This is a genomic window from Brevibacterium senegalense (genome assembly GCF_000285835.1).
Classification (GTDB): domain Bacteria; phylum Actinomycetota; class Actinomycetes; order Actinomycetales; family Brevibacteriaceae; genus Brevibacterium; species Brevibacterium senegalense.
In genome coordinates this window covers 1-115,343 of sequence record NZ_HE978606.1, presented here as the reverse complement: position 1 = coordinate 115,343, position 115,343 = coordinate 1, and the positions used below count along the sequence as shown (strand labels likewise).

Here is a 115,343-nt window from a genome sequence, read left to right as displayed (position 1 = left end):
ATGAGGCGACCGCCCCACTCCTCACCTGCGAAGGCGCGCAGGCGATCGGGAGTCGCGCGCGTGGGACGGCCCAGCGAGTTCCCGTCCAAATAGGCGGTCACGTCGCCCATCGGTGCGAAGGCTTCCCGCAGAGAACCCAACGGGTCCGCGGCATCAAGCGCGCGAGCGCGCTCCAGGAGATCAGCGACGCCGCGGTCCGCCACAGCCGCTCCCCCGTGCACGGGGGAATCAGTCCGAACCGCCGCAGCGGCTCCTCCGCGCTCGGGGGAATCAGTCCGAACCGCCGCAGTCCCTGTCGTCTCGCCAGTTCCTCTCGACTCCGCCGTTCCTGTCGCTTCGTCAGGACCAGCTATCGTATCGGGCCCTACCGACCTCGCATTCGCTACCGTCCTGCCAGGTCGCGCCGGCTCCGCGACCTCAGTCGTCGCGTCGCTGTCCCATCCCATCGTGCCCACGGTGCCACGCTAATGCACGACCGCCTGCTGCACGCTCGCCCACTGCCCGGTCCCGCCGCCTGTCGCACGGGATTCCCCGTCGAAAGCACTGGGCTGTGTCCGTCCGGAGTGCTTCACTGGACGTATCGTCGGCAACCGTCGGCGGACCTCATGAACGGAGCACACCATGCCCGCTGCACTCCACCCCTACCTCCGGTTCCCCGGCAACGCCCGCGAGGCGTTCGAGTTCTACGGCGCGGCGTTGGGCGTTCAGCCGCAGTTCGCGACGTTCGGCGATTTCGGCGCCGTCCCCGCGGACCACCCCGCCGCAGCGGCGATCATGCACGGATCGCTGGAGGTCACCGACCTCATCCGCCTCTACGTCTCGGACGACATCGAGGGCATGTCCCCCACACCGCTGGCGGTGGGGAACAACGTCACGCTCGCGATCATGGGCGACGACGAAGCAGTCATCCGCGGTGCGTTCGAGAGACTCTCGGACGGCGGCGACGTTCAGATCCCGCTGGGTCCCCAGCCGTGGGGTGACACCTATGGCGCCTTCACGGACAAGTTCGGGATCAACTGGCAGATGAACATCTCCGCCGCGTCCTGACGGAGTCCCGTCAGCTCCCCACGGGAGGGCCCGCACAGCACCCAGCTCCCCGCATCCTGCACCCGACACCCCGCGGCGGTAGAACCCGCAGCCTCAGCCCGCAGCGGCAGGGATTCCCACCCCCCGCAGCTGCTCCAGGGTCCGTGTGGTGAACAGCCAGTCGCGGACCTCGGGGGTGGGGGCGATCGCGTCGCGCTCGCGCACATCGTCCGCACCCACGTGGTAGTAGCGGTACCCGAACGGGCGCAGCAGCTCCTCGAGCCTCGAACCGTCCGCGTCGGGGAGCACCTCGCAGAGCATGTCGGGACGATGCTCCGCCAGGAACGACTGACCGTGTGCGAACACGTCGGCTTCGCCGCCCTCCACGTCGATCTTCATGACGACGGGGCCCGTCACCTCGTCCGTGAACGTGTCGAGTGCCAGGAAGCCCACATCCTCCCCGTCGTCGAACTCCATGTCGGACGACAGGAACGACGGCAGTGCTGAACCGCTGTCCACGGACGGCATCCGCGCCGTCATCGTCGGGTCACCCACGCCGGCCTGGTGGACGGCGGTGCGACCCGCGAAGCCGTTGCGCACCAGGTTCGCGCGCAGCATCCGGACGACGGGCGGCACCATGTCGAAGGCGTGCGCCTCCAGCTCATCGTGCGTCGCCAGAGTCGCGAGAGTGAAGATCCCGGTGTAGGCGCCCACATCCAGGAATGTGCGCGCGTCCGCGCACAGCTTCACCACCAGATCGATCGCGAACGCGTCCGCCGGGTCCGGACGCTGGCCCTCACCCCAGTAGAGCTCTTTCGCCACCTCGCAGCGATCCGGCCGCAGCATGAGGAACTCACCGTCCGCCACGGTCGCCCTCACCTCGAGGAGCTCGCGCGGCGCAGGGAGTCTGCCCACGCTCACATTCGGCAACCGCGGCGCAACGACCCGCATGAGCGGATGGACGAGCGGATGGCTCAGCGTCGTCTTCACGTGCCGCTTGGCACCGAACCAGCTCTGCCGACGGGCTCTCTTCAGCTGCGCCGACCGATCGCGAACGGGGTCTCCGGTGTCTGCGGATTCGCTGCCTGCCGTGCTGCTCATCATCGAATGCTTTCGTCGGATGCCCGGTATGCCTCCAACCTACGTCGGATCACACTCCCAGCGCCTCCCAGGTCCGCAACGTGAACCTCCGACGAGGATCGCCACACCTCCACCCGACGTCCACGAAACCCGCCGTGGTGGATCCCGCATGCGCTGCATGCAGCTCCGAACCACGGTCTCAGCCGGACCCGCCGCGGCGACTCCCCGCATGCGCTGCATGCTGGCGATCCGTCCTCGCACCCTGCACGACGACGGACCTCTGCGACACGACGCAACGACGGGTCACTGCTCCTGAGTTGTCGCCCATTCTGCGACACGACGAGCGCTCTCCTCCTCCGAGAAGTCCTCCACCCGCGTCATGATCGTCCAGCGCACGCCGAACGGGTCACGGATGCTCGCGAACCGATCACCGGAGACGAAGTCGGCCAGCGGCTCGCGGATCGTCGCCCCGGCGGCCTCGGCGGCGGCCACGACCTCGTCGGCGTCGCTGACGTAGAGGCCCATCGAGTAGCAGTCGTCGTCTCCTTCCGGCGGAGCGACGAGGTGGAAGTCCGGCATGGGCTCGCCCAGCTGGAGCAGGCCGCGACCCAGGTCCAGGACCGCGTGGACGACGACGCCGCCCATCTCCGTCACATCGACGATGCGGGCGCCGAACACGTCCCGGTAGAAGGTCACCGCCTCCCCCGCATTCGGGACGGCGAGGAACGGGGTCAGGCTGGTCGCGCCCTTCGGGGTGCCGTTGTCGGTGTAGGTGCCGTGTGCTGCGCTGCGTGGTGTGTCCATGTCCTCGAGACTACGGAGGCCCGCGCACTGCGGACTTGTAGATTCGCGCCAGACCGTGGATTACGCTCCGGAATGTGGACGGACCGCCCCAGCAGAGCAGCGACGGGGTCCTGTACCCGGCACGGCTGCCGACCTTCCACCGGATCTCGGTGACGGGTGGCTTCACCGCGTTCGTCCGCTGGTTCTGGTTCGCGCGGTGGGACGTCGCGCCGGGCCGCACATCGCGGCAGCATCTCATCGGCTACCCGACCAGCAACCTGGTCGTCTCCGACGACCGCACCGAGTTCTCCGGACCAGCGACCCGAGCGTCGCACCGCGATCTCACCGGTACGGGGTGGGCGGTGGGCGCACTGCTGCAGCCGGCCTCGATCCCCACCGTCCTCCGCCACGTGATGGCAGGCCGCTCCGGCAATCCGCAGGACACTGCCGCCGCGTCACAGGTCGGCGCCACCGGAACGTTGGAAGAGACGACCCCCACCGACGCGCAGGACGTCACTCCCCGCATCGCCGCGCTGCGGGACACCGTGCTGCTGGTCGCCCTCCCCGACCTCGAGGCCGCGGTCCATGCCGCGATGGCGTCACCGCGACCTCCCGCAGACACCTGCGCCGAGGCCGCCCGCGCCTTCACCGCATGGCTCACCGCCCTGCTGGGCGAGCCGACAGAGGAGGGGCTCCTGGCCAACCGGATGGTCGACGCCGCCGAGACCCAGCGCCACCTCGACTCCGTCACGGACCTCGCCGCCCACCTGCATGTCTCGCAACGGACACTGCAACGACTCACCGCGACGCACGTGGGTCTGTCGCCCGGGATGCTGATCCGCAGGCGGCGTCTGCACGACGGCGCTCGGCGCCTGCGCGAGGAGCCCGGACTCACCCTCACGGATCTCGCGCACGAGCTGGGGTATTCCGATCACGCGCACCTGACCCACGATTGGCGCACCGTCCTGGGCATCACGCCCACCGGCTACCGTCGCAGCGCGCAGTCCACAGACACCACCGACCCCGCCCGTTAAGGTGTGCGCTGTGTCCTCCACTCCTGCCGCACGCCCGTTGACCGCCCCGTCCACCACGTCGCTGGACCGGGCGTTCTCGCTCATCACCACCACTCGGGACTTCCCGTCGCCCGGGATCCTCTTCCGCGACGTGACCCCTCTGCTGACCGACCCCGATGCGTACGCGAGTGCGCTCGCCGCCGCCGCGCTCCCGTTCTGCGACAGCGCCGGCCTGCCTCAGTTCGACCTGGTCGCAGGCATCGAGGCGCGCGGGTTCATCGTGTCGGCCGGCATCGCAGCCCTCACGGGCACCGGCACCCTCCCCATCCGGAAGGCGGGGAAGCTGCCGACTCCGCAGGTGCACGTCACCTACGGACTGGAGTACGCGGAGGCCGCGATCGAGGCCTCTGGCGACCTCACCGGCCGCCGGGTGCTCCTCGTCGACGACGTGCTGGCGACCGGGGGAACCCTCGAGGCCGCGCACTCGGTGGTCGAACAGCTGGGCGGGACGGTCATCGGATCGTCCGTGCTCCTCGAGCTCACAGAACTGGCAGGACGGGACCGCGTCCCGTCCTGCCATTCCGTCTTCTCTCTCTGACTGACTCTCTGGCTTTCACAGACTGACCGACTCTCCGCGTCAGGGGTGGACGAGTCCGGAGAATGCGCGGCGTTCAGCCCGCAGGCGCTCGGCCTCGACCTGACGGTCGACCTGATGCTGGCGGATCGCGCGGGCACGAGCCTCGACCTGACGCGCGTAGGCGGTGTCAGCCCGCGGCGCGTCTGAGGAACGAGCCGCTGCGGTCGCCTCCGACGGTGAGGCCGTCGTGGAGTGCACCGTCGTGGACTGTGCGGTGGAATGCTCCGTCTTCGACAGTTCGGCGGAGTGAGCCGTCGTCGGCGGTTCTATCGAGTGCGCCGCAGTGGACGGTTCCACGGTGTGCCCCTCCGCTGCCGGGGGCGCTGCCGCGCGCTCCAGCATCGAGGCTGACCTGTCGGCGTCGCGCGATCGCGCAACTGCAGAGCCGCGCGCCCAGCGGACCAGCGTGAGACCCAGCACCAGGGCGATGCGACGGGGCAGGGGATAGGGACGGGAATACGGCATGAGTGATCCTCACGGTTCACGCCAGGGCACGACGACGTGCCCTGACAGTCACAACAGGAAAGTGATTCGAGCACGCGAAATGAGAGCTCGATGAATGGTCACGGATGCAATTCGGGCAACACGCACAAATGCACGGCGGTCATATTCTTCTCAACCGCAGAAAGCGTTTCTCGCATGCATTTCAATCCCGTATGCATTTCGGACGGGTGCAGCCGCCGGCTTCCGAAGCAGGGGTCCCCGTCAGACTCAGCGCGTCAGAGCGCTCGCATCAGAGAGAACGGGTCAGAGCCAGCGCGTCAGAATCCGAAGGCGACGCCGGATCGCAGTGACCTCGAGCGAGGAGCCCGGGGACCCGTGTCCACGGCCCCGGCGACCCTGAGCAGACAAGGTCTCAGCAGGCGCATTCTCAGCGAGCGCAGCCTCAGCGGAGAAGGCTTCAGCCAGCGAACGGGCCACGGCGTCGGCGCGGACTGCCGAGGAGCACCCCGACCGCAGTCGAGCCTCGAGACTTCGAGCCCTGAGCCGCACCCGCGCGCGCTGCGCCGGCATGGGCCACGCACGCACCTCCGAGGGAGAGCGCACCTTCGACTGCGACGGCAGTCATCGTCGTCGTATCGATCATCATGTCGCCCTCCTCCCGGTCAGGTCAGCCCGTCTCCGCTTCGCGCGGATCGGACTGGAATCATGTGTCGTGATCCAGTGAGAATCACCACCACAAAAACTACACGTCATGACACGGGGGCACAAGGGATTCAGGGAATGAATCCGAGAAATTCTCGCGACCATTCTTCTCGGCCGGATTCAGGCAACCGACCATCGTCACCCCGCATTCTTGAGAGTGGGGACCACGAGCACCGGCGACACGCTGCGATTCAGCACCGCCTGACTCACCGATCCCAGGAGCAGCCCCGCGAAGCCCCCGTGTCCCCGCGTCCCCAGCGCCACGAGCGACGCGGTCCGACTGGCCTCCGACAGCACTCCCGCAGGCGAGCCGTCGAAGAACTGCCAGTGCACGCTCAAATCCGGATGCGCCGCGCGCACCCGCTGGGCCACCTGCGCCAGATGATCCGTGTACCGCTTCCGCACCGAGGGGATCTGGGCGTTGTACTCGACCGGGTTCGGATACCAGGCATCCGCGTTGAGCGGCGCCGCGGCGACGAGCGTGAGCGGTCGGCCGAACAGTTCCGCGATCTGCGCCGCGACCTCCACGATCCGCTCCGCGTCGTCCGTCAGGTCGACTCCCACGACGACCTCCTGACGGAAGTTCATCGTCTCGTCGACGTTCCGGAATCCGGGTCCGCGCGGCTTGGGCGGGGTGGACTCGGTCAGCAGCTGGGTGGGCTCGACCTCGGCGTCGTCGCCACCCGGCTGCTCCTGCGGGGGAGCGAACAGTTTCGTGGGGTCCGGCGTCTCCCACTTCTCCGGGATGATGAGCGTCGGACAGTGGGAGTGCGCGGCGAGCGCAGCCGACACGCTGCCCAGGAAGCGACCGGCGAACCGGTTCCGTCCTCGCTTCCCCACGACCACCAGTCCCGCCTCCGCGGTCTCGCGCACCAGGGCGTCGGCAGCGTGTTCAGCGACCGCGGCGGTCGAGACATCGACCCCTTCAGACTCCGCCGCCTCCGCCAGTGCGTCCAGCGGGACGCGGGCGTGCTCCTCCAGCACCTCCTCGTAGTTCTGGGCGACGACGGGGCCGCTCTCGTACCCCAGGGACGGGACGATGTACCCGCCCACCAGGCGCATGCTCCACCCGCGCCTCTTCGCCACGGCCAGCGCGATGTCGAACGCGCGTGCGCAGTTCTCCGACCCGTCGACACCCACCAGCACCTGATCTCTGACTGTGGTTCCCGTTGTGTCTTCCATGTCCGGATTTTACTCCTCGAACCTGCGAGATTCGAGGGTTATGGCGCGGGTGCAGCGCCCTGGGGGCGGGTGCTGCAGACCGACGACCTGCCCCAGCAGGAGGCGAAGGGCTCCCACCGGGCCTGCTGACGCCCGGGGTGATCGGAGGGCCCCACGAGCAGCCGACCTCAGCGGGAAGCGACGGACTCCCGGAAGGCCGCGACGGCCTCGGCGTCGGTGGTCGCGGCTTCGGCGGCCAGCAGAGCGTCGACGGTCGCGACGAAGGCGGCGACCTCCTCTGCGGTCCGGTCCGGCGACCAGCCCAGGACGGGCGCCACCAGCCCAGCCACGATCGGGGCCGCGGCGATCCCTCGGTCCGGCGTCTCGAACTCCAGGCGCAGGCGGCGGTGGAGGATGTCCTCGAGGTGGAGGGCGCCTTCGGCACGGGCGGCGTAGACGGCCTCGGCGGCGATGCAGTGGGGTGCGCCGTCCAGCGGGGCGGCGAGCGCGGGGGCCGCCTCGATGAGGGTGAGCAGATCCGCGAACCGGCCGCCGTAGCGGCCCAGCAGCCGGTCGAGGCGGGCCTCGTCCCAGCCGTGGCCGCGCAGGGTGCGGTTGGCCAGCAGCAGGGAGCGGCGGGCGGCGGTGAGCTGGGCACCGTCGGCACCCAGCAGCGGCAGGTCCTCCGTCCGCGAGCGTGACTTGGGGAACCGCCCGCGCACCGCGAAGTCGACCGCGTCCGCCGCCATGACGCGGTAGGTCGTGAGCTTGCCGCCGGCGATCGCGCTGAGGCCGGGAGCCAGTTCCATGACAGCGTGCTCGCGGGACACCCGCGTGCTGTCGTCCGCACCGTCGACGGGCTGGAGCAGCGGCCGCAGCCCGGCGAACGCGCCCACCACGTCGCTCCGGGTGAGGGTGGTCTCGAGGACCTCGTTCGCCTGGTCGAGGACCCGACCGATGTCCGAGGAGGTCACGAGCGGTGAGTCCACGTCCTCCGTCCACGGCGTGTCCGTCGTCCCGATGAGCCACAGGTCGCCCCACGGGATGATGAAGAGCACGGACGCCTCCGTCCGCGTGATGACCCCGACACCCGCCGGCGCATCGATCCGGTCCCGCGGCACCGTCACGTGGATGCCCTTCGAGGCGAGCACGTCGAGGCCGGAAGGGGTGCCGGCCGCTTCCTGCTGCCGCCCGGTCCACACCCCGGTCGCCAGGATCGTCGCGCGTGCGTGGATCGCGAACGACTCACCGGTCTCCTCATCGCGCACCCGCACGCCGGTGATGCGGGGGTCGCCGAGGGCGGGCTGGTCGCCGGGGGTGCCGGGGCCGGGCTGGTCCGCACCATCCGTGTGGCCGGGCTGGTCCCGGTGGTCCCGGTGGTCTGCGTGGCCCGGCTCGTCCGCACCGTCCCGCAAGTAGTCCGTGACCCGCACCCGGGACACCGCCGAGGCCCCCAGGCCCACCGCTGACCGCACCAGTGTGAGGACCAGCCGGGCGTCGTCCACCTGCGCGTCGAAGTACTCGATCCCGCCGTGGGGTGCGTGGAGGCCCGGGAAGCGCTCCTTCACCTCCCCGGGCCCCAGGTGACGGTGGACGGGCACCGCCCGTCGCTGCCCCACCCGCGCGGACATGACGTCGTAGAGCGTGACCCCCGATCCCACGTACGCGCGATCCGCCAGCGGACTGGAGAAGGGCAGCACGAACGACACCGGGTGCACGAGGTGCGGTGCCAGGCGGGTGAGGAGGAGGTCGCGTTCGCGCAGGGCCTCGGCGACGAGGGGGAAGTCGAGCATCTCGAGGTACCGCAGTCCGCCGTGCACCAGCTTCGAGGATCGGGACGAGGTGCCCTGCGCCCAGTCGCCCGCCTCGATCAGGCCGGTGCTGAGACCGCGAGCGGCTGCGTCCAGCGCGATGCCCGCGCCCGTCACTCCACCACCCACGACGAGGACGTCCAGCGGCGTCGCCGCCGAAGAGCGCGCGAGCACTCTGAGCGTCGCGGATCGAGTGGTCGGATTCAGCGGGGCAGGGCGCACGGTGGACCTCGAATCGTCGCGGAGGAATGGTCCCCAGCCTAACGGGGAGAACGGACGCGGACCGGGACGAGGAGCACAGGGCCGGGGCCCGTGGAGTGGACCGGGGCGGGTCTCCGGAACACAGACCCCGGACCGTCAGGCGACCATGAACGAGCATGTTCCCTGCGCTGCTCAGCGACGACACGACACGCCAGTGAAACCACGCGGAAACCGGACAGACGCACCACCGGGCCGTACTGTGAGCATGCCGTCGCAGTCCGGGCCACGCCCGGTGGCACACGCAGCCGGCCGCGCGGCACCACGACCACCTGCACGACGCACCGGGAGGCACCCGATGACCCACCCTCCGCATCACGGCACTCCCGGTGATCCCCCCGCACCCGACACGTCCACGGGCGCCTCCGCCCCCAGGGACTCCGTCGCCCCCGACACCTCCAGGAGCACATTCGTCCCCCGGGACTCCCTCGCACCCGTCGCCCCCGCATCCCCCGAGGTGCACCTCGCTCAGCAGTCCCACCCCACGGAGGTCGACCTCGCGGGTACGCCGGGCACGGGCCACCCCGTCACGGACTACGACGTCCTCGACGACCCGGAGCCCCGCGTCGAACGGCCCGGCCTCGACGGCCGCACCGTCGATCGGTCCGGCCGGCTGCCTGCGGCCTCGTGGAAGTTCGTCCTCCGCACCGCGTTCGCGGGGTTCTTCCGCGATCAGTGCATCGATCTGGCGGCCGGCCTGTCGTTCCGCATGCTGCTGTCGCTGGCACCGGCCCTCGTCTCCCTCGTGTCGATCCTCAGCCTCGCGGGGCAGAGCGGGACGATCGTCAACGACGTCATGGACGAACTGGAGCGCATCGTTCCGTCCCAGACCTGGTCGACCATCCGGCCGCTCCTCGACTCTGTCCTCGACACCCCGTCGCCCGGGCTGGGCCTGTTCGTGGGTCTCGCAGTCGCCCTGTGGTCCTCGTCCGGCTACGTGAAGTCGTTCGGTCGCGCGATGAACCGGGTCGTGGGCGTCGAGGAGGGCCGCGGTCCCGTCGTCTTCAACCTCGTCATGTACGTGCTGACCCTGGGGATGCTGATCCTGGGCGCCCTCGCGCTGCTGGTGTTCGTGCTGTCCGGCCCGCTGGCCTCGGCGATCGGCGGGGTGCTGGGGATGAGTGATGTGACCCTGGCCGTCTGGAACGTGGCCCGCTGGTTCCTGCTGGCCGGGATCGTCGTCCTCTGCGTGGCGGTCCTCTACCACGCGACGCCCAACCTCAAGCAGCCCCGCTTCCGCTGGCTCAGCATCGGCGCGCTCATCGCGATCGTCGTCTCGATCCTCGCGACGTTCGGCTTCACCTTCTACGTCTCGCAGTTCGGCGCCTACAACGCGACGTACGGTGCACTCACCGGCGTCATCATCTTCCTCGTCTGGGTGTTCATCGTGAACGGCATCCTGCTCTTCGGCGCCGAGCTCGACTGCGAGATCGAGCGCGCCCGCGAGCTCCGCGCCGGCCTCCCCGCCGAGGTCGCCCTCCAGCTCCCCGTCCGCTCCACCAAGCGCACGCAGAGGCAGGCCCGCCAGGCGGAGGAGGAGATCCGCCGCGCCGTCAACCTCCGGGCCACCGCCGGCACCAGCCAGAAGGACCCGGGCGACGCCGCGCGGAAGGACGAGCAGAGGAGCACGGGCACCCAGCCCCAGCACTGAGGACCATCCCCCGCGCTGAACGCCCGCCTCACTCCCCCAGGTGCACCGCCACGTTGTCGAGGAGTCGGGGCTCACCCACACGGGCCGCGACGAGGAGGCGCCCCTCCTGCCCGGGCTGGGCCTCGCCCAAGTCCGGGCCGGTGACGACCAGGTAGTCGGCGGTGATGCCGCGCGACTGCAGGACGCGGGCAGCGGCGGCGACCACGGCCTCGGCGCCGGCGGAGCCCGCCTCCGCACCCGCGTGCAGGGCCTCGGAGATGCCGGCGGCCAGCGACCGCTCGTCCTCCGTGAGATAGGCGTTGCGGGAGCTCATCGCCAGGCCGTCCGTCTCGCGGACCGTGGGCCCGCCCAGGACCTCGACGCCCAGGCACAGCTCCTGGGCCATGAGGCGGATGAGGGTGAGCTGCTGGTAGTCCTTCTCCCCGAAGATCGCGATGTCCGGCTTCACCAGGCCGAACAGCTTCGCGACGACCGTGAGCACACCCTGGAACATCGTGGGGCGCATCTCGCCCTCGAGGATCCGGCCCAGCGGGCCCGGGTCGACCCGCACGGTCCCGTCCAGTCCGGCCGGGTACATGACGTCGACGGTGGGGGCGAAGACCACGTCCACCCCGACCTCGGCGCAGAGGGCGACGTCCCGCTCGAAGGTGCGGGGGTAGGTGTCGAAGTCCTCGCCGGGCGCGAACTGGGTGGGGTTGACGAAGATCGAGGTCACGACGGTGTCCGCCAGCGGGCGCACGTGCCGCATGAGCGACAGGTGCCCGTCGTGCAGCGCCCCCATCGTGGGGACGAGCGCGACGGTGCCGGTGGTCGCCGCGCGCAGCTCCTCGCGGGTCCGGACGATGAGGGGTCGCGTCACCGGCGCGGTCACCTCACTCACCGCGCGTGGGGACCACGAGCACCGGCGCGACCGTGCGGCTCAGCACCGACTGGCTCACCGAGCCCAGCAGCAGTCCGCTGAACCCACCGTGCCCGCGGGTGCCCAGGACGACGAGGGCGGCGGTGCGGGAGGCCTCGGACAGCACGCCGGCCGCGGATCCGTCGAACAGCCTCCACGCCACGTCCAGTTCCGGATGCGCCTCCCGCACCGTGTCGACGGCCCACTCGAGGTGCTCCTGCCGGTAGTCGTGCAGGGACTGCATCTCGATCGCGCCCTGACCCGGATTGGGGAAGCGGGTGCCCACCGTGACGGGGTTCGCGGCGACGAGCGTGAGCGCGCGCCCGGTCAGACGGGCGATGTCCGCGGCATACGCGATGACCGGGCCCGCCGAGTCTCCCAGGTCCACCGCCGCGACCACGTCGCCGTCGAAGTTGAGGGCCTCGGGCACGTTGGAGTAGCTGCGGCGCGCGTCTGCGGCAGCGGGGGCAGGTGCGCTGCTGGCAGGTGCGTTGGCGGCTGACGTGCTGGTGGCTGACGTGCCCACGCCGGGGTTGGCGCTGGCGACCGGCTGGTCGCCGGTTGCACCGTCGGTCCCCTGGCCGTTCGCCGCACCGTTCGCACCCACCCCGCCCGAGGCCGACACCAGTCGCGCCGTCTCCGTCGCCGCCGCCTCGCCGCCGGGCAGGTCCTGGCGGGGCGCGAAGAGGGTCTCCGTCCCGTCCTCGTCCCAGCGGGCGGGGATCACGAGCGTGGGGCAGTGGGAGTGGGCGGCCAGCGCGTTCGACACGCTGCCCAGGAAGCGGCCGGCGAAGCGGTTGCGGCCCCGCTTGCCCACCACGGCCAGGCGGGCGTGGGCAGATTCGCGGATGAGGACCTCGGCGGCGTGTCCCTCGATGACGTCTGAGCTCACGGACACGCCGGCACCGTCCGCCTTCGCGATGAGGTCGTCCAGCGTCTGCTGCGCGTCGTCCCGCATCGCGGTGCGGAAGATGTCCTGGGCGCGGTCGCCGGCCTCGGCGTCGCGGATGGGGACTTCGAAGGCGGCCACCAGCCGCAGTCCGCAGCCATGGCGCTGCGCGAGGGACAGTGCGATGTCGAAGGCCCGCGCGCAGTGCTCCGATTCGTCGACGCCCACCAGGATGGGCGCCTGCTGATCGTCCTGGTGAGACTCCTGCTGCGCTGCCGCGTCACGTGTCGTATCGGTCATGGCCCCACGGTACCGGGGAGACCTGGATCACTGTGAGGAGTGGACAAAGTGCGGACAGCGGGATCTTGGCGGGCGCCGGAGGCGGGGCTTGGTTCGAGCATCCGTCTCAACCTCCGCCTGAACCTCCGCCATCGATTCTCGCGAAGTACAGGAGTGCTTTGTCGTACAACGCGAGAGAAGTGCCTGGAAGATGTGGGCAGTCGGGACCGCGAAACTTCTCTCGCGAAATGCGGGAAAGCTTTCCCGCAGAACGCGAGAGAAGGGCCAAGTAGGTGCAGGGAGTGGGTAGCAGCGCCGGCTCCGCTCACGCACCCCGCCCCAGCCCCCGCGCTCCCTTGAAATTGACGCCGGATTCACATATATCTGGCTGTGGCCTGGATCACCCGCCAGACACCCCGACGCTCGACGAGGAGCCTCACCGATGACGGACACCGCAGCAAGCACCCGCGACGACTCGGGCAAGCCCCGTCACGACATGAGTGATGTCCACCCCGCCCCGCCGCACTCCCCGCTCACGCAGTCCTGGGAGCAGGCCGCGGACGAGCTCGCCGCCCGCCGCACCCTCTGGCCCGCCGAGGTCCCCCACGAACCCGCCGCCCTCGCCGCCGGCCCCGGCATCGCGGAGACCCTGCGCCACTGGGCCGCCACCCGGCCGGACGCCATCGCGGTCTCCTACTACGGCTGGGAGGCGAGCTGGTCAGAGATGGAGCGCCGGGCCTCGGCGACGGCCGGCTGGCTGGCGGCCCGCGGGGTGCGGACCGGCGACCGCGTGGGCGTCTACCTGGGCAACTGCCCGCAGTTCGTCGACGCGTTCCTGGCCATCGCGTGGCTGGGCGCCGTCTACGTGCCGATCAACCCGATGTACCGGGCGGAGGAGCTGCGGCACCAGCTGGCGGACTCCGGCGCGGTGCACCTCATCGCCCAGACCGGCCTGCGCGACATCGTCGACGCCGCCCTCCCCCAGCTCGATACCAGCGTGCAGGTCACCTGGACGGACCCCGCCGCTGTCTTCCTGGAGCCGGGCGCGCCCGCCCCCACCAGTGGCCTGCCGATGCCGGTTCCCACCGCCGCCGAGGCCGGGGACTGGTCCGCGGTCCTCGCCACCGGCCCAGCCCCCGCCGTCCCGGTCGACCCCGACCGACTGGCCGCACTCAACTACACCGGCGGCACGACGGGCCGGCCCAAGGGGTGCGAGCACACGATCGGGCACATGGCCTACACCGCAGCCTCCGCGCTGGCCGGGATGGGGACCGCGGCGGTCGAGGACGACGCCGCACCGGATGTCTCCCTGGGCTTCCTGCCCATGTTCTGGATCGCGGGGCAGAACCTGTGCCTGCTGCTGCCGCTCTACTCCGGCGGCGAGGTCGCGATCCTGAACCGCTGGCACCCGCGCGTCGCCCTCGAGACGATCGCGCAGCGCCGCGTCACCCGCCTCGTGGCGCCGGCGGACGGGTACGTCGAGCTCCTGGACCTCATCGAGTCCGGCGAGGTGCCGGATCCGGACCTCTCGTCGCTCGCGCAGTGCCAGGCCGTCTCCTTCGTCCGGAAGCTCGACACGCAGCTGCGGCAGCAGTGGCACGAGCTCACGGGCGTGACGCTGCGGGAGTCGTCGTTCGGGATGACGGAGACCCACACCTCCGACACGTTCACGCTGGGCCTGCAGGAGAATGACCGCGACCTGGCCGCCGAGCCCGTCTACTGCGGCTTCCCCGTCCCCGGCACCCGGATCGTCATCGTCGACGTCGACCTGAACCCGGTGCCGGTGGGTCAGGAGGGCGAGATCCTCGTCCAGTCGCCGTCGGTCATGACCGGGTACTGGCAGAACGAGCGCGCGACGGCGGAGTCACTCATCGACGGGTGGCTGCGGACGGGCGACACGGGTCGCTTCGACGAGGTCGGCGCGCTCACGTACCTGGCCAGGACCAAGGAGATGATCAAGGTCAACGGCATGAGCGTCTTCCCGTCCGACGTCGAAGCGCTGCTGCGCGCCCACCCGGACGTGGGCACTGTGGCCGTCGCACCCCGCGAAGACGCGGCGAAGGGCCAGGTACCGGTCGCCTTCATCATCCCCTCCCCCGGCAGCACTCCGGACACGGACGCGCTCACCGCATGGGCGAAGGAGAACATGGCCGTCTTCAAGGTCCCCGAGTTCGTCTTCGTCGACGCCATGCCCATGACGGCGACCGGCAAGATCCGCAAGACGGAACTCATCGCTCAGCACCTCACGCCCACCTCTCTCCCAGGAGCCTGATCACCCCGATGGACACCGCCCCGCGCACCCTCCTCATCGCCAATCGCGGCGAGATCGCCGTGCGGATCATCCGCACCGCCCAAGCGCGAGGGCTCACCGCCGTCGCCGTCCGCTCCACCGACGAGGAGGCCCTGGGCGCGGCCGCCGGCCTGCACGTGCAGCTGGCTGACGAGGTCGTCACCCTGCCCGGCCGCGGGGCCGCCGCCTACCTGGACGCCGAGGCCGTCGTCGCCGCTGCTCGTGAGGCCGGCGCTCAGCTCGTGCACCCGGGCTACGGCTTCCTCGCCGAATCCGCCCGGCTGGCGCAGCTGACCGCCGAGGCCGGACTCACCTGGGTGGGCCCCTCCCCCGCCGCTCTGGAACTGTTCGGGGACAAGCGCGCCACGCGGCAGCGGGCCGTCGAGCTGGGCATCCCCGTCCCCGCTGCGACCGGGCTGCTGGAGGGGGACGAGGGGAAGGCCCTGGCCGCAGTGAGTCGACTGCTGTCCGAGCACTCCGCCGGCATCGCGATCAAGGCCGTCGCCGGGGGCGGCGGGCGCGGGATCCGGCTGGTGACGGACCCGTCTGAGCTGGAGCGCGCGCTCACCACGTGCGCCGCCGAGGCCCGGGCCGGGTTCGGCGATGACCGCATCGTCGCCGAGGCCCTCATCACCGGCGCCCGCCACATCGAGGTCCAGGTCCTGGGCACGGCTGACTGTGTCGTCGTGCTGGGCGATCGCGACTGCTCGATCCAGCGCAGACGGCAGAAGCTCGTCGAGATCGCACCCGCGCCGCACCTGAGCGATGATCTGCGCGCCCGCCTCCACGCGGATGCGCAGCGGCTGTGCGCGTCGGCTGGCTATGCGTCGCTCGCGACGGTCGAGTTCCTGGTGACCGGCGAGGACCACGTCCTCCTCGAGGTGAACCCCCGCATCCAGGTCGAGCACACGGTGACCGAGCAGGTGACGGGCCTCGACCTCGTCGACTGCCAGCTCGACGTGGCGCTGGGTGAGGCAGGTGAGTCAGGCGAAGCGGCCGCCCTGGGACACCCGGACGCATCAGAAGGACTGACAGCACCGGAGGCCGAGGGGCCGTCGGCGACCGCTGGCGCATCGGATGTCGCGGCCGCACTGGGCGCGACCGTCGCGCCTCGGGGCTTCGCGGTGCAGCTGCGTGTCGCGGCGGAGACGATCGGCGAGCAGGGCGACCCATCGCCCAGTGTGGGAACCGCGACCGCGGTGCGCTGGCCCACAGGTCCGGGGGTCCGCGTGGATACGTGGGTCGAGGCCGGCAGCCGGGTGACGGGCTCATTCGACTCGCTCCTGGGGAAGATCATCGTGCAGGGCCCCACGCTCGCGGCCGCGCTGCGTGCCGGCGACCGAGCCCTGCGCGAGACCTCGATCAGCGGCCTCGACACGACGGTGGGCCTACTGCGGGCGATCGGCGAGGTCCTGAACCCCGGCGAGGAGACGACGACGTCCTTCGACGAGCAGGTGCAGGAGATCGTCGGGCGAGCGCGGGAGATCGACGCCGAGGATCGCGCAGCGCGCGAGGAAGCGGGAGCCGGCGCAGCGGCAGGTGCCGGTGCAGCGGCAGGTGCCGGTGCAGCGGCCGGCGCTGCGGCCTCGGCGGAGCCCGACCTGGCCCCGGGCGAGGAGCTGCTGCGGGCGCCGCTGACGGGCACGGTCATCGGGCTGGGTGAGGATCCGCGCGAGTACGTGCTGCTCGAGGCGATGAAGATGCACCATCCGGTGCCGGGGCCGGCGGCCGGCCGCGTCCGGCACCTCGTGGCCGTGGGCGATTCCGTCCCCGCCGGGACGCCGCTGGCCGTCCTGTCCTCGGTGACGGGCGACGCGGATGCGGAGACGGACGCGCACGAGCCGCACCCCGGCGTCGCGGAGGTCCAGGAGCGGCACGCAGCCGTCCTCGACGACGCGCGCAAGGACCAGCTGGAGTCAATCCGGGCGCGCGGGCGGCGGACGGCGCGTGAGAACCTCGCGGACCTCGTGGATCCCGGCAGCTTCGTGGAGTACGGACCGCTCATCATCGCCGCGCAGACGCAGCGGCGCAGTGTGGAGGAGCTGATCCGGCGGACCTCGGGCGATGGGCTGCTGGGCGGGACCGCGACCGTCGAGGGGCGCGAGGTCGTCGTCATGAGCTACGACTACTCGGTGCTGGCGGGCACGCAGGGCTCGCGCAACCACAAGAAGACGGACCGGCTCATCCAGTTGGCGGAGCGTCGCGGCGCGCCCCTCGTCCTCTTCGCGGAGGGCGGCGGCGGGCGGCCGGGCGACACGGACCGGGCGCCGTCGATCGGGCTGGGCGTGGAGACGTTCGCGTCGCTGGCGCGGCTGCGGGGGCGGGTGCCGCTCATCTCCGTCGTGTCGGGGCGGACGTTCGCGGGCAACGCGGCGCTGGCTGGGGTGTGCGACCTCATCATCGCGACCCCCGAGGTCAACCTGGGGATGGGCGGGCCCGCGATGATCGAGGGCGGCGGGCTGGGTCGGCATCGACCCGAGGACATCGGCCCCGCGCACGTCCACCTGGCCAACGGGAACATCGACATCCTCGCCGCCGACGAGGCGGACGCGGTCGCGCACGTGAAAGAGGCACTGTCCGCGCTGGTGGGGACGGTGCGCGGGGAGGTGGGTGCGGCCTCGGCGGAGGCGGTCGACGCTTCCCTCGCCGAGGCCGCACGCACCGCCGTGCCCGCGGAGCGGCTGCGCGCCTTCTCGATGCGGACGGCGATCGAGGCCGTCGTGGACCCTGGCACCTTCACGGAGGTGCGGGCCGGATTCGGGGCGGGCGCGATCACGGGGTTCGGCCGGCTCGACGGGCGGGCGTTCGCGCTCATCGGGAACGACAACCACCATCTGGGCGGGGCGATCGACGTCGATGCGGCGCGGACGATGACCCAGCACCTGCGGCTGGCGCAGGACCACGGGGTCCCGGTCGTGTCCTTCGTCGACACGCCGGGCTTCATCGTGGGGCCGGAGGCGGAGCTGGAACCGGGCGTGCGCGCGTTCGGAGATCTGTTCGTGGCGGGCGCGGCGCTCACGGTGCCGTTCGGCGCAGTCGTCATCCGCAAGGGATACGGCTTGGGCGCGATGGCGATGATGGCCGGCAGCGCGGAGGCGCCGCAGTTCACGGTCGCGTGGCCCAGCGGCGAGCTGGGACCGATGGGGCTCGAGGGCGCCGTACGACTGGGGTACGCGAAGGAGCTCGCAGCGATCGAGGACGAGGCGGAGCGTACAGCGGAGGAGGCCCGGCTGGTCGACGAGCTGTACGCGCAGGGGCGGGCGATGAACGCCGCGATGCTCTTCGAGATCGACGACGTCATCGACCCGGCGCTGACTCGGGAGTGGATCCGGACGCTGCTGTGAGGTGAGGGACTGGGCTGGCAGGCGCGGCTGGGCAGGCGAGCCTGTGCGCCCGCCGATGACGGCCTCGGCGGACTTCTCCGGTACAGTAGGACTCTGGTGAACCCGGCGACGGGTTCCCTGCGTCGTTCGGACGCCTCGCATTCGAGCCGCACGCACTGCCCCAGCGGGCCCCGCCTCCACAGGCGCACGGGCTGACCGCGAGCACTGCCGGCTCCCGTTTCCGAAGCACCTCCCCAGCGGCGAACGAGCCCACCATCCGGTGAGGCCCGCCCCTGCCACGCACAGCCTGCGCGCATCCGTGATGCGACGCCGTGCCTCGGCACTTCGAAAGGTCACCCCATCAACGCTTCGCAGTCCTCCTCCGCCCCGACCACGTTCGCGCAGCTGGGCGTTCCCGCCCCGATCGCGCGCGTCCTCGCGGCGGACGGCAAGGTCGATGCCTTCCCCATCCAGCAGGACACCCTGCCCGACACGCTGGGCGGCCGCGACGTCCTGGGCCGCGGCAAGACCGGGTCCGGCAAGACGCTCGCGTTCTCCATCCCCATGGTCGCCCGCCTGGGTGCCACCCGCGACGCCGCGAACCTGCCCAAGCGCCCGCGCGGCCTCATCCTGGCGCCCACGCGTGAGCTCGCGACGCAGATCGACGCGGTCATCAGCCCGCTGGCCCAGGCGTACGGCCTGCGCACCACCACGATCTTCGGCGGTGTGAGCCAGAACCGGCAGATCAACGCTCTGGGGCGCGGCGTCGACATCGTCGTCGCCTGCCCCGGCCGCCTCGAGGACCTGCTCCAGCAGCGGGCGCTCACCCTCGACGCGGTCGAGATCGCGATCCTCGACGAGGCCGACCACATGGCGGATCTGGGCTTCCTGCCCGGCGTCACCCGCATCCTGTCGAAGACGCCCGAGGACGGGCAGCGCCTCTTCTTCTCCGCGACCCTGGACAATGGGGTCGACAAGCTGGTGCGCCGCTTCCTCCACAACGAGGTCATGCACTCGGTCGATGCGCCCGAGTCGCACGTCAGCCAGATGACCCACCACGTCTTCGAGGTCTCGAACGACGACAAGAAGGAGCTCGTCCGGGTGCTGGCCTCCGGCACGGGACGCCGCATCCTCTTCACACGCACGAAGCACCAGTCGAAGCGGTTCGCGAAGCAGCTGACGGCCCAGGGCATCCCCGCCGTCGACCTGCACGGCAACCTGTCCCAGCCGCAGCGCGACCGGAACCTCGCGGCGTTCGGCGAAGGCCGCGTCCGCGTGCTCGTCGCGACTGATGTCGCGGCGCGCGGCGTGCACGTCGATGACGTCGAGCTGGTCGTCCATGTCGATCCGCCGGCCGAGCACAAGGCCTACCTGCACCGCTCCGGCCGCACCGCGCGCGCCGGCAGCGCGGGCGACGTCGTCACGATCATGCTGCCGGAGCAGCGCAAGGACACCCAGGTCCTGCTGCGCAAGGCGAAGGTGAAGGTCACGCCCGTCACCGTCACCCCGGACTCCGCCGAGGTCACCCGCCTCGTGGGCGAGGTCGCTCCCCACGTCGAGCCCGCGCCGCCGGCACAGCCGCAGCAGCAGGGTGGCCGTGGACAGGGTGGCCGTGGACAGGGTGGTCGTGGTGGCCAGAGCGGTAGCGGCGGCCAGGGTGGACGCGGCCGAGGCCGTGGTCGCGGTGGTCAGGGTCAGGGCGCCGGGCAGGAGTCCCGCGCCGGCCAGAGTTCGCGCTCCGATCAGGGCGGACAGTCCCGCGGACAGGGCGGTCGTGGCCAGGGCCAGGGCAACCAGTCGGGCCGCGGTCAGGGCGGCCCGGGTGGACGCGGCAGCCGCGGACGTCGCGGTGGCCAGCGCTCCGCACAGGCCGGCGCGCGCACCCGCTGAGGGTCGCACCTCTGAGGCTCTCGCCCGTCAAGGTCCGCTCCTCTGAGGTCCGCTCCTCCGAGGCTTGCCCTCTGAACTTCTGAATGCAGAAGACCCGCATCCCGTAAAGGGTGCGGGTCTTCGTGCGTCCTCAGCCGGACCGGGTGACCACGGCCGATTCGCCGTCGGCCCTCTCGGCGTCAGCTCTGTCGACGTCAGCACTTCAGCGCCTCCACGGCCCCCGGTTGTCGGGCGACCGATGAGGTCCTGCGGGTCCGTGCTGAAATCGCGGCGTGCCGCACCGTTGACCCGGGCGTCTCCCGCCGCACCGAAGAGGTGTCCGGCGGCCTTCGCGGCCTCGATGATGTTCGTGTGCTGCGCCAGTCGCTGGCCCACCTCGCTGCCGGACACGAGGACCAGGCGGTCCACGCGGCGGCCGCACCCGCCTGATCTCCTCGGCGCACCACGCCATCCCTATACTCGGAATCGACCGGTGCACCCCACGGAAGAGTCAACCGTCACATGACAGGTTTCAACAACGAGCCCCCGCCGCTCACGAACACAGACATCGCGATCCTCAGCACCCTGGGGCTCCAGAAGAAGCTCGATTCGGGCCAGGAGCTCTCGCCCGACGATCTCCAGCTGGTGCCGCGACATATGCTCCGGCCCATCCGACCCCTCATCGATCCGCAGTCCGAGCGAATGGTGGCGTCCGGCCCATGCCGGCTCGTCATCTGGGATTCACCCGGCGACGGGTCGCACAATGCCGCGGGAGCACCGCTGCTCTTCACCGGCACCGCGAATTCCATGGGTATCGCCTACGGCGTGGGCGCCGCCGCGGGCACGGTCGCCATGAACGTCATGGGCGCGCGCAGGGCGAAGCAGGATGCAGTGCAGCGGTGGATGGACTACATCCCCCACGGCGCCGCCACCGTGAGCACCCACGGCTTCTACGTCGAATCGCAGGAGCACGGACTGCTGCACTGGCAGTGGGAACTGTTCAGCACCACCGAATGGATCGAGCCCTCGACTGTCGAGCTGACCCTCCAGACGGACGAGGGGTCCGTCCGGTGCCGGTTCCTGTCCGACTGGGCAGAGCTCGTTTTTGTCTCCTGGGTCCAGGTGTGCCACCCGCAGCATCCGGGGAAGTACACGTGGTTCCACCAGGACTGGATCGAGCGGGTCCGGAACATCACCGGCATCGATCCGTTCACCGAGCAGCCAGTCGACGAGCTGGGCGGCTGACGGCCGGGACGCACCACAGGACGCCCGCTGGGCACGACGCACCCGCGCCACAGGGTCAGGGAACCACCGACAGGTCGTCTCCGTGCAGGACGGCGTGGGAGTCACCCTCGAAGCTGACCTGCACCCGATTCGTGCCGGCGCTCTCCGGCGAGTACCACTCGTCACCGGACACGATGCCCACCCACACGCCCGTAACCAGGGGCAGCACCAGCATGGCAGCGACGACGAGACCGGCCCGACGACTCAGGGCGGGCTGGCCACCGGCGCCGAGGCTGGACCCAGTCGATGCTCCCGCCCCGGCTGCACGTCCTCGTCCGGCGGCCCCGCCTTGTCCGGCCAGTGTTCCCCGCCCGGCCGCGCTCCCCTCAGGTCCCCCGACGGGAACCGGGATGGAGCCTCGCGGCAGGTCGGAGATGAGTCCCTCCAGGTCCCGCAGCGTCGTCGCCTCCTGCAGGAGCTGCAGGCGCACCTCGAAGTCGTCGTCCGTCAGCCGCCCCTGCGCGTATCCCTCGGAGAGGACGTCACGGTAGGCGTCGCGCTGGGCGAACGACGGACGTTCGGAGAGCCGAGGGATCGACATGCCACCATTCTGTCCTATGGCGCGGGGCCTCGGGAGCCGCGTCTCGGCGGGGTTCACCAGTGGTCGGACCGCCGGCCACGGCGCCGCGGGCACTCACCTCATCGCGGCCTCGGGAACAGCTCGCCCCCGAGCTCACCCCACTCGGTGGCTCGCACCCTGGTGACCGTCCGCCAACCAGGGGCCCTGACCGGTGATCTGCTCGCGGATCGTGCGGCCGGGTTGCGGCTCCGCGAGGACCCCGCGCCGGCGCAGCTCCGGCGTGACGTACTGGCCGAACCGCTCCAGATCCGCCGGGCGCACCGCGGCAGAGATGTTGAAGCCGTCGATGTCCGCCTCCTCCATCCAGCGCTCCAGCTCGTCCGCCACGGTCGCGGGCGACCCGACGATGACCGGGCCGCGACCGCCGATCGCCACGAACTCCGCGAGATCCCGCACCGTCCACTTCTTCCCGTCGGACAGAGTCGTGAACGACGCGAGCGCCGAGTGATTCGCCTCCGTCTGCACGTGCTCGATCGTGTCCTCCGGGTCCGCTCCGGCGAGGTCGACGCCCGTCCAGCCGCCGAAGAGGGCGAGCGCGGACTCCGTATCGACGTACGGCGTGTACGACTCGAGTCGCGCCTGCGCCTCCTCGTCCGTGTCCGCCACGACGATCGTCGCGAGCGTGAAGATCTTCACCTCGTCACGGCTGCGCCCGCGCTCCTCGAGGCCGTCGCGAATCCCGTCGACCCACCGGCGGATGAGGCCTGTCGAGCCGCCGGAGAGGAAGATCGCCTCCGCGTGATCGAGCGCGAACTCCTGCCCCCGCTTCGAGGAGCCCGCCTGGAAGAGCAGCGGTGTGCGCTGCGGGCCCGGTGAGGCGAGCGCCTGCCCGGGCACGGAGAACCAGGTCCCCTCGTGTCCGATGTCGTGGACCTTCGCGGGGTCGACGAACACGTTCGCCTCCGCGTCCGCGCGCACGGCATCCGGCTCGAACGACCCCTCGAACAGCTTGTACATGACCTCCAGGTACTCGTCCGCCCGGTCGTACCGCTCGTCGTGCGGGATCTGCCCCGCCATGCCCATGTTCTGCGCCGCGGAGTCCTGGTAGCTCGTCACGATGTTCCACGCGACGCGCCCGTCCGTGAAGTGGTCGAGCGTGCTGAACGTGCGGGCCAGCAGATACGGCTGCTCGTACGTGACGGACGCCGTGATGCCGAAGCCCAGGGTCTGCGTCACCGCCGCCATCGCCGGCACCGCGACGAGCGGATCCAGCAGCGGCACCTGCACCCCACCCCGGTTCGCCGCCGCCCCAGACCCGCCGTAGACGTCGTACACGCCCGGGATGTCCGCCAGGAACAGGGCAGAGAACCCGGCCTCCTCCAGCGTGCGGGAGAGCTCCGTCCAGTAGCTCAGGCTCGTGTACTCGTGCACCCGCGACTCCGGGTGCCGCCACAGGCCGGGCGACTGGTGGACGGGGACCATCATGTCGAACGCGCTCAGCTGGATCGGCTTCTTGGGCGGGGGTGTCATGTGGAGCGGGCCTCCTTCAGGGGCGGGTGGGGTGGGCGGCGTGCCGGTGGGCACCGGCCGCTGCGGTGGCCGGAACAGAGTCCGTGCCCGAGGCCGTGGTCACCGGGGCACTCCGGTGACCACGGCCTCGGCGGTCTGGCCGGCCTCGGCGGTGTCTGTGGCCGTGGCCCGAGCCCGGGCCTCGGCACGAGCCGGGTCGTGGGCGGCGACGGCCGCGATCCCGGAGATCACGCAGAGCAGTGTGAGGTAGCCGCAGATGAGCCACGGGGTCTGGCCGCCGGCGGCGAAGAGGAGAGCGGCGACCATCGGCATGATGCCGCCGCCAATCACGGTGCCCAGCTGGTAGCCCATGTTGACGCCGGAGTAGCGGACCTCGATGGGGAACTGCTCGGCGAACCAGGCGGCCTGCGGGCCGTAGACCGCGTCGTGGGCCAGGTTCATGCCCAGCACGACGACGATCGGCAGGAGGATGAGCGGGCCCGCGTCCAGGAACGCGAAGAACAGCCAGCCGAACACGGCGATGCCGGCGATCCCGAACAGGGTGACGGTCCGGCGGCCCAGCCGGTCGGACACCGCACCCCACAGCGGGCCGGTCACGAGCCCCACGGCCGAGGCGATCATGACCGCCGTGACCCCCGAGGTCGAGTCGCCCCGCTGATCCGCGAGGTACGTGAGCATGTAGACGGTGATGAGGTAGTAGACGCTGTTCTGGGCCAGGCGCAGCCCCACGGTCACGAGCAGGACGCGGGGGTGGCGGGTGACGACCTGCCACAGCGGCTGGTCGGGGACGTTGCCGGATTCCTTGTGCTCGACGAACTCCGGTGCATCCGTCACGCCCAGGCGGATCCACAGGCCGAACGCGATGAGGAGGGCGGACGCCAGGAACGGGATCCGCCACCCGAACTGCTGGAACTGCTCGTCCGTCAGCACCGCCTGGACCGTGAAGAACGCGCTGGTCGCCAGCAGCATGCCAGCGGCGGACCCGATCTGCGTGAACGAGCCGAACAGCCCGCGGCGGCCCACGGGGGCGTGCTCGACGGAGAGGAGGGCGGAGCCGCCCCACTCGGCGCCCGCGGACAGGCCCTGGAAGATGCGCAGCACGACGAGTCCCGCGGCCGCCCACCAGCCGATCGCCTCGAAGGTAGGCATGAGGCCGATGAGCGTCGAGGCGATCCCCATCGTCAGCAGCGAGGCGACGAGCAGCGCCTTTCGGCCCACGCGGTCACCCAGGTGACCTGCGATGATGCCGCCCAGCGGGCGTGCGAAGAAGCCCACGGCCAGAGTCGCGAACGATGCTAGCAGGCTGCCCAGCTCGCTCTCCAGCGGGAAGAACTGGACGTTGAAGATCAGCGCCGCGGCCGTGCCGTAGAGGTAGAAGTCGTACCACTCGATCGTCGTGCCCACGAACGCGGACGCGAGGATCCGCTCCTTGCCCTTGACCGGGTTGCGGGAGGCTGTGCTCACGACTCCGCTCCCGAGGCCGTGGTCGCCTTCGTCGCCGGTGCGTCGCCGATCGCGTTGAGTCCCTGCGGGAGGGTTCCGTTGATCCACCAGTCGCCGATCGCGCGAGCGCGGAAGGCGATCGGGTTGTGGGTCGCGACCGTCTGCGCGTTCCGCCAGTGGCGGTCGAGAGCCTTCGAGGTCGAGGTCGCGGACGCGCCCACCGTGAGGAAGAGGTCCTGGGCGGCACCCAGGGCCAGCTCGGGGACGGTGATCTGCGCGTGCTCGACGGCGATCTCCTCGTAGTGAACGGCCTCGGGAACGGGGACCGAGTGATCGTGGCCGTCCGCACCGGCGGCGATGGCGGCATTGATCCCGTCGTCCAGGACGCGGGCCGTGTGGAGGACCGTCGCCTCCGCTGAGTAGGCCTTCGCGGCGATGCGGCCGGTCGCCTCCTGGATGAGCGGGTCCTCGCGGAACGGCATGCCCAGCCCGGTGTTGAAGGTGCGGGCGCGGCCCGCGATCGTGGCGGCGGCATCACGGCGGGCGGCGCGGGCGATGCCGGCCAGCACAGCCAGGAGGACGAGCTGGAAGAAGGCGGCCTCGTGGATGGCTTCGACGGTGCCGACGACGCGGTCGAAGACGGCGTCCTCGTCGACCGCGACGTCCTCGAACGTCGTCGTGCCGGTGCCGGTGAGCTTCTGCCCGAAGCCGTCCCAGTCGTCGTCGACGCGCACGCCGGGGGCGTCGGTGCGAACGGCGACGAAGCCGCGCCCGTCCTGCCCGGCGATCGCGACGGACACGCGGGTCCAGTCGCTGAAGATGGTGGCGGTCGAGTAGAACTTCTGGCCGTTCAGCCGCCAGCCCGCCTCGGTCCGCGTAAGGACAGTGTTGAGGGTGCCCAGGCGGTTGCCGCCCTTCTCCGTCGACGCGTTGCCCACAGTCTGGCCCGCGAGGACGCGGGGGTACCAGGCATTCTGGATGTGGGGCGGCTGGAAGCGCAGCGCCTCGACGAAGCCGGCGTGGGAGCGGTAGAGGTGGGCGATGTTGGAGTCGGCCTCCGCGAGGTCGACGAGGAGGCGGATGAAGGTCTCGATCGAGGCGCCCGGGCCGCCGTGCTCAGCGGGGACGCGCAGGGTGCCGAAGCCGGCCGAATCGAGTGCGCGGACCTCGTCGAACGGCAGGTCGCGGTGGAGCTCGCGGGCCAGCGAGCCTGCGGCGATGCGGTCGAGGTGGGGCTGGAAGTGCGCGCGCAGCGAGGCGTAGTCGGCGGGCAGTGCGGGCGGCGTGGTTGCCGGGACCCGTCGGGCGGTCCCGGGGGCGGGGGACCCGGGGGCAGTGGTTTCCGTGGCCCTCGCGAATTCTGTGGTGGTCGACATCCGTACTGCGCCTCCTGGACTGGCGCGGCTGTGAGCTGCGCCTCGGGTGAACCGTCGACAGCCGAACGTATCCAGGTGGTGTGTCACGTGACGTCATCCGTGTCACAGAACGACGCGTGGCGTCACAGTCTGACGCGCGAATCTGCGCAGTGGGGGTGGACGTGGGAGGTCGCCCTGACAGACGAGGCCGTCGCTGCGGTGCGCGACCGAGGCGCGCGATCACAGCACAACAACCGCGGTCCCCGCGACGGCACGGTGACACCGTACGGGCGCGGGGGCCGCGTCACAGAGGAGGTCCGCCTCAGGCGGCCAGCGCCTCTGCGGCCGGGGTCGCCGGGCGGCCGATCAGGTCCTCGAGGTCTGTGCTGGCGGTCTCGAGCGCGCCGCCGGCGATCGCGACGTCCCAGCCCGCAAGCATCTGTGCGATCTCGGTGGGCAGGCCCGCGCCCTCGAGCGTCTGCTGGTACTCCTCGACGGACTGGTCGACGTAGGAGACCTCGGCGCCGACGACCGTGCCTATCGCCTGGGCCAGCTCCGGGTAGGTGATCGACGGCTGTCCGCCCAGCTCGTAGGTCTTCCCCGCGTGGCCGTCCGTCGTCACGACGACGGCAGCGGCCTCGGCGTAGTCGCGGCGAGCGGCGCCGGCGACCCGACCCTCACCGGCCGCGCCGAACAGGTGACCGGTCGCGCGAGCCGCATCCAGGTTCGAGGCGTAGTTCTCCCAGTACCAGCCGTTGCGCAGCAGGACGTGGTCGATTCCACTCGAGGCGAGCAGTGCCTCGGTGTCACGGTGCTCGGGGGCCAGGCTGAGCTCCGAGGTCTCCGCGTTCAGCAGGCTCGTGTAGGCGATGAACCCGACACCCGCCGCCTTCGCGGCATCGAGGATGCTCGTGTGCTGCGCGAGGCGTCGGCCCACCTCGCTGCCGGAGACCAGGACGAGCCTGTCGACGCCCCGCAGTGCGGAGGTGAGAGCGGCCGTGTCCTCGTAGGCGGCCTCGGCGACGGTGATCCCGCGCTCGGCCAGGTCCGCGGCCTTCGAGGCCGTGCGGACGATCGCGACGATGTCGCCCGCCGCGACGTCGCGGGCGAGGAGGGAGTCGATGATGTGGCGGCCCAGGTGACCGGCGGCGCCGGTGACTGCGATGCGCATGGTGCGTCCTCTCGTCTGTCGGCGACCCCGTGGCCGCCGTGCTGTGTTGACAGTCAAACACTTCTTTTTCGTTAGTGCAAAGTGTTGGTAAGTGCTTACGATCACGGTACAGTGGTGGGGACGAATGAGGCGGCGATGAGAGCGGAGGACGGCGCTGTGCGTGCGGACGAGGCGATCGGCTCCCCTGGAGGGTTCGGCACGGGCGGATCACCCGCGGACGACCTCGCAGCGGATGCGTTCTCCAGCCGCTGCGCCTCGCGTCCCGCTCTGCAGCACCTGACGGGTAAGTGGGGTGCGCTCACGATGGTCGCGCTGCGGCAGGCGCAGGAGCCCCGGCGTTTCGGCGAGATCCGACGGCGGATCGACGGGATCAGCGACCGCATGCTCTCGCAGACGCTGGGGCAGCTGGAGCGCGACGGCATGGTCGAACGGACCGTGCGCAGCTCGATCCCCCCACACGTCGACTACGCGCTCACCCCACTGGGCCGGCGCATCGCGGAGCCCCTGGAGGCGCTCATCGCGGCGGTCGAGGACGCACTGCCGGCGGTGCTCGACGCGCAGGACGCATACGACCGCTCGAACGGCGAGTGAGCGTGGACGGCGAGTGAGCGTGGATGTCACCAGAGGGTTCCTACACTGACGGAGACGGCGCCCGCACCGCGGCACCGTCATCCGCCACCGGCAGAGGAGCCTGCATGACCGCCGCACCGATCACCGATCCCGCCGCCCTCATCTCGTTCGACTCGCTCCTGACCGAGGAGGAGAAGGCCACCCGCGACCGGATTCGCGCCTTCGTCGACGACCGGCTGCGGCCCCACATCGCGCAGTGGTACGAGGAGGCGCACTTCCCCGTCGAGCTCGTCCCCGAGTTCGCACAGCAGGGCCTGCTGGGCATGCATCTGACCGGGTACGGGTGCGCGGGCCGCTCCGCCGTCGAGTACGGACTCGCCGCCACGGAGCTCGAGGCCTGCGACAGCGGACTGCGCACCTTCGTGTCCGTCCAGGGGTCGCTCGCGATGTCCGCGATCCACAAGCACGGGTCGGAGGAGCAGAAGCAGGAGTGGCTGCCCCGCATGAGCACGGGCGAGGCGATCGGCTGCTTCGGCCTCACGGAGCCCGACTCCGGGTCCGACCCGGGATCGATGACCACGTTCGCCCGCCGCGATGGGGACGACTGGGTCCTCACGGGCCGGAAGCGGTGGATCGGGCTGGCGAGCATCGCCGCGATCTCCGTCGTCTGGGCGCAGACCGATGACGGCGTCCGCGGTTTCCTGGTCCCCACGGACACCCCCGGGTTCTCCGCGACCCCCATCGAGCCCAAGCTGTCCATGCGCGCCTCGATCCAGTGCGACATCGAGATGACGGACGTCCGCCTGCCCGCCGATGCGGTGCTCCCCGGCGCCCAGGGACTGTCCGGGCCGTTCTCGTGTCTGAACGAGGCCCGCTACGGCATCGCGTGGGGTGCGATGGGTGCGGCACGCGACTCTTTCGAGGCGGCGCTGGCCTACACGCGGACCCGCACCCAGTTCGGTCGTCCGCTCGCCGCGTTCCAGCTCACGCAGCGCAAGCTCGTCGACATGGCGCTCGAGATCGACAAGGGCCTCCTGCTGGCACTCCAGCTGGGGCGACTCAAGGACGCGGGGGCGCTGCAGCACCACCAGATCTCCGTCGGGAAGCTCAACAACTGCCGGGAGGCGATCGCGATCGCCCGCGAGGCGCGCACACTGCTGGGCGGCAACGGCATCACACTCGACCACTCGCCGCTGCGGCACGCGACCAACCTCGAGTCGGTCCGCACGTACGAGGGCACGGACGAGGTCCACACCCTCATCCTGGGCCAGCAGCTGACGGGAGAGGCGGCGTTCGCCTGAGCCTGTGGTCCCGCCGCACGTGCACGACGAGCAGCACCGCGACGAGGACGCACAGGACGCACATGACCGAGGCGGCCAGGACGATCCCCGCCCGCATCCCGTACGCGGTCGCGAGTGCGCCAGTCCCCAGTGCCGCGACCGCCTGGAGGGCGTAGGCGACGAGGTAGAGCGTCGAGAGGATCGCACCGCTGCGATCCGGTGGCACGACGGCGCCCAGCAGGCCCAGACCACCCGCGAACCCGAACGCGTACGCCGCACCGCCCACGACGCTGAAGACGAGGAAGAGGCTCACGGTGCCCGCCTCCGCGACTCCCGCCATGAGTCCCATGCTCGCGACCGTCAGTGCCGTGCCGATCCCGATCGACACGGTCGCGGGCACGCCGGCGATCAGCACGCCGGTCAGGCCGATCACCGCGGTCGAGGAGCCCAGCAGGAGGCCGACGACAAGAGTGCTGTCCGTGATCGCGAAGGCACTGATCATCTGCGCGCCCATCGCGAGGAAGATCGCGCCCGCGCAGTAGGCCAGCGACAGCGACATTGTCGCGAGCCAGAAGACGAGGGCCAATCCCTGCGGCAGCTCGGGCCGCTGGGGACGCCAGCGCGGACCGCTCGCCGGCCGGTCGTCCGGCGTCGAGGCGAGCAGGACGGCCACCGCCAGCGCGAGGACGACGAGGACGACGAATCCCCAGACCGTGGGCAGCGGGAGGTACTCCGCGACGACACCGCTGATGACGAGCGCCGCGGTCAGTCCCGTTGCGGTCGAGACCGTCGCCGTGGAGCTCGCGAAGAGCGGCGTCCGCGTCCCCCGGTTGTCGAGGAGCGCGGCGGTCCCCGCACCCATGCCGAGGCCGGTGCCGGCCCCCTGCAGAACGCGCCCCGCGAAGAGGGCGGAGACGTGCGGAGCCGTGGCGAAGAGGACGCCGGAGGCCGCGATGAGGAGGACGGCGGCGATGAGGACGATCCTGCGGCCGAAGCGGTCGGAGAGTCCGCCGAAGAGCGGCAGAACGACGATGAGGGTCAGCTGGTACGTCGCGAACACGGCCGTGACGAGGAAGGGGGTGAGGTCCCACCGCTGGGCGTAGTGCGGGTAGAGCGCACTGGGGGCCCCGCTGGACCAGAGTGCGAGCCCCAGGACGCAGGCCGCGGCCCAGAAGGTCCGGCGGGACCCGACGGGGCGAGGGGCATGCATGACCCCATTGTGGCCCACTTCACACGGACGATTGATCAGCGCGGCATGTCGACGAAGCGGGAGCGGGCACCCTGGAAGGCGACGGGGATGTCGCCCGTGGGGCCGTTCCTGTGCTTCGCGACGATGATGTCCGCCTCGCCCGCGCGCGGGTGCTCCTTGTCGTACATGTCTTCGCGGTGGATCAGCAGCACCATGTCCGCGTCCTGCTCGATCGAGCCGGACTCACGCAGGTCGGAGATCATGGGTCGCTTGTCCGTGCGCTGCTCCGACGAGCGGTTCAGCTGCGACAGCGCGATGACCGGCACCTGCAGCTCCTTCGCCAGCAGCTTGAGCGACCGGGAGAACTCCGAGACCTCCTGCTGCCGCGACTCCACGCGCTTGCCGGACGACATGAGCTGCAGGTAGTCGATGACGACCATCTGCAGGTTGTGCTGCTGCTTGAGCCGACGGCACTTCGCGCGGATCTCCGGCAGCGCCATGTTGGGCGAATCGTCCAGGAAGAGCGGCGCCTCGTGAATGCGACCCATCGTCGTCGCGACGGTCGTCCAGTCCGAGTTGTCCATCTCGCCGCGACGCAGGTTCTGCAGCGGGATGGCCGTCTCCGCGCTCAGCAGGCGCAGACCCAGCTCGTCCGCGGACATCTCGAGGGAGAAGAACACGGTGGCGCGCGCATTGTGGATCGCCGCCGAACGCACGAAGTCCAGAGCCAGCGTCGACTTGCCCACACCGGGACGGGCGGCGATGACGATCATCTGGCCCTCGTGCAGGCCGTTCGTCAGCTGGTCGAACTCCTCGAAACCGGTGGGGACGCCCGCCGGTCCGTCGACGTTGTCGCTCAGTTTCTCGATGTTGTCGACGACGCGGTCGATGACGACGCCCAGCGCCTGGTAGTCCTCCGTCGTGCGGCGCTCCGTGACCTGGTAGATCTCCGCCTGCGCGCTGTTGACCAGCTCCTCCGCGTCGCCCTCCGCGTCGAAGCCCATCTGGACGATGCGGGTGCCCGCCTCCACCAGCTTCCGCAGCAGGGCCGTCTCGCCCACGATCCGCGCGTAGTAGCCCGCGTTCGCCGCGGTGGGCACGGAGGCGATGAGCGTGTGGAGGTACGCGGCACCGCCGATGCGCGCGAGGTCGCCTGACTTCATGAGGGATGCGGCGACCGTGACCGCGTCCGCGGGCTCGCCCTTCGCGTAGAGGTCGAGGATCGCGCTGTGGATCGTCTCGTGCGCCGGCTTGTAGAAGTCCTCTGGGCGCAGCACCTCGATGACGTCCGCGATCGCGTCCTTCGACAGCAGCATGCCGCCCAGCACGCTCTGCTCCGCCTCGACGTCCTGCGGAGGCGTCCGCAGTCCCGCGTCGGACCTCTGCCACTCACCCGATTCGCTCACGCGCACCTCTCACTCGCCACTCGCCCCGTACTGTGGGCGGCCCCCAGGTTATCGTGCGCCGCGCGACTCCGGAGACCCGACGGAGGCACCTCGCTCACCACGTCATGGCGAAGATGCAGAAGGGATGACCGGCACGGTCCGCGTACACGCAGATCGGCTCGACCGGATGGTCGGATTCGTCACGGATGAGCGTCGCACCCAGCGCGAGCGCCCGTTCACGGGATTCCCGCAGCTGCGCGACGGTCTCGACCGTGAAGTCGAGGTGCAGCTGCTGCGGCACCTCCGGGTCCGGCCACGTGGACCGCGGCACCTGGTCCGCGTGCTGGAAGGCCAGCATCTGGCCCCGCGGATGCCGACCGTCGAGGGGACTGCGAATGATCCGCCACTCGTCCGCCTCCTCGTCGTCCGGACCGTTGCCCGGCGCGTACTCCCATCCCAGCAGTTGCCGGTAGAACTCCGCCAGCCCGTGCACGTCCTGCGTGTCGAGCACCGTCGATCGCAGGCGGGGGAAGGCAGGGGATCCCGCATCAGTCGGCCGACTGCCGGTGAGGGTGTCACTGTTCAGGGAGTCATCCTCGTCTCTCATGCGCACCAGTATGGGGGCAGGCACGGACACGGAACCCCGGCCTCGGCTCGCCTCGTGCTGCGCCCCACTGCCCCCCCACAGGCCGGTGAGTCGACCGCGGAACCCGGCCACGGCCTCGGGAACGGGGTTCTCACCCGCCCCCGAGGCCGTGGTCACCCCGGTCTCTCACTCCCAGACCGCGGTGGCCGGGTCGATGCCGTGGGCGCGCGCGTTCGCGTCGATGATCGCGGTGAGCCAGGCGGCCAGGCCCTCGGCGCGCTCGTCGTAGTGGGCCGTGAACCGCGGGTCCTGCACGTACATGCGGGAGATGCACACCTGCTTCTGCACGGTGATGTCGAACCACTGGCCGATCGAGGCGCGGTGTCGCTCGGCGAGCGCGTTCGCCTCCTCCGACCCCGGCTGGACACCGGCCGTCATCGCGGCGGCGAGATCCGCCTCCAGACGGTCGTTCTCCTCCTTCACCCGCTTCCAGTCGTCGACGCCCATGCGCGCCTTGATCTTCTCCGACTGCGCCCACTCCGGGGTGTCGCCCCAGTTCTCCTGGGCCTCGTCCTGCCAGGCGGGATCCCAGCCGTCGCCCAGGATCTCCGCCTGCTGCTGCGCCGTCAGCTTCTGCTCGCTCATATGAGCCTCCTTCATCCGATCGACTGCGGCGATCATCCGCCGCAGGCGGTCGAGGCGTTCGGAGAGCATGGCACGCTGCCGGTCCAGCTGCGCGACGACGTCCGTGTCCGGATCGTCCAGCACCGCGCGGACCTCCGCCAGCGACAGTCCCAGCTCCCGGTGCAGGAGCACCTGCTGGATCCGCTCGATGTCCGCCGCCTGGTAGACGCGATAGTCCGACCACGTCCGCTCCGACGGACTCACCAGTCCGATCTCGTCCCAGTGATGCAGGGTGCGCACGCTCACGCCCACGAGCTCCGCGGTGCGCCCGACGGTCAGCCCGTCGTCCGCGCCGTCCACGGCACTCGCTGTCGCTGCGTCCATGACTCCATTCTCGACCACGGACACAACAGTGGGGCCTCACGCGACGTGAGGGTCAAGCCGTCAGCCCTCGCCGTCCCCCACCGTGAGGACGAGCTTGCCGGTGGTCCGGTTCGTCTCCCCGGCCTCGTGGGCGCGGGCGGCCTGGGCCAGCGGGAACGTATCCGCGATGACGGCCCGCAGCGTGCCCTCCTCGACGAGCTCGGCAATCGCCTGCATGCCGGCCTGGTCCGCCTCGACGAGCATGCTGACGGCGCGCACGCCCAGCTCCTCCGCCTTCTCGTCGCGGCCCTCGACGGGGATCGGAACAGTCGAGACGAGGACACCGCCGGGCACCAGGGTGTCGAGCGAGCGCAGCTGTGTGTCCCCGCCGATCGTGTCGAGGACGACGTCGATGTCCGCAGCCTCCTGGGCGAAGTCGACGGTGCGGTAGTCGATGGTCTCGTCCGCGCCCAGCTCGCGCAGGAGGTCGTGCTTGGGCTCGCTCGCGGTGCCGATCACGTGAGCGCCCAACGCCTTCGCGATCTGGATCGCCAGGTGACCCACCCCGCCGGCCGCACCGTGGATGAGCACGCGGTCCCCGGCAGAGACGTCCGCGATGTCGACGAGGCACTGCCACGCGGTGAGTGCGGCCAGGGGGATCGCCCCGCCCTGGATGTGGTCGATCGACTCCGGCTTCGCGACGAACGCGCGTGCGGGACCCGTCACGAACTCCGCGTGCGAGCCTGCGCCGTACGGGTAGGGCAGCATGCCGAACACCTCGTCGCCGGGGGCGTGCAGGGTGACGCCCAGTCCCACCGCCTCGACGACGCCGGACACGTCCCAGCCCAGCGTGTAGGGCGGATCGCCCAGGAACCGGCGGCCGCTGCGGTGCTTCCAGTCCGTCGGGTTCACACCTGCCGCGTGCACGCGGACCAGGATCTCGCTGATGCCGGGCACCGGGCGCGGCACCTCGACGGCGTGGAGGACCTCGGGCCCGCCGTGCTCCTCCTGCCGCATCGCCGTCATCATCGGCTCGTCGGTCTGCTGCGTCGACTCGCTCATATGTGCTCCCTTCCGGTGGCGCACCGGACCGCTCCGGCGCTGACGGGACATCTCCGCCTGGTTGGAGGATACCGACTGCAGGCTACTCGGCAGTGCAGTCCGTCACCCGCACGGAGAGACGGCAGAGGCCGCCACCCGCACGGGTGACGGCCTCCGGGCCGGGACAGCGGCACTTCCCCAGTCAGGCGACTCCCACGTCAGCCGAAGGCCGCGAGGATCCCCGGCACGGACAGGACCGCGACGTAGTAGCCCATGAAGAGCACGCCCGCGTGGACCTTGACGAGACGGATGAGCATGCCACCCACCAGGCCCACGGCCGTGACGACCATGAGGCCCATGAGGCCGCCCTCCCAGAGGCTCACGACCACGACGAGGCCCACGAACGCGGCGATGATCGCCTCGTGGCTCACCTTCGTGACGACGAACTTCGCGGCCACGTGCGCGTACCGCATGGCGAACGGGTACGCGATCGCAACGGCGCAGACCGCACCCAGCAGCGCGAAGATGAAGAAGTCGAACGTCGTGAGGTGGGTCGAGATGTTGTTGATCGTCCCGCCGTCCGGGTTCGTCTCGAACACCGGGGGCGCGTTGAACAGCGGTGCCGCGGGTCCGGCCGCGACCGGGCTGAGCGGCAGGCCGAACGCGATGAGCGGGATGAGCGTCTCTGCGATGTACGTCGACTCCGTCGTGCCGTTCTTCGCGGTGATGACGCTGGTGAGCCGCTGGTAGCCCTGCTTGATGCGAGCTCCCACGATCTCACCCATGAGCACCGTGACGGCGACGGGCGAGAACACGAACGTGGCGCTCGAGACGACGGACGTCGCGGCGGTCGCCGTCACCTGACGACGGTCCAGCACCTTGAACGGGTTGGGGAACGTGCGGCCGGCCTTCTCGCCCTCCGTGCGCGAGGGGCGGACATCCGGGGCCAGGTACACGTGGGAGGGCTGCGACCGGCGCATCTCCTTCCGATTCTGCGGCACGAGGACCATGAAGAGGGCCACGATCATGGGGCCGATCGCGATGCCCAGGAAGTAGCTGATCGACAGCGACACCTCGAAGCTGCCGGTCCACGCCTGCAGGCCCAGGATGACCGCGACGAACGGGACCAGCGCGATGACGCCCGCCCACTTCGCCGCTGACGAGTACGCGATGCCCGCCGCCGCCACGAGGAAGATCCACGGCGCGAACGAGGTGATGAGGTCACCGAACGGGGACAGGATCCACGCGAACAGCACCGCCGCCGGGATCGCGATGAACGCGGAGATGACGGCACCGGAGATCGCCTTGCGCAGCGCCAGGTGCGGCAGACCCAGCGCGCGCATCTTCGCGGCGTCCTCGAGGATGGGCACCGCCAGCGTGTCGCCGGGTATGCCCAGCAGCATCGTGGGCACCGCGTGGGTCATGTGCTTCGAGATCGCCGCGGCCATGAAGAAGGTGAAGACGCCGGCCGGCGGCACCCCGATGAGGATGACGACCAGCGTGAGGGGTGCGATCGTCGCGGTCTCGTCCGTTCCGGACACGACGCCGATGAGCGTGAAGACGATCGCGCCGATGACACCCATGAGGACCGCGATCGGCAGGTCCTGGAGCAGCAGTTCCATCAGGCGTCCCCTCCGTCCCGGCGTGACTCCGCGCGCGCGGCGACTCGGGCCTCGGCCTCGCGGAACGCCTCGGTGAGGCCGGCGGCCTCGAGCTCGGCGCGGGACAGGTCGGTCGCGTCCTCGAGGACTCCCAGGCCGCGCGTGTCCTCGCCCAGCTCGTCGATCGCCGCGGCAAGGGCACCGGAATCCTCCGCGTCCTCGCTGATGATGCGGGCGGGCGAGCTGACCCGCGCCGTGATGACACCGGCGGCCAGGCATCCCAGGATGCCGGTGATGAGGCTCCACACGTCGACCAGCTGCTCCTCGACGCCCAGCGCCGTCACGACCGCGCGGCCGCCGTACAGGCCCACGATCCCGCAGACGATGCCCACGAGGACGCCGATGAGGAGCTTGTTGCCCCTCACGGTGTCGCCCCACACGTGCAGGAACTCCCCCTGCTGCTCGGCGGCCGGTGCCGCGTCGCCTGCTGGTCCGCGCGTCATCGCGTCCCCTCTCAGCTCGGGCGCGCCCTGCCCCAGCTGGAGGCAGGGCGCGCGGGATCCCCGCGAGGGGACCCGGTCAGAATCAGTTCCCGGCGGCCTGCCGGGTGAGTGCGCGCTTCACCGACGACGCGGACGTGCGGCCCAGTGCCTCGTCCACCGCGTCCGAGGCCCCCATGAGCTCCGTGAGATCGATGCCGGTCTCGTAGCCCATGCCGTGGAGCATCCACAGTAGGTCCTCGGTCGCCAGGTTGCCGGTCGCGCCGGGGGCGAAGGGACAGCGCCCCAGCCCGCTGGCGGACGCGTCGAACTCGCGCACACCCGCATCCAGGCTCGTGCGGACGTTGGCGAGTGCCTGCCCGTACGTGTCGTGGAAGTGCATGGCGATCCTATCCGCACGGATGCCCGCGCGGGCCAGATCCGCGAGCACGGCCTCGACCTGCCCCGCGTGCGCCACACCGATCGTGTCGGAGATGACCACCTGCGAGCAGCCGGCCTCCAGCAGCTTCAGTGAGGCCTCGACGACGACTCCGCGGTCCACGGGACCCTCCCACGGGTCCCCGAAGCACATGGAGAGGTAGCCGCGCACGCCCGCGGAAGCGGCCACGGCCTCGGCGGCGGTGTCCGCAGCCAGGTCGAGGGTGCCGGTGAGGGTCGTGCCCATGTTGGCCTGCGCGAACGACTCGGTGACGGAGGCGAAGACGCCGATGTCGCGGACCCCGGCCGCCAGCGCGCGGTCGAGGCCGCGCCGGTTGGGGACGAGGCTCAGCAGGCGCAGGCCGTCGCGGGCGGGGAAGGACCCGGCCACGGCCTCGGCGTCTGCCATCTGCGGCACCCGGGCGGGGTGGACGAAGGACGCGACCTCCAGCGAGGTGACGCCCGCGGCCAGGAGTGCGGCGGCGAAGTCGATCTTGAGGTCCGCGGCCAGCGGGGTGGGCTCGGCCTGGAGGCCGTCGCGGGGACCCACTTCGTGGACGGAGACGCGGCGGTCGAACTCCCCCCGGTCACCCGTGGCGGCGGGGAGGCCGACGCCGAGGCCGCGGTCACCCCGTGTGCCCGGGTCCAGCGGACCAGTGAGGACGCAGCGGTCGCCGCTCGTCGTGTTCTCAGCCGTCGTGTCGTCGGCCATCGGTCAGGCCCTCTCGGAGCGGAGGATCGCGAGCGCTTCCTCGGCGGCGTCGCTGCGGACGGTGCCCTGGGCGACCATCCGGGCGGCGACCTCGGTGACCTCGTCGCCCTGGGCGCCGGCGGCGACGGCGACGGTGCGGGCGTGCAGGGTCATGTGGCCGCGCTGGATGCCCTCCGTGGCGAGCGCGCGGACCGCGGCGGCGTTCTGGGCCAGCCCCACGGCGGTGATGACGCGGGCCAGGCGGTCCGCGGACTCCGCGCCGATGATCTTGACGTTCGCCTGCGCGACCGGGTTCGAGCGGGTCGCCCCGCCCACCAGGCCCACCGGCATGGGCACCTCGAGGGTGACCTCCAGGTCGCCGTCCGCGTTCTTCTCGAAGTGGCTGAGCGAGGTGTAGCGGCCGGTCGTCGAGGCGTACGCGTGGCAGCCGGACTCCACCGCGCGGGTGTCGTTGCCGGTGGCGAGGACGACGGCGCTGATGCCGTTCATGATGCCCTTGTTGTGGGTGGCGGCGCGGTACGGATCGGCCTCTGCGAAGGCGGCGGCCTCGAGCATGCGGTCGACGACCTCGGGCCCGCCCAGGGCGTCCGCGGGGAAGACCGCGCGGGCGCGGACCAGGCGGCGGTCGGCCAGGTTCGTGAGGATGCGGAGGCGGGCGGTGCCGCCGGCGATCTCCGCGATGAGGTCGCTGGTGCGCTCCGCCATCGAGTTGACGGCGTTCGCGCCCATCGCGTCGCGCACGTCGACGACCAGGTGGACGACGACGTGGACGCCCGCGGCCGTGTCGACGAGGCGGGGTTCGATGTCGAGGCAGCCGCCGCCCAGCTTCACGAGGATGGGGTCGACCTCGTTCGCCGCGGCGATGAGCTCGTCGCGGCGCTCGAGGATGCGGGACTTCGCGGCCTGCGGGTCCGCGACGTCGACGACCTGGATCTGCGCCTGCATGACGGGACCGGTCGAGGAGGTGTGGAAACCGCCGGCGCCGTGCGCCCAGCGCGCCGCGTTGCTGGCGGCGGCGACGACGGACGGCTCCTCCGTCGCCATGGGGACGAGGACGCCCTCGCCGTCGACGATGACGTTGGTCGCGAGCCCCACGGGCACGCCCATCACGCCGATGACGTTCTCGATGAGGACGTCGGCGGCGTCGACGGAGAGTCCGTCCGCGGGGTCGAGCGCGGTCAGGTCCGCAGCGTCGAGACCCGTCCGCTCGACGAGTCCCTCCCGTCGCTGCGCGGGGGTCAGATCCTTGGTTCCGGACCAGCGTGACTGGGTCACAGTGCACCTCATTCGATGAGTCGTGGAACTTCCTCGTTCGCAGGAGGGATGCGGTGAGCCGTGGTGTGTCGCGGCCGTCCCCGTCGCCGCGGCGCTGGGGGCGGAGCGGCGCACGGGCCGCACGTCCTGCAGGTGCAGTCAGACTAGGCGCTTCCTGTGGCGGAGGCCATGTGTGCATGCCACAGGGTCGGTCGGCTTTCGTGTGGGTGAGGAACAGACGGTCGTCTTCGGAGTCAGTCAGGAGCGCGTTCTGCCCATTGAGATCGGGATCCGGCGGTTGAGTGTCGGGATTTCACCACCTGATAGGCACGTGGATCCCGATCTCAATCGCGGGAGCCCGATCTCAGTCGTCCAGGTGAAGCGCATCCCGTCGCGCTCCGCCCGTGCCTCGTAGCCGCGGCGCCCTGCACCCAGCGTCCGGAGAGTGACACAGTTCACGGCACGGCTGTCCGGATTGCCTACGGTGGTGGGGTTCATCGGACTCGGCAGGAGGACCAGCATGACCGAGCAGACCGCGCCCTACGGATCGGGTGCCGCGCCCGCCGGGGCGACTGCAGCGCCGCGCCGGCGCGTGCGCATCCCTCACCTGCAGGCGATGAAGGACCGCGGCGAGACCTGGGCGATGCTCACCAGCTACGACATGTACACCGCGCAGATCTTCGACGCGGCGGGCATCCCCGTGCTCCTCGTGGGCGACTCCGCGGCGAACAACGTGTACGGCCATGCGACGTCGCTGCCCGTCACGGTCGACGAGCTCCTCCCGCTGGTGCGTGCGGTGAGCGGATCCGTCTCCAGCTCCCTCGTCCTCGCGGACCTGCCCTTCGGCTCCTACCAGGAGTCGCCAGAGCAGGCGTTCCGCACGGCCGCCCGCTTCATGAAGGAGGCGGGCGCTCACGCGGTCAAGCTGGAGGGAGGCCTCGAGATGGTGCCGCAGGTCGAGAAGCTCACCCGCAATGGGATCCCGGTCATGGCGCACATCGGCTTCACCCCGCAGTCCGAGCACCAGCTGGGCGGCTACCGCGTGCAGGGCCGCGGCGAGGCCGCCGACGACCTCGTCGAGCAGGCCACCGCCCTCGAGGCCGCCGGCGCCTTCGGCATCGTCCTCGAGATGGTCCCCGCCGAGGCTGCCCACCGGATCACCGAAGCCGTCACCATCCCGACCGTAGGGATCGGTGCGGGCCCGCACTGCGACGCGCAGGTGCTCGTGTGGCAGGACATGATGGGGCTGCGCACCGGCAGGATGCCGCGGTTCGTCAAGCAGTACGCGGACCTCGCGACCACCATGACCGAGGCCGCGCAGGCCTTCGCGGCGGACGTCGCCAGCGGCTCGTTCCCCGCCGACGAGCACTCGTTCTGATGCGGGCGCGACCACAGGTGCGAGGTCACCGGTCGACGGCCACGGACTCACCCGCGCCACTGCAGTCCCACTCACCCTCAGTGACCTTCACTCACCGTCAATCACGATGAGTGAGGGCAAGTGACGATGAGTGAGGAGTGAGTGAGAGCAACTGATGATGAGTATGGGCGAGTGACCGCACTCACTACGAGGACTGGCGCAGACGGTGGTCCAGGCTCACGAGGCGCACCGCTGCCTCCGTGAGGAAAGCACGATCCGGACTGCGCCAGGCCGGGCCCAGCAGTCCGTCGACCCGCCGCAGCCGCTGAGTGATCGTGTTGACGTGGAACCGCGTCGCCTCCGCCGTGGCTCGCAGGTTCCGACCCTGCCGGAAGTACTCCTCGAGCACCGGCAGATCCTCCGAGTCGAGCAGCGGGCCCAGCACGGACTCGACGAATGCGTCCAGTGCCCCGCGGTCCGGTCCGAAGAGGAGGGCGTACGGCTGGAGCTCCGCCGCCTCGATGACGGTCCCCGACCACGCGAGCGCCTCGACGAGCGCCAGCAGGTCCACGACCCCTCGATGCTCCCGTCTCAGCTCCGTCAGCACAGCCTCATCCGACCGGGCTTCTGACGAATCCGACCCGACGGCCGCATGGATCGCGGTGAGATGGGGGACCTCGGCGGTCCGACGGTCCAGGAGCGCACGGATATCGGGGAACGTCTGCGCGTCCGTCAGCACCGTCAGCTCACCGGCGTGGAGGCCGAACACGAGGCCCGGCAGGCCTGCACCCGCCGCCGCGCGGTCGGTCAGCGTCGCCGCGGTCCTGCGGAGGTCGGGGGCCGGACCGCGCACCACGACGAGGCGGGCGAGGTCCGTCAGCGGCAGCCCGGCGGCCGCCAGATCGTTCGCCGTCGCGGCGGTCGAACTCCCCGTCCCACTCAGCAGTGCGGACAGCAGCCGGTCGCGGTGCCGATCCTCGCGCAGTCTGCTCGCGGACCCCAGCAGATGCGCGAACGCGCAGACCTGCGCGCCCCGCACGACCGTCTCCGGACTGAGAAGCGGAGAGCCCAGCGGTGGGCGCAGCACGTGCAGCCGCAGGATCCCGGCGGTGCCGGTCTCGACGACCACGACCGCCTCCGTGTCCGGCGAGTCGGGTGTGGAGATGAAGCGCGCGCCCGGGGGATTACTCACGGGAGACACGTCCGCCGGTCGGGCGTCACCGGAGGACGCGATCACCCCACCCGCTTCGTCGACGAGCACCAGCTGCCGCGCGACCGCCTGGCCCAGTGCCGCGATGACGCGGTGGACGTCCTCGCCGGACAGCACGGCGTCGAAGAGCTCGTCGACGACGTCGAGCACCCTGCGCTGATCGCGGAAGTACTGCTCCCACGCGGAGGCTCGGGCGTCCGCCTCGTCTCCGCTGCGCTCGAGGTCCCCGAACCGCAGGGACCGCAGCATCGCGATCGCGGCGTGGTCGGCCAGCGCGGACAGGACCGCGACCTCGTCCGGGGTGTACTCGTGCTGGGATCGGGTCCCCACGAACAGGACGCCCAGCACCGTCGAGTTGGCGACGAGCGGCACCCCCAGCAGCGAGACGACGCCCTCCTCGCCGACCGCGGCGTCCATGTCCTCTGACCGGGCGAGCCCGGGCTCGGCGAAGTAGTCCAGCACTGCCTGGGGCCTGCGGGTCTGCGCGATCCGGGAGGCGACCCCGATCCCGGTGGGCACGGGCAGCGCGGCGAACGCCTCGGTCACGACACCGTGGGTCGCGCGCACCCGCAAGGTCGCTGTGTCCGGGTCGTACTCGGAGAGATAGGCGAGGTCCGCCACCACCAGTCCGTGCGCGGCCCGCACCAGGTGGTCGAGGGTCTCGTCGACCCGCGTCGCGTTCGCCAGGCGCCGCGCACTCTGGGAGACCGCGGCGAGTTCGAGACTGCGTCGTCGCAGGCCGGACACCTCGTCCCGTGCGCGGCTGAGGCTCGCCGCGAGCGGTCCCGCGGCCTCCGGAGGGAGCCCCAGGCCGGCGGCCAGATCCGCGAGCTCGGCGGCTCCGGGGCCCTCCGGCCGGACGACGGCGGCGACGAGCTCCTCGGCGGCTGCGGCGGCCTCGGCCGCAAGGTCGTCGACCGGGTCCGGCTGGGTGGTGGGTGTTGGATCGGCCGCCGCGACGGCCTCGGCGGGGGTGGTGTCCTCCACCGGTCAGCCTCCCGGCAGGACCAGCGTGAGCGCGTGGATCGCGAGTCCCACCAGGGCGCCGATGACGGTGCCGTTGATGCGGATGTACTGGAGGTCCTTGCCCACGTACAGCTCGATCCGGTCGGACGCCTCCTCCGCGTCCCACTGGGCGATCGTGTCGGAGATGACGGAGGCGATCTCCGGGCCGAACGACTCGACGAGGTCACCGGCGACGGTGGCGATCCGCTCGTCCATGTCCTGCGCGAAGGTGCGGTCGGTGCGCATCCGGGTCGCGGCCTCGGTCAGCAGGGCCCGCACGCGGGCGTGGACGGGTCCGTCGTCCTCGAGGACCGCGGCCCGCAGCAGGCGCTTGAGCGACGACCAGATCTCCAGGACGGCATCGACGACGCCGTCCTCCTGGAGGAGGCCGTCCAGCACCTGCTCCGCGCGGGCGGACAGTGCGGTGCTCCCGCGCAGATCCGTCGAGAGCTCGACGAGCCACGCGTCGAGCGCCTGCCGGGCCCGGTGGAACCGGTCGTCCCGCACGTCCGCCGTCCATTCGAGGACCTCGCGGCGCAGGCGGTTCGCGACGACGTCGTTGACGAAACGGGGCGCCCAGTCCGGCGACTTCTGCTGCACGATGTCGTCGATGACCTGCGGGTTCTGCGAGAGCCACGCGTGCGCCTCGCCCACGACCAGGTCGACGAGGTGGTGGTGGGCGCCCTCGTCGACGATCTCCCGGATGAGCATCCCCAGCGCCCGCGACTTCCGGGTCGAGACGAGCTTGGGGACCAGGACGTTGCGGGTGAGGTCCGCGATCGCGGTGTCGTCCACCCGGGCCAGGACGTACTCGAGGCCCTGGCCGGCGCGCTTCACCACGATGTCCTGGTTGCGCGGTTCGATGAGCCAGTCGCCGGCCCGCCGGGTCAGTTCCGCGCTGCGGATCTTCGCGGACACGGTCGAAGACTGCAGGAAGTTGACCGCGACGAAGTGCGACAGGCTGGTGCCCAGCGTGTCCTTCTTCCGCGGGATGATCGCGGTGTGCGGGATGGGCAGTCCCAGCGGGTGGCGGAACAGCGCCGTGACGGCGAACCAGTCCGCGATCGCGCCGATCATCGCGGCCTCGGACGCGCGGGCGACGAAGCCCCACACCCCCGTCATGTCCGTGAGGAGGTGGACGAGGAGGAAGACGACCGCGGCGAGCGCCAGTAGCGAGGTGGCGAGGACCCGCATGCGCCGCAGCGCATCCGCGCGCGCCCGGTCCTCCGCCTCACTGCCGGCGCGGGCGAGCGCGGGCCGTTCGTCGCGCGCCGCACGATGCTCCTGCGGACCGGCGGCTGATGGTTCGATGCTCACAGGACCACGGTACCGCCGGTCGCGGGCGGTACGACGGGCAGTGCGGGCATGCTGAATGCGATGCTGGCTGCAGCGGACAGTGAAGGAGAAGCACGTGACACAGACCCCCGAAGCAGCATTCCTCACGGCATTCCACGAGGTCGCGACGATCGGCGCCACGGACGCGGGCGGGGTCGAGCGGCAGGCGGCGACCCCCGAGGACCGGCAGACCCGCGACTGGTTCGTCCGGTTCGCGCACGACCGGGGGTGGACCACCGGGGTGGACGGGATCGGGAACCTGTTCGCCCGGGTGCCCCTGGCCTCGGCGGAGGGGGGCGAGCAGGCGCGCGTCATCATGGCCGGCTCGCACCTGGACTCGCAGCCCAAGGGCGGCCGCTTCGACGGCGCCTACGGCGTCCTCGCTGCCCTCCACGCGGCGGAGCAGGTCGAGCGGAAGGTGCGCGACGGCGAGCTGACCGCCGCCCACGATCTGGTCGTCGTCAACTGGTTCAACGAGGAGGGCGGCCGCTTCGCGCCGTCCATCATGGGCAGCTCCGTCTACGCGGGGCTCATGGACCGCGAGGCGATGCTGGAGGTCACGGACCTGCAGGGGGTCAGCGTCCGCGAGGCGCTCACCTCGATCGAGTACCTGGGCTCCGACGACGACCCGGGCGTGCCGCCCGTCGACTCCGTGGCCGGGTACGCGGAGATCCACATCGAGCAGGGTCGGATCCTCGAGCGCGAGGGCCTGCCGCTGGGTGCGGTCGACTCGTCCTGGTACACGCAGAAGCTCGACATCGAGGTCCTGGGCGAGCAGTCGCACACGGGTGCGACCGCGATGGGCGACCGGCACGACGCGCTCGTGGGCGCCGCGCACGTCATCCTGCTCTTCCAGGAGGTCTGCGAGCGGTTCCCGGCGGAGGCCCTCGTGTCCTCCGTGGGTCAGGTGACGGTCGAGCCCAACTCGCCCATCGTCGTGAACTCCCGCGTGCACCTCGTGGGCGATCTGCGGGCCAACGACCCGCAGATCGTCAAGGACGCCCGGGACTGGATGATCGAGCAGTTCGCGGCGGTCGAGGAGAAGACGGCCCTGCGCGTCGTCGCGAAGGACTTCGACATCCGCCCCAACCGCTACTACCCGATCGAGGGCGTCGAGCTGCAGGAGAAGGTCGCCGCGGATCAGGGGAAGGGCATCCGGCGCATGCAGACGATGGCCGGCCACGACTCCGTCGCGATGAACACCGTGACCCCGTCGGTCATGATGTTCATCCCGTCCCAGGACGGGGTGTCCCACTGCGAGCGGGAGTTCACGTCCGACGAGGACATGGTGACGGGCCTCGACGCGCTTGTGGGCGTCCTCGAACGGATGGTCGAGGGTGCGCTGGACGGCGTCAGCTACCCGGGGAGCCCACCTGCGGAGATATCCTGATCCTCATGTCACAGACTCCTGATCGCACCGGCGGGCCGCAGCAGCCCGCACCGCCCGCCGCTCCCGTCGACCAGGACTTCTCGTTCGAAGCCGTGCCGCTGAACCAGCGGCGCGGCTTCTGGCGGGTGGGCTTCGTCATGCTGGGGTTCACCTTCTTCTCCGCCTCTATGAGCGTGGGCGCCAACCTGGGCAACGGGGTGGACCTCACCGGCTTCATCTGGGCGGCGACGATCGGCGGGATCATCCTGGGCGCCTACACCGGCGCCCTGGGCTACATCGGCGCGAAGACCGGCGAGGGGCTGGACCTCCTGGCGCAGCGCGCGTTCGGCACCCGCGGCTCCTACCTGCCGTCGGCCCTCATCGCCTTCACCCAGATGGGCTGGTTCGGCGTGGGCGTCGCGATGTTCGCCCGGCCCACGGGCGATCTGCTGGGGGTGGGTCCATGGCCCATCGTCCTCGTCGCCGGCGGTCTCATGACGGCCTCGGCGTACTACGGAATCCAGGCGATCGAGATCGTGAGCTTCATGTCCGTCCCGCTCATCGCGGTCCTGGGCACGTACTCGATGGTGACGGCGACCCGCGACGGCGGCGGCCTCGAGGCGATCTTCAGCCAGTCGACCGGGATGACGCTCACCGTCGCGATCGGCCTGGTCGTCGGCTCGTTCGTGTCCGGCGGCACTGCGACCCCCAACTTCACGCGCTTCGCGAAGACACCCGTCGTCGCCGTCATCACGACGGTCGTCGCCTTCTTCCTGGGCAACACGCTCATGTTCAGCTTCGGCGCCGTGGGCGGGGCCTTCAGCGGTCAGGACGACATCTTCTACGTCATGATCGCCCAGGGGCTCATGATCCCCGCGCTCATCGTCCTGGGTGCCAACATCTGGACGACGAACAACAATGCGCTCTACACGACCGGGCTGGGCCTGGCGAACATCACGAAGATCCGCAAGCGGCCCCTCGTGCTGGCCTCCGGCGTCCTGGGGACGCTCACGGCGCTGTGGCTCTACGACAACTTCATCGGCTGGCTCAGCTTCCTCAACGTCGCGCTGCCGCCCATCGGCGCGATCCTCGTCATCGACTACGTGTGGCGCCGCGCGGCCTACCGGCGGCCCACGGATCCGCACCGCACCGTCGTGTGGGGCTCGGTCGTGGGCGTCGTCGCAGGCGGCCTGTCCGGCGCGCTCGTCGACTGGGGGATCGCCTCGATCAATGCGATGGTGGTGGCCGTGGTCTGCTACACGGTCGGCGCGCTGATCAGGCGCGGTCGCGAGCGCACCCGCGCCTGATCCGCCGGTCGCCCGCCCGCGCCCGACCCCCCGCCCATGAGTGCCTGAAGGAGGCCAGAGGTGCTGTTCACCAACCTGCGCATCGAGGATGCGGAGACCCCCTGCGACATCCGCGTCGAGGACGGGGTGTTCACCGCGATCGAGGAGACCCTCACGCCCCGGGAGGGTGAGGAGGTCGTCGACTGGGAGGGCCGGCTGGCGCTGCCGCCCATCATCGAGTCGCACGTCCACCTGGACTCCGCGCTCACCGCGGGCGATCCCCGCTGGAACGAGTCCGGCACCCTCTTCGAAGGCATCGAGGTGTGGAGCGAGCGCAAGCGCACCCTCACCGTCGAGGACGTGAAGGAGCGGGTCCACCGGGCGGTGCGCCAGCAGGCGCGCTTCGGCATCCAGTACGTCCGCACCCACGTCGACGTGACCGACCCGGATCTCACCGCGCTCACCGCGATGCTGGAGTTGCGCGAGGAGCTGAAGGACGCCATCACCCTGCAGATCGTCGCGTTCCCCCAGGAGGGCATCCAGTCGTTCCCGGACGGCGAGGCGCTCATGCGACGGGCTGCGGGGATGGGCGTCGACGTCATCGGCGCGATCCCCCACTTCGAGTTCACGCGCGAGTACTCCGTCGACTCGCTCAACTTCGCGTGCGCGCTGGCCCAGGAGTTCGACCTGCTGGTCGACGTCCACTGCGACGAGATCGACGACGAGGCCTCCCGCGGGCTGGAGACCCTCGCGACCCGCGCCCTGGAGATGGGGCTGCGCGACCGCGTCACCGCCAGCCACACGACGGCCACCCACTCGTACAACAACGCCTACTTCACGAAGCTCCTGCGACTGCTCACGATGAGCGGGATCAACTTCGTGTCCAACCCGCTCGTCAACACGCACCTGCAGGGCAGGGCTGACACGTTCCCCAAGCGGCGCGGCGTCACGCGGGTCGAGGAGCTGACCGCAGCCGGCATCAATGTGAGCTTCGGGCAGGACGACATCGTCGACCCGTGGAACCCGCTGGGCACCGGCAACCTGCGCGACGTCGTCTTCAACGGCCTGCACGTCACGCAGATGATGGGCAAGGAGCAGATCGACCGCAGCTACCGGTTCATCACCCACAACGCGGCCCGCACCCTGCACCTGGACCCGGAGTCCTACGGGTTCGGGGTGGGCAGGCCCGCCCGCTTCATCGTGCTCGATGCGCCCACGTGGTACGAGGCGCTCAGCTTCAACGCGCCGGTGCTGGCCTCCTATCGCGACGGTCGGCAGCTGGTGCGCACGCAGCCCTCGACCCCGGAGATCCTCTTCTGAGGGGTGGTCCTGTCTGCGAAGACGCGAAAGACCGAGGCCCTGGGAACCGTGCGGTTCCCAGGGCCTCGGTCTACTGCGGGGTGCGCACCCCGGCAGGGCCTGCGATCAGGCCTTGCCGACGACCTCGAACTTGGCGTTCGCGGTGATCTCGTCGTGCACGCGCACGGTCGCGGTGTGGAGACCAGCGGTCTTCACGTGACCGGGCAGTGCGACCTGACGGCGGTCGAACTCGCCGCCCACGGCCGTGGCCAGCGCCTCGGCGACGAGCGCCGGGGTGACGGCGCCGAAGAGGCGTCCGCCCTTGCCGGCCTTCATCTCGATGCGCGCGGTCGTCGACTCGAGCTTGCCCTTGAGGGCGAGGGCCTCGTCGCGGTCCGCGATCTGGCGGCTCTGGCGAGCCTTGCGCAGCGCGTCGATCTGCTTCTGCGCGCCCGGGGTCCACGGGGTGGCCCAGCCGCGGGGGATGAGCAGGTTGCGAGCGTAGCCCGCCTTCACCTCGACGACGTCACCGGCTGCGCCCAGACGGTCGACTTCCTGATTGAGGATGAGCTTCCTGGTTGCCATTCTTCTCTCCTCCTATCAGCGAGTGGTGGCGGTGTACGGGAGGAGCGCCATCTCACGGGCGTTCTTAACGGCCTTCGCGATGATGCGCTGCTCCTGCACGGAGACACCGGTGACGCGACGGGCGCGGATCTTGCCGCGGTCCGAGATGAACTTGCGCAGCGTCGCGGTGTCCTTGTAGGTGATGGTGGCGGCTTCGCCGCGCTTGAGCGGGTTCGCCTTCTTCTTGATGGGCTTCCGGGGATCCGGCTTCGCCATGATGTGCTCCTTGGTGAGTGTGAGAGGTGTCGATCAGAACGGCGGCTCGTCGTTGGCCGGGCTGCCCCAGCCGCCACCGCCCTGCGGGTTCGACGACGCCCACGGGTCCTCCTGCGCAGGACGTCCGCCCTGCTGCGGGTTGGCCCCCCACTGACCGCCCTGCTGGCCGCCGCCCTGCTGGGGTGCCCGGCCTCCGCCGTAGCCTCCCTGCTGGCCGCCGCCCTGGGCGCCTCCACCGAATCCCCCGCCGGACTGCTGGCCGCCGAAGTTTCCTCCGCCGCCGTAGCCTCCGCCGCTGCGCTCGTTCTTCGTGACGGACGCGGACGCGTAGCGCAGGCTGGGGCCGACCTCGTCGACGTCCAGCTCGAACACGGTCCGACGCTCGCCCTCCTTCGTGTCGAAGGTGCGGGAGCGCAGACGGCCCTGCGCGATGACGCGGGTGCCGCGGGACAGGGTCTCCGCGACGTTCTCCGCCATCTCGCGCCAGGCGCTGCACCGCAGGAAGAGGGTCTCCTGGTCCTTCCAATCGTTGGTCTGACGATCGAAGGTCCGCGGCGTCGAGGCCACGGTGAAGTTCGCGACGGCGGCGCCGTTCGCGGTGAACCTCAGCTCCGGGTCGGCAGTGATGTTGCCGACGACGGTGATGACTGTCTCGCCTGCCATGGTGACTCCTCTGCTGCGCAGTGCGTGGGTGCGACTCGAGTGGATGGGGGCGCTGGATCCGGTCGGATCAGCGCCGTGGGGTCAGATCGCGGGTGCGATCACGCGGCGTCGGGACGGAGGATCTTCGTACGCAGGACGGACTCGTTGAGTCCCAGCTGGCGGTCGAGTTCCTTGACGGTCGCCGGGGCTGCGCTCAGGTCGATGACCACGTAGAAGCCTTCAGACTTCTTGTTGATCTCGTAGGCGAACCGACGACGGCCCCACACATCCACGTTGTCGATGGTTCCGCCGTCTGCCGGCACAACCTTGAGAAGCTTCTCGACAGTGGTGCTCACGGAGCGCTCGTCCATCTCTGGATCGAGGATGAGCATGAGCTCGTACTTACGCATGTGTCACCCACCTCCTCTGGTCTTCGCGGCCACGGTCCATCCGTGGCAGGAGGGTACTTGCGTTGTGCTGTCCGTTGGTTCTGCGCACAGGGGCGCACCGGACAGCCTTGCAAGTGTAGCGCATCGACTCCACACCCGTCGCCCGCACGGGCGACCCGGACCGCTGCCGCTGGCCCGTGGCAGACTGGGCGCATGGACGCCGCCGACGCACACCCGCAGCCGCAGCGCACGGAGTTCGATCCCGCACAGCTGGGTGACCGCGAGACGACCCTGCTCGTGAAGTCGATCCTCATCCCGCGTCCCATCGCGTGGGTGGGCACGGTCGACGGGGCGGGTGTCACGAACCTCGCGCCGCACTCCTTCTTCACCATGGCCTCGGAGGACCCGCCGATCGTCCTGTTCTCCTCCACGACGCGGAAGGACACCGTCGCGAACGTCGAGGAGACCGGCGAGTTCACGATCTCGCTCGTCTCGCGCCCCCTCTTCGAGGCCGCGAACCAGACGTCCGCGCCCTATCCGCGCGAGGTCAGCGAGTTCGAACGGGCCGGTCTGGCGGAGGAGGACTCCGCACTCGTGACCGCACCGCGGGCCGCCGCCTCACCCGCCGTCCTCGAGTGCACGCTCGAGAACGTCATCCCGGTGGGGACCAGCTACCTGGTCCTGGGACGGGTCGTGCGGGTCGCGGTCGACACGGACACGCTGTCGACGGAGCGGGGCCGCACCCTGCCGCTGGCGGACCGGCTGGATCCACTGGCGCGCCTGGGGAGGAACGAATGGTCCGCTCTGGGCGAGATCCTCACGATCACGCGCCCAGGGACCGCCTGATCCTCTCCGCCCGCGTCCGGCCGGACCGCAGCAGGTCGTCGACCGCGAACGCGATGATGAGGGCCACGGCGAGGAAGCGCAGCAGGACGATGAGGCCCATCCACAGGTCGGAGAGGCCGATCGAGGAGTCGAGCGCCGCCACGTCCGACAGCGGCACAGCGATCGCGAAGGCGAGCTCCGCGACGAACCAGAATCCCAGGACGGGAAGGCGGCGGACCGCCAGCGCGGCGAAGGGGAGCAGCCACAGCGACATCGTCGTCGACGAGCCCGGTGCCAGGAGGACGGAGGCGCCCAGCATCGCGGTGAGCGCCAGCACCATCTGACGCAGGTGGGCGATCCGGTCGCCGCGCTCCAGGCCGCGCAGGTGCTCCAGACGATCCCGCGCCGGCTGGGAGGTGTCTGTGTCCGCGGGGGTCACCGCGGCCTCGGCGGCGGCCGGGGCGGAGATCATCGTCGAGGCGGCGAGTGCCGCCAGCGCGACGACGGCCATCGTCCACACGACCAGCAGGCCGGTGGCGAGTGTGCTCTCCTGTGCCCAGTTCTGCGCCAGCAGGACGGAGGCGATCGAGCCGCGGTCCACCGCGCCGCCCATCCACACGGTCAGGCGGGAGGTGAGGCGGCCGTCCGCCAGGACCAGCAGGCCGACGGTGATCGCCGTGCCCGCGACGACGAGGATGAGGTGGCCGCGATCGCGGGCGGCCGTCACGAGCACGCCCACGAGGACGACGGCGCCCAGCGGGGAGGCGAAGACGGAGGCGGCCAGGAGCGCACCCACCGCCAGCAGGGATCCGGTGGACCGGCCGCCGGCCAGCAGCACGCACGCCCACACAGCCAGCGCGACGCCCACGGCGTCCAGCGACTGGCCCATGCTGAAGACGATGACGGGCGAGACGAACGCGGCGGCAGTCCACGAGAAGCTCACGGTGCGGGAGGTGGAGCTGCCGCCGAAGTCCAGGGCGCGGGCCAGAGCGATGACGCCCGCGCCCAGAGCCGCGAGTGCGAGGGTGTTGACGACGAGGAGGAGGCCCATGGCCTCGGCGGTCGAGGCGCCCACCATCGTCATGACGACGACGAACCAGTACGTGAGCGGGGCGAAGCCGGACAGGCCGGTCGTGATGCGGCCGGCGGAGTCGGGCAGGTACTCGCCCGTCATCGCGAGCGCGACCGGCGACTGGCACATGCGGAAGCCCGCGCGCGGCAGCTCGTAGCCGCCGCTCAGGCACGGCGCCTGGACCAGCAGACCGATGAGGACGGAGACCCCCAGCAGACCCATGAGCACCCAGCCGGTCGTGAACGCAGCACGGCGATCGGGGCGGGCGAACCGCTCGCCGGTCCCGCCCAGCAGGGGCGCGGCCAGCTGCGCGGGAGTCACGCGTGAGGGGCCCGAGGAGCCCTGACCCGTGCTGGTGTGTCCCGTGCTCGTCTCCATGGGGACCAGCCTAAGCGACGGGCGGACTCAGTTCGTCCGACCGGGATCCGGCTCCCGCGGCTGCTCGGGCTGTTCCGGCTGTTCCGGCTGCTCGGGCTGCTCCGGCTCCTCGGGATTCGGCGGATCCGCCTCCGGCAACTCGTCAGGATTGATTCCGCCGTCGCCGGAATCCTCGTCGTCGCCCTCGTCCTCCTCGGGCGGTGCCTCTTCCTCAGGCTCCTCTTCCTCGCGGGGCTCCTCCTCGTCGCTGCCGGAATCATCTCCGCCACCGCCGCCGTCGTCCGGAGCCGGCGGCGCGGGAGCCTGGGGCGGTGCCGGGGCGGGTGCCTGGTTGGGCACGCCGGAGTCATTGTCCGGCTTCTCCACCTGTGGCAGCTCGCCGCGCTCGGGGAACTCCTCGACGGGCAGGTCCATCGCCTCGAGGGCCCCGCTCATGTAGTCGGTCCACACCATGGTGGGGTACGAACCGCCGGTGATCTCGGCTCGACCGCCGTACGGGCCGATCTCGATCGGGTTGCCCGCCTCGTCCTCGCGGAAGATCGACACCGCGGTCGACAGGTTGGGGGTGTAGCCAGCGAACCATGCGGAGTACGCGTTCTGCGACGTACCCGTCTTGCCGGCCGCCGGGCGGCCCAGGTTCATCGCGTACGAGCCGGAGCCGCCGGTCACGACGTTGCTGAGCGCATACGACGTCTCCGCCGCGACCGCCTGGTCGAACGCCTCGTTACCCTCCTCGTCCTCCTCGTGGAGGACCTTGTCGTCCGGGTCCGTGACGGATTTCACGAAGTGCGTGTCGTGGTGCTGACCCTCCGCCGCGAACGTGGAGAACGCTCCGGCCATCTGCGTGACCGTGGGGCTCGCGGTGCCCAGCACGTTCGCCGCGTTCTCCTCGAGTCCCACGGTGTCGTCCGGCAGGCCGGCGCGACGCGCGACGTCCGCCGTCTTGTCCGGGCCCACCTCGATGTTCAGCTGCGCATAGGCCGTGTTGATCGAGGACTGGGTGGCCCGCAGCAGGCTCACAGAGCCGTACGTCGATCCGCCGTAGTTGCGGACGGTCCACGGGGTGCCGTCGTAGTTGAAGGTCGTTCCGCTGGTGCCGGAGAAGTAATCAGTGAGCCGGTAGCCGTTCTCCAGGCCCGCCACGAGCGTGAAGACCTTGAACGTCGAACCGGCCTGCGCGGTGTCCTGGGTCGCCGTGTTCTGCGCGCGCTCCAGGTAGTCCTCACCGCCGTAGATCGCGACGACACCGCCCGTGGCCGGATCCACGGACGACAGGCCCACGTGCATGCCGTCCGACAGCTCGGGCAGCGCCTCGACCGTCTCGACCGCGGACTCCATCGCGCCCTCGTCGAACGTCGACACGATGTCGTAGCCGCCGCGATTGATCTGATCCTCCGTGAAGCCCACGGACTTGAGCTCCTGCAGGACGGTGGACAGCAGGTAGCCGTTCTGACCCGCGTACTGGTTGTCCTCCGGCTTCTTGTGCACCTCCGGCATCTCCGTCGAGGCGACCTCGTCCTCCGTGATGTAGCCCAGCTTCTCCATGCTCCTGAGCACGTAGCGGAAGCGGTCCTCGTACTCCTCCGGGTCCTCCGCCGGATCCGCCGCGCCGGGCCGCTGGATCATCGCGGCCAGGAGGGCGCTCTCCGCCACGTCCAGCTCACTGGCCGGCTTGTCGAAGTAGTTGTTCGCCGCGACCTCGATGCCGTAGCTCTGGCGCCCCAGGAAGATCGTGTTGAGATAGTTCGCCAGGATCTCGTCCTTCGACAGCTCCTGGTCGATCTTGAGCGCGATGAACATCTCCCTGACCTTGCGGTCCAGGGAGCGCTCGTTCGTGAGGTAGAAGTTCTTCACGTACTGCTGCGTGATCGTCGATCCGCCGCCGGCGTAGTCGTCCGTGACGACACCCCACACGGCGCGGCTGATCCCCTTGAAGGAGATGCCGCGGTTCTCGTAGAAGGACTGGTCCTCCGCGGCGATGGCGGCCTGCTGCATCGGCTCCGAGATCTCGTCGATCGCCACGTTCGTGCGGTCCTCCGCGGAGAACGACCCGATCTCCGTCTCACCATCGCGGTAGTAGACGGTGGAGGTCTGCCCGGACGCCTCGACGTTGGGCTCGGGGATGTCCGTGACCGCGTATCCGATGCCGAACGCACCCAGGCCCAGCGCGACGAACAGCAGCACCGCGACCGCCCAGTGGCGGAACGCGGGGACGAACCGACGCCAACCGGTCCTGCCGGGACGCGGGTAGCCGATCCAGCGCGACAGTCGCGCGCCCGCACCGGCGGCGGCGCCCTTCGCGGCAGCGCCCTTCCCGGCAGCGGACTTCGCGCCCGCGCCGCGGTGGCGGCTCGCCGCACCGGCATGCCTGGGTGAGTTGGATGGGGTCACGGAGTCCTCCGCAGTCGGTGGATGGAACCATCCGCTGCGCGCACAGCGGCGCACACCTGAGGGACTCCCAGGCAACTGCACGCATGCTCAGTCAGCGGACAACCCGTCGATTCAAGCATGCATTCATGGTAAGCACCTGAGCGTCCGCCGCGCCGGAACCGTCAACCCTTGAGCGACGGGAAGTCCGTGTCCGCCCACTCCAGGACCGTCGCGCCACCTGCGGTGTCGCCGTCATCCGACTCCGAGGTCGCAGTCCCGGTCCCGCCCGAGCCCACCACGGACTCGGTCGAGGGGATGCCCCCGGCCTCGCCGTGCAGGTCCCGCTCGCGGGCCCGCAGTTCGACGCGGCGGATCTTGCCGGAGATCGTCTTGGGCAGCTCCGCGAACTCGATGCGGCGGATCCGCTTGTAAGGCGCCAGATTCTCACGGCAGAACCGCAGGATGTCCTCCGCCGTCGCCGCGTCCGGCGCGAAGCCGGTGCGCAGCACGACGTACGCCTTCGGCACGGCCAGTCGGACGGGGTCCGGCGAGGGGACGACCGCGGCCTCGGCCACGGCCTCGTGCTCGATGAGGACACTCTCCAATTCGAACGGGGAGAGCCGGTAGTCGCTGGCCTTGAAGACGTCGTCCGCGCGTCCCACGTAGGTGAAGACGCCGTCCGCGTCGCGGGTCGCGACGTCACCCGTGTGGTAGACGCCGTCGCGGAACGCCTCCGCCGTCCGCTCCTCGTCGCCCCAGTACCCCTGCATGAGGGCGAGGGGGCGCGGGTCCAGGCGCAGGCAGATCTCGCCCTCCTGCGTCTCCTCGCCCGTCGCGGGGTCGATGAGCACCGGGTCGAAGCCGGGCATCGCGATGCCCATCGAGCCGGGCTTCATCGCGTGCCCGGGCGGGTTGCCGATCTGCAGGGTGGTCTCCGTCTGACCGAAGCCGTCGCGGATGGAGACGCCCCACTCGCGCTCGACGATCGCGATGACCTCCGGGTTGAGCGGCTCGCCGGCGCCCAGCGCCTTGGCCGGCGGCACGGCGAGCGTTTTCAGGTCCGCCTGGATGAGCATGCGCCACACGGTGGGCGGAGCGCAGAAGCTGGTGACGCCCACACGGTCCATGACGCCCATGAGGGAGGCCGCATCGAAGCGGGTGTAGTTGACGATCACGACGCAGGCGCCCGCGATCCACGGGGTGAAGAGGTTCGACCACGCGTGCTTCGCCCAGCCGGGCGAGGCGATGTTGAGGTGACGGTCGCCGGGCTCCAGGCCCATCCAGTACATGGTCGACAGGTGACCCACCGGGTACGAGGCGTGGGTGTGCGCGACCATCTTCGCCTTCGACGTGGTCCCGGAGGTGAAGTACAGGAGCAGGAGGTCGTCGCCGCGGGTCTCGCCGTCGACGGCGAAGTCCTGGGATTCGGAGGCGGACTCCGAGTACAGCAGGTCGCCCTCGCGCGCCCCGGAGACCGCGCCCTCGCCCGCGGGATCGTCGACGACGATCCGCACGACGGGGTGGTCGACGTCGTCGAACTTGGCCGCATCCGCCTGACCGGCGACGACGAAGCCCGCCTTTCCGCGCTCGGCCCGGTCCTGCAGGTCGGCCGGGCCCAGCTGCACCGTCGTGGGCAGGAGCACCGCGCCCAGGCGGATGCCCGCGAGCATCGTCTCCCACAGCTCGACCTGGTTGTTGAGCATGACCATGACGTGGCTGCCGCGCGTCACGCCCGCCCTCCGCAGCAGATTCGCGACCTGGTGGGAGCGGCGGCGCAGCTGATCGTAGGAGTAGACCTTCTCGCTGCCGTCCTCCTCGATGATCCACAGTGCCGGATCGTCGTTGCCGCGTGCCAGCGGATCGAACCAGTCGACGGCGAAGTTGAAGTGCTCGAACCGCGGCCAGGAGAACGCGGCGCGGGCGGATTCGATGTCCAGGCGGTGCTCGAGGAGCAGGTCGCGCGCCTGGCGGAACTGCTCCGTCACCGACTGCGAGGGTGCCGGAACCTGGGATGCACTTCCTTCGGGCTGGTCAGGGGCCATGAGTTCTCCTTCGAATCCTGGAACCGTCGGGACTGCGGGCTCGACGTCGTCGTCAATGTATCAGCCGCAGATGGAGCGTCAGCTGGAAGCCCCGCCGCCCTCCGTATGCCACGCGCGCAGGCGGCGCGCGGCCTCGTCCTCGCCCACGACGCCCTCCTCCAGGCGCAACTCCAGCAGAAAGCGGTAGGCCTGCCCCACGAGGGGGCCGGGCGGGATGTCGAGGATCTCCATGATCCGGGTGCCGTCCAGCTCCGGCCGGATCGCGTCGAGCGCCTCCTTCTCCGCCAACGCGGCGATGCGCTGCTCCAGCTCGTCGTAGTTGCGTGCCAGGCGGTTCGCCTTCCGGCGGTTGCGCGTCGTCACGTCCGATCGGGTGAGGATGTGCAGGCGCGTGAGCAGATCGCCGGAGTCCGTGACGTAGCGGCGGACGGCGGAGTCCGTCCAGCCCGCGTCGCCGTAGCCGTAGAACCGCAGGTGCAGCTCGACCAGGCGCGCGACCTTCGTGAGCGTGTCCTTGTCGAACGCGAGCGCGCGCATGCGCTTCGCCGTCATCTTCGCGCCCACGACGTCGTGGTGGTGGAAGGTCACGCCGCCGGAGGAGTCGAAGCGACGGGTCCGGGGCTTGCCCACGTCGTGCATGAGCGCGGCGAACCGGACGATGAAGTCCGGGGAGGTGAAGGGCGGCGTGCTGGGGCCGGCTTCGTCAGCGGACCCGTCCCCGGCCCCGGCGGCGGCCTCGGCATCCCTCCGTGCGTACTCCTTCTCCAGCTCGACCGCCTGGTCGAGGACGGTGAGGGAGTGCTCGTAGACGTCCTTGTGGCGGTTGTGCTCGTCCTGCTGGTCGCGCAGGGCGGCGAACTCCGGCAGGATGCGCTCGCAGATACCGGTCTCGACCAGCAGTTCGATACCGGCACGCGGGCGCAGGCCGGTGATGAGCTTCACGAGCTCGTCGCGGACCCTCTCCGCGGAGATGATGTCGATGCGGTCGCTCATGCGGGTCATCGCATCGCGGACCTCGTCGGCGACGCGGAAGTCCAGCTGGGAGGTGAAGCGGGCGCCGCGCATCATGCGCAGCGGGTCGTCGGAGAAGGAGTCCTCCGGCGTGCCCGGCGTGCGGATGAGTCCCGCGGCCAGGTCGGACAGTCCGCCGTGCGGATCGACGAACACGCGGCCGGGCAGGCGCACGGCCATCGCCCCGATCGTGAAGTCGCGGCGGACCAGGTCCGCGTCCAGCGTGTCGCCGAACGCGACGACCGGCTTCCGGGAGTCCGGGTCGTACTGCTCCGCCCGATACGTCGTGATCTCGATGAGGCGATCGCCCTTGCGCAGCCCGATCGTGCCGAACTGCTTCCCGATGTCCCAGTGCGCGTCCGCCCAGCCGCGGATCGCTGCGAGGATGTCGTCCGGCCGCGCATCCGTCGTGAAGTCGAGGTCCGGCATGTCACGACCCAGCAGGGCGTCGCGGACGGATCCGCCCACCAGCGCCAGCTCGAATCCGCGCTGGGCGAACCGCTCCGCCAACGGGTCGAGGATGGGGCTCAGCTGGTCGAGGGCGTCGAACATCCTCGCGTGCGCTGCTGCTGCGTCCACGCGGTCTCCTCCTGGCCGGGTCCGGGTGCGATCGCTCCGCTGGTGCCGCCCTGGACTGCGCGGGCGCGGAGCGCGCACAAGCCTACCGTCCCGGGTCGTGCGGTCGGGGCGGTCGCGGGAGTGGGGGCGAATGCGAGGACACACCTGATGTGGAGGTCGGGGCCGGCTGCAGGGACCAGGTGTGATGCGGCGGTCGGGAGTGCTGCGGGAGTCAGGCCTGCGTCGCGCCGTCGAGGCGATGGGCCGGATAGGTGAGGACGCGCGCTGTGTCCGGGTCGGCTGGGGAGGTGCGTTCCACTTCCGCTGCAGTCAGCAGGCCCAGTCCTTCGGCCGCGTCGACGTCGTTGTGGCAGTCGACGATGAGGTCGAGCAGAGTGTGCGTGAGTGTCTCCCGCAGCCGCTGTGACGGATCCGTCGCCGCGAGCGCCTCCCGCAGCCGGTCGTCCTGCGTCCCCATCCTGTTCTCCTCCTTCCACCGCGACCGCGTCACCTCAGCGGATCTCCAGAGCACCCCGTTAGAGTTGAGGGCATGTCACGACCCACGCCCACGCCGAGGATGCCGAAGCCGGGGCCCTTCCCGGTGCGCACCTCCACGACGGAGGAGACCTCCGCCGGCGGCGTCGTCGTCGACTTCGACACCTCCACCCTCGACGTCGCGATCATCGCCCGCATCAACCGGGCCGGCCGCCTCGAGTGGTGCCTGCCCAAGGGCCACCTGGAGGGCCACGAGACCGCCGCCGAGGCCGCCCGCCGCGAGATCGCGGAGGAGACAGGCATCATCGGCAGCGTCCTCGCCCCGCTGGGCAGCGTCGACTACTGGTTCTCCGTCTCCGGCAACCGCATCCACAAGGTCGTGCACCACTTCCTGCTGCGCGCGACCGGCGGGTCGATCACCGTCGAGAACGACCCCGACTGCGAGGCGATCGACGCCGCCTGGGTCCCGCTGGACCAGCTGCCGTCGACCCTGTCCTTCGCGAATGAGCGTCGCATCGTCGCCGCCGCCCGCTCGCACATCGCCTCGCTGCAGTCGGACCCCCGCTGAGTCCGCTCGTGCCGCCCGCACCCCGCGCCTCCCGCTCGCTCGTCGCCCGCTGGGCCGCGGGCCTGGCCGCGTGCGCGCTGGCCCTGGCCGCGCCGCTCACCGGCTCAGTCCCACCGGTCGCCGCGACCGTTCCCGAGGCCGCCGCACCCGTCGCTGACAGCGGCACCGATGCGGGGGGAGACACCCAGGCAGCACCGGACGAAGCCCTCGCCGACTCCCCGCACGTGGTCCTCGACGAGGTCACTCCATGGGTGGACCGCGATGGCGCGGTCACGGTGACCGGCCGCATCGTCAACCCCACGGCGTCGGACTTCGCACCCACCCGCCTGTCCGTCGTCCGATCCGCCTCCCGCATGTCGATGCGCGACGACGTGAGCCAATGGGTCGACCAGCAGACGTCCGCCCACCTCCTCGTCAGCTCCGACCGGTCCACGCAGCAGCCCACCCCGGAACCCGACGACACGACGGACGAGGCGGACGGCGACGAGGACGAGGGTCCCCAGCTCGAACTTCCGCAGCTGCCGGGCACCGTGGCGCCGGGGCAGCAGACGAAGTTCTCCTTCACGATCCCCGCGGACCAGGCGCTGCCCGGAGGATCCGCGGACAGCACGTGGGGCGCCTACGGCCTGGGCGTCACCCTGGCCGGGACCGCCCAGCAGGAGTCCGTCCTCCACACCGCCCCCGGCTTCACCGTCTGGTACCCGGATCCCGGCATCGACGCGACACGGCTGACGACAGTCCTGCCCGTCACGCTCGACGCGGTCCCCGAGGACGGCGGCCCGCTCATCCCGGCGGACGTCCTCGAACGGGCGGCGGACCCGGAGGCGACCGGTGACCACGCCGGATCCCTCGACCGCCTCCTCGCGAGCGCCCGCAGCCTGCCCGACTCCGTCCTGGCCGTCGATCCGCGACTGCTGGTCTCCGTCGCCGCCGCCCTCGACGTCGCGCCGGACTCGCAGGCGCCCACGGACGACCCCGAGGCCGTCGACCCGGAGGACGCGGACGACGCAGCCGACGAGGACCCGGGTGACGGGGACGGGGCGAACGCGGGATCGGACACCGGACCGCAGGACTCCGCCGCGGACGACGGCGCGGGCGCCGGAGGCGACGCGGACGGCGAAGGAGAGGAGCCCTCGGCGGAGCCCGATGCCACCCTCGAACCCACCGCGCCCGGCGAGGACGCCCGCGAAGCGCACCCGCAGCTGGCCGCGTGGTACGACGAGCTGCTCGACCTGGCCCAGTCCCACGACACGATCGCGCTGCCGTGGGCGGACGCCCACCTCACCGCCCTGTGGCACGCGGGCATGGACGACCTGGCGCAGAGCTCGCTGGACGAGCGCGATCTCATCACCACACTGCTGGGCGCCCGCAGCGACATCGTGTGGCCGGCGGCGGGCACGGTCCGCACGGAGGACCTGAGCCGGATCGCGGACGCGGACGCCGGGGCCGTCATCCTGTCCGACTCACAGCAGCCGAGCCTCACCGCGTACACGTCCTCGGCCAACTCCGCGGTCGACGTCGACGCCCCCGGTCCGAAGGCGGTGCCGTGGGCACCTCCCGCTCCCCGGACCTGCCGGATCAGTCCCAGCAGCGCGTCCTGCAGTCGCTCGTCGCGGACTCCGGGCTCGCCGAGGCCGCGGCCGGCCACACGTCCGCGTCCGGTTCCACCGCCCCCGGGCAGTTCCTCGCCCTGTCCGCGGCCGTCACCGCGGAGCGCCCCTACGACTCGCGCGCACTGCTCCTCACGCTGCCGCGCACCTCGACCGGCAGCGGGCACGCGGCCTTCGCCCGGAGTGTGGCGGGCGCCCCGTGGATCGAGGACACCTCGCTCGACACGCTCATGAGCACGGAACCCGTGGCGCGCGGTCAGCTGGTCGACCCGGAGACGCTCGTCGACGACGCGTCCGCGCAGGCCGGGACGCAGCAGGATGCCTCACTGCAGGACCGGACCCGAGTGCAGCAGCCGGATGAGGAGGGCGCCCGCGCGGATGCGGAGTCCGACCAGCAGGCCCGCAGCGCGGAGTCCATCCTGAGCGGACTCCAGCAGCGGTACACGACCGGGGAGGCGGCCTCGCACGCATTCGTCGACGCGGACGGGGTCGAGCGGGACATGGCGCGGTCGCTGCTGGCGTGCACGGCCTCGGGCGTGGTCGACGGCGGACGGACCGGCGACTGCGCGGACACGGCCGGCGGGTGGGTCGACGGCCTCGTGGACGGCGTCAAGCCGGAGCCGGGATCGTCCGTCCTCCTCGTCACCGGTGAGCAGGCGATGATCCCCGTCCGCGTCGACAACGCGACGGATCGGACCGCGCGCGTGCGTCTGCGCGTCGAATCGCCCACGCCGCAGCTCAGCACGGAGCTCTCCGAGATCGTGACCCTGGGACCCGGTGACGCCCGCAGCGTCGACGTCCCCGTGCGGGGCCTCGCGAACGCGGACGTGCGTTCGACCGTGACCCTCCTGACCGTCGACGGCGATGCCCTGCCGCAGCGCACCGAGCTGCTGGTGCGCGTGCGCGCGGACTGGGAGAACACGGCGACGATCGCGATCGGATCCGTGCTGGTGGTCGTGCTGGTCGTGGGTCTCGTCGCGACGATCCGGCGCGGCAGGCGTAAGATCCCGGAGAATCAGCTGGCCGCGGCGATGGCCCGCGCGCAGGACGGCTGACCGCCGCCCACCCGCCCTCGCCCCTCACCGACCACCAGCAGCCCCCGACACTGCGGAAGGACCTCCGTGGCCTCCAGGCTCTCCTCGCTCGCCCGTTCCTCCGCGGTCATGACCGCGGGCACCCTCACCTCCCGCATCCTGGGCTTCGTCAAGGCGACGCTGCTGGCGACCGCGATCGGTGTGACGGTGGGCGGTGCGGCGGATGCGTTCGACGTGGCGAACAAGGTCCCCAACAACCTCTACATGCTGCTGGCCGGCGGCGTCCTCAACGCGGTGCTGGTCCCACAGATCATCCGCGCGGCCAAGCGACCGGACGGCGGACAGGACTTCGTCAACCGCCTCCTCACGCTGGCCGTCATGGTGCTGGGGGCCGTGACCGTTCTGGCCACCCTGGCCGCACCATTACTGGTCCAGCTGTACTCGTCGCCGGCCTGGGACGAAGACAAGAGGGCACTGGCCATCGCGTTCGCCTACTGGTGCCTGCCGCAGATCTTCTTCTACGGGCTCTACACGATGCTGGGCCAGGTGCTCAACGCGCACTCGAGCTTCGGCCCCTACATGTGGGCGCCGGTCGTCAACAACATCGTCGCGATCGCGGGCCTGGGCGTCTTCATCGCACTCTTCGGCGCCGGCGGCGTGCAGAACGCGGTGGGCACGTGGGACACCACGAAGATCACGGTGCTGGCCGGCTCCGCGACCCTGGGCGTCGTCTCCCAGGCCCTCATCCTGCTGTGGCCGCTGCGCCGGATCGGGTTCCGGTTCCGCCCCACGTTCGGGTTCCGCGGCGTGGGCCTGGGCACCGCAGGAGGCATAGCGAGTTGGACGTTCGGCGCCGTCCTCGTCGGCCAGCTGGGTTTCATCGTCACATCCCGCGTCGCGGCGTCAGCGTCGTCGGGATCAGGCGAGCCACAAGCTTCGCTTGCCGCATATTCCTTGGCCTACCTCATCTTCATGTTGCCGCACTCACTCATCGCGGTCTCGCTGGCGACGGCCCTCTTCACCTCGCTCAGCACATTCGCCGCGAACGATGACACGGACTCCGTCCGCTCCTCCTTGGGGCTGGGCCTTCGACTCGTGGGGCTGGTCAACGTCTTCGCGACAGCCGTGCTCATCACCTTGTCGACTCCGGCGGCGATGCTCATCGGCGGAGCGTTGAATCCCGAGAGCGGGCGCGACCCCCTCGACCAGGCGCGCGCGATCGGTCCCGTCATCGCGACGATGGTCGCGGGCCTCGTGCCCTTCAGCGCGAACTACCTGCTGCAGCGCGTCTACTACGCGTACGAGGATGCCCGCACCCCGTTCTGGGTGCAGGTCCCGCAGGTGATCCTGACGGCGGCGGGAGTCATCGCGTCCGGCCTGCTGCTGCCGGGGGCCTGGATCGTCGCGGGCATCGGCGCGTCGATGAGCGTGGGCTATCTCTTCGCCGCGATCGTCTCCGCGATCCTGCTGCGCGGCAAGCTCCAGCGGCTGGGGACGAAGGACCTCATCGTCTCCCACCTCAAGTTCGTCGTCGCAGCACTCGTGGCCGCGGCAGTGGGCGCGACCGGCATGCACTACCTGGACGACGCGTTCTACTCGTCCCGCGCGGGCGCGTTCGTCGTGTGCGCCGTGGGCGGCTGCCTCATGCTGGCCGTCTACCTGGGCGTCTGCTACCTGCTGCGCGTGCGGGAGCTGCACCAGACCGTCGCGACCGTGCGGACGAAGCTGGGCCGCTGACGGCGCCCAGCCGTCATGATCGGCGCGTCGTCGTTACCTGACAGTCGGCTCAGTGTGCCGGTTTCGTGACATGTTCTGCGGGGTCCGGACCGGGACGGGGCGATAAGCTGAGTCGACGCCCGCGATGAAGGCACATCGCGGTGGCAGAAGTGCTTTCGGGAGGACATCAGGTGCGGATCGAGCGCGGTACCGTCATCGCAGACCGGTACGTCGTCTCCGCGATCGAGAAGCAGTGGCTGGCGGATGCCCCCGACGCGGGTGTCGTCTGCCTGGCGCTCGACGCGATCCTCGATGACCCCGTCATCCTCTATGTCGCGGACCAGGAGCTGGCCGGGGACCTGCTGGACGCCGGCCGCCGGCTGTCGCTCGTCAACGATCCGCGCATCCCCACCGTCCAGGACGTGGGGACCTCCGTCATCGACGAGGACCTCACGACCGTCTACATCGCGTGCGAGCGCACCGCGGCGACCTCGCTGGCGGAGATCCTCGCCTCGGGTCCCGTGCGTCCGACGGCGGCCCGGGCGATCGCCGGCGAGGTCGCGGAGGTGCTCGTCCACGCCGGCCGCCGCGGCCTCCACCACCGGTGCCTGGGTCCGGAGTCCATCGGCATCATGACGAACGGCGACGTCGTCGTCCACGGCATCGCGATCGACGCCTCCGTGTCCGAGGTGGCGCTGGGCCTCGAGGTCCAGACGGACCAGACGGCGCTGCGCGAGGACGCGCTGGCGATCGTCGACGTCCTCTACGCGTGCCTGTCCGCGCAGTGGCCCAAGCCGGAGTCTCGCGCCGGCCTGCCCGCCGCGCCGCGCAAGAACCAGCGCGTCGTCGACATCGAGCTGCTGCGCCGCGACATCCCGGAGGACCTCACCGCCTTCATCACGGGCATCACCTCCCACAGCGATCCGGGCCCCCGTTCGCCCGGCGAGATCATCCGCTACCTGCGGGAATGGGACCGCGACACACTCGCGGACCTCGAGGGCTCGCCGCTGCCGGACGAGGCGCTCTTCGCAGGTGATCCGGACGAGCCCACCCAGGCCCTGGAGGCCGGTGCCGCACCGTCCGACGACGCTCCCGAGGCCGCACCCGGTCCCGGCGGCGGAGCCGCCGCCGCTGGGGTCGGATCCGGCGCCGCAGCGGAATCCGCGAACGGCACCGGTTCGATCAGCACCTCGGCCGGCGCCGGCGCGGTCGGGTCGAAGCCCACTGTGAACACACAGGCGAACGCCGCGCGTCCGGCGGCGACCTCGACGGGCATGGGCGCCACCGGGGCACGGCCCACGACGGTCGCATCCACCCGTCCCTCGCCCGGCAGCTCACCCCTGCACACCCCCGTGCAGCGTCAGGCGACCCCGGACCAGATCCAGGCGGCGCTGTCCCGCATCGGCATGACGAGGCCCGGCACCTCCGGTTTCTCCGCGGGCCGCACCGACGGTGTGCAGACCAAGCTGGACGAGCGGATGCAGATGCGCGAGGCGTCCGTGTTCCCCCTCAGCGGCAGTGACCTCGAGTCGGTCGAGGCGGAGGAGTGGACGCCGGAGCAGACGTACTCGGACTACGAGAACCTCTCTGCAGCGGAGTACGACGCAGAGATGACGGCGCCCATCATGGACCGCGATGCCATGTGGGGCGAGACCGAGGACGTCTCGACCCAGCAGATGCCGATCATCCCCGACCTGTCCGCAGCTGAGTCCGAGGTCGCTGAGGACCCGGACGGAAACGCGGACCCGACTGCGGATGAGGCGGACCCGCGAGACTCAGGGAACGCGTCCGCGGCGAACGGCGTCGCACCGGGTGCCACCGGCACAGGGGCGGCGCGCACAGGTGCCGCGGGTGCGGACGAGACCGACGATGCGGGCGCAGAAGCGGCCGGCGCCGCGGACGACGCGGCACCGGCAGAGGCAGACGCGCCCGCCGATGACGAGTGGTTCCTGGGCGGTGTCTTCACGACCCGCGAGGAGCAGATCCGCCAGCAGCGGGAGGACTTCGAGCGGGAGCGCGCCCTCGAGCAGCGCCGAGCCGAGGCTGCCCGACGCGCTGTCGAGGAGTCGGAGGCACGGGCCGCGCGTCAGCGGGAGGCCTCGAAGAAGGAGGCCGCGCGCCGCGAGGACCGCGACTCCGCGGCAGCCGCCGGGACGGGCAGTGCGAAGGTGACCGCAGCGGCGGGTGCCGCGGCCACGGAGCAGTCGACGACCTCGGCGGCGGAGCCCGCAACCGCAGCAGCAGCCGCCGGCGGATCGGCGGGAACGGGTTCCGCGCAGACCGCGAGCGCGGGCGGACGCAGCCCGCGCGAGCGCAGACGGATCACCGTCCTCGTGGCCGCGGCCGTCCTCGTCATCGTCGTCGCCGTCATCGGCTTCTTCGCAATGGGCGGCTCCTCCGACGAGGAGCCGCAGGTGCAGCCCACGGAGCAGCCCACCGCCGCGCCGCCGGAGGACGAGGAGGCCCAGGAGCCGGAGGAGCCGGAGGGCCCGGCACCGGAGATCGCCGCAGTCGAGGCGATCGATCCGGAGGGCGACGACGAGGAGAACTCCGACCAGGCTGAACTGGTTCTGCCCGGCGAGGACGGCGGCTGGCAGAGCGAGCGCTACAACTCGCCGGAGTTCGGCGGACTCAAGAGCGGTCTGGGCCTCATGCTCGAGCTGGAGGAGGAGTCGCAGATCAGCGTCATCGATCTGCAGGCGCCGGACGGCGAAGTCCAGCTGGAGGTGCGTGTGGGCGCCTCCGATGACGTCGAGGACGCAGAGACGGTCGCGACGGAGGAGATCGACGGCGACGCGACGATCGAGCTGGATGAGGCGGCCACCGGCCAGTACGTCTTCCTCTGGTACACGCAGGCCGCTCCCGAGGGCGACGGGTACCGTGTCATGGTCGACGAGGTCGAGCTGAGCTGAGCCGATCCCTGTCGCGGAATATTGCTCACGGGCGACGCGTTCCCGTCGTGACAAGTGGAGGAGTGACATGACCGATCATCATCGTCTGATCATCGTGGGATCCGGACCCGCCGGATACACGGCCGCGATCTATGCGGCACGGGCCAACCTGGAGCCCCTCGTCATCGCCGGATCCGTGACCGCGGGCGGTGAGCTCATGAACACGACCGACGTCGAGAACTTCCCCGGGTTCCCCGACGGCGTCCAGGGTCCCGATCTCATGGAGAACATGCGGGCACAGGCAGAGAAATTCGGTGCGACCGTCGTCTACGACGATGTGACCGAGCTGGACCTCACCCCCGGCGCGCACTCGATCGTGACAGCACTGGGCAGCCGGTACACCGCGGAGGCGGTCATCCTGGCGACGGGTTCCGCCTACCGCGAGCTGGGGCTGCCCAACGAGAAGAACCTGTCCGGGCACGGCGTCAGCTGGTGCGCCACCTGCGACGGCTTCTTCTTCCGCGACCACCACATCGCGGTGATCGGCGGCGGCGACTCCGCGATGGAGGAGGCCACGTTCCTCAGCCGGTTCGCCTCGAAGGTGACCGTCGTGCACCGCCGGCAGGAGCTGCGCGCCTCCCAGGCGATGCAGGACCGTGCGATGGCGGACCCGAAGATCGAGTTCCTCTTCGACTCCGAGGTCGCCGAAGTGCACGGCGAGGAGTCCCTCACGGGCCTCACGATCCGCAGCACGGTGACCGGGGAGACGTCGGAGCTGCCGGTCACCGGCATGTTCGTCGCGATCGGCTCCGACCCGCGCACGGCGCTGTTCGACCAGCAGCTGCAGCTGCGTGAGGACGGCTACCTCCACGTCGACGGGCGCAGCTCCCGCACCAGCGTCGAGGGTGTCTTCGCCGCCGGCGACGTCATCGATCCCGTGTACCGCCAGGCGATCACCTCGGCGGGCTCCGGCTGCTCCGCGGCCCTCGACGCGGAGCACTACCTGGCCGATCGCGCCCAGGCGGCGCAGGAGGCCGGTCAGCAGGCTCAGCCGCAGACCGCGAACGCCTGACGCCACCCACACTCCGGACACCGTCACCGACACCCATCTGAAGCGGTCCCGCAGCGGGGCCGGAAGGAGGACACCATGTCCCTCGAAGTCACCGACGCCACCTTCGACGCAGAGGTCCTGCAGTCCGACAAGCCCGTGCTCGTCGACTTCTGGGCACCCTGGTGCGGCCCGTGCCGCATGGTCTCGCCCATCGTCGACGAGATCGGCGAGGAACTCTCCGATCAGTTGAAGGTCGTGAAGCTGAACACGGACGACAACATGCAGACGGCGGGGCAGTACGGGATCACCTCGATCCCCGCGCTCTACGTCTTCAAGAACGGCGAGGTCGTCAAGGAGATCATCGGGGCGCGGCCCAAGCCGGCGCTGCTGGACGAGATCCAGCCGGTGCTCGCCGCCCAGTGATCCCAGAGATCCATCAGGCGCCCGTAGTAGGATCAGCGGGCGCCTGATGTGTTCCCGGCCGGTGGTGCTTGCGCCAGACGCAGCCACCGCACGACCCCCAGAGACGAGTTCGATGACACCCGCCCAGACCACCTTCCAGCTCGGATCCGCTGATGCGGTCCTGCTGACCGTGAAGGCTCAACTCGCCCGCCTGGGTTACCCCGTCGGAGACCCCTCCAGCCCGGAATTCGACGACCAGATGCACGAAGCCGTCAGGCACTTCCAGCAACGACGCGGCCTGTTCTCCGACGGCGTCCTGGGACCGCAGACCTTCGAGCAGATCGAGCTGGCTCGACATCAGCTGGGCGATCGCGTGCTGCGCTTCGATCCCGTCCGCCCGTTCCGCGGCGATGACGTCGCCGCACTCCAGGAGCGTCTGTCGCGCCTCGGGCTCTACACCACACGCATCGACTTCGAGTTCGCAGAGGTCACGGACGCCGCCGTCCGCGACCTCCAGAAGAACCTGGGCCTGCCCGTCGACGGTGTGGCCGGTCCGCGCACCCTGCGCGGACTGGACGCGGTCACCCGTGGCAAGGCGTCGGGGGATCTGTTCGCACTGCAGGAGAAGGTGCGTCTCCAGTCCACGGGCCACTCCCTGGCGGGCCGGACCTTCGTCATCGACGCCGCACCGCAGCTGCCCATGACCGACGACCCCCAGCTCCTGGAGTCGCATCAGCAGGCATCCCTCGAGTACTCGCAGGACATCGCACATCGGATCGCCGGACGCCTTTCTGCTGTGGGTGCCTCACCCTTCGTCGTCGCAGGGACGCAGGACAGCACCAAGGACCTGCTGGACGCCCGCGCCTCGACGCTCATCTCCATCTCACAGGACATGCACCCCAACGCTTCTGCGAACGGGGTCGCGACGTTCTACTACGGCCCCGCACAGGGGCAGGCGTCCCCCATCGGCCGACGCCTCGCTCAGTTGGTGCAGCGCGAGATCCTGTCCCGCACCGACTTCCAGGACTGCGGCACACACGCACGGTCATGGCGGTCCCTGGCCGAGCACACGACTCCCACGATCCACATCGTCGTCGGATACATGACCAATGACAACGATCGTGCACGATTGCACGCCGCCAGCACACGGGATTCGATTGCAGAATCGGTCGCAGTGTCGTTGCAGCGGCTGTACCTCAAGGAAGCGGTGGACCCAGACACCGGCACCGTCGACCTCGCGTCGTTGCGTCGCATGCTCGAGGAGCGCGGCAAGCTCCCGGGCGGTCGGTGACGCTGCTGCACTCGGGCGATCAGCGCGCCTGACACACGCGCACTGTCAGCCATCCCGATCGGAGAAGGCACCTGGGAGCGACGCACCCCACTGGTCCTGACACGCAGAGTCCCGGCCCTCTCCTCAGGCGATGTTCCACGTGGAACAGGCAGCATCGTACGTCCCGGTCGACGGTGACACGCCTACGAGCTCGCAACCAGCAACGGTCCTCTGCACGCGCTACCGGTTGCCTCCTACAAGCAGGCAATCGCGGATCGTCGGCGATCGAACACGCACCGTTGCCGGCCGAGCAAAGGCCCGACTGGGCGAAGCACGGGACGTGCAGGCCCCCTCCCGCGGGCTCTCGCACGACCCATCTGCGGGCGGACCGTATGCGGGTGCGAATACTGCGCATCGGGGTCCTATGAATGGTGTTGTTTCACGTGGAACCGTCCGCAAGCCCCGCGCCACATGTGCCCGCGACATGCTGACACCTCAGCTGAGCGAGAACCTCCAAGCAGCGCTCCGTATCCGAAGGGCACGTACCCCTCTGCCGTGGAGCAGGATGGTCGCCGAGCCGAAGCAGTAGGTGGTGCACCATGCGCTCAGTGCAGCCGGCACGCAGTTCGGCAGATCGAGAGGCGCACGCCAGATGCTGTCCGTGTTGTCCGACCGCGAGGACTGTACGCAGAAAGGTCACTCGCCGCGCAGCGTCGTCCAGCCGTTCACATACGTTGGGACGCATCAACCCGTGTGGACCGGCGCCACAGGGGAGAAGGAGAGCCGCCATGGTCGATCGCGCCCGTTTGAAGGCATTCGAGCACTCTCACAACCACGACGCGCTTGCTGCCCACCGCTAGAAGCGGAGTTCCACGTGAAGCGATGACATGCACGTCTCCGTGTCATGTCGACCCCCGGCGAAATGGGAGTCGATGCGAATCCCACGACCATGCCACAGTGCACTCACGTGCGCTGATCGACACAACCCTGTGGTTTCGGCGTTCAACCTGTGGTCACCGACTTTGCCCGACATGTGTCGAAACGCAGGTTCGATCGTGAAGCAATCAATCCAACCGACCACAGTGTTTCACGTGAAACCCGACCTCGAGTGATCAGCAGTGAACGCTAGATCTTCCACACTGCAGCACCAAAACCACACGCGCGCCTTCCCGTAAATAGCTCGTTGCAGGTAGTCACTACATCCCACACACATGTTTCACATGAAACGCTGAATGCGGGTCGAAGAGGTCCCTACCTGTCTTCCGCACGCCACACTTTCGCGACAGAAAGGGCACATTCCCGGCTGTTTCACGTGAAACAGCCGCAGATGGACCCGAAAGAACCCTTCGTACAAATGGGCGCCCCGTACTCCGAATGAAGAGGATCTCGCCACCGCAGTCAGCAGAATGGAGAGGGGCGACTGTGTACCGGCAGCGCGAGTGTGCCGCCCAGTTGTGGGGACGCCCAGCCGTGTGGCTGTTGAGACACGTTGGGAACCGGACTGCAGACGGGATCATCAGGCGCGCCGGCTGGATTGGAGCACAACACACCGTGCACGTATGGCGGAGCCCGGAGAACTCGCTTTGGTCCGTCACGAGGAGCCGCCATTGATGCACGCTAGCCCTCTGAATGTCACCGTGTCTCCTCGCGCGCCCCGGACCCGGTCCACCTAGCCGGGACATGTCAGCTGCGAACCACTACACGACGTAGCGATCGGGACCTTCGATGACACCGTTTCACGTGAAACCCCGCTTCCCGCAGCTGAAGGCACGCCCACAGTGTCCACCCGGGACTCCCGACGTGTGGGTGGGCAGCCCGCAAGCGGGCACAAGTGCGGCTGAGAAGGCGCACCCGATTTCACTCAACCTGCTTCGCAGCGCCACCTCGACTGCACCCTGGTCTCGTCGTGATTCGCGGCTTCCGGCGCGTTCTGTTTCACGTGAAACGGAGGGGCGTCACCACTCCACAATGCGTGGTGCGATGCCGGTCTCACACACAACTGCTCCTGAAGAACGACCTCATACGTCCTCGCCCAGATGCAATGAGAGCCACCGAATGCGCCTGTTTCACGTGAAACAGGGAGCCGATCGATGGCGATCAGCAACATGGACCGGACTTGCGAGTGATGGAGCGGGACGGTGTACGTCTCAATCCGCGCCACGCACGCACGCCAGATCGTGCCGTGAACCTGCGTGCATGAGGACTGTCGACAGCGAGAGCCCACGGGTTCGCCGGTACCGCTGTGAGCCTCTCACCTGCGCTGATACACGTGAATGAGCGATGCCCCCGGTCCAAAGGACCAGGGGCATCGGTGCGCGTCACTCAGTGCGTCGACGATTCAGACGTCTGAGGAATCCAGACCCAGGAGAGTGAGAATCCGAGCAAGATCCTCACCGTTCGCAAACTCAACGGACAGCTTTCCCTTGCGCTTGCCCATGACAACGTTCACGCGCGTGTCGAGCCGATCGCCCAGATTGCGCGCCAGCTCGGCCAGCTCTGGATCGGCCTGTCGCGTTCCACGTGAAACGGTCAGACGATCCCCGCGGTTCAGAAGGATGACCGCTTCCTCAGTCGCCCGCACTGACAGGCCTTCCGCAACGACACGTTGCGCCAGCTGCTCCATGTCAGCACCATCGTTGAGGCCCAGCAGCGCACGCGCGTGCCCACTGGAGAGCACACCCGCCGCGACTCGACGCTGCACCATCGCCGGCAGCTTGAGCAGCCGGATGGTGTTCGAGATCTGCGGACGAGAGCGCCCGATGCGGTCGGACAGCTCCTCCTGCGTGCAGTTGAAGTCCTCCAGCAGCTGGGCGTAAGCCGCCGCCTCTTCCAGCGGGTTCAGATCGACGCGGTGCAGATTCTCCAGGAGCGCGTCGCGCAGCAGATCGTCGTCGGCAGTCGCGCGGACGATTGCGGGGATCGTCGTCCTCCCCGCCTCCTTCGACGCACGGTAGCGCCGCTCTCCCATGATCAGCTCATAGTGACCCGGCAGGTCGGGGCGGCGACGCACGACGACGGGCTGGAGCACACCGATCTCGCGGATGCTGGTGATGAGTTCGTCCAGAGCGTCCTCGTCGAAGACATCACGCGGCTGGCGGGGGTTAGGACGGATGAGGTCCAGGTCGATCTCACCGAACGTCGTCCCCGGCACGGGGACGAGGTCATCGGCATCCTCAAGTGCGGCATCGGCTTCCGCGTCATCGTCGATCGGATCAGCATCGGCAACTTCGGTGACAGCGCTCTCTGCGGCTTTCACGTCCGGCACGTCCGTTGGAGAGTTATCCACAGCCACTGGGGATACCGGCGCGTCGGTTGCCGCGCCGGCTGCACCGTTCAGGATGTCCACCGCATCCCCGGAATCTCCGGGATCCACCTGTCGGTCAGAGGGGTGCGTCCGGACGGTTTCACGTGAAACGTAGATACCATCCCGCGTCTCATCCACAGCGTCGTCCACAGGATCGGCGCCCGACTTCGTAGTCGCAGCAGCATCATGGATCGTGGCCGTGTTGCTCGATTCCTGAGTCGAATGACTCGCATCTCCGTTTCGATCGGATGTCGTTTGAGTGGTGTCGGTGTCGATCTGTGCTGTTGGATCCGCCGGTTCCGCCGCTTCTGCAGTGGACGCCGGGCTCGTACGCTTCCCACCGGCAGCCTTCGACCCGGACGTCTGTGCCGAGGACCTCGTGCCCGACGTCGCCTTCTTCGCCGAAGCGGACTTCGTGGTCGAAGCGGACTTCGTGGTCGATCCCGTCGAGGACTTCGGGGACGACTTCGCGCGTGTCGTGGAGCCCGTCTTTCCCGCGGCTGCACCGGCGGACGTCGTCCCCGCCTTCTTCGCCGGGGTCCTCGCGCCGGACGTCTGCTTCTGCGCGGCGCTGCGGGTCGTCGTCGACCTGCGGCTGGCCTGGGCCCTGCGCATCGACTCAGCGGGATCGGACGACTTCGCCTCCGCGGCCTGCGCGGCCTCCTGCTGTGTCACGTCCTCCGACCGCTCCCCACGGGGGAAGAAGACGTCCGAGGGCCGGCCGGTCTCCTGACTGGGGATCAGCGACCCCAGGCCCCGCCCCAGTCCGCGACGCTTCTCAGCCATTCCTGATTCCTCTCAGTGAGATCTCCTCGGCCGCCTCGCGATAGGACAGGGCGCCGGAGGAATTGGGTTCGTAGGTGACGACGGTCTTCCCGTAGCTGGGTGCCTCGGAGATCCGGACCGATCGGGGGATGACGGTCTCCAGCACCTGATCCTGGAAGTGTGTGCGGACCTCCTCCGCCACCTGCGCGCTCAAGCGCGTGCGCCCGTCGTACATCGTCAGCAGGACAGTGGAGATCCAGAGCTCCGGGTTGAGATGCTGCTGAATCATCTGGATGCTCTTGAGCAGCTGGCTCACACCCTCGAGGGCGTAGTACTCGCACTGGATGGGGATGAACACCTCGCGCGCCGCCACGAACGCGTTCACCGTCAGCAGGCCCAGGCTGGGCGGGCAGTCGATGAGCACGTAGTCGATGCGACTGCCGGACGCCTCGCGCTCGTCGAGGAATGCGGACAGTGCACGATGCAGGCGCATCTCGCGCGCGACCTTCGAGACGAGCTCGATCTCCGCGCCCGCGAGGTCGATGGTCGCGGGGACGCAGTGGAGGTTCTCGAACTCCGGCGACTGCTTCACGACCTGTGCGATCGAGTAGTCGTTGATGAGAACCTCATAGATCCCATCGACGCCCACGGAGTGGTCGATGCCCAGGGCCGTGCTGGCGTTGCCCTGCGGGTCGATGTCGACGACCAGGACCTCCAGCCCGTGCGTCGCGAGCGCGGCGGCGATGTTGACCGTCGTCGTCGTCTTCCCCACGCCGCCCTTCTGATTCGCGACCGTGAGGATCCGCGTCTGCTGGGGCTGGGGAAAGGAAGTCGATGCTAGTCGCTCGGCACGTCGATGATCCCGCGCGATCTGAGCGCCGAGCGGAGTCGACTCGTCCATAAGGGGCATGTGGAACACTCCGCATTCGCTGAAGCTGGGTACCGGGACAGTCTACGTCCCCACGGGGACTCAGCCCGGGAGCCCCGCCCAAGGGCGACCCCGTTCACCACCTGCGCAGGTCCGTCTCCCGGTCACGAGCGCCGCAGTTCCACCACCGTCGTGGGTGTGGGCAGGTCGTCCGCACCCAGGGAGTGGACGGTGGGACCCTGCAGACGCCTCTTGCGGATGAGGCGCGCGGCCTTGTCCAGCTCCGCCTGGACGGACGCGCCCTTGATCGCGAGGATCCGGCCCTCCGGCCCCAGGATGGGCACCGACCACTCGATGAGAGTCGTCATCGCCTTGACCGCGCGTGCCGTCACGACCGTGAACATCTCCTCGTCCACCAGGTCCTCGACGCGGGCACGGACGATCCGCACGTTTTCCAGCCCCAGATCCTGAACGACCATGCGCAGCCACTCGACGCGGCGCTCCATGCTCTCGATGAGCACGAAGGAGGCATCCGGGCGTGCCAGTGCCCAGGGGATCCCGGGCAGTCCTGCACCGGAGCCGATGTCGCCCACGACATCGCCCGGCTCCAGCAGGGAGGCGGCCACACCGCAGTTGAGGATGTGGCGGGTCCACAGACGGGGCAGCTCACGCGGACCGATGAGCCCCCACTCCACCCCGGTGGTCGCGAGGTGCTGCGCATAGCGCTCCGCCGCGTCCAGGTGGTCGCCGAACAGCGTGGCCGCGAACTCCGGGCGCTCTTCGACCTGATCGTCGATCACGCCGTGGGTCCCCTCGTCGCCCTGGATCCCGGCCGTGTTCCCGACCGGCCGGCCGTCGCCGCTCTCGTCCGGAGTGCTCACGCCGGGTGCACGACCACGTGGCGGCGGTCGCCCTCGCCCTCGGACTCCGACCGCACGCCGGCCTGGGCGACGACGTCGTGGACGACCTTGCGCTCGAAGCTGTTCATGGCACGCAGCGAGACGGGTTCGCCGCTGTCGCGGGCCTCGTCGACCGCCTTCTGCGCGACCTCGCGCAGGTCGTCCTTCCGACGGTCCCGGAAGCCGTCGATGTCGAGCATGAGCCACGACCGCTGACCGGTCTGCGTCTGCACGGTCAGTCGCGTGAGCTCCTGCAGTGCGGACAGCACCTGGCCGTCCCGCCCCACGAGGGGAGACAGCTCGTCGCCGCCGTCCTCGTTCACGATCGCGACCTGAGCGCGGCCGTCGGCCACGTCGATGTCGATGTCCCCGTCGAGGTCGACGATGTCGAGGAGCTCCTCGAGGTAGTCGGCGGCGATGTCGCCCTCCTCCTCGAGGATCTGCGTGCGGGTGCGACGGTCGCCGTCGGACTGCGCACCGTCCGCGGCCGCATCCGTGCTCGCGTCGACCGGCTGCTCCGCGTCCTCCACGGGTGACCGGTCCGTCGTCGTCTCCGTCGACTCACTCATCGTCGTTCCTCCCTGTCCTGCGGGTGGGGCGCGGTGCACACCGCCGCCCTCACTTCTTCCGCTTCTTCTGCTTCTGGCGCTTCGCACTCATCGGCTGCTGCCGCTGACCGCCCTGCTTCTTCGCATCGGCGTCGTCCTGAGCCTCGTCCTCGAGCTCGATCGGCTTGGCGCCCGGCAGCGGAGACTTCCCCTTGCGCGCACGGCGCTCCATGAGGTCGCGCTCAGCCTGCGAACCGGGGGTGGGCATGCTGCGGATGACGATCATCTGCTGCACCATCGTCCACGTGTTGGAGACCAGCCAGTAGATGAGGACACCCAGCGGGAAGTAGATGCCGCCGATGCCGAACACGACCGGCATGAGGTACAGCATCATCTTCTGCTGCTGCATGAACGGGTTGTCCAGAGCGGCTTCGGACATGTTCTTCGTCATCATCTGGCGCTGTGTCCAGAACTGGGTGCCCGCCATGATGACGATGAGGATCGCCGTGAGGACCTTCGTCATGATGTCGCCGGTGAGGAACGTCGACGACAGCGGGATCCCGAAGACGGTCGCACTGTCCATCTGGGTGGCCAGCTCGACCGTCATGCCGCCCACCGGGGTGATCTCGCCCGAGGCCATCCGCGGCACGTTGTTGATGACGCGGAACAGGCTCAGGAAGATCGGCATCTGGATGAGCAGCGGCAGGCACGACGCGAACGGGCTGGTGCCGTGCTTCTTGAAGAGGGCCTGCTGCTCCTCGACCATCGCCTGGCGCGAGAACTGATCCTTCTTGCCCTTGTACTTCGCCTGGAGCTTCTGCAGCTCCGGCTGGATCATCTGCATCTTGCGCTGCGACTTGATCTGACGCACGAAGAGGGGCACGAGTGCACCGCGGACCACCAGCGTGAGGCCTGCGATCGACAGCACCCACGTGAGGCCGTACGCGGGGTCCATACCCACCGCAGTCAGCAGCTCGTGGAACAGTGCGAGGATCCACGCGACCACCCACTGCAGGGGGTACAGCAGCGTATCGAAGAAGCCCATTCACTCTCCTCGGCCCGGCGCGGTCATCCGCAGCCCCGGCCCTTGTCAGTCTTTACCGCTCTTACATTCTGCCATTGTCGGGAGTGCCCTCCGGCCCCCAGATGCGCGCGCTGCGCCGCTGGAGCACGGAGCCCTCCACGTGGTCGACCCCGCCGCGCGAGAAGGGGTTGCAGCGCAGCACCCGCCACGCCGCCATGAGACCGCCCCGCACCGCTCCCTCGACCTCGAACGCATCGAGAGCGTACTTGGAGCAGCTGGGATAGTACCGACAGACGTCCCCGTAGAGGGGGGAGACGATCCGCCGGTAGAGACGCATGAACCACACGAAGGGCATGCGCGGCGCGATCCGCAGCGCGTATCCGACCCTCGCCGCACCGCCGGTGGGCGGCGCCGGCAGTGAGGACTCCGTATCCTCACCCGCGCGCACGGTCCCCACCCGTCCGGATGTCCCCGGTCTCCCGCTCGCTCTTCGCGCGCAACCGCTTGGTCGCCTGCGCCAGCGCACGATCCAGGGATCGTTCGAGGGTCGGGTAGTCCGCATCCGCTGCGGCCGGCAGCGCACGGATCACGAGGAGATCGCCCTCGCCCAGACCCGTCAGCCGCTGGGCCGCCCACGCGCGGGCCCGCCGCTTCACCCGGTTGCGGGTGACGGCGTTGCCCACGGCCTTGGAGACGACGAATCCCACGCGCGGGGCGTGGGATTCGCGGGTGTGCGCCAGGTGCGCAAGGACATGTCCGCTGGTCCCCTTCACGCCCCCGCGGAACGCGGTGTGGAAGTCGACCGGGGTGCGGAGCCTGTTCTCACGCGGCAGCACGGGAGGTCGTCACTGCCCGGAGGATCAGGCCGTGAGGGCGCGGCGCCCCTTGCGGCGACGGCCGGCGAGGATCGCGCGGCCCGCGCGGGTGCTCATGCGCTGGCGGAAGCCGTGCGTCTTGGCGCGCTTGCGGGTGTTGGGCTGGAAAGTATGCTTGCTCACTTCTTGCTCCATCGATCGTCATCAGCAGTGGGTACCACTGACTGCGGTTCCAGTTGCGGCGGGGCAGGCCGAACCACCGAGCTCATCGCTTCCGCGCACTGATGGAGTCGTCCGATCGCCACTCCTGCGTCGAGGGGAACACGGGGAAGTGCACACAGAACCGGCACGTACCGGGGCATGGACCCGCAACACAGGACACTCCATCGTAGGGGTGCCCCCAGACGCCGGTCAAACCGCCGTCGTGCGTCTCACACAGTCGACGCGCGTGCGAACAGAAGGCGAACGACGGGAGTCCCCCACCTGACACCCACTGCTCACAGACTTGTGCACAGCACCGGTGAACAAGACGGTCCACAAACGACACGGATGTGATTTCCACACAGTTCTCCACTGATGTGGATGATTCCGGTTCTCGCGTGGCCCTCATGCACATTCTGTGGAAAACTGTGTGGACGTCATGCGGGCCCCGATCCACAGGTGTGGGCGGACGCCGTTGGGGAATGACACGACATGCGGTTGCCGGGAGGACGAGGATGGATTCGACGCAGCACGATCCGGAGCAGATCTGGACCTCGGTCCTCACGAACCTGCTGAACGATCCGACCATCCTCAACCAGCACAAGGGCTTCCTGGCCGGCGCGATGCCCAAGGGCATGATCGGCGACTCCATCTATGTTCTCGCCGCCCCCTCGGAGCTGCACCGCCGGCATCTCGAGACGGACCTGCGCGAGCCCATCACGCGCGAGATCGGTGCTCTCGTGGGTCACGAGGTCACGCTCGCGATCGCCGTGGGCGCCGGCCTCACCGATCCCCCCGCAGACGCCCCCACCCCTCAGCCGCCCGTCGCACCGGCCCCCTCCGCGGTCGACGACACCCCCGCCGTCACCGCAGGTCCCGAGGACGGCGGCCCACCGCCCGCAGGGGTGGCCCCGGTCGGCTCCCCCGCCCGGCAGTGGGCAGCCCCACGGCCCCCGCCGTCGTCGGTTCTGCGGCGCCCGCCGCGGACCTCCCCACCGCCCCGGCTGCAGCCGGATCCGCTCCCGCCGCAGCCCCCGAGGGCGGGCACGCGCACGATCTACTGGCCTCCGAGCCGGAGCTGGGGCACGGGAGCGCACCCCAGCGGTGGGCGACCTCGCAGCAGGCGGCGACGACGACCTCGGCGACGTTCTCCCACACCGGCACCCCCGCGCCCCATGGACCGGACGGAGAGAGTTCCACGAGCCTGCTCAACCCCAAGTACACCTTCGACGCCTTCGTCGTGGGCGCATCGAACCGCTTCGCCCACGCCGCGGCCTTCGCCGTCGCGGAATCGCCGGCGAAGGCGTACAACCCCCTCTTCATCTACGGGGATTCGGGACTGGGGAAGACGCACCTCCTCCACGCGATCGGCCACTACTCGCAGCAGCTGTACCCGGAGATCCGGGTCCGCTACGTGTCCAGCGAGGAGTTCGTCAACGACTTCATCAACACGGTCGGCTCGCAGACGACGTCGAACACGCTGCGACCCGCGTTCCAGCGCCGCTACCGCGAGGTCGACATCCTCATGATCGACGACATCCAGTTCCTGCAGGGCAAGGACGCGACGATCGAGGAGTTCTTCCACACCTTCAACGCCCTGCACAACGAGGACAAGCAGGTCGTCATCACCGCCGACCACCCGCCCAAGATGCTCAAGGGCTTCGAGGAGCGCCTGCGGTCGCGATTCGAGTGGGGCCTGCTGACGGACGTCCAGCCGCCGGACCTGGAGACCCGGTTCGCGATCCTGCGGAACAAGGCGTTCACGGATCGCCTGGATGTGCCCTCGGACGTGCTCGAGTACATCGCCAGCCGCGTGTCCTCGAACATCCGCGAACTGGAGGGCGCGCTCATCCGCGTCACCGCCTTCGCGAACCTGAACGACCAGGTCATCGACGTGGGCCTGGCGGAGACGGTCCTCAAGGACTTCATCACCCAAGACGACACCCCGGAGATCACGGCCGCGGACATCATGGGGCAGACCGCCGCCTACTTCTCCCTCTCGATCGAGGACCTGCAGAGCGGCAGCCGGTCGCGCACGCTCACGACGGCTCGGCAGATCGCGATGTACCTGTGCCGTGAGCTCACGGATCTGTCGCTGCCCAAGATCGGCCAGGAGTTCGGCGGCCGCGACCACACGACCGTCATGCACGCGAACAAGAAGATCAAGACACAGATGGCGGAGCGGCGCGCGCTCTACACCCAAGTCACCGAACTCACGAATCGCATCAAACAGCAGCATCGACTCTGAAACGATGAATACACAGTTGTGGACAACTCTGTGGGAATCGCCGGTTCCCCCGTGGACCGCGTTCGGGACGGATCCGCGTTCGCCTGGTGACGCCTGTGGGTCACATCGATGTCATTACACATCCGTGCACCGGTCACCCCACGGTCGTGCACAGCGCGTCCACGGGCGGTGAGAGGGCTTCTGCCGCGGCTGCGTGCGGATCGCGGAGGTCCGTCCACAGGATCCACAGTGCCTACTACTGACAACTCTATTCATCCATGGCGATTCATCTGCTCGACCGCGCACGGCACACCACCCCGGACCATGTCATACGATTCACGTACAGCTGTAGCCGAGAGGCGGTGTGCGGATATGCATACCGCTCCCGACTCGATTCGAACATCGCTCTGCATGCCGGACTGCGGTTGTCAACGAACCACGCCGGTCGGCACTCACGTTCAGTGCGCGGTGTCCGGACCGTGGGGTAGAGTGCATTCCTGCCCGGCCGCCTGCTCGCGGGTGTCAGCGACAGGCTTCCGCCCACCAGAGGTCCCCGTGCGAACCGCAGGAGTGTCGTGAACGCAGCATCCGAGCAAGTGAAGTTCCGTGTCGAGCGCGATGTGCTCGCAGAAGCTGTCACCTGGACGACGAAGGCGCTGCCGCAGCGACCCGCGACACCCGTCCTCACCGGTGTGCTGATCACCGCAGAAGCGGACGGCACGGTCCGTCTGGCGGTCTTCGACTACGAGGTCTCCTCCCGCACGGAGTTCAGCGCGGAGGTCGAGGCACCGGGGACGTTCCTCGTCTCCGGTCGCCTGCTGGCGGACATCGCGAAGGCGCTGCCCAACCAGCAGGTCACGCTCGAGCTGAACGGCGGGAAGGTCGATCTCACCTGCGGCTCCTCGCGCTTCTCGCTCATGACGATGCCGGTTGACGAGTACCCGGCCCTGCCGCAGATCCCGGAGGCCACCGGCACCGTCGCGGCCGCGGAGTTCCAGCACGCCGTCTCACAGGTCTCGATCGCGACGTCCAAGGACGACACCGTCCCGATCCTCACGAGCGTCCGCGTCGAGATCGAGGGCGACCGCGTCGCGCTCCTGGCGACGGACCGCTACCGCCTGGCCGTCCGCGAGTTCACGTGGTCCCCGACCTCCCCGGACATCACCCGCAGCGCGCTGATCCGCGGCAAGACGCTCTCCGACGCGGCGAAGTCGATGGGAGGGGACGTCCAGATCGCGCTGTCGGAGTCCGGCGGCAAGGAGATGCTGGCGTTCGCCGCGAACGGCCGCGAGACCACGTCGCTGCTGGTCGAGGGCGACTACCCCAAGGTGCGCTCGCTGTTCCCCAAGGAGGCGCCGATCACCGCGGTCGTGGAGACCGCGGCACTGCGCGAGGCGGTCCGTCGCGTCGCTCTCGTCGCAGAGCGCAACACGCCCATCCGGTTCGAGTTCGCGGACGGCGCCATCACGCTGCGTGCGGGTGCCGGCGACGACGCGCAGGCCTCGGAGTCCCTGCCGGCGACGATCAACGGCGGCGACATCACGACGGGCTTCAACCCGCTCTTCATCTCCGAGGGCATCGCGCAGATCGACCACCCCCACGTCCGCTTCTCGATGACGGAGCCCAAGAAGTCCGTCGTCATCACCGGCCAGAAGGAGCTGGACGGCGAGCACGACGACTCGTACCGCTACCTGCTCATGCCGATCATCCGCTTCTGACTCTCTCCCGGACGGAGGTGGGACCTGCGTGTGGGTGAGCAGACTCGCACTGCGTGACTTCCGGTCGTACGAGTCGTTCGACCTGGATCTGGAGCGCGGGGTCACGACGTTCGTCGCCCCCAACGGCTGGGGCAAGACGAACCTGGTCGAGGCGATCGGCTACCTGTCGCGCCTGCGCTCCCACCGCGTCCCCCAGGATCTGCCGCTGGTCCGTGCCGGTCGTGAGCAGGCGATCGTCTCCGCCCGCGTCCACCGCGGGGAGCGGCACGTGACGGCGGAGGTCACGATCAAGGCGAAGGGCGCCAACCGCGCCCGCATCAACCGCAGTGGTGTGCGTGTCCGCGAGATCCTGGGCCTGGTCCCCTGCGTCGTCTTCGCCCCGGAGGACCTGGGGCTCGTCAAGGGAGACCCCGGCGAACGACGCGACTGGCTGGACTCGCTGCTGGTCGCCCGCAACCCGCGGTTCGCGGGCGTGCTGGTGGACTCTGACAAGGCGCTGCGGCAGCGCAATGCGCTGCTCAAGAGCCTCAAGGCCCATCCGGACAGCGGTCTGGAGGGCACCCTGGACATCTGGGACCGGGCCTTCGCCGAGGCCGCTGCCGCCCTGGTGGTGGGCCGGCGCCGCCTGCTGACGGACCTGGCTCCGCACATCGACGAGCACTTCTCCGGTCTGGCAGCGGACGCTCGGGAGGTCCGCCGTGAGGCGGTCGCCCGCTACAGCTCGCGGATCGACTACTCGGCGGTCGATCCGGAGGACGATGATGCGGTGGCCCGCACCGTCGATGTCATCGTTGAGGCAATCGTGTCGCGACGGGCGAAGGAGATCGACCGGGGTCTCACGCTCGTGGGTCCGCAGCGGGACGACGTCGAGCTGCTCATCGGGCAGACCCCGGCGAAGGGCTACGCCTCGCACGGCGAGAGCTGGTCGCTGGCGCTCGCGTTGCAGCTGGCCGGCTGGAACCTGCTGCGCTCGGACTCCGGCCACCCGGACGACCAGCCGATCCTCGTCCTGGACGATGTGTTCGCAGAGCTCGACACCGGCCGGCGGCGCCGCCTGGCGCACATCGTCGCGCAGGCGGAACAGGTGCTCATCACCGCCGCAGTGGGTTCGGAGATCCCGCAAGAACTGGTGGGGCGCACGGTGGACCTGACGGAAGTCTCCCCAGCGGCATGAGTGCGGAGCAGGAGACGGCAGGCGGCCTCGGCGCCGAGGATCGGACGCGGGCACCGCTGTCCGGAGCAGCCATGGAGGCACTGGACCGGGCCCGTCGGATGGCGGACGTCGAGGCGCGGCCGGGGTCCGGCCGGTGGCGGGGCAGCGGCGACGGTCGGCGCGACGCGGCGGAGCGGGACCCCAGCGGGCGTCCCGGACAGGTCGCCTACACCGGGTCCGGGACGGATCCGCGGGATCCGCGGTCCGTGGGAGGGCTTTTCGCGAAGCTGGCGCACCGGCGCGGGTGGGAGTCCAGTCTGGACGTCGCGCAGGTGACGAGTCGCTGGCCGGAACTGGTGGGACCGGACGTGGCCGCGCACTGCGTCGTCGAGCGCTTCGAACCGCCCACGCTGGTCGTGCGCACCTCGTCGACGACGTGGGCGACGCAGCTGCGGATCCTCAAGGACGGGCTGCTGGACAAGATCGAGCGACAGATGGGCCGGCGCGTGGTCGAGGACATCGAGATCCACGGTCCCGTCCAGCGTTCCTTCACTCGGGGCAGGAAGAGTGTGCGGGGACGGGGACCCAGGGACACGTGGGGGTGACGGCATGGAGATGCGCGCGAGCGCCGGGCTGAGCGGAGTGGGCGCGGGCCTGCTGGAACGACTGGAGGGGAACGAACTGTGGGCGCTGGGCGCGGCGGCCGTGCTCATCGCCGGTCTCCTTGTCGTGCCGCGCGGTGTCTGGAAGGTGACCGGCGTGTGGGTCACGATGATCCACGAGCTGGGGCACGCGCTGGCCGGTGCCGTGCGCGGGAGGACGGGGATGCGGATCCGCGTGAACGCGGACCACTCGGGCCTCACGACCTCGACGGGACGGGCGGACTCCGTCGCCTGGACGAGCTTCTGGGGCTACCCCGCACCTCCGCTGGCGGGCGCGCTCATGGTGGGTGCGGCCGTCGCCGGCTGGACGACCGGGGCGTCCGCGTGGATGACCGTCGCCGTGGTCGTGGTGCTGGTCGGATCGGTGCTGGCCCTCCTCTTCATGCGCGGCGCCATCGCGGTGGCGTCGACGCTGGCGGGCATAGCGGGGACCGCCGCCCTGCTGCTATGGGCGCCGGAGTCCGTCACGATCCTCGTCCTCCTGGTCGCGGGCCTCTTCGAGTGGGCCGGCGGCATCCGTGCGATCGCGAACCTGTCCGGCCTGCACCTCAAGCGACGGGCCCGCGACTCCGACGCCGCGGTGCTGGGCCGGCTCACCCCGCTGCCCGCGGTCCTCTGGATCGGCGTCTTCTGGGTGCTGGCGCTGGCCCCGGCCGCGCTGGTGGTCGCCGTGGCGCTCCGGTGACGCCCGCCACACCCCACTGCGCCCGGCGGCCGCCACGTCCTATGCTCGTGGGGTGGACGACACGAACCAGAGGAGCTCCATGCGCTATGCCAGCAGTGTCACCGACCTGATCGGGCGGACACCGCTCGTCCGCCTCAACCGGGTGACGGAGGGCATCGGGGCGACCGTCCTCGCGAAGGCGGAGTTCTTCAACCCCGGCGGCTCCGTGAAGGACCGCATCGCCCGGAAGATCATCGACGCGGCGGAGGCGGCGGGCGACCTGCGGCCCGGCGGCACGATCGTCGAGCCCACCAGTGGCAACACCGGGGTGGGACTGGCGCTCATCGCCCAGCAGCGCGGCTACCGCTGCATCTTCGTCTGCCCGGACAAGGTCTCCGAGGACAAGCGCGCGACGCTGCGAGCCTACGGCGCCGAAGTCGTGGTCGTCCCCTCGACCGTCCCCCCGGAAGATCCCCAGTCCTACTACTCCGTCTCCGACCGCCTGGCGGCGGAGATCCCCGGCGGCTACAAGCCGGACCAGTTCTCCAACCAGAACGGACCGCTCAGCCACTACGAGTCGACGGGCCCGGAGATCTGGGAGGACACGGACGGGCGGATCACGCACTTCATCGTGGGCGCCGGCACTGGCGGCACGGTCAGCGGCACGGGCCGCTACCTCAAGGAGGCGAGCGACGGCACCGTCCAGGTGGTCGTCGCGGACCCGCAGGGCTCGATCTACGCCGGCGGCGAGGCGCACCCCTACGACGTCGAGGGGGTGGGCGAGGACTACATCCCGGACACCTACGACGCGTCGATCCCCGACGCCTTCGAGACGGTCACGGATGCCGAGTCCTTCGCGATGGCGCGCCGCCTGGCCCGCGAGGAGGGCCTCCTGGTGGGCGGCTCCAGCGGGATGGCGGTCGTCGCCGCGCTACGGGTGGCGCGCACGCTGCCGGACGACGCGGTCGTCGTCGTGCTGCTGCCGGACTCCGGCCGCGGCTACATGGGCAAGGTCTTCAGCGATGAGTGGATGGTCGAGCGCGGTCACATGACCGCAGAAGGAGCTCAGAAGTGAGCGAGCAGACGGGCAGCACCCCCACCGCAGGCGCCCAGGGTTTCGACACCCTGGCGATCCACGCCGGCCAGGCGCACGATCCGACGACCGGCGCGGTCATCCCACCGCTGCACGTGTCGTCGACCTACGCTCAGGACGGGATCGGCGGGCTGCGCGGCGGCTACGAGTACGGCCGCAGCGCGAACCCCACGCGCACCGCGCTGCAGACGCAGCTGGCCGCGCTGGAGGGCGGCGAGTTCGGCCTGTCCTTCGCCTCCGGCCTGGCCGCGGAGGACGCGCTGCTGCGCGCCGTCCTCACCCCCGGCGACACCGTCCTCATGGGCAACGACGTCTACGGCGGCACTCACCGCCTGGTCGATAGGATCCTGGGCCCGTGGGGCATCACCCTGCGCATCGTCGACATGACCGACGCCGAGGCCGTGGCCGCCTCCCTGCAGGAGGCGCCCGCCCAGGTGCTCTGGGTCGAGACTCCGTCGAATCCGCTCATGGGGATCGCGGACATCGCGCGCCTGACGCAGATCGGCCACGACGCGGGCGCCCTCGTCGTCGTCGACAACACCTTCGCCTCGCCCGCCCTGCAGCGGCCCCTGCTGCTGGGCGCGGACGTCGTCGTCCACTCGACGACGAAGTACCTGGGCGGACACTCGGACGTGGTGGGCGGAGCACTCGTGACGAACGACGCGGGCATCGCGGAGAAGGCGGGCTTCCAGCAGTTCGCCGCCGGCGCCATCAGCGGACCGCATGACGCGTTCCTCACGACCCGCGGTCTCAAGACCCTCGCGATCCGCATGGAGCGCCACAGCGCGAACGCGGGCCTGGTCGCGGGCTTCCTGGACCGCCACGACGCGGTCGACACCGTCTACTACCCGGGCCTCGAGTCGCATCCGGGTCACGCGATCGCGCGGTCGCAGATGAGCGGCTTCGGCGGCATGGTGTCGCTGCACCTGGCGGACGGCGCGACGGCTCGCCGCTTCGCGGAGTCGCTCACGCTCTTCACCCTCGCGGAGTCGCTGGGCGGCGTCGAATCGCTCGTCAACTACCCGGACGCGATGACGCACGCCTCCGTCCGCGGCACGGAACTGGCGGTGCCGGAGGGCGTCGTGCGCCTGTCCGTGGGCATCGAGACGGTCGACGATCTGCTGGCGGATCTGGAGCAGGCGCTGGGTCGTCTCTGAGACTCTTCGACGGACGCCGCACACGCGATTCTGAGGCATCGGGACCCCTGGGGTTGAGATTCCCCTCGCACCAGGGGAGACAAATCGGAGAAAGGGGCCTTCTGAGGCCTGTGGATCCGCACTCCGGGTGACGGGACGCGCTAGAATCGGGGGCAAGAGCCCTGTCACCCACTGCACGCGTGCGCGCACGCGATGAGGAGTTCCATGTCAGCCGACCAGACGCCGCACTATGAAGCGGGGGACATCACCGTCCTCGAGGGACTCGAGGCGGTGCGCAAGAGGCCCGGCATGTACATCGGCTCCACCTCGGAGCGCGGCCTGCATCATCTGGTCCAGGAGATCGTCGACAACTCGGTCGACGAGGCGATGGCGGGATACGCCTCGCACATCGAGGTCACGATTCTCGAGGACGGCGGCGTCCGGGTCGTCGACGACGGCCGCGGCATCCCGGTCGCGATGCACCCCACGGAGGGCATCCCCACGCTGCAGGTCGTCCTCACGATCCTGCACGCCGGCGGCAAGTTCGGCGGTGGCGGCTACGCGGTCTCCGGCGGTCTGCACGGTGTGGGCTCGTCCGTCGTCAACGCGCTGTCGGTCCGCCTGGACGCGGAGGTGCACCGCGACGGGCACGTGTGGCGGCAGGACTACCGCCGCGGCGAGCCCACGGGTGAGATCGTCAAGGGCGAGGAGACGGACCGCACGGGCACCGTCATCACGTTCTGGCCGGACGACGAGATCTTCGAGACGACGGAGTTCTCGTTCGAGGTGCTGCGCTCCCGGTTCCAGCAGATGGCGTTCCTCAACAAGGGCCTGCGGATCACGCTGGAGGACCAGCGCAAGGCGGAGGTGGACCCGGACGAGGTGGGTCTCGACGAGGGGGAGGCCTCCCTGGACGGCGACGCTCCGGAGGCGGAGTCGAAGCCCAAGCAGGTCTCCTACCGCTACGACGACGGTCTGCTGGACTACGTCGCGCACATCAACCGGATGAAGAAGTCGGAGACGGTCAACGACACGATCATCGCGTTCGAGGCGGAGGACCCGGACCAGATGATCGCGCTCGAGATCGCGATGCAGTGGACGACCTCGTACTCGGAGTCCGTGCACACCTTCGCGAACACGATCTCGACCCACGAGGGCGGCACCCACGAGGAGGGCTTCCGCACGGCACTCACCTCGCTGGTGAACGCCTATGCGCGGGACCAGAAGATCCTGCGGGAGAAGGACCCCAACCTCACCGGCGACGACATCCGCGAGGGACTGACCGCGGTCGTGTCGATCAAGCTGGGCGAGCCGCAGTTCGAGGGGCAGACGAAGACGAAGCTGGGCAACTCGGAGGCGAAGACCTTCGTCCAGCGCGTGGTCCGCGATGAGTTCGGCCACTGGATGGAGTCGAACCCGGTGCAGGCGAAGGAGGTCGTGCGCAAGGCGTCGCAGGCCGCCCAGGCCCGCCTGGCCGCCCGCAAGGCGCGCGAGGCGACCCGTCGCAAGGGCCTGCTGGAGGCCGGCGGCATGCCCGGCAAGCTCAAGGACTGCCAGGCGAAGGACCCGACGATCTCTGAGGTGTTCATCGTCGAGGGCGACTCCGCCGGCGGCTCCGCGACGCAGGGCCGCGACCCGCACACGCAGGCGATCCTCCCGCTGCGCGGCAAGATCCTGAACGTGGAGAAGGCCCGCCTCGACCGGGCGCTGGGCAACGCGGAGATCCAGGCGATGATCACCGCGTTCGGCACCGGGATCGGCGAGGAGTTCGACATCGAGAAGCTCCGCTACCACAAGATCGTCCTCATGGCGGATGCGGACGTCGACGGCCAGCACATCACGACGCTGCTGCTCACGTTCATCTTCCGCTACATGAAGCCGCTGGTGGAGGGCGGGTACGTGTACCTCGCGACACCTCCCCTCTACCGCCTCAAGTGGTCGAACGCCGCGCACGAGTTCGCCTACTCCGACCGCGAGCGCGACGGACTGCTGGAGGCCGGCCGCGCGGCCGGCAAGCGCCTGCCCAAGGAGCTGGCGATCCAGCGCTACAAGGGTCTGGGTGAGATGAACTACCAGGAGCTGTGGGAGACGACGATGAATCCCGACCACCGCCTCCTCAAACAGGTCACCCTCGACGACGCCGCGCAGTCGGACGAGATCTTCACCGTCCTCATGGGTGACGACGTGGACTCCCGGCGCCGCTTCATCCAGGAGAACGCGAAGGACGTCCGCTTCCTCGACATCTGAGGCGAGTGCGCCCGAGGCCCCGGCCGGGACCTCGGGCCCGCCTCCGTCCCAGCCCGTGACTGAAGAGAGATGAGCCCCCGTGGCAGACGAGCAGAACCCCACCCCCCAGCAGGATCCGGACCAGACCCCGGAGGTCCCGGCCGAGGGCACCGTGCTGGACCGGGTCGACTCCGTCGACCTCAACATGGAGATGCAGCGCTCCTACCTCGACTACGCGATGAGCGTGATCGTGGGCCGCGCGCTGCCGGACGTGCGCGACGGCCTCAAGCCGGTGCACCGCCGCATCCTCTACGCGATGTACGACGGCGGGTACCGGCCGGACCGGAACTTCTCGAAGTGCTCGCGCGTCGTGGGCGACGTCATGGGCCAGTACCATCCGCACGGCGACACCGCGATCTACGACGCGATGGTCCGCCTGGTGCAGGGCTGGGTCATGCGCTACCCGCTGGTCGCGGGCCAGGGCAACTTCGGGTCGCCCGGCGATGACGGCGCGGCCGCTCCCCGATACACGGAGTGCAAGATGGCTCCGCTCGCACTCGAGATGGTGCGGGACATCGAAGAGGAGACCGTCGACTTCCAGGACAACTACGACGGTCGCAACCAGGAACCGATGTACATGCCGTCGCGGTTCCCCAACCTGCTGGTGAACGGCTCGTCCGGCATCGCGGTGGGCATGGCGACGAACATCCCGCCCCACAACCTGCGCGAGGTGGCCCAGGGCGCCCAGTGGCTGCTGGCGCACCCGGAGGCCACGAACGAGGAGGCGCTCGAGGCGCTCCTGGGCATCATCAAGGGCCCGGACTTCCCGTCCGGCGCCACGGTCCTGGGCCGCGGCGGCATCGAGGACGCGTACCGGACCGGCCGCGGCTCGATCACCCAGCGCGCCGTCGTCGAGGTCGAGGAGATCCAGGGCCGCACGTGCCTGGTCGTCACCGAGCTGCCCTACATGGTCAACCCAGACACGCTGGCGGCGAAGATCGCCTCGTACGTGCGCGACGGCAAGGTCGCAGGCATCGCGGACCTGCGCGACGAGTCGTCCGGTCGCACCGGCCAGCGCCTCGTCATCGTCCTCAAGCGGGACGCCGTCGCGAAGGTCGTCCTCAACAACCTGTACAAGCACACGCAGCTGCAGGAGAACTTCTCCGCCAACATGCTGGCACTGGTCGACAACGTGCCGCGCACGCTGTCGATCGACGCGTTCCTGCGCCTGTGGGTCAAGCACCAGATCGACGTGATCGTGCGCCGCACCCGGTACCGCCTGCGCAAGGCGGAGGAGCGGGCGCACATCCTGCGCGGCTACCTCAAGGCGCTGAATGCACTGGACGCGGTCATCGCGCTCATCCGCCGCTCCCCCAACTCGGACGAGGCGCGCACGGGCCTCATGGAGCTGCTGGACGTCGACGAGATCCAGGCGAACGCGATCCTGGACCTGCAGCTGCGCCGGCTCGCCGCCCTCGAGCGCCTCCGGATCGAGGAGGAGGCGCAGAAGATCGAGGAGCAGATCAAGGACTACAAGGAGATCCTCGACACCCCGGAGCGCCAGCGCGCGATCGTGTCGGAGGAGCTCGCGGAGATCGTCGACCGATACGGCGACGACCGCCGCACACGGATCCTCGCCGGTTTCGACGGCGACGTGAGCATGGAGGACCTCATCCCGGAGGAGGAGGTCGTCGTCACGATCACGCGCGGCGGGTACGTCAAGCGCACCCAGTCCGCGCTCTACCGGGCGCAGAACCGCGGCGGCAAGGGCGTCTCGGGCGCGAAACTGCGCGGAGACGACGTCGTCGACCAGTTCTTCGTCACCTCGACCCACAACTGGCTGCTGTTCTTCACGAACACCGGCCGGGTCTACCGGGCGAAGGGCTACGAGCTGCCGGAGGGCTCGCGTGACGCGAAGGGCCAGCACGTCGCGAACCTGCTGGCGCTGCAGCCGGCCGAGACGATCGCCCAGGTCCTGTCGATCAAGGACTACGACGAGGCCCAGTACCTGGCCCTCGCGACGAAGTCCGGCCTGGTCAAGAAGACGCGTCTGGCCGAGTACGACTCCAACCGCACCGGTGGCGTCATCGCGATCAACCTGCGCGAGATGGCCGACGGCCGTCCCGACGAGTTGGTGTCCGCCCGTCTGGTCGACGCGGAGGACCACCTCCTCCTCATCTCCCGCAAGGGCATGTCGATCAGGTTCGCGGCGGACGACGAGACGATCCGACCCACGGGGCGTGCGACCTCGGGCGTCACCGGCATGCGGTTCCGCGAGGACGACCGGCTGCTCACGATGGACACGGTCACCCCGGGCACGTATGTCTTCGTCGTGACGGAGGCCGGGTTCGCGAAGCGGACACCGGTCGAGGAGTACCGACTGCAGGGCCGCGGCGGCATGGGCATCAAGGTGGCGAAGATCACCGATCAGCGCGGCGACCTGGTGGGCGGTCTCATCGTGTCGGAGGGCGAAGAGGTCCTGGTCGTCATGGAGCGCGGTAAGGTGGTCCGGTCGAGTATCGACGGAGTGCCGGCCAAGGGCCGCAACACCATGGGCGTGGTCTTCGCGAAACCCGGCACGAAGGATCGCATCATCGCGGTCACCCGCGGCCCGGAGGAAGCCGTCGAGGACGAGGCGGAGAACGCGCCTCTCACCGACGCGGAAGCCGAAGCGGTCGTGGCGGAACTGTCCGATCCGGCTCCCCAGGAGCCGGGCGCCGACACCGAAGGTGAAGAGCAGCAGTGAGCGACAACGAGCAGAAGCCCGGCAAGGTCCTCCGCACCTCCAGCGGCCGCACGCGGCTGACGGCCAGCGGGGACCAGGACACCGGCGCGAAGTCCGGTGCCGGGACCTCGGGCGCCGGGAAGGCCGGCGGGTCCTCCGGCAGCGCTCCCACCGCGCACGTGCCGCAGCAGTCGGCCGGCGGGTCCGGATCGGCTGACACGAAGACGCGCGTGAGCGCGGGCTCCGGCCGGCGGTTCAGTGCGGGAGGCGACGGCGACGCCTCGGTGGGTGCGGCCTCGGGCCCGGACCACCGGGTGCAGCAGAAGTCCGCCGGCTCCGGCGGGGCCCGCCCGCAGGACGGTGTGACGGCGACGTCCAGCGGCGTCAAGATGACGGGCAAGTCCTCGAAGAAGGGCCCACGCACGGTCCGCCTCACGATCGCGAACATCGACCCGTGGTCGGTCATGAAGATGTCGTTCCTGCTGTCGCTCGCGATCGCGATCGCGATGCTCGTGGCGACGCTGGTGCTGTGGCTCGTGCTGCAGATGACCGGCGTCATGGGGAACATCGAGTCGACCCTGTCGGAGATCGCGGGTTCGGAGAGCGCGGATCAGCTGCTGGCGCTCGTGAGCCTGCCGCGCGTCATGGCGACCGCGTTCGTGCTGGGACTCGTGAACATCGTGCTCATGACGGCCCTGTCGACGCTCTTCGCGTTCCTCTACAACATCGGCGCGTCGATCGTGGGCGGATTCCACCTGACACTGACGGACGACTGACGTCGTCGGATCGGCCGGGACGTGTGATGCACTGCACGTCCCGGCCGATTGTGCGTTTCGGGCAGGTGACGGTAGAGTGGCTTCTCGGTTCGCAAGAATCACACGGGCCTATAGCTCAGGCGGTTAGAGCGCTTCGCTGATAACGAAGAGGTCAGAGGTTCAAGTCCTCTTAGGCCCACGCATCCAGGAGGGAGCGGCATGAGACGATTGCTCGCCCTGCTGGGGACTGCAGCTCTTGCAGTGGGGACTCTGGGAGTCCTCCGCAGCCGCAATCGCGGTCGGCAGGAGCAGTGGTCGCAGCACACCGATCCGGTGTAGGCTGTCTGCTCTCACGGGGGTATGGCGCAATTGGTAGCGCACCTGCTTTGCAAGCAGGGGGTTAGGGTTCGAGTCCCCTTACCTCCACTCGAGAAACTCGTGAGACAGTGGCTCGTTGGTAGATGAAGGCCTCGGCCCGGGAAACCGGCCGGGGCCTTCGTGTATGTGCGGGTGGGGATGCCAGACAGCCGATGGATGCGACGATGCGGTCGTGGGAATCGAGACGAGGAGCTGCTTGGCGTGAGTGACCTGGTGATCAGTGATGTGCGCCCCTGGGGTGGGGACCCTGTCGACGTGCGGGTGTCCGGTCGTCTCATCGCGGCGCTCGAGCCGCACGACCCGACGGCGGGACGCGCCGCGGGCGCTGAGGAGGACATAGTCGCGCACGTGAACGGTGCGGGACGGCTCCTGCTGCCGTCCTTCACGGATACGCATGTGCACCTCGACTCCACGCGGGTGGGGCTGCCGTTCGAACCGAACGAGGTCGAACGGCGCAGCCTCTGGTCCTTCATCCGGAACGACCGGGACAACTGGCGGAGTGCCGGGGCGTCCGTGACGGACCGGGCCACGCACACGCTGGGGCGCGCGATCGCGCACGGGATGACGCGGGCACGCAGTTACGCCCAGATCGATGCGGACTGCGGTCTGGAGCGGCTGGAGGGCGTTCTGGCCGCACGTGAGGCACATTCGGATCGCGCGGACGTGGAAGTCGTCGCCTTCCCCCAGGCCGGCCTCCTGGTGGAGCCCGGCGTCCCCGCGTTCATCGAGGAAGGACTGCGCAGCGGGGTCGACCTGGTGGGCGGCATCGATCCCTGCGCACTGGACAAGGATCCGCGCCGGCACCTCGACATCGTCTTCGAGCTGGCGGACCGGTACGGGGTGGGCGTCGACATCCACCTCCACGAGCCGGCGGAGTTGGGCCTCTTCAGCGCCCAGCAGATCATCGAGCGGGTGCGGGCACTCGACATGCGAGGGCGGGTGACGATCGCACACGCGTTCTTCCTTTCCGGGATCTCGGAGGGCCAGCGGGCACATGTGCTCTCCGAGCTCGTGGAGCTCGACATCGCAGTCACCACCGTGGCCCCCAGCGGTCGCGGCACGCTGCCCTTGCTGGAGATCCTCGACGCGGGCGTGCGGATCGGGCTGGGCCAGGACGGGCAGCGCGACTACTGGTCGCCGTACGGCAATACGGACATGCTGGACCGCACCTGGCAGTTGGCCTTCACGAACGGCCTGCGCCGTGATTCCGACATCGAGCGCGCTCTCGAGACCGCGACCCTGGGTGGGGCGCGCGTGATCGATCCGTCCCTCAGCCGGACGAGCTCACGTGGTGTGGGTGTGGGCGATGCGGCCGACCTCGTGCTGGTCCCCGGCGAGTATCCCGCGTCCGCCGTCATGGACCGCCCCGGCGACCGCACGGTGATCCACGCCGGCCGCATCGTGTCCGAGGCCGGGGAGCTTCTCTGAGGAGACGCTCCAGGGACCGGTAGTCGAGAGAGCCGGAAACGGCCCTGCTCCCCGGTCGGTACCGGGTAGCAGGGCCGTGCGCGCGTTCAGACGCTGAGGGGCGGGAGTCCGATCAGACGACGCCCAAGGCGATCATCGCGTTCGCGACCTTGCGGAAGCCCGCGACGTTCGCACCCACGACGTAGTCGCCGGGGCGACCCACCTCGTCGGCCGTCGTCAGGCAGGTGGAGTGGATGTTCCGCATGATCTCCGTCAGGCGGGCCTCCGTGTAGTCGAAGGTCCACGTGTCGCGGCTGGCGTTCTGCTGCATCTCCAGCGCGCTGGTCGCGACACCGCCGGCGTTGGCGGCCTTGCCGGGACCGAAGCCCACGCCGGCCATCCGGAAGACCTCGACGGCCTCGGGCGTGCACGGCATGTTCGCGCCCTCGGCGACGACCTTAACGCCGTTCGAGGCGAGGGTCTTCGCGTCCTTCTCGTCCAGCTCGTTCTGCGTGGCGCTGGGCAGCGCGATGTCGACAGGGACATCCCACACGCTGCCGTCCTTCACGAAGCGGGCACCGCCGCCGCGGCGCTCCGCGTACTCGTGGATGCGGCCGCGCTCGACCTCCTTGATCTGGCGCAGCAGATCGAGGTCGATGCCCTGCTCGTCGACCACGTAGCCGCTGGAGTCCGAGGCCGTGATCGGGATGCCGCCCAGCTGCTGCGTCTTCTCGATCGCGTAGATCGCGACGTTGCCGGAGCCGGACACGCCCACCCGACGACCGTCGAAGGACGCCTCGCGCGCCCGCAGCATCTCGTTCGCGAAGATGGCCGCGCCGTAGCCGGTCGCCTCCGTGCGGACCAGAGACCCGCCCCAGTCGAGGCCCTTGCCCGTGAGGACGCCGGCCTCATACCTGTTGGTGAGGCGCTTGTACTGGCCGAAGAGGTAGCCGATCTCGCGCGAGCCCACACCGATGTCGCCTGCGGGGACATCGGTGTACTCGCCGATGTGGCGGTGCAGCTCCGTCATGAACGACTGGCAGAAGCGCATGATCTCGCCGTCCGAGCGACCGTGCGGGTCGAAGTCCGACCCGCCCTTGCCGCCGCCGATCGGCAGGCCGGTCAGCGAGTTCTTGAAGATCTGCTCGAAGCCCAGGAACTTGACGATGCCCAGGTTGACCGACGGGTGGAAGCGCAGACCGCCCTTGTAGGGGCCCAGCGCGGAGTTGTACTCGACGCGGAACCCGCGGTTGATGCGGACCGTCCCCTCATCGTCGACCCACGGCACGCGGAAGATCAGCTGGCGCTCCGGCTCGCACAGGCGCATGAGGATGCCGTGCGCCTCGTACTCGGGGTGACGACCGCGCAGCGTCTCGAGCGACTCGAAGACCTCACGGACGGCCTGGTGGAATTCCGGCTCGCCCTGATTGCGCTGGAGTACGGTGTCATACGTTGCCTGGAGGCTGGCTTCCATGGATGGCGCCTTCCGGTTGTGGAGTCGAGATGTCCCCTCTAAAGTACAAAGCGCTACTGTCGGTAGACAAATCTGATCGCTCCGGGCCGACGATCCGCAGGTGAGGCGTCTGCGATAACACTGCTGGAGCTGACTACAATCGGTGAACGCCCCGTCGTGACCGGTCCGATGACCCGTCCCGCGAGCCGCTCCGAGGAGGGAGCGGGGGTCGGGGATGCAATGGATCGAGTGCGAACTGAGAGCCCGTGCGGGCCGGAGACCTCTGAAGGTGTGGAACTGTGGTTGAGAACAACGAGCCGCCCGGGCACGAGCTGAGTCCCCGGGTCGAGGGCGGGCGGCCCATGTCGCCGCCGCCCAAGTCCCTCGAGCAGTCGATCGCGGAGACGACCCGGCAGATGCGGCATGCGCGCGGCTTCACGCTGTCGGAGCTGGCGAACCGGGTGGGTGTGAGCCGGCAGATGCTGTCCAAGATCGAGAACGCGCAGACCTCGGCCAGCCTGGCGACCGTCGACGCCCTGGCGAAGGCGCTCGACATCCCGGTCACGAGCCTGTTCCGTGCCGCCGACAATGAGACGCAGGTCGTCTTCTCGAAGGCGGGACAGGCGCCGGAGACGGTGCGGCGCGCCAGCAATCTGGGGCATCGATACCAGCTGCTGGGCCAGGTCATCCGGCACCACGGCCTCTTCGAATCGCTGCTGGTGACCCTCACAGAGGACAGCCAGCCGTTCCCCCTCTTCCAGCACATGGGGTCCGAGTTCGTGTACGTCGTCGAGGGCGAGATGGACTACCGGTATCAGGAGACGACGTTCCGCATGGAGACGGGCGACGGGATCCTCTTCGATGCGGAGGGCATCCATGGTCCCGCGGGCATCTTCGAGACTCCCGTCCGCTTCCTGTCGGTCAACGTGTCCGACGAGCGACCCGCGGATCCGCACGAGGGCCCCCGATCGTGACGTGAAGCGGTCGTGGGACCGCTGCACACCGATCCGGGGCCCTCGTGGCACGGGTCAGTCAGACCTCACAGCTACAGTGCGGCGTCGCCTCGATCCCCGGTGCGGATCCGGATGACCTCGTCGACCGGCGTCGACCAGATCTTGCCGTCCCCCACCTCGCCGGTACGCGCGGACTGGGCGATGACGTCGATGACGGGGCCGGCCTCGGCGTCCGCCACGAGGATCTCCAAGCGCATCTTGCCGATGAAGTCGATCGTGACCTCGGATCCGCGGTAGACCTCGGTGTGTCCGCTCTGCCGGCCGTAGCCCGTGCAGTCGCTGACCGTCATGCCGTTGATGCCGTGCTGAGCGAGCGCGATCTGGACGCCCTCCAGCGCTGCGGGCTGCAGGATCGCTGTGATGAGCCGCATGTCACTTCACCTCCTGGACGGGTGCCGGTGCCGGGATGACGACGCTGCGGGTGACGCCTCGTGCGGTCAGGGGTGTTTGCGAGTAGTCGTATCCGGACTCCGCGTGGGCCGCCACGTCGATGCCGGACGACTCCTCGCGCGCGGTGACCCGCAGGCCGCCCATGATCCCGCGGAGGATCAGCGCGATGACGGTCGTCATGACGATGCTGTAGACCAGCACCGCCAGGGAGCTCAGCGCCTCGATGCCCAGCAGTTCGAAGCCGCCGCCGTACAGGAGGCCCTGCGCCTCGCCGGGCGCGGCGGGATCCGCGAGGAAGCCGATCGACAGGGTGCCGATGAGTCCAGCCACCAGGTGGACGCCCACGACGTCGAGGGAGTCGTCGTAGCCCAGCTTGTTCTTCAGCCCGATCGCCAGGGCAGAGCCCACCCCGGACAGCGCGCCGATGACCAGAGCGCCCACGGGGCTGACCGCGGCCGCGGCGGGGGTGATGCCGACGAGGCCCGCCACGATGCCCGAAGCCGCGCCCAGGGAGGTGGGGCGTCCGTCCCGGATCTTCTCCACGACCAACCACGCGAGCATACCGGCGGCCGGTGCCGCGAGGGTCGTGACCCAGGCGTGCGCGGCCACGTGGTCGGCGGCCAGGGCGGAGCCGGCGTTGAAGCCGAACCAGCCGAACCAGAGGAGGCCGGCTCCCAGCATGACCAGTGGGAGGTTGTGCGGGCGCATGGGCGTCGAGCCCAGGCCGATCCGCGGGCCCAGGATCACGGCGAGCACGAGAGCCGCGGCCCCGGCGTTGATGTGGATCGCGGTGCCGCCGGCGAAGTCGACCGCGCCCAGGGTGTTCGCTATGAAGCCGCCGGTCTCTGAGACGGATCCGTCGAACGCGAAGACCCAGTGGGCCACGGGGAAGTAGACGAGCACGGCCCAGGCGGCGGCGAAGACGACCCAGGCGGAGAACTTCATGCGGTCCGCGACCGCACCACTGACCAGCGCGACCGCGATGATCGCGAACGCCGCTTGGAAGCCCACGAAGGCGAGGGCCGGCACGGTGCCCACGACGGCGTCCGGTCCCATGAGGGCGGAGAGGCCCGCGAAGTCCAGAGGGTTGCCCACCAGGCCGCCGAACGATTCGCCGAACACCATGGAGAACCCGAACAGCACCCAGAGGACGCCCACGATCCCCATCGTCACGACGGACATCATCACCATGTTCAGCACGCTCTTGGCACGCACCATCCCGCCGTAGAAGAACGACAGGCCCAGCGTCATCAACAGCACGAGCGCTGCACTGGCGAGCACCCACGCGGTGTCGCCTGCTGAGATCTCTGCAGCATTCATCGCACCCTCCTTACAAGGTTTCTTCCAGCCAGTCTGCTACTGGCATGGGCAGAGAGTAACTGAGAGTTTACCGACTGCGCAACTGATGGGTGCGCATGTAATCTGTTAGTGTCGTCTTCAGTGAGAGGCGTGACCGCCCGGATCCGGCGGAGCGGTGATCGTCTCCGATCCCGTCCCGTCCTCCGTCACGAGGAATTGGCCCATCATCCCGGAGCCCTCGTGCTGCAGCAGATGGCAGTGCACCATGTACGGCACGCTCGCGCTCGCGCAGTCCTCGAACCGCATGAGGAGTCGCACGGGTCTCCCCGGGTGGAGAGGAACCGTGTCCTTCCAGCCCCGCAGCCACACCGGCGGGTCCCCACCGTCGACGTCGAGGATGCGGAACTGCACGTCGTGGACGTGGACGTTGTGCGGGAAGACGTCCGGGGTCGTCACCTCCCACAGCTCCGCATCACCCGGTCGCCGGCCGCGAACCGGACCACGACCTCGGCGCGCTCGCCCGGTGACAGCGGCAGGCGGGTGAGCTCGACCGGTGACTCCAGCAGGCCTCCATCGGTCCCCACCAGCAGGAACGGCCGGTCATCGGCGAGGCGCAGGTCCAGGAAGCGGGCGGCGCTGCCGTTGAGCAGGCGCAGGCGGACCTCCGTGGTCGTCACCGCGAACTCCGCCCCCGCGAGGCCGTCGGCCAGCAGCGTGCGCCCCACCGTGCCCAGCGCGTTGTCGCCCTCCGTGCGGATGATGCGACCGTCGCGGTCGCGGAGCTTGTGCTGGAGGACGAGCGGCACGTCGTCGACACCGTACTCGTGCGGCAGCCCGGTCGCGGCACTGTCCTCGTCGTCGACCAGCACGAGGCCGGCGAACCCCTTGAGCACCTGCTCCTCCATCTCGCCGTGCGGGTGCGGGTGGTACCAGAGGGTCGCGGAGAGGTGGGTGCGTGCGAGAGGGGGCATGCCTCGACGGTAGGGAGGCGGCGGGTCGCGGCGGGTCGCGGCGCGTCCCTCCGCAGGCGACGACCGTGTACGCCCGGAGGCGATGTGCGCGGTGGTCGCTCGCGCTCGCCGGGCCGGAGCGAGCCAGTCGAGCCGGGCGAGCACGAGCGGTCGGGATCAGATCACCGCGGGAATCGGCCTCCCCGTGTCTGTGTGATCGTCGATCGTCGAGAGTGGTCCGCCCACCCGGTACTGGGCGCCGCGGTGGTGGTCCGGCAGCCGATCGCCTGCGCCGAAGAGCTTGTGGCGCAGCGTGCCGGGTGTGTACTCCTGCTGGTAGACGCCCCGGCGCTGCAACTCCGGTACGACGAGGTCGGCCACGTCCTCGAAGGTCCCCGGCGTCGTCGCATAGGCCAGGTTGAAGCCGTCGACGTCCGTGTACTCGACGATGTCCGTGAGGGTGTCCGCGATCTCCGCCGGCGAGCCGATGAAGTTCTGGCCCTGTCCGCCCACGCCGCCCAGTTTCACGATGTCGCGCACGGTCCACGTCCGCCCGTCCGCGTTCTCGCCCTGGAACGCCTCGAGGGCGGACTGGATCGCGTTCGACTGCACGTTCCCCAGCGGCTCGTCGAGGTCGTACGTCGACAGGTCGACGCCCAGCCATCCGGAGAAGAACACCTGCGTGCCCTCGACGCTCGCGTAGGAGAGGAGGTCCTCGTACTTCGCGCGGGCACCGGCGGCCGTCTCGTCCGTGATGATGGAGCTCAGCAGGTAGATCTTCGCGTCGTACGGGTCGCGGCCCGCCTCGACCAGCGCCTTCCGGAGCCGCGCGACCGTGCTCTTCGCCGCATCGCGCGTGGGACCGCCGATGAAGATGGCCTCCGCGTTCTGAGCGGCGAACGCGACTCCGCGCGGAGAGGCACCCGCCTGGAACACGACCGGGGTGCGCTGCGGCGAGGGCTCGGACAGGTGGATGCCGGGGACATCGAAGTGCGTCCCGTGGTGTCCGATGTGGTGTACCTTCTCCGGGATCGCGAACACGCCTGAGGCGGCGTCGCGGACGACCGCGTCGTCCTCCCACGATCCCTCGAGCAGCTTGTAGATCACCTCGAGGTACTCGTCCGCGTGGTCGTAGCGGGCGTCGTGCGCCAGCTGGTCCGCCTGTCCGAAGTTGCGGGCGGCGGACGGCAGGTAGCCGGTCACGATGTTCCAGCCCACGCGCCCCTTCGTGAGGTGGTCGAGGGTGGAGAGTCGGCGCGCGAACGGCACGGGATGCTCGAACGCGGTGCCGGCCGTGATCCCGAAGCCCACGTGCTCCGTGACGGCCGCCCCGATCGCCGCCAGCTGGACGGGGTCGTTGACCGGCACCTGGGCGCCCTGGCGGATCGCGGCGAGGTCATTGCCGCCGAACACGTCGTAGGTCCCCAGCACGTCCGCGATGAAGATCGCGTCGAAGAGGCCTCGCTCGGCGATGCGGGCCAGGTCCTGCCAGTACTCGAGGTCCTTGTACTGCCATGCTCGGTCGCCCGGATACCGCCAGAGGCCGGGCGACTGGTGGGCGACGCAGTTCATATCGAACGCGTTGAACCGGATCTGCTTCGTCATGCGCGCACCGCCTCGCGCGCGGCGTCTTGCTCCTGGCCGGCGGACTCGGTCGCCGCCCCGCCTGTCTTCTTGCCCTTTGCCCCACTGGCAGAGACGCCCACGTCCCACAGGTAGACGGGTTCGGTGCCGTTGACGGCGGCGTCGCCGATGATGCGCTGCTTGTAGATGACGGGGTTGTGTGAGCCCACCGTGCGCGCATTCCGCCAGTGGCGGTCCAGGGACAGTGCCTGGTTGGTGCCAGACGCCCCCAGCGCGTCGAAGAGGGCACTGGCCGCTTGGGGCACCAGGTCGGTCAGGACGACCTGGCCCTTCGCGGTCGCCAGCTCGGCGTCCGCGAGTGCCGTCCGGTGCGCCTCGGAGCCGCGCTGGGCCTCGAGGTCGGAGACCGCCTGGAGCGCGTGCGCGGCGCGGTCTGCGATCGCGTCGGCCGCGAACGCCGCGGACTCGACCTGCCCGATGACGGCCAGGATCTGTCCGTCGTTCCGCGCCAGCGGGGCCAGGCCGTGCGTGTACACGCGGGTGCGGTCGCGGACGGCCTGTGCCGCGTCATCCGCGGCGCGGCGGGCGATGCCGGCGTGCACGGACAGCAGGACCAGCTGGTAGAGCGCGGTCTGGTAGCTGAACCGGTCCGTGAGCGTGAGGACGTTCGCCGGGTCGACCGGGACATCCTCGAAGACGATCGTGCCGGTGCCCGTCAGCTTCTGACCGAAGCCGTCCCAGTCGTCGGAGATCGTGACGCCGGGTGCGTCGGTGGGGACGAGGACGGCGACCGTGGAGCCGTCGTCCGCGGTCGCCGTCGCGTCCGTCCACTGCGCGTAGATGCTGCCCGTCGTGTAGTACTTGCGTCCGCTCAGGCGCAGGCCCGCCGAGGTCCGGGTCACCCGGGTGAGTGATCCCGCCGTGGTCGTGGGGCCGGTCTCGCTCCACGCGTTGCCCACGAACTGGCCGGCGGCGAACCGCTCGAACCACGTCGTGCGGGATGCATCCGTGGCGTGGAGGCGGTCCTCGACGATCGCGAACTGGCCGCGGAAGATCTGCGGGATGTTCGAGTCCGCGGCCGCGGCCTCGCGCCACAGGGTCGCCGCTTGCGGCAGGGTGAGGCCTGCACCTCCCGCGTCCGCGGGCACGCGCAGGGCGCCGAAGCCCGCTGCGGCCAGTGCGCTCACCTCCGCCCGCGGCAACTCGCGCGCACGCTCCCGGTCGACGGCGCCGGCACTGACGCGCGCGAACTCCTCCCGCAGGGGTGCGGCGACACGGTCGAACTGCTGGGTCGAGCTCATGACGGTCCTCTCCTCGGACTGATCCCGGTGCTCCCCTCCAGGGAGCGCTTCCGCTGATGGGGCGCCCCCGTCGGTGGGTGCGCGACCGGGGTGATCGGTCTCGAGGCTAGGGACGGGCTGCGCGCACCCGTGCCGTGCGCGTCACAACCCCGTCATCCGGGGTCATGTCCCGTCATGTGCGCGGTTCCGGCCGGGCGCGGACAGGACCGTCCCGGCCGGGCCGCGTCACCGTCCGGTCGCCGCCTGCAGTCCCCATGCCACGAGGCCGCACAGCGCACCGCCGGCCGCGTGCATCGCGAGGATCGAGACGATCGCGAACGGTGCGGTCGCCAGTCCGGGACCGCCGGAGGTGAACAGCTGGATGCCGATGACCAGCGCCGAGGTGAGCATCCCGCCCGCGATACCCGTCGCCAGCAGGGTCAGGAACGGGCGGGGCGTGCGGGTCAGCCAGCCCACGAGGATCCAGACGACGCCGATCGCCAGCCACAGCCACGCGTTGACCGGCACCCGGGTCGTGCCCTCCATCCCCAGGAGGTTGATGGCGATATTCAGGATCGGATAGAGGAGGGTGAGCGCGCCCAGTCCGATCGCCAGGCGGTAGTCCGGCCCGGGCGGTGCGGGGGTCTGGGCAGAGGCGGTGGCGGGAGTCTGGGGCTGCTGAGGATTCTGTGTCTCGTCCATGCCCTCGACGCTACGGAGACCGGCGGCGCTGCCGCGTTCCTCCGCAGGCGACAGTCGTGTACGCCCGGAAGCGATGCCCTGTCTTCGCGCCGGTCCCTACGATGGTGGCATGGACGCGACGGAGACCACTCCCCGGTCGCGGGCGCTGGGCATCCTGTTCGCGGTCGCGGTCGCGAACGCCGTCCTGTTCCTGGCCCTGTGGGGTGAGACGACGGGGTGGTCCGGGGACCGCGGCGGCGCCTACCTGGCTGTCGCGGTGGCCTTCGCCGTGTCCTTCGGCGTCCTCACCCTGGTGCGCGATCGCATCCCCCGGACCGCGCTGGTGCTGGCCGCGCTCGCCGTCTGCGCGTACTACACCGTAGGTCTGCCCAGCATCGGCGTCATCCTGCCGCTGCTCGTCATCCTCACGGCCGTCACCCTGGCCGGACATCGCACGTTCGCGCTGGTGACGGCCGGTCTGCTCTTCGTCGTCGCCTCGTTCTTCCGGATCCGAGGCGGCGATTCCGCCGAGGCCGTGCTGGGCTACGAGCTGCTGAGCAACCTCGTCCTCGTGGCCCTGGCCGTCGCCCTGGCCGAGGTCATCCGCACCCGCCGCGCGCTGCAGGCCAGCCGGGCGGACGCGGAGCGGATGGCCGCGCAGGCGGCGCTCGCCCGCGCGCAGCGCGTCCAGGAGGAGGACCGCACCCGGATCGCCCGCGCACTGCGCGACGACCTGGGCCATTCCCTGGCGATCGTGTCGCTGCATGCGAACGCGGTGCTCGAGCAGGTGCCGGACGACCACCCGGCCGGCGTCAGCGCGCGGCATCTGCGGGAGGCGGCCTCCCGGTCGCTCGACCAGCTGCGCAGTGCCGTGCGGGCCGTGGGCTCGCCTGCCCGCATCAGAACCGGCGCCGAGGCCGTGGCTGAGTCCGCAGACGACGAGGGCCTCGCCGGTGATCCGGGCTCAGCCCGGGATGCCCAGGGCGCGGGCGCAGCGCACGACTCCTCCCTCGAGCAGTCACTCGCGGGCCTCGACGCACTCCTCGACCGGATCCGCGCGGGCGGGGTGAGTGTCGACCTCGTGCGCGACCACGGTCCGCTGCCGCCCTCCGTCGATGCCGCAGCGGTCCGGATCGTGCGGGAGGCGACGACCAACGCGCTGCGGCACGCGCAGCCGGACCACATCGGTCTCGCCCTCACGCAGTCCCGCGGTCCGGGGTCGACCGGCGACGCAGCGGGGGAGCTGCGGATCCGAGTGCTGAATGACGGCGTGAGCGGGGACGCAGGGGTACTCGGGGACACCGGCGTGAGCCCGGAAACCCGTGTGAGCAGGGAGACCGGTGTGAGCGAGACGGCCGGGGTGTCCGGTCAGACGGGTGGGACTCTGCCCGGCTCGACCGGACTGCGCAGCCTGCGCGACCACGCCGGGTCTCTGGGCGGCTCCCTCACGTGGGGCCGGAAGCAGCCGGACCTCTTCGTGGTCGACGCGGCCCTGCCGGTGGAGTCACCACGCCCCACCGACCTGGCCCACCCGGCCGCCCCCGATGGCCGGGACCTCCCGGCAGACGCAGGAGACCTCCCATGACCCTCCGGATCGTGCTGGTCGACGACCAGGAGCTGGTGCGCGCGGGACTGGCGCTCCTCGCCTCCCGCGACGGCGACATCGAGGTCGCGGGGGAGGCGGGCGATGGGTTGGAGGGTCTCGCGGTGGTGCGCCGGACCCGGCCGGATGTCGTCCTCATGGACCTCCGCATGCCGCTGGTGGACGGGATCGCGGCGACGGAGCAGATCTCGCGGGACCACGACCTCGGCGGTGTGCGGGTCCTGGTCCTCACGACGTTCGACACGGAGGAGGATGTGCTGGCCGCCGTGCGGGCCGGTGCCAGCGGGTACCTGCTCAAGGACGTGGACGGGCCCGGGCTGCGGCAGGCGATCCGCGACGTCGCCTCCGGCGATTCGATCGCGGACCCGTCGCTCACGGCGATCCTGTTCCGGCAGGCGGCACTCGCGGCGCACCGCCCGGAGATGGTGAGCGGGCTGAGCGAGCGGGAGACGCAGGTCCTGGCCCTCGTGGGACGCGGGCTCACGAACGCGGAGGTGGCACCGCTGCTGTTCCTCAGCCCGGAGACCGTGCGGACGTACGTGAGCCGGCTGCGCACGAAGACGGGTGCACGGGATCGCGCGCAGCTGGTGGTGCTCGCCTACGAGTCGGGGCTGGTGACACCGGGGGCGGGTCCGCCGGACGGGAGTCCGGACCTGCACGCCCCCAGCTGAGTGCTCCGCGCGCCCCACTCTGTTCAGTTCATCGAGACGAGGATCTTGACCTCGCTGCGATCGTCGAGCAGCTTGTGGAAGGCCTTCTCGACGATGTCGTCGACGACGATGCGGCTGGTGATGAACGGTGCGAGGTCGACGAGGCCTTCGTGGACGAGGCGGATGGCCTCCTCGTGGTCGTTCGCGTACCCCACCGACGAGCCGATGACCCGGTCCTGCATCGTGAGGCGTCCGGTGAGGTCGAGCTCGTGCGGCTGCGTGTGGATCGCGACGACCTCGAGACGACCGCCGGGCCCCAGCACGTCGAGCAGCTGGTCGACGACGGCGCCCACTCCTGCGGCGTCGAATGCGAAGGCCGCCATCTCGTCGCCCGCGTGCTCGCGCACGACCTGAATGAGGTCCTCGCTCGTGGGATCGACGGTGACGGTCGCGACGCCGGAGGTCTCCGCCGTGCGGCGTCGCTCGGGCGACACCTCGCTCACGACGGTCGTCAGGCCGTAGGCCCGCAGGACCGCGGCGGTGAGCAGGCCGATCGGTCCGGCGCCGCCGACGACCGCGACCTTGCCCTTCGCGGATTCGTCGACGCCTGCGTGCCGGACCGCGTGGACGGTCACCGCCAGGGGCTCGAGGAGTGCGGCCTGGTCGAGGGGGATGTCGCCCACCGGGTGGACCCAGCGCTCCTCGACGACGATGTGCTCGGAGAGGCCCCCGCCCAGTCCGGAGATCCCGATGAAGCCCATCTTCTCGCAGAGGTTGTACTTGCCCGCCTTGCACGCGGCGCAGGTGCCGTCGACCATGAGCGGCTCGACCGCGACGTGATCGCCCACGGCGATCCCCGCGACGCCCTCGCCCACCTCTTCGACGACTCCGGAGAACTCGTGCCCGAAGACGACCGGCAGCGTCTCGCCGGAGATCGGGTGCGGCTCCGTGTCCGTGGGGGCCGGCGGGATGGGTCCGTCGTGGAACAGATGCAGGTCGCTGCCGCAGACGCCGTTGAATGCGGGGGCGATCTTCACCGTCCCGGGGCGGACCTGGGGCTCCTCGACCTCCTCGATGCGGATGTCTTCCTTGCCGTAGTACCGTGCGGCCTTCACAGCTCCTCCGTCTCCCGTCGGAACGTGCGTCCGACGTTCACCCTCCACGGTAGGCGCGAGCACTGACGCGGGGGTGACGGTATCGATGCGCGGTCGTGCATATGAGATGAACGGCGCAAGGGTCCGGGATGACACGGTCGGGGGTCGAGTGACTGCTCCGGGACGCCGGCACAGGGGCGAGCGTCACAGTGCGAGGTCTGTTTCCGGTGATCATCCCGGTGCTACTGTTGTCTCCTCATCCGACCCGCGCAGGCGCCCCGACCCAGGCGCTCCGGGTCATCCACAGTGTTCATCAACTCCGCACCCGTGTGCAGCCGCAGCCACGATCGGCCCGGCCACCCGTGTGCGCGCAGCACCTCACAGACTCGGAGCACAGCCGTGACCACCGATACCGGAAGCATGCCCGTCACGCCCCAGCACAAGGACGGGATCGATCCCGCCGGCATGCGGGTCATCTGGCTCCTGCTGGTCGCCGCCTTCGTCGCGATCCTCAACGAGACGACGATGGCGATCGCGATCCCGGAACTCAACGTCGCGCTGGGCATCCCGCCGGAGCAGGGGCAGTGGTTCACCAGCGCCTTCATGCTCACGATGGCGGTCGTCATCCCCACGACCGGCTACGTCGTCCAGCGGTTCACGACCCGCCAGGTGTTCCTCGCCGCGATCACGACCTTCGCGCTGGGTACGGCCCTGTGCCTCGTGTCGCACGGCTTCCTCCCACTGCTGCTGGGCCGCATCGTGCAGGCCGCGGGCACGGGCATCATGCTGCCGCTGCTCATGACGACGATGATGAACGTCGTGCCGCCCCACTCGCGCGGCCGGATGATGGGCCGCGTGGGCCTCGTCATCTCCCTGGCGCCGGCGATCGGCCCCACCATGTCGGGCATCGTGCTGGACAATCTGGGCTGGCGCTGGCTGTTCGGGATCGTCCTCCCGATCGCGCTCATCGCGATGGCCCTGGGTGCCAAGTGGATGACGAACCTGGGCGAGACCGTCCGCGCACCGTTCGACGCCCTCTCCGTGCCGCTGTCCGCACTGGCGTTCGGCAGCCTGGTGTTCGGCCTCAGCCAGTTCGGCGGCGCGCACGGCGGTGACGGCGGAGGATCCTCCGCGACCGTCGTCGGCTGGAGCTTCGTCGCCGCCGGGATCGTCTTCCTCGCCCTCTTCGTGTGGCGCCAGCTGGCGCTGCAGCGCAAGGACGCCCCGTTCCTGGACCTGCGGGTCTTCGGGTCGCGCAACTACGCACTGTCCGTCATCATCATGGCGGTCGTGGCGCTCGCGATGTTCGGCACGTTCTCGCTCCTGCCGCTGTTCCTCCAGACGGTCGCGGGCCTCTCCGCCGCGCAGTCGGGCATGGTCCTGCTGCCGGGTTCGCTGCTCATGGGTCTGCTGGGTCCGGTCATGGGCCGGATCTACGACGCGCAGGGGCCGCGGGTCCTGCTCATCCCGGGCACGATCATGATCGCCACCGCGATGTTCTTCTACTCGCGGGTCGGCGAGGACACCCCGGTGTGGATGCTCGTCATCGTGCAGTCGGTCATGTCGCTGGGGTTGGCCGGGTCGTTCACCCCGCTGTTCTCCGCGTCGCTGGGGTCGCTCAAGCGCCACCTCTACTCGCACGGCTCTGCGGTCCTCAACACCCTCCAGCAGGTCGCGGGTGCGGCGGGCACCGCGATGCTCGTCGCGATCTACTCCGGTGCGCTGCACGCGGGTGAGGCCGCTGGCCAGCCCGCGGCCCAGGCCGCCGCGCCGGGCGCCCGAGCCGCATTCCTGCTGGCTGGCTGCATCGCGCTGGTCCCGGTCGTCCTCGCGTTCCTCATCCGGAAGCCGGAGGACCAGGACGAGCACCAGCCCGCGGCCTGAGGTTGTCCGACCCGACGGTGCCCGGCCTCGTCGCGTGGGGTGAGCGCCACCAGGTGGCGCTCTACCTCGCGGCTCTGGCGGCCGGCGGCGCTGCGGGACTCCTGTTCCCGTCCGCCGCCGGTCCCGCCGAGGCCGCCCTCACCCCCGTCCTGGGCCTCCTCCTCTACGCGACCTTCCTGGGCGTCCCGTTCGCCCGCCTGACCGCCGCGCTGCGCGACGGCCGCTTCCTCATGGCAGTCCTGCTCGTGAACTTCGTCCTCGTCCCGCTGGTCGTCTGGCCGCTGTCGCGCCTGGTCGCCCACGATCAGGCCCTCCTCGTGGGCGTGCTGCTCGTGCTGCTGACCCCCTGCATCGACTACGTCCTCGTGTTCACGGGGCTGGCCGGCGGAGCACGGACCCGGCTGCTGGCCGCCACCCCGCTGCTCATGCTCGTCCAGATCGTGCTGCTGCCGGTGCTGCTGCGGCTGCTGGCCGGGCCCGAGGCCGTGGCCGGCCTGGCACTCGAGCCCTTCGTCCGTGCGTTCCTCTCCTTCATCGTCGTCCCACTGCCGGCCGCCGCCCTCACCCGGGCCGCGGCCGCACGGGTCCCGTGGGTCGACCGTGCCGCCGGCGCGGTCGAAGCCGGGATGGTCCCGCTCATGATGACGACGCTCGCGCTCGCCGTCGCCTCGCAGATCGGTGCGGTGAGCGGATTGCTGGGATCACTCATGCTGGTCGTGCCCGTCTTCGTGGTCTTCGCCGTGATCATGATGGCTGTGGGGATCGCGGCGGGCCGCCTCGCGGGTCTCGACGTGCCCGCCACCCGTGCGCTCGCCCTGAGCGGCGTCACGCGGAACTCGCTCGTCGTCCTCCCGCTGGCGCTCGCAACCCCTTTCGCGCTGGCGCCGCTGGTCGTCGTGACGCAGACGCTCGTCGAGCTCCTGTTCCTCGTCGTGTGCGTCCGCCTGCTGCCGCGTCTCGTACCGGCTGCGAGAGGAGCCAGCTGAGTGCGACTTCCCGTGCGGGTCAGTCCGTGCCTGGGGCACACCGGGATACCTGACCTCTGACATATGTGCGTCCGTGCCCGACCGTAGGCTGGGGGCACCCGCACAGAAGGAGGACCCCATGGCGATCCGTGTCGTGGAGGAAGCCGTCTCGAAGGCGCTGGTCGATGAGGATCTGGCGCTGGAATCCGCCCGGAGCGCGTTCACCGCCTCCGTCACCGGCGGCACCGTCTATCCCGTCGTCGTCGCCCCCGTGACGGGTGACGGCCACCGCTTCACCGTGAAGTCGGGTGCGGCGGGGACAGAGGCCGTCATCAAGATCGGCAGCTATTGGCCCGGCAACGACGCGCACGGGCTGTCGAACCACGGCTCGACCGTCGTGCTCCTCGACCCGGACACCGGTCGTGTCGCCGCCGTGGTCGAGGCCGCAGCCGGCAACGCATTCCGCACCGCGGCAGCGGATGCGCTGGCCGTGCAGACGCTCGCGCGGGACGACTCCCGGGTGCTCGCGGTCGTGGGCACCGGCCACCAGGCGCTCTACGAGGCGCGCGCCGCCGTCCGCGTGCGGGACTTCGACACGGTGCTGGTCGCCGGTCGCAGGCCCCACGCCGCACAGACTCGGGCGGACGAGCTGCGGGAGCTGCTGGGGGCCTCGGGAACGGGGGCGTCCAGGACCGGAGTGGGCGTCGAGGCGACGGACATCGAGGACGCGGTCCGGCGGGCGGACGTCGTCGTGACCGCGACGAACGCGAAGGAGCCGGTGATCCGCGCGGAGTGGGTGCGGCCGGGCACGCACATCTCCGCGATGGGCGCGGACGGCTCCGGCAAGCAGGAGCTGGATCCGGGACTCTACGAGGCGGCCCTCTTCTGCGACCTGCCGGACCAGTCGCGGGCGATCGGCGAGTTCTCGCATGCGCCGGATTCGAAGGCGATCACCGCGCTGGGTTCGGTCCTGACGGGAGACGCCTCGGGGCGCACGGACGCTGAGCAGATCACCGTGTTCGACAGCTCCGGGTTCGCACTCCAGGACCTCGCGTTCGCGCAGGCGATCCTCGCGGCGGACGAGGGACGCAGGGAGGGTGGACGTGAGGAGGCGGACGCGTAGACAGGCCGTCGCGCTGGGACTGGTTGCGGTCGCCGTCCTGGCGGGCTGCGCGCCTGCCACCGGTGCGGACGCACCGGGCGACGGACATGCATCTGCCGACGCCTCCGCCGTCATCCCGCCGCGGGCGGACACGGGCTTCGACTACCAGCTGGGCGGAGTCTCCCCACCTCCGGAGGGGACGGGCATCGTCGTGCGCGACAGCACCGCGGAGCCTGCCGCCGGCCTCTACTCCGTCTGCTACATCAACGGGTTCCAGACGCAGCCGGGCGCGGCGGACGCGTGGGGCGACCTCGTGCTGCGGGAGGAGAGGGAGCCGGTGGCTGACGAGCCGCTGGGCGACGAGGCGACGGGTCGTGAGACGGACGCTGGCGCGGCGGACGGCCAGCCGGTCTTCGATCCCGACTGGCCGGACGAGGCCCTGCTGGACACCGGTTCGGAGGACTCGCGCCAGCGGATCGCGGACCGCCTGGCACCACTGATCGCCGGCTGCGCGGAGGCCGGGTTCGATGCCGTCGAATTCGACAATCTCGACTCGTACACCCGGTCCGGCGGGAGGCTGACGCTCGAGGACAACCTGGCACTCGCGCGGCTGCTGAGCACGGAGGCGCAGGGCCGGGGCCTGGCGGTCGCCCAGACGAACACGCCGGAGGCGGTGGACGCGGCCCCGGGCGTCTTCGACTTCGCGATCGCGGAGGACTGCGGCGCGTTCGACGAGTGCGCTGCGTACACCCGGGCCTACGACGTGGTCCTCGACATCGAGTACGGGACCGGGGACGAGTTCGCGGACCTCTGCGCGGCGGGAGCTGTCCCGTCGACGGCGATCCGACGCGACCTGGGTCTGGTGCCGGCCTTGGCGGACGGGTACGTCTTCGAGCGGTGCGACGAGGACTGAGTTCGGCAGGGACTGTGCTCGACGAGGTTCGAGATCGTCCATGACAGTGGTCAGTGCAACGAGCGGGCGAAAGCCTCGATGTCCGCGGCGATCTCCTGCGGGTACTCCCCGTTGATCGCGTGCGAGGCGTCGTCGTAGACGTGGACCTGTTCCGCGCCCAGCACACGGGTCGCGGTGTCCGCGGCGACAGCCGGGTCGTGCATGACCGAGCGCCCCGCGATGAGTGCGAGCAGGGGGACGTCGATCCCGGCCAGCCGCTCCTCGTCGATCCGTGCGGGCGCGGGCAGGCGCAGGCGGTAGTGCTGCGTGCCCGCCTCGATCATCCGGGCGACGGGGACGTCCTCGACCGTGGCGCCGCCGGCGGTGTACGAGTTGAACGAGTCTCGCCACGCGCGGGGTGCCCAGGGGAACGCGATCGGGATCGTGCGGAGGACGGTGCCCAGAGGGAGGTCGTCGAAGACGAGCGGGGCGTCCAGCAGCGTGAGCCCGGCGACGTGCTGGGTCGTGTGCGTCGCGAGGTTCGCGGCGGTCCAACCCCCGATCGACAGACCGACCAGGTGGAAGCGGTCCTCAGGGAGCTGCGCGAGGGTCTGGTCGAGCCAGGCCGCCTGATCCGCGTCCGACTCGATGGGGCGGGACTGGACGCTCAAGCCGGGTTCGCCCAGCAGGTCGATCGCGTAGACGTCTCCGATGTCCCGCAACGATGGCATGTTGTCCGCCCAGACAGGTGCTCCCGAGCTGCGGCCGGGGAGGAGGACCAGAGGGTCGACCGGCGCCGGGGAGGTGTCGTGCTCTGTCGCGCCGTCGTGCTCCGTCGTGCTGTCGTGCTCTGACCCGTCCTCCCGTGTCGAGGTGAACCGGTAGACGCGGACGAGTCCGTAGTCGGTGCGGAGATCGAGCACCTCGTCCGGGTCGGGGAGGTCCTCGAACGCCTCCTCGTAGGCGGCCAGGTACCGGTCGAATCCCTCCGCGCCGTCCCAGTGGCCCACGGGCGAGGGTGCGCGCAGGGCGATGACCGCGGCACCCGCGACGACGGCGGTGACCGTGAGCGCGGCGATCACGATCCGTCGTCGCGACCAACGGGTCGAGGGCCTCGGGGGAGTCGGTTGGGTCGAGGCAGCCGGGCGGGTCGGGTGATGCGGGTGCGGGGTGCTGCGGTCGGTGCTGCCTGTCGTCTCCGTCATGTCTGTCCTTCCGCGCGTTCGGCGGTGGGCGTCGGGCCCTCTGGTGCTCATGGATGCGTGAAGCACTTGGACGCGCTACTGACCGATCGGTCAGTTCTCTGACCGTACGGTAATGTCCGTGGGGATGGCAAGGTCGGTCGTGACGATCACGAGGACGCCCACACGGGTGCCGGATGGACGGGATGACCGGGTGGACACGACGAGGAGGCACTGCGCGTGACGGATTCGAGGACGTTCACGGAACAGGCGCGCCGGGCGCAGCTGGTCGACGCGACCATCGAGCAGATCGCGCGGCGCGGCCTCGCGGGTGCCTCGTTGGCGCGCGTCGCAGAGGCGACCGGCATCACGAAGGCCGCGGTGCTCTACCACGTGGGCTCGAAGGACGCGCTCATCGCGGCGGCGTACCAGCGGGTGCTGGACGCGCTCGTCGCCTCTGTGGGTGCCGCGATCGACGCCGCCCCCGTGGGCGATCGTCCTGCCGTCTACATCCGGACGATGGTGGCGCACCTGCGTGACAACCCCCGGCACGTGCGGGTCCTCGCGGAGGTCGGCCGGGAGCAGGACGTCGATCACGCGTCGGAGGCGCGATGGGCGCCCCTGGCCGGGATCATCGATGCGGCGGCAGAGGCAGCGACGGAACACAGGGCAGTGGCGAAGAGGGGAGCGACCGCGGTCGACTCCCGCGCGCTCGCCCTCATCATCGGCGGGGCGATCGACGGGATCGTCGCCGAGCGCCTCGCGGACGAGGAGTTCGACGTCACCTCGGCCGCGGATCTCCTCGTGTCGCTGCTTCCCGGCCACTGATCGCCGGCTCCCGGCTGAGATCCGCTTCCTAGGGTGAGGTCCGTCCCCACCTCAGCGGACTCATCGTGCTGGCGGTGCTGCTGGTCCTCGCGTGCCTCGTGGCTGTGAGCATCGGGCCGGTGGACAGTTCGGTGCCGCGGGCGCTCGACGCGCTCGCCTCCGCCGGGCCCGGCCGGCCCCAGGACGGCGCCGCCGTCGCCGCGCTCGCCCTCACCGCCTGCACCCCCGCCAGTGGCAGCGAGGGGAGCGGCTCCGCAGGTGAGTCGGGTGCGGAGGCGACCACGACCTCGGCGTCGGAGCAGCCGTCCCGCATCGTCGCGGTGAGCTCCGATGTCTCCGACATGGCCCTCCTGCTGGCCGGCCCGGAGCGGATGGCCCCGGTCAGCGAGTCCTCGCGCTCGCCGCACATGGGCATGCTCCCGGATCTGGCCCGGCAGGTCGAAGCCACGATCCCCGCCGGCGTCGAGCCGGACGTCGAGCAGATCCTCTCCCACTCGCCCGACCTCGTCCTCACGACCGCCCGTCACGCCGGTGAGCGAACCGCGGGTGACCAGCTGGCGGACGCAGGTGTCGAGTCGCTGGCCCTGTCCTCGGACGACTTCGCCTCCCCCGAGGCCTACGCGGACGCCCTCCTGCGCGTGGGCGAGGCACTGGGGGAGGAGGATGAGGCGACGAAGCAGGCGGACGCGCTGCTCGAGGGCATCCGAGAGGGCGACGAGTCCACTGCCCAGCCGTCAGAAGGTCAGCAGACCGACGGCCGGCACGCCGAGGCCGCCCAGACGGCCGCTGCCGAGGCCGGACTCACCGGGACGGCCCCGCTGGACGCGGAACTGCTGGTGAGGGCCGACCCGGACATCATCCTGCTCGAGGACTTCATGGGCGCAGGTGACGAGCCCTTCGACGAGCTGCTGGGAGCGGAGGCGGTTCAGCAGGTGCCGGCCGTGGCCTCGGGCGAGGTGCACATCGTGCCGATGACGGAGGCATCGGCGGTGGCCGGGATCCACCTGCCGGACGGCTACCGGACGGTGGCGGGGATCGTCTCCGGGGCCTCGGCGGGGGACTGAGCCCGGCGGTTCGCCAGGATCGCGAAGACGATGTTGACGAGCAGGACCACGGCGGCGGCCGCATTGATGAGGAAGAAGCCGCCCGTGTTGAGGAGCGTGCCCGCGAAGGCGGCCATGAACGCGCCGCCCAGGTTCATCGCGGAGTCGGAGACGCCCTGCAGCGGGACCCGCATGCGGCCATCCACGCTCTTGACCAGCAGGGACGATCCGCCGATGAGGAACATCGACCAGCCCACGCCCAGCAGGAAGAGGGCGGTGTTGAGGATGAGGAAGTTCGATGTGGGCAGCAGCGAGTCGTAGATGCCCAGGACGATGGTGACGGTGTAGACCACCATGCCGATGTTGATGACGGTGCGCGGTCCCCAGCGGTCGGCCATCCAGCCGAACACGGGCGAGAAGACGTACATGCCCAGGATGTGGATGCTCACGACGATGCCCACCGCGGACAGGTCGAAGTGCTGGTGGTCCATGTGGACCGGCGTCATGACCATGACGTTCGTCATGATCATCTGGCCCGTGATGACGGTGATGACCGCGTAGCGGGCGACCGGGCGGGACAGGAGGTAGCGCAGCGACTCTCCCAGGGAGGGGCGAGCGGTGGCGGAGGCCTGGGCTGCGGCGGGTGCGGTGCCGGCGGCGGGTGTGGGGACCTCGGCGGGTGTGGTGCCGGCGGTGGTCCTCCGCACCGAGCCCAGCGAGAACGCGGCGAGGGCGGCCATCGCGAAGCAGCCCATCGAGATGAGGTACGGCCCGGACAGCGGGTTGATGCCCAGAAAGTCGCCCAGGCGTGAGCCGGGCTCTGTGAAGTTGGGACCCAGGACGGAGCCCACGGTGGTCGCCCAGATGACGATCGACATCGCCTGCCCCGGCTTCTGCGGGTTCGCCGTGTCCGAGGCCGCGTACCGGGCCTGCAGACCGGCTGCGGTCGAGGATCCGCACAGCATCATGCCCAACATGAAGAGCGGCAGGAAGCCCACGGAGACACCCACGAGGACGACGCCAGCGCCCAGCGTGCCGGTGCCGAAGCCCAGGGTCAGCGCGGTGCGGCGGCCGTAGCGGCCTGCAAGCGTGGCGAGGGGGTAGGCGACGAGGCCGGCGCCCAGGATGACGCTCATCTGCGCGAAGCCGGCCATGGCGGTGCGGCCGGTGATCTGCTCGGCGAGCAGGCCGCCCACGGCGTACCCGGACGCGATGCCGGCGCCCGAGAACAACTGGGCAGTGAACAGCTTCGCGAGGGTGAGCTTGTGGGATGACACGGGGGAGTCCTTCATCGGGTCGTGGTCGGCGGGGCACGGCGTGGCCGGGGGTTCGCGGTGAACCCTACTGGGATACAAGATGGATCCTACATGCGTGGGGTGGTGGTGGGAAGAGGGGCGGGGCTGAGAAGGGCGGGCGGGGCTGAGAAGGGCGGGCGGGCTGAGAAGAGTGGGCCGGGCGGGGGGTGTCCCTATGGTGGTTGTCAAGCAGCTGCAGGGACTCGGGGCTCGTAGAGTGTGCCAGTCTTCATCATCGCGTACATGACGTTCAGCCGGCGACGAGCCAAGCACATCACAGCAGCGTTGTGACGCTTCCCCTCAGCGCGTTTCCGCTCGTAGTACGCCTTCGATAGCGGATCGTGGCAGGACGCGACCCACGCGGACCGGAACAATGCGTTCTTCAACCGCTTGTTCCCAGCCCTCGCGGGGAACTCGCCCCGGATCGAGGTGCCCGAACGCCGCGTGACTGGGGCGATCCCCGCGTAGGCGGCCAGGTGTCCCGGGGTGGGGAACGCGGACATGTCACCAGCGGCCAGGAGGATCTGCGCTGCGGTCTTGACCCCGACTCCCGGAATGCTGGTCAAGACCTGGGAAAGAGGGAAGTCATCCACCAGCTTCTCGACCTCACCGGCAACGATGTCC

The 115,343-nt window shown here is 70.1% G+C and carries 97 protein-coding genes and 2 tRNA genes (1 of these 99 running past the window's edge); 46 read left to right on the top strand and 53 right to left on the bottom strand.

Annotated elements, in window-relative coordinates:
* Window positions 1-203, bottom strand: partial view of a kynureninase gene (locus tag HGBR_RS12230; RefSeq protein ID WP_019159633.1) — the 5' portion only. The gene continues 1,057 nt to the left of window position 1, outside the view; only the first 203 of its 1,260 coding nucleotides appear in the window; it begins with the start codon at window positions 201-203; its stop codon lies off the left edge, out of view.
* A 418-nt stretch (window positions 204-621) separates the two neighbouring features.
* Between HGBR_RS12230 and HGBR_RS12225 the strand changes: the two genes are divergently transcribed.
* Window positions 622-1,047 carry a VOC family protein gene (locus tag HGBR_RS12225; RefSeq protein WP_019159632.1) on the top strand — a complete coding sequence of 142 codons (426 nt, stop codon included), beginning with the start codon at window positions 622-624 and terminating at the stop codon, window positions 1,045-1,047.
* Between the two features lie 93 nt (window positions 1,048-1,140).
* Here HGBR_RS12225 and HGBR_RS12220 read toward each other — a convergent pair whose 3' ends face one another.
* Together HGBR_RS12220 and HGBR_RS12215 are read right to left on the bottom strand one after the other, a co-directional pair.
* Complete coding sequence (locus HGBR_RS12220; protein WP_245533340.1) at window positions 1,141-1,941, bottom strand: FkbM family methyltransferase; 801 nt, start codon at window positions 1,939-1,941, stop codon at window positions 1,141-1,143.
* A 468-nt stretch (window positions 1,942-2,409) separates the two neighbouring features.
* Window positions 2,410-2,910 carry a VOC family protein gene (locus HGBR_RS12215; protein WP_019159630.1) on the bottom strand — a complete coding sequence of 167 codons (501 nt, stop codon included), beginning with the start codon at window positions 2,908-2,910 and terminating at the stop codon, window positions 2,410-2,412.
* Between the two features lie 74 nt (window positions 2,911-2,984).
* On the opposite strand from HGBR_RS12215, the gene HGBR_RS12210 reads away from it, so the two are divergent.
* From HGBR_RS12210 to HGBR_RS19955, 3 genes are read left to right on the top strand one after another with little or no spacing between them, the layout of a single operon-like run.
* Entirely contained in the window at window positions 2,985-3,923 is a 939-nt protein-coding gene (locus tag HGBR_RS12210) for an AraC family transcriptional regulator (protein WP_019159629.1), read from the top strand.
* 10 nt (window positions 3,924-3,933) lie between these two features.
* Entirely contained in the window at window positions 3,934-4,500 is a 567-nt protein-coding gene (locus HGBR_RS12205; protein ID WP_245533339.1) for an adenine phosphoribosyltransferase, read from the top strand.
* Window positions 4,501-4,545: 45 nt separating this feature from the next.
* Entirely contained in the window at window positions 4,546-4,686 is a 141-nt protein-coding gene (locus HGBR_RS19955) for a hypothetical protein (RefSeq protein WP_154653271.1), read from the top strand.
* A 1,137-nt stretch (window positions 4,687-5,823) separates the two neighbouring features.
* Here HGBR_RS19955 and HGBR_RS12195 read toward each other — a convergent pair.
* Both HGBR_RS12195 and HGBR_RS17810 read right to left on the bottom strand, forming a co-directional pair.
* Window positions 5,824-6,867 (bottom strand): universal stress protein, encoded by a 1,044-nt coding sequence (locus HGBR_RS12195; protein WP_083882873.1) that lies wholly within the window; start codon window positions 6,865-6,867, stop codon window positions 5,824-5,826.
* 167 nt (window positions 6,868-7,034) lie between these two features.
* Window positions 7,035-8,831 (bottom strand): glycerol-3-phosphate dehydrogenase/oxidase, encoded by a 1,797-nt coding sequence (locus HGBR_RS17810; RefSeq protein ID WP_019159625.1) that lies wholly within the window; start codon window positions 8,829-8,831, stop codon window positions 7,035-7,037.
* Window positions 8,832-9,213: 382 nt separating this feature from the next.
* Here HGBR_RS17810 and HGBR_RS17805 point away from each other — a divergent pair, with 382 nt between their 5' ends.
* Window positions 9,214-10,566, top strand: a complete 1,353-nt coding sequence (locus HGBR_RS17805; protein ID WP_019159624.1) for a YihY/virulence factor BrkB family protein — start codon at window positions 9,214-9,216, stop codon at window positions 10,564-10,566.
* 28 nt (window positions 10,567-10,594) lie between these two features.
* On the opposite strand, the gene panC is transcribed toward HGBR_RS17805, so the two are convergent.
* Together panC and HGBR_RS19010 are read right to left on the bottom strand one after the other, a co-directional pair.
* The gene (panC, locus tag HGBR_RS12180; protein WP_019159623.1) at window positions 10,595-11,425 is read right to left on the bottom strand and encodes a pantoate--beta-alanine ligase; all 831 of its coding nucleotides are present in this window, start codon (window positions 11,423-11,425) and stop codon (window positions 10,595-10,597) included.
* Window positions 11,426-11,438: 13 nt separating this feature from the next.
* Window positions 11,439-12,653: a universal stress protein gene (locus HGBR_RS19010; protein WP_019159622.1), complete on the bottom strand. Its 1,215-nt coding sequence runs from the start codon at window positions 12,651-12,653 to the stop codon at window positions 11,439-11,441.
* 421 nt (window positions 12,654-13,074) lie between these two features.
* On the opposite strand from HGBR_RS19010, the gene HGBR_RS12170 reads away from it, so the two are divergent.
* From HGBR_RS12170 to HGBR_RS12150, 4 genes are all read left to right on the top strand, one after another.
* Window positions 13,075-14,904, top strand: coding sequence for an AMP-binding protein (locus HGBR_RS12170; protein WP_019159621.1), 1,830 nt, complete (start codon window positions 13,075-13,077; stop codon window positions 14,902-14,904).
* An 8-nt stretch (window positions 14,905-14,912) separates the two neighbouring features.
* On the top strand, window positions 14,913-18,266 hold the full coding sequence (locus HGBR_RS12165) for an acetyl-CoA carboxylase family protein (RefSeq protein WP_019159620.1): 3,354 nt from the start codon (window positions 14,913-14,915) through the stop codon (window positions 18,264-18,266).
* A gap of 339 nt (window positions 18,267-18,605) precedes the next feature.
* A complete protein-coding gene (locus tag HGBR_RS17790) occupies window positions 18,606-20,135 on the top strand; it encodes a DEAD/DEAH box helicase (RefSeq protein ID WP_040365077.1) in 1,530 nt (509 codons plus the stop codon).
* Between the two features lie 501 nt (window positions 20,136-20,636).
* A complete protein-coding gene (locus HGBR_RS12150; RefSeq protein ID WP_019159617.1) occupies window positions 20,637-21,359 on the top strand; it encodes a hypothetical protein in 723 nt (240 codons plus the stop codon).
* A 55-nt stretch (window positions 21,360-21,414) separates the two neighbouring features.
* Here the strand turns inward: HGBR_RS12150 and HGBR_RS19005 are convergent, their stop codons facing one another.
* From HGBR_RS19005 to HGBR_RS12125, 5 genes are all read right to left on the bottom strand, one after another.
* A complete protein-coding gene (locus tag HGBR_RS19005) occupies window positions 21,415-21,939 on the bottom strand; it encodes a DUF1707 SHOCT-like domain-containing protein (protein WP_019159616.1) in 525 nt (174 codons plus the stop codon).
* 132 nt (window positions 21,940-22,071) lie between these two features.
* A complete protein-coding gene (locus HGBR_RS12140; RefSeq protein WP_019159615.1) occupies window positions 22,072-23,448 on the bottom strand; it encodes an LLM class flavin-dependent oxidoreductase in 1,377 nt (458 codons plus the stop codon).
* Window positions 23,449-23,547: 99 nt separating this feature from the next.
* Entirely contained in the window at window positions 23,548-24,912 is a 1,365-nt protein-coding gene (locus HGBR_RS17780) for an MFS transporter (protein ID WP_019159614.1), read from the bottom strand.
* Complete coding sequence (locus HGBR_RS12130) at window positions 24,909-26,267, bottom strand: acyl-CoA dehydrogenase family protein (protein WP_019159613.1); 1,359 nt, start codon at window positions 26,265-26,267, stop codon at window positions 24,909-24,911. The genes HGBR_RS17780 and HGBR_RS12130 overlap by 4 nt, the downstream gene beginning before the upstream one ends.
* A gap of 301 nt (window positions 26,268-26,568) precedes the next feature.
* On the bottom strand, window positions 26,569-27,417 hold the full coding sequence (locus tag HGBR_RS12125; protein WP_019159612.1) for an SDR family oxidoreductase: 849 nt from the start codon (window positions 27,415-27,417) through the stop codon (window positions 26,569-26,571).
* Between the two features lie 135 nt (window positions 27,418-27,552).
* On the opposite strand from HGBR_RS12125, the gene HGBR_RS12120 reads away from it, so the two are divergent.
* The gene (locus tag HGBR_RS12120; protein ID WP_019159611.1) at window positions 27,553-28,008 is read left to right on the top strand and encodes a winged helix-turn-helix transcriptional regulator; all 456 of its coding nucleotides are present in this window, start codon (window positions 27,553-27,555) and stop codon (window positions 28,006-28,008) included.
* A gap of 104 nt (window positions 28,009-28,112) precedes the next feature.
* Complete coding sequence (locus HGBR_RS12115; protein ID WP_019159610.1) at window positions 28,113-29,288, top strand: acyl-CoA dehydrogenase family protein; 1,176 nt, start codon at window positions 28,113-28,115, stop codon at window positions 29,286-29,288.
* Here the strand turns inward: HGBR_RS12115 and HGBR_RS12110 are convergent.
* The 9 genes from HGBR_RS12110 to HGBR_RS12070 form a co-directional block, all read right to left on the bottom strand.
* Window positions 29,245-30,477: an MFS transporter gene (locus HGBR_RS12110; protein WP_019159609.1), complete on the bottom strand. Its 1,233-nt coding sequence runs from the start codon at window positions 30,475-30,477 to the stop codon at window positions 29,245-29,247. The genes HGBR_RS12115 and HGBR_RS12110 overlap by 44 nt on opposite strands.
* 35 nt (window positions 30,478-30,512) lie before the next feature.
* Window positions 30,513-31,862 carry a replicative DNA helicase gene (gene dnaB / locus HGBR_RS12105; RefSeq protein ID WP_019159608.1) on the bottom strand — a complete coding sequence of 450 codons (1,350 nt, stop codon included), beginning with the start codon at window positions 31,860-31,862 and terminating at the stop codon, window positions 30,513-30,515.
* A 94-nt stretch (window positions 31,863-31,956) separates the two neighbouring features.
* Complete coding sequence (locus HGBR_RS12100) at window positions 31,957-32,448, bottom strand: VOC family protein (RefSeq protein WP_019159607.1); 492 nt, start codon at window positions 32,446-32,448, stop codon at window positions 31,957-31,959.
* A gap of 165 nt (window positions 32,449-32,613) precedes the next feature.
* Window positions 32,614-33,435 (bottom strand): MerR family transcriptional regulator, encoded by an 822-nt coding sequence (locus tag HGBR_RS12095; protein WP_019159606.1) that lies wholly within the window; start codon window positions 33,433-33,435, stop codon window positions 32,614-32,616.
* 60 nt (window positions 33,436-33,495) lie between these two features.
* Window positions 33,496-34,476 (bottom strand): NADP-dependent oxidoreductase, encoded by a 981-nt coding sequence (locus HGBR_RS12090; RefSeq protein WP_019159605.1) that lies wholly within the window; start codon window positions 34,474-34,476, stop codon window positions 33,496-33,498.
* Between the two features lie 197 nt (window positions 34,477-34,673).
* Window positions 34,674-36,077, bottom strand: coding sequence for a tripartite tricarboxylate transporter permease (locus HGBR_RS12085; protein WP_019159604.1), 1,404 nt, complete (start codon window positions 36,075-36,077; stop codon window positions 34,674-34,676).
* On the bottom strand, window positions 36,077-36,559 hold the full coding sequence (locus HGBR_RS12080; RefSeq protein ID WP_019159603.1) for a hypothetical protein: 483 nt from the start codon (window positions 36,557-36,559) through the stop codon (window positions 36,077-36,079). The genes HGBR_RS12085 and HGBR_RS12080 overlap by 1 nt, the downstream gene beginning before the upstream one ends.
* A gap of 82 nt (window positions 36,560-36,641) precedes the next feature.
* Window positions 36,642-37,685 carry a hydroxymethylglutaryl-CoA lyase gene (locus tag HGBR_RS12075; protein WP_019159602.1) on the bottom strand — a complete coding sequence of 348 codons (1,044 nt, stop codon included), beginning with the start codon at window positions 37,683-37,685 and terminating at the stop codon, window positions 36,642-36,644.
* Between the two features lie 3 nt (window positions 37,686-37,688).
* Window positions 37,689-38,960 (bottom strand): hydroxymethylglutaryl-CoA reductase, degradative, encoded by a 1,272-nt coding sequence (locus HGBR_RS12070; RefSeq protein ID WP_019159601.1) that lies wholly within the window; start codon window positions 38,958-38,960, stop codon window positions 37,689-37,691.
* Window positions 38,961-39,459: 499 nt separating this feature from the next.
* On the opposite strand from HGBR_RS12070, the gene panB reads away from it, so the two are divergent.
* The gene (gene panB, locus HGBR_RS12065) at window positions 39,460-40,317 is read left to right on the top strand and encodes a 3-methyl-2-oxobutanoate hydroxymethyltransferase (RefSeq protein WP_019159600.1); all 858 of its coding nucleotides are present in this window, start codon (window positions 39,460-39,462) and stop codon (window positions 40,315-40,317) included.
* Window positions 40,318-40,501: 184 nt separating this feature from the next.
* Here the strand turns inward: panB and HGBR_RS12060 are convergent, their stop codons facing one another.
* Both HGBR_RS12060 and HGBR_RS12055 read right to left on the bottom strand, forming a co-directional pair.
* Entirely contained in the window at window positions 40,502-42,493 is a 1,992-nt protein-coding gene (locus HGBR_RS12060; protein ID WP_019159599.1) for a helix-turn-helix domain-containing protein, read from the bottom strand.
* A 3-nt stretch (window positions 42,494-42,496) separates the two neighbouring features.
* The gene (locus tag HGBR_RS12055) at window positions 42,497-43,828 is read right to left on the bottom strand and encodes a DUF445 domain-containing protein (RefSeq protein ID WP_019159598.1); all 1,332 of its coding nucleotides are present in this window, start codon (window positions 43,826-43,828) and stop codon (window positions 42,497-42,499) included.
* A 94-nt stretch (window positions 43,829-43,922) separates the two neighbouring features.
* On the opposite strand from HGBR_RS12055, the gene HGBR_RS12050 reads away from it, so the two are divergent.
* Genes HGBR_RS12050 through codA form a run of 3 tightly spaced genes read left to right on the top strand, consistent with a single transcriptional unit; the run spans window position 43,923 to window position 47,821 of the window.
* Window positions 43,923-45,236, top strand: a complete 1,314-nt coding sequence (locus tag HGBR_RS12050; protein WP_019159597.1) for a M20 family metallo-hydrolase — start codon at window positions 43,923-43,925, stop codon at window positions 45,234-45,236.
* 5 nt (window positions 45,237-45,241) lie between these two features.
* The gene (gene codB / locus HGBR_RS12045) at window positions 45,242-46,522 is read left to right on the top strand and encodes a cytosine permease (RefSeq protein WP_019159596.1); all 1,281 of its coding nucleotides are present in this window, start codon (window positions 45,242-45,244) and stop codon (window positions 46,520-46,522) included.
* 60 nt (window positions 46,523-46,582) lie between these two features.
* Window positions 46,583-47,821: a cytosine deaminase gene (codA, locus tag HGBR_RS12040; protein WP_019159595.1), complete on the top strand. Its 1,239-nt coding sequence runs from the start codon at window positions 46,583-46,585 to the stop codon at window positions 47,819-47,821.
* A gap of 105 nt (window positions 47,822-47,926) precedes the next feature.
* Here codA and rplI read toward each other — a convergent pair whose 3' ends face one another.
* The 4 genes from rplI to rpsF all read right to left on the bottom strand — a co-directional run bounded on the left by rplI (window position 47,927) and on the right by rpsF (window position 49,692).
* Window positions 47,927-48,385 carry a 50S ribosomal protein L9 gene (gene rplI, locus HGBR_RS12035; RefSeq protein ID WP_019159594.1) on the bottom strand — a complete coding sequence of 153 codons (459 nt, stop codon included), beginning with the start codon at window positions 48,383-48,385 and terminating at the stop codon, window positions 47,927-47,929.
* Window positions 48,386-48,400: 15 nt separating this feature from the next.
* Complete coding sequence (rpsR, locus tag HGBR_RS12030; protein ID WP_019159593.1) at window positions 48,401-48,640, bottom strand: 30S ribosomal protein S18; 240 nt, start codon at window positions 48,638-48,640, stop codon at window positions 48,401-48,403.
* A gap of 33 nt (window positions 48,641-48,673) precedes the next feature.
* Window positions 48,674-49,303: a single-stranded DNA-binding protein gene (locus tag HGBR_RS12025; RefSeq protein ID WP_019159592.1), complete on the bottom strand. Its 630-nt coding sequence runs from the start codon at window positions 49,301-49,303 to the stop codon at window positions 48,674-48,676.
* Window positions 49,304-49,401: 98 nt separating this feature from the next.
* Window positions 49,402-49,692: a 30S ribosomal protein S6 gene (gene rpsF / locus HGBR_RS12020; RefSeq protein WP_019159591.1), complete on the bottom strand. Its 291-nt coding sequence runs from the start codon at window positions 49,690-49,692 to the stop codon at window positions 49,402-49,404.
* Window positions 49,693-49,884: 192 nt separating this feature from the next.
* Between rpsF and HGBR_RS12015 the strand changes: the two genes are divergently transcribed.
* Window positions 49,885-50,517, top strand: a complete 633-nt coding sequence (locus tag HGBR_RS12015) for a flavin reductase family protein (RefSeq protein ID WP_019159590.1) — start codon at window positions 49,885-49,887, stop codon at window positions 50,515-50,517.
* Here HGBR_RS12015 and HGBR_RS12010 read toward each other — a convergent pair.
* From HGBR_RS12010 to HGBR_RS11990, 5 genes are all read right to left on the bottom strand, one after another.
* Window positions 50,495-51,946: a hypothetical protein gene (locus HGBR_RS12010; protein WP_019159589.1), complete on the bottom strand. Its 1,452-nt coding sequence runs from the start codon at window positions 51,944-51,946 to the stop codon at window positions 50,495-50,497. The two genes, HGBR_RS12015 and HGBR_RS12010, sit on opposite strands and share 23 nt — an antisense overlap.
* Before the next feature lie 27 nt (window positions 51,947-51,973).
* Window positions 51,974-54,337 carry a transglycosylase domain-containing protein gene (locus tag HGBR_RS12005; RefSeq protein WP_019159588.1) on the bottom strand — a complete coding sequence of 788 codons (2,364 nt, stop codon included), beginning with the start codon at window positions 54,335-54,337 and terminating at the stop codon, window positions 51,974-51,976.
* Window positions 54,338-54,498: 161 nt separating this feature from the next.
* On the bottom strand, window positions 54,499-56,358 hold the full coding sequence (locus HGBR_RS17775; RefSeq protein WP_083882872.1) for an AMP-binding protein: 1,860 nt from the start codon (window positions 56,356-56,358) through the stop codon (window positions 54,499-54,501).
* Window positions 56,359-56,436: 78 nt separating this feature from the next.
* Entirely contained in the window at window positions 56,437-57,948 is a 1,512-nt protein-coding gene (locus HGBR_RS11995) for a CCA tRNA nucleotidyltransferase (protein ID WP_019159586.1), read from the bottom strand.
* 211 nt (window positions 57,949-58,159) lie between these two features.
* A complete protein-coding gene (locus tag HGBR_RS11990) occupies window positions 58,160-58,405 on the bottom strand; it encodes a hypothetical protein (RefSeq protein WP_019159585.1) in 246 nt (81 codons plus the stop codon).
* Between the two features lie 72 nt (window positions 58,406-58,477).
* Here HGBR_RS11990 and HGBR_RS17770 point away from each other — a divergent pair, with 72 nt between their 5' ends.
* Window positions 58,478-58,990 (top strand): NUDIX hydrolase, encoded by a 513-nt coding sequence (locus HGBR_RS17770; protein ID WP_083882871.1) that lies wholly within the window; start codon window positions 58,478-58,480, stop codon window positions 58,988-58,990.
* Between the two features lie 104 nt (window positions 58,991-59,094).
* Here HGBR_RS17770 and HGBR_RS21095 read toward each other — a convergent pair whose 3' ends face one another.
* Window positions 59,095-60,237 carry a hypothetical protein gene (locus HGBR_RS21095; protein WP_315968874.1) on the bottom strand — a complete coding sequence of 381 codons (1,143 nt, stop codon included), beginning with the start codon at window positions 60,235-60,237 and terminating at the stop codon, window positions 59,095-59,097.
* On the opposite strand from HGBR_RS21095, the gene HGBR_RS20235 reads away from it, so the two are divergent.
* The 6 genes from HGBR_RS20235 (at window position 60,201) to HGBR_RS17760 (ending at window position 68,985) form a co-directional block, all read left to right on the top strand.
* Window positions 60,201-61,655 (top strand): DUF6049 family protein, encoded by a 1,455-nt coding sequence (locus HGBR_RS20235; protein ID WP_315968873.1) that lies wholly within the window; start codon window positions 60,201-60,203, stop codon window positions 61,653-61,655. The genes HGBR_RS21095 and HGBR_RS20235 overlap by 37 nt on opposite strands.
* 66 nt (window positions 61,656-61,721) lie before the next feature.
* The gene (murJ, locus tag HGBR_RS11970) at window positions 61,722-63,371 is read left to right on the top strand and encodes a murein biosynthesis integral membrane protein MurJ (RefSeq protein WP_019159581.1); all 1,650 of its coding nucleotides are present in this window, start codon (window positions 61,722-61,724) and stop codon (window positions 63,369-63,371) included.
* Window positions 63,372-63,541: 170 nt separating this feature from the next.
* The gene (locus tag HGBR_RS19000; RefSeq protein ID WP_019159580.1) at window positions 63,542-66,262 is read left to right on the top strand and encodes a hypothetical protein; all 2,721 of its coding nucleotides are present in this window, start codon (window positions 63,542-63,544) and stop codon (window positions 66,260-66,262) included.
* A 67-nt stretch (window positions 66,263-66,329) separates the two neighbouring features.
* Window positions 66,330-67,313 carry a thioredoxin-disulfide reductase gene (trxB, locus tag HGBR_RS11960; RefSeq protein WP_019159579.1) on the top strand — a complete coding sequence of 328 codons (984 nt, stop codon included), beginning with the start codon at window positions 66,330-66,332 and terminating at the stop codon, window positions 67,311-67,313.
* 75 nt (window positions 67,314-67,388) lie between these two features.
* Complete coding sequence (gene trxA, locus HGBR_RS11955) at window positions 67,389-67,715, top strand: thioredoxin (protein ID WP_019159578.1); 327 nt, start codon at window positions 67,389-67,391, stop codon at window positions 67,713-67,715.
* Between the two features lie 112 nt (window positions 67,716-67,827).
* Window positions 67,828-68,985 (top strand): N-acetylmuramoyl-L-alanine amidase, encoded by a 1,158-nt coding sequence (locus HGBR_RS17760; RefSeq protein ID WP_019159577.1) that lies wholly within the window; start codon window positions 67,828-67,830, stop codon window positions 68,983-68,985.
* Window positions 68,986-71,302: 2,317 nt separating this feature from the next.
* Here HGBR_RS17760 and HGBR_RS21090 read toward each other — a convergent pair.
* On the bottom strand, window positions 71,303-72,406 hold the full coding sequence (locus HGBR_RS21090) for a ParB/RepB/Spo0J family partition protein (protein ID WP_425358363.1): 1,104 nt from the start codon (window positions 72,404-72,406) through the stop codon (window positions 71,303-71,305).
* Window positions 72,407-72,647: 241 nt separating this feature from the next.
* On the opposite strand from HGBR_RS21090, the gene HGBR_RS21085 reads away from it, so the two are divergent.
* Complete coding sequence (locus HGBR_RS21085; protein ID WP_315968871.1) at window positions 72,648-73,001, top strand: hypothetical protein; 354 nt, start codon at window positions 72,648-72,650, stop codon at window positions 72,999-73,001.
* A 45-nt stretch (window positions 73,002-73,046) separates the two neighbouring features.
* On the opposite strand, the gene HGBR_RS11940 is transcribed toward HGBR_RS21085, so the two are convergent.
* The 7 genes from HGBR_RS11940 to rpmH all read right to left on the bottom strand — a co-directional run bounded on the left by HGBR_RS11940 (window position 73,047) and on the right by rpmH (window position 77,370).
* A complete protein-coding gene (locus HGBR_RS11940) occupies window positions 73,047-73,943 on the bottom strand; it encodes a ParA family protein (RefSeq protein ID WP_026077560.1) in 897 nt (298 codons plus the stop codon).
* Between the two features lie 122 nt (window positions 73,944-74,065).
* Window positions 74,066-74,782 (bottom strand): 16S rRNA (guanine(527)-N(7))-methyltransferase RsmG, encoded by a 717-nt coding sequence (gene rsmG / locus HGBR_RS11935; RefSeq protein WP_019159573.1) that lies wholly within the window; start codon window positions 74,780-74,782, stop codon window positions 74,066-74,068.
* The gene (locus HGBR_RS11930; protein WP_019159572.1) at window positions 74,779-75,369 is read right to left on the bottom strand and encodes a Jag family protein; all 591 of its coding nucleotides are present in this window, start codon (window positions 75,367-75,369) and stop codon (window positions 74,779-74,781) included. The genes rsmG and HGBR_RS11930 overlap by 4 nt, the downstream gene beginning before the upstream one ends.
* 49 nt (window positions 75,370-75,418) lie before the next feature.
* On the bottom strand, window positions 75,419-76,393 hold the full coding sequence (gene yidC / locus HGBR_RS11925; RefSeq protein ID WP_019159571.1) for a membrane protein insertase YidC: 975 nt from the start codon (window positions 76,391-76,393) through the stop codon (window positions 75,419-75,421).
* Between the two features lie 61 nt (window positions 76,394-76,454).
* Window positions 76,455-76,820: a membrane protein insertion efficiency factor YidD gene (gene yidD, locus HGBR_RS19575; RefSeq protein WP_173390448.1), complete on the bottom strand. Its 366-nt coding sequence runs from the start codon at window positions 76,818-76,820 to the stop codon at window positions 76,455-76,457.
* The gene (gene rnpA, locus HGBR_RS17740; protein WP_019159569.1) at window positions 76,807-77,208 is read right to left on the bottom strand and encodes a ribonuclease P protein component; all 402 of its coding nucleotides are present in this window, start codon (window positions 77,206-77,208) and stop codon (window positions 76,807-76,809) included. The genes yidD and rnpA overlap by 14 nt, the downstream gene beginning before the upstream one ends.
* 24 nt (window positions 77,209-77,232) lie before the next feature.
* Window positions 77,233-77,370, bottom strand: a complete 138-nt coding sequence (rpmH, locus tag HGBR_RS11910) for a 50S ribosomal protein L34 (protein ID WP_026077559.1) — start codon at window positions 77,368-77,370, stop codon at window positions 77,233-77,235.
* 457 nt (window positions 77,371-77,827) lie between these two features.
* Here rpmH and dnaA point away from each other — a divergent pair, with 457 nt between their 5' ends.
* The 13 genes from dnaA to HGBR_RS11845 all read left to right on the top strand — a co-directional run bounded on the left by dnaA (window position 77,828) and on the right by HGBR_RS11845 (window position 93,553).
* Entirely contained in the window at window positions 77,828-79,636 is a 1,809-nt protein-coding gene (gene dnaA / locus HGBR_RS11905; RefSeq protein ID WP_083882884.1) for a chromosomal replication initiator protein DnaA, read from the top strand.
* A gap of 554 nt (window positions 79,637-80,190) precedes the next feature.
* Window positions 80,191-81,333 (top strand): DNA polymerase III subunit beta, encoded by a 1,143-nt coding sequence (gene dnaN, locus HGBR_RS11900; protein ID WP_019159566.1) that lies wholly within the window; start codon window positions 80,191-80,193, stop codon window positions 81,331-81,333.
* A 28-nt stretch (window positions 81,334-81,361) separates the two neighbouring features.
* Entirely contained in the window at window positions 81,362-82,507 is a 1,146-nt protein-coding gene (recF, locus tag HGBR_RS11895) for a DNA replication/repair protein RecF (protein WP_019159565.1), read from the top strand.
* Window positions 82,504-83,091 carry a DciA family protein gene (locus tag HGBR_RS11890; RefSeq protein WP_019159564.1) on the top strand — a complete coding sequence of 196 codons (588 nt, stop codon included), beginning with the start codon at window positions 82,504-82,506 and terminating at the stop codon, window positions 83,089-83,091. The genes recF and HGBR_RS11890 overlap by 4 nt, the downstream gene beginning before the upstream one ends.
* 4 nt (window positions 83,092-83,095) lie before the next feature.
* Window positions 83,096-83,833, top strand: a complete 738-nt coding sequence (locus HGBR_RS11885) for a M50 family metallopeptidase (RefSeq protein WP_019159563.1) — start codon at window positions 83,096-83,098, stop codon at window positions 83,831-83,833.
* 79 nt (window positions 83,834-83,912) lie between these two features.
* Entirely contained in the window at window positions 83,913-84,887 is a 975-nt protein-coding gene (locus HGBR_RS11880) for a pyridoxal-phosphate dependent enzyme (protein ID WP_019159562.1), read from the top strand.
* Complete coding sequence (locus HGBR_RS11875) at window positions 84,884-86,062, top strand: cystathionine gamma-synthase (RefSeq protein ID WP_019159561.1); 1,179 nt, start codon at window positions 84,884-84,886, stop codon at window positions 86,060-86,062. Before HGBR_RS11880 ends, HGBR_RS11875 begins: the two co-directional genes overlap by 4 nt.
* Window positions 86,063-86,266: 204 nt before the next feature.
* The gene (gene gyrB, locus HGBR_RS11870) at window positions 86,267-88,288 is read left to right on the top strand and encodes a DNA topoisomerase (ATP-hydrolyzing) subunit B (RefSeq protein ID WP_019159560.1); all 2,022 of its coding nucleotides are present in this window, start codon (window positions 86,267-86,269) and stop codon (window positions 88,286-88,288) included.
* 79 nt (window positions 88,289-88,367) lie between these two features.
* Window positions 88,368-91,013 (top strand): DNA gyrase subunit A, encoded by a 2,646-nt coding sequence (gene gyrA / locus HGBR_RS11865; protein WP_019159559.1) that lies wholly within the window; start codon window positions 88,368-88,370, stop codon window positions 91,011-91,013.
* Window positions 91,010-91,768, top strand: a complete 759-nt coding sequence (locus tag HGBR_RS20860; RefSeq protein WP_019159558.1) for a DUF3566 domain-containing protein — start codon at window positions 91,010-91,012, stop codon at window positions 91,766-91,768. The genes gyrA and HGBR_RS20860 overlap by 4 nt, the downstream gene beginning before the upstream one ends.
* A 104-nt stretch (window positions 91,769-91,872) precedes the next feature.
* A tRNA-Ile gene (locus HGBR_RS11855) sits at window positions 91,873-91,946 on the top strand.
* A 155-nt stretch (window positions 91,947-92,101) separates the two neighbouring features.
* Window positions 92,102-92,173, top strand: a tRNA-Ala gene (locus HGBR_RS11850).
* Between the two features lie 153 nt (window positions 92,174-92,326).
* Window positions 92,327-93,553, top strand: a complete 1,227-nt coding sequence (locus tag HGBR_RS11845) for an amidohydrolase family protein (protein WP_019159557.1) — start codon at window positions 92,327-92,329, stop codon at window positions 93,551-93,553.
* Window positions 93,554-93,665: 112 nt separating this feature from the next.
* Here HGBR_RS11845 and gdhA read toward each other — a convergent pair whose 3' ends face one another.
* Window positions 93,666-95,006 (bottom strand): NADP-specific glutamate dehydrogenase, encoded by a 1,341-nt coding sequence (gene gdhA, locus HGBR_RS11840; protein WP_019159556.1) that lies wholly within the window; start codon window positions 95,004-95,006, stop codon window positions 93,666-93,668.
* Between the two features lie 278 nt (window positions 95,007-95,284).
* Here gdhA and HGBR_RS11835 point away from each other — a divergent pair, with 278 nt between their 5' ends.
* A complete protein-coding gene (locus HGBR_RS11835) occupies window positions 95,285-95,959 on the top strand; it encodes a helix-turn-helix domain-containing protein (protein WP_147522475.1) in 675 nt (224 codons plus the stop codon).
* Between the two features lie 71 nt (window positions 95,960-96,030).
* On the opposite strand, the gene HGBR_RS11830 is transcribed toward HGBR_RS11835, so the two are convergent.
* From HGBR_RS11830 to HGBR_RS17720, 7 genes are all read right to left on the bottom strand, one after another.
* Complete coding sequence (locus HGBR_RS11830) at window positions 96,031-96,369, bottom strand: P-II family nitrogen regulator (RefSeq protein WP_019159554.1); 339 nt, start codon at window positions 96,367-96,369, stop codon at window positions 96,031-96,033.
* A 1-nt stretch (window position 96,370) separates the two neighbouring features.
* Window positions 96,371-97,708 (bottom strand): ammonium transporter, encoded by a 1,338-nt coding sequence (locus HGBR_RS11825; protein ID WP_019159553.1) that lies wholly within the window; start codon window positions 97,706-97,708, stop codon window positions 96,371-96,373.
* 117 nt (window positions 97,709-97,825) lie between these two features.
* Entirely contained in the window at window positions 97,826-98,143 is a 318-nt protein-coding gene (locus HGBR_RS18990) for a multicopper oxidase domain-containing protein (protein WP_026077555.1), read from the bottom strand.
* Window positions 98,140-98,802, bottom strand: a complete 663-nt coding sequence (locus HGBR_RS17730) for a multicopper oxidase family protein (RefSeq protein ID WP_147522474.1) — start codon at window positions 98,800-98,802, stop codon at window positions 98,140-98,142. Before HGBR_RS17730 ends, HGBR_RS18990 begins: the two co-directional genes overlap by 4 nt.
* Window positions 98,803-98,814: 12 nt before the next feature.
* Window positions 98,815-100,242, bottom strand: a complete 1,428-nt coding sequence (locus HGBR_RS11810) for an LLM class flavin-dependent oxidoreductase (protein ID WP_019159552.1) — start codon at window positions 100,240-100,242, stop codon at window positions 98,815-98,817.
* On the bottom strand, window positions 100,239-101,522 hold the full coding sequence (locus tag HGBR_RS17725; protein WP_019159551.1) for an acyl-CoA dehydrogenase family protein: 1,284 nt from the start codon (window positions 101,520-101,522) through the stop codon (window positions 100,239-100,241). The genes HGBR_RS11810 and HGBR_RS17725 overlap by 4 nt, the downstream gene beginning before the upstream one ends.
* Window positions 101,523-101,747: 225 nt before the next feature.
* Entirely contained in the window at window positions 101,748-102,203 is a 456-nt protein-coding gene (locus HGBR_RS17720) for a hypothetical protein (protein ID WP_019159550.1), read from the bottom strand.
* A gap of 109 nt (window positions 102,204-102,312) precedes the next feature.
* Here HGBR_RS17720 and HGBR_RS11795 point away from each other — a divergent pair, with 109 nt between their 5' ends.
* Together HGBR_RS11795 and HGBR_RS11790 are read left to right on the top strand one after the other, a co-directional pair.
* Entirely contained in the window at window positions 102,313-103,767 is a 1,455-nt protein-coding gene (locus HGBR_RS11795; protein ID WP_019159549.1) for a sensor histidine kinase, read from the top strand.
* A complete protein-coding gene (locus HGBR_RS11790) occupies window positions 103,764-104,456 on the top strand; it encodes a response regulator transcription factor (protein WP_019159548.1) in 693 nt (230 codons plus the stop codon). The genes HGBR_RS11795 and HGBR_RS11790 overlap by 4 nt, the downstream gene beginning before the upstream one ends.
* A 23-nt stretch (window positions 104,457-104,479) precedes the next feature.
* Here HGBR_RS11790 and HGBR_RS11785 read toward each other — a convergent pair whose 3' ends face one another.
* Window positions 104,480-105,550: an alcohol dehydrogenase catalytic domain-containing protein gene (locus tag HGBR_RS11785; protein ID WP_019159547.1), complete on the bottom strand. Its 1,071-nt coding sequence runs from the start codon at window positions 105,548-105,550 to the stop codon at window positions 104,480-104,482.
* A gap of 399 nt (window positions 105,551-105,949) precedes the next feature.
* Here HGBR_RS11785 and HGBR_RS11780 point away from each other — a divergent pair, with 399 nt between their 5' ends.
* The 4 genes from HGBR_RS11780 to HGBR_RS17715 all read left to right on the top strand — a co-directional run bounded on the left by HGBR_RS11780 (window position 105,950) and on the right by HGBR_RS17715 (window position 110,393).
* On the top strand, window positions 105,950-107,413 hold the full coding sequence (locus tag HGBR_RS11780; protein WP_019159546.1) for an MDR family MFS transporter: 1,464 nt from the start codon (window positions 105,950-105,952) through the stop codon (window positions 107,411-107,413).
* A gap of 2 nt (window positions 107,414-107,415) precedes the next feature.
* Window positions 107,416-108,399 carry an arsenic resistance protein gene (locus HGBR_RS11775; RefSeq protein ID WP_019159545.1) on the top strand — a complete coding sequence of 328 codons (984 nt, stop codon included), beginning with the start codon at window positions 107,416-107,418 and terminating at the stop codon, window positions 108,397-108,399.
* Window positions 108,400-108,517: 118 nt separating this feature from the next.
* Window positions 108,518-109,501 carry an ornithine cyclodeaminase family protein gene (locus tag HGBR_RS11770; RefSeq protein ID WP_019159544.1) on the top strand — a complete coding sequence of 328 codons (984 nt, stop codon included), beginning with the start codon at window positions 108,518-108,520 and terminating at the stop codon, window positions 109,499-109,501.
* On the top strand, window positions 109,482-110,393 hold the full coding sequence (locus tag HGBR_RS17715) for an endo alpha-1,4 polygalactosaminidase (protein ID WP_019159543.1): 912 nt from the start codon (window positions 109,482-109,484) through the stop codon (window positions 110,391-110,393). Before HGBR_RS11770 ends, HGBR_RS17715 begins: the two co-directional genes overlap by 20 nt.
* Window positions 110,394-110,443: 50 nt before the next feature.
* Here the strand turns inward: HGBR_RS17715 and HGBR_RS17710 are convergent, their stop codons facing one another.
* Window positions 110,444-111,577, bottom strand: coding sequence for an alpha/beta fold hydrolase (locus tag HGBR_RS17710; RefSeq protein ID WP_083882868.1), 1,134 nt, complete (start codon window positions 111,575-111,577; stop codon window positions 110,444-110,446).
* A gap of 216 nt (window positions 111,578-111,793) precedes the next feature.
* Between HGBR_RS17710 and HGBR_RS11755 the strand changes: the two genes are divergently transcribed.
* Together HGBR_RS11755 and HGBR_RS11750 are read left to right on the top strand one after the other, a co-directional pair.
* Window positions 111,794-112,381: a TetR/AcrR family transcriptional regulator gene (locus HGBR_RS11755; RefSeq protein WP_019159541.1), complete on the top strand. Its 588-nt coding sequence runs from the start codon at window positions 111,794-111,796 to the stop codon at window positions 112,379-112,381.
* A 119-nt stretch (window positions 112,382-112,500) separates the two neighbouring features.
* The gene (locus tag HGBR_RS11750; protein WP_161601867.1) at window positions 112,501-113,445 is read left to right on the top strand and encodes an ABC transporter substrate-binding protein; all 945 of its coding nucleotides are present in this window, start codon (window positions 112,501-112,503) and stop codon (window positions 113,443-113,445) included.
* Here the strand turns inward: HGBR_RS11750 and HGBR_RS17705 are convergent.
* Complete coding sequence (locus HGBR_RS17705) at window positions 113,397-114,701, bottom strand: MFS transporter (protein ID WP_245533338.1); 1,305 nt, start codon at window positions 114,699-114,701, stop codon at window positions 113,397-113,399. The two genes, HGBR_RS11750 and HGBR_RS17705, sit on opposite strands and share 49 nt — an antisense overlap.
* Before the next feature lie 203 nt (window positions 114,702-114,904).
* The coding region (locus HGBR_RS11740) for an IS110 family transposase (RefSeq protein ID WP_019159538.1) at window positions 114,905-115,343 on the bottom strand (439 nt) is incomplete at its 5' end.

Excerpts from the sequence above, each read along its gene's own strand:
- HGBR_RS12225 (WP_019159632.1), top strand. The coding sequence starts at position 622 with ATGCCCGCTGCACTCCACCCCTACCTCCGGTTCCCCGGCAACGCCCGC.
- HGBR_RS12215 (WP_019159630.1), bottom strand. The coding sequence starts at position 2,910 with ATGGACACACCACGCAGCGCAGCACACGGCACCTACACCGACAACGGC.
- HGBR_RS12195 (WP_083882873.1), bottom strand. The coding sequence starts at position 6,867 with ATGGAAGACACAACGGGAACCACAGTCAGAGATCAGGTGCTGGTGGGT.
- HGBR_RS17805 (WP_019159624.1), top strand. The coding sequence starts at position 9,214 with ATGACCCACCCTCCGCATCACGGCACTCCCGGTGATCCCCCCGCACCC.
- HGBR_RS19010 (WP_019159622.1), bottom strand. The coding sequence starts at position 12,653 with ATGACCGATACGACACGTGACGCGGCAGCGCAGCAGGAGTCTCACCAG.
- HGBR_RS12170 (WP_019159621.1), top strand. The coding sequence starts at position 13,075 with ATGACGGACACCGCAGCAAGCACCCGCGACGACTCGGGCAAGCCCCGT.
- HGBR_RS12165 (WP_019159620.1), top strand. The coding sequence starts at position 14,913 with ATGGACACCGCCCCGCGCACCCTCCTCATCGCCAATCGCGGCGAGATC.
- HGBR_RS12150 (WP_019159617.1), top strand. The coding sequence starts at position 20,637 with ATGACAGGTTTCAACAACGAGCCCCCGCCGCTCACGAACACAGACATC.
- HGBR_RS19005 (WP_019159616.1), bottom strand. The coding sequence starts at position 21,939 with ATGTCGATCCCTCGGCTCTCCGAACGTCCGTCGTTCGCCCAGCGCGAC.
- HGBR_RS12140 (WP_019159615.1), bottom strand. The coding sequence starts at position 23,448 with ATGACACCCCCGCCCAAGAAGCCGATCCAGCTGAGCGCGTTCGACATG.
- HGBR_RS12130 (WP_019159613.1), bottom strand. The coding sequence starts at position 26,267 with ATGTCGACCACCACAGAATTCGCGAGGGCCACGGAAACCACTGCCCCC.
- HGBR_RS12125 (WP_019159612.1), bottom strand. The coding sequence starts at position 27,417 with ATGCGCATCGCAGTCACCGGCGCCGCCGGTCACCTGGGCCGCCACATC.
- HGBR_RS12120 (WP_019159611.1), top strand. The coding sequence starts at position 27,553 with ATGAGAGCGGAGGACGGCGCTGTGCGTGCGGACGAGGCGATCGGCTCC.
- HGBR_RS12115 (WP_019159610.1), top strand. The coding sequence starts at position 28,113 with ATGACCGCCGCACCGATCACCGATCCCGCCGCCCTCATCTCGTTCGAC.
- HGBR_RS12110 (WP_019159609.1), bottom strand. The coding sequence starts at position 30,477 with ATGCATGCCCCTCGCCCCGTCGGGTCCCGCCGGACCTTCTGGGCCGCG.
- HGBR_RS12100 (WP_019159607.1), bottom strand. The coding sequence starts at position 32,448 with ATGAGAGACGAGGATGACTCCCTGAACAGTGACACCCTCACCGGCAGT.
- HGBR_RS12095 (WP_019159606.1), bottom strand. The coding sequence starts at position 33,435 with ATGGACGCAGCGACAGCGAGTGCCGTGGACGGCGCGGACGACGGGCTG.
- HGBR_RS12090 (WP_019159605.1), bottom strand. The coding sequence starts at position 34,476 with ATGAGCGAGTCGACGCAGCAGACCGACGAGCCGATGATGACGGCGATG.
- HGBR_RS12085 (WP_019159604.1), bottom strand. The coding sequence starts at position 36,077 with ATGGAACTGCTGCTCCAGGACCTGCCGATCGCGGTCCTCATGGGTGTC.
- HGBR_RS12080 (WP_019159603.1), bottom strand. The coding sequence starts at position 36,559 with ATGACGCGCGGACCAGCAGGCGACGCGGCACCGGCCGCCGAGCAGCAG.
- HGBR_RS12075 (WP_019159602.1), bottom strand. The coding sequence starts at position 37,685 with ATGGCCGACGACACGACGGCTGAGAACACGACGAGCGGCGACCGCTGC.
- panB (WP_019159600.1), top strand. The coding sequence starts at position 39,460 with ATGACCGAGCAGACCGCGCCCTACGGATCGGGTGCCGCGCCCGCCGGG.
- codB (WP_019159596.1), top strand. The coding sequence starts at position 45,242 with ATGTCACAGACTCCTGATCGCACCGGCGGGCCGCAGCAGCCCGCACCG.
- rplI (WP_019159594.1), bottom strand. The coding sequence starts at position 48,385 with ATGGCAACCAGGAAGCTCATCCTCAATCAGGAAGTCGACCGTCTGGGC.
- rpsR (WP_019159593.1), bottom strand. The coding sequence starts at position 48,640 with ATGGCGAAGCCGGATCCCCGGAAGCCCATCAAGAAGAAGGCGAACCCG.
- HGBR_RS12025 (WP_019159592.1), bottom strand. The coding sequence starts at position 49,303 with ATGGCAGGCGAGACAGTCATCACCGTCGTCGGCAACATCACTGCCGAC.
- rpsF (WP_019159591.1), bottom strand. The coding sequence starts at position 49,692 with ATGCGTAAGTACGAGCTCATGCTCATCCTCGATCCAGAGATGGACGAG.
- HGBR_RS12015 (WP_019159590.1), top strand. The coding sequence starts at position 49,885 with ATGGACGCCGCCGACGCACACCCGCAGCCGCAGCGCACGGAGTTCGAT.
- HGBR_RS12010 (WP_019159589.1), bottom strand. The coding sequence starts at position 51,946 with ATGGAGACGAGCACGGGACACACCAGCACGGGTCAGGGCTCCTCGGGC.
- HGBR_RS17775 (WP_083882872.1), bottom strand. The coding sequence starts at position 56,358 with ATGGCCCCTGACCAGCCCGAAGGAAGTGCATCCCAGGTTCCGGCACCC.
- HGBR_RS11990 (WP_019159585.1), bottom strand. The coding sequence starts at position 58,405 with ATGGGGACGCAGGACGACCGGCTGCGGGAGGCGCTCGCGGCGACGGAT.
- HGBR_RS17770 (WP_083882871.1), top strand. The coding sequence starts at position 58,478 with ATGTCACGACCCACGCCCACGCCGAGGATGCCGAAGCCGGGGCCCTTC.
- trxB (WP_019159579.1), top strand. The coding sequence starts at position 66,330 with ATGACCGATCATCATCGTCTGATCATCGTGGGATCCGGACCCGCCGGA.
- trxA (WP_019159578.1), top strand. The coding sequence starts at position 67,389 with ATGTCCCTCGAAGTCACCGACGCCACCTTCGACGCAGAGGTCCTGCAG.
- HGBR_RS17760 (WP_019159577.1), top strand. The coding sequence starts at position 67,828 with ATGACACCCGCCCAGACCACCTTCCAGCTCGGATCCGCTGATGCGGTC.
- HGBR_RS11940 (WP_026077560.1), bottom strand. The coding sequence starts at position 73,943 with ATGCCCCTTATGGACGAGTCGACTCCGCTCGGCGCTCAGATCGCGCGG.
- HGBR_RS11930 (WP_019159572.1), bottom strand. The coding sequence starts at position 75,369 with ATGAGTGAGTCGACGGAGACGACGACGGACCGGTCACCCGTGGAGGAC.
- yidC (WP_019159571.1), bottom strand. The coding sequence starts at position 76,393 with ATGGGCTTCTTCGATACGCTGCTGTACCCCCTGCAGTGGGTGGTCGCG.
- dnaA (WP_083882884.1), top strand. The coding sequence starts at position 77,828 with ATGCGGGCCCCGATCCACAGGTGTGGGCGGACGCCGTTGGGGAATGAC.
- HGBR_RS11890 (WP_019159564.1), top strand. The coding sequence starts at position 82,504 with ATGAGTGCGGAGCAGGAGACGGCAGGCGGCCTCGGCGCCGAGGATCGG.
- HGBR_RS11885 (WP_019159563.1), top strand. The coding sequence starts at position 83,096 with ATGGAGATGCGCGCGAGCGCCGGGCTGAGCGGAGTGGGCGCGGGCCTG.
- HGBR_RS11880 (WP_019159562.1), top strand. The coding sequence starts at position 83,913 with ATGCGCTATGCCAGCAGTGTCACCGACCTGATCGGGCGGACACCGCTC.
- gyrB (WP_019159560.1), top strand. The coding sequence starts at position 86,267 with ATGTCAGCCGACCAGACGCCGCACTATGAAGCGGGGGACATCACCGTC.
- gdhA (WP_019159556.1), bottom strand. The coding sequence starts at position 95,006 with ATGGAAGCCAGCCTCCAGGCAACGTATGACACCGTACTCCAGCGCAAT.
- HGBR_RS11830 (WP_019159554.1), bottom strand. The coding sequence starts at position 96,369 with ATGCGGCTCATCACAGCGATCCTGCAGCCCGCAGCGCTGGAGGGCGTC.
- HGBR_RS11825 (WP_019159553.1), bottom strand. The coding sequence starts at position 97,708 with ATGAATGCTGCAGAGATCTCAGCAGGCGACACCGCGTGGGTGCTCGCC.
- HGBR_RS11810 (WP_019159552.1), bottom strand. The coding sequence starts at position 100,242 with ATGACGAAGCAGATCCGGTTCAACGCGTTCGATATGAACTGCGTCGCC.
- HGBR_RS17725 (WP_019159551.1), bottom strand. The coding sequence starts at position 101,522 with ATGAGCTCGACCCAGCAGTTCGACCGTGTCGCCGCACCCCTGCGGGAG.
- HGBR_RS17720 (WP_019159550.1), bottom strand. The coding sequence starts at position 102,203 with ATGGACGAGACACAGAATCCTCAGCAGCCCCAGACTCCCGCCACCGCC.
- HGBR_RS11795 (WP_019159549.1), top strand. The coding sequence starts at position 102,313 with ATGGACGCGACGGAGACCACTCCCCGGTCGCGGGCGCTGGGCATCCTG.
- HGBR_RS11790 (WP_019159548.1), top strand. The coding sequence starts at position 103,764 with ATGACCCTCCGGATCGTGCTGGTCGACGACCAGGAGCTGGTGCGCGCG.
- HGBR_RS11780 (WP_019159546.1), top strand. The coding sequence starts at position 105,950 with ATGCCCGTCACGCCCCAGCACAAGGACGGGATCGATCCCGCCGGCATG.
- HGBR_RS11770 (WP_019159544.1), top strand. The coding sequence starts at position 108,518 with ATGGCGATCCGTGTCGTGGAGGAAGCCGTCTCGAAGGCGCTGGTCGAT.
- HGBR_RS17710 (WP_083882868.1), bottom strand. The coding sequence starts at position 111,577 with ATGACGGAGACGACAGGCAGCACCGACCGCAGCACCCCGCACCCGCAT.